The organism is Bacillus sp. CBEL-1 (genome assembly GCF_004348885.1).
Taxonomy (GTDB): domain Bacteria; phylum Bacillota; class Bacilli; order Bacillales; family Bacillaceae_H; genus Priestia; species Priestia aryabhattai_A.
Genome location: NZ_SBIM01000008.1, coordinates 57,672 through 173,014 on the forward strand (window position 1 = coordinate 57,672; position 115,343 = coordinate 173,014).

The window sequence follows — 115,343 nt, forward strand, 5'->3', positions numbered from 1 at the left end:
ATAAAAAAACGCTTACATTTTACTTCGGTTTTCATAAATAAAACATACCATGAGAGGAGATTATCTAATGATTTTAAAAGCTTTACGAAAAAACGGTTCTGTGACAGTTAATTATTATCGTGATGGTTTATTAGAGACTTTCAAAGGAAAAGTAAAACAGTTAAACCTAGTCGAGCAAACATTATCTTTACAGGATGAAAATCACAACACGTTATCTTTACGCTTGTCAGGAATTAAAGAAATCTATGAATCATAGCTAAAGAGGCCGGTCTAGCAAAGAACCGGTCTTTTTTTTTTGCGACTATTTTTGTTGTAGTAAATAGCGATTAACAGGCCTGCCCACTCGTCCATACTCAACGTAAAGCTCAACTTCTTTTTCTTGATCTAAATACTCCAAATAGCGACGAGCTGTAACTCTTGCGATACCCATTCCTTCTGCAACTTCTTCTGCTGAAATCGGATCTGTTTGACTATGTAAATATGACCTTATTCCAGCTAATGTAATTGTGTTCAGTCCTTTGGGTAACATTGTGCTTTTCTCAGAGGCTGTTTTAAATAACAGGGTATCCACTTCATCTTGCGTAATGGTTTGGCTTTTTCCTAGTTTGTTTTGGCGCTGTCGATAATTTTCTAATGCTTGCTTCATACGCTCAAACTTAAATGGCTTCATAATGTAATCCACCGCGCCGTATTGTAATACACGCTTTATCGTTTCACTATCACTGGCCGCTGTGACCGCAATTACATCAGACTGATAACCTTTTGAGCGAATTTTTTGGAGGGTAGTAATTCCATCTTGGTGAGGCATATACATATCAATTATGATTAAATCAGGAAGATCTTTTTCAATCATTCGTAACCCTTCTACGCCATTTGATGCCACACTTGTTACTACAAATCCTTCTACCTGCTCGATGAATTGCTTATTTACTTCTTGTACCATTAAATCATCTTCAATCACAAGTACCTTCCATTGGCTTTTCGTCATGCTTCCATCCCCTTTTCGCTTATAACCTACACTACGAATGTAATGGTAAACGCTGTTCCATGCCCATGCTCTGTTTCAACCGAAATATCTCCATTGCCTTTTTGAACGATTTGATAAATTAAATAAAGTCCGATACCTCGGTTTTCTTTTGCTTTTGTTGAAAAACCCTCTTCAAAAATATGTTTCACCTCTTCTTCTGTCATGCCGCACCCGTTATCCTCTACCAAAATTGATAATACGTCTTCTGTTTGTTCAATACTTACATAAACTTCTTTATCATCCTGGAATGAGTCAACGTAAGAATCGAAAGCGTTTTCAATCAAATTTCCGATAACAACAACAAAGTCATGGTGATCTAAATGTTTAGGAAATGTTTCTAAATAGCTGTGCTTATCAATGGTTAACGTAATTCCCAGCTCTTTCCCTCTGCTTACTTTGCTAATTAACAGTCCTGATACGCTTTCATTTTTAATGTTCTTGTGCAAAAAGTTCGTCAGTTCTCCTTGCTTTTCTGAAACTTCGAAAACATACTCTAACGCTTTCTCGTTATTTCCTAGCTGGATTAATCCCGCAATAGTATGCAGCTTGTTCATGTACTCGTGACTCTGTACGCGAAGCGCGCTTACAAATGCTTTTACTCCGGTTAACTCTTCAGCAAGTTTTTTTACTTCTGTTCGGTCTTGGAAAACCGCAACCGCTCCCACCGTTTCTCCTTTTACCTTTATGGGAACACGATTACTTAGAATGGTTAAATTACGCACTTGAAGCTCTTTATTATATACCGGTTGATTTAGCTGTAGGATTTCTGGTAAGCGCGTATCTGGAATCACATCATAGATTGATTGTCCAATCACTTCATCATGAATATTCATGATTGCTTTTGCCTTATCGTTAAAAATAGTAATATATTCATCTTTATCTATGGCAATTACAGCTTCATGCATAGCATTAAACGTTTCAGTTCGCTCAACAAACAGCCGTGCAATCTCATCTGGCTCTAGCTCAAACATTTGCTTTTTTATGTGAGAAGCTAATACCCAAGCTCCCCATCCTCCAAACAGTAAAATTAAAAGGCTGATGATAGAGATTTCCTTCTTTACACTACGAATAACTTCAGAAAAGGTTGGTAATAGATAGCCACTAATCACGACACCAACCTGTTCGTGATGATGATTAATAATGGGAACGAGCGAGCGTATGACAGTCCCTCTCTCCCCTTTGGCTTTATCAGTATACGTATGTTCAGCAAATGCTTGTCCTTCATCTTCTCCGTGCGATTTCGTACCAATCATAGCGTTGACCGGATGAGAGAGCCTTGTCTTTTTCATATCAAGCACGACTATGTAATCTGCTCCGTGAATAATTCGAATGGGATCTACTATTGTGTTAATTTTCTGCCTTTTTCGTTCATCTCCCGTTATCTTTTCACTAACCTCCGTCATTTCAGCGACGGTTCTTGATGTCACGAGCGCTCGCTGCCTCAAGTCTTCTTCCTTTAATTCAATAAATTCTTTGATGACGACAATACCAGCTAAAAACAGCGCAAAGACGATAATAAAGAAGATTAAGGCAGTCATCTTCGTTTGCATTGAAAATCGATTCATAAAGCCCAAAATCCCTCTTCTTTCTCAACTATGTCATCTTTATTTATTTTACCATGCTCTAAATCTGCGTGGTAAAATAAATCATAAGATTATAATTCTTCTCATTGAGATGCAAGGAGCTGAGAGTAAAAGCTTATGCGAGTATTTATTATCACAGCTTTATTTGTTAGCGCTTTCTTTATTTATATTTTACTTTTCCCTCCTTCTTTTTTACATTCGGAACACGTCTATAGAGATGATGAACAACAAGGGCTAGATGAGCAAATCGTCATTAATTTTAGTCATGTTGTAGCTGAGAATACCCCAAAAGGGTTAGCAGCGCAAAAATTTGCCAAGATTGTTAATGAAAGATCAAATGGCAAAGTTAAAGTTGAAGTTTTTTCAAATGGTGTGCTCTATTCTGATAAAGAAGAAGTAGATGCTTTAAGGCGAAATGACGTTCAAATGATTGCTCCTTCTTTCTCAAAGCTTGCAGATATAAACGAAGATTGGTTACTTTTTGACCTCCCATTTATGTTTAAAGATGAAGGTGAAGTTGAGACAGCTTTAAATGGTCAAATTGGCAAAAGTCTGCAAGCATCCCTCAAAAAAGAGAATTTAAAAGGACTAGCATTCTGGAACAACGGATTTAAACAAATGACGAGTAATCAAAAGAAGCTAGCTGTACCAGATGACTTTAAAGGTCAACGTTTTCGCATTATGCCAAGCGAAGTTATCAAAAAACAGTTTGAACTTCTGGAGGCTAAACCTACCACTGCTACATTTAACCGAGTATACGAGTCACTTGAAAAGCAGGAGTTTGATGGTCAAGAAAATACTATTTCAAATATCTATTCAAAGCGTCTATATACGTTACAGCAGTATATGACCATTAGTAACCACGGCTACTTAGGTTACACTGTAATGATGGACGAAAACTATTGGAACAGCTTACCTTCCGATGTTCAGCTTCTTCTTTCAAATGCAATGGATGAAACAACAGCTTGGATGTGGGAACACTCGAAAGAAATGAATGATCAGCAGCTCGAAAAAATTAAACGGGAGTCTACTATTCAAGTTCACTACCTAACAGAGCAAGAAAAAGCGAGATGGAAACAGCGCTTTACTCCCCTTTACACAGAATTTGAAAAGCGATTAACAAAAGAGATTGTGGAAGAAACATATAAGAAGTGATTAGAGAGACTGAGACATAGGCAGTTCACCCCCTACTATCCCTGACTGATTGAGAGTTTACAACTTTTAATTGGTCAGGGTTTTTGTTGATTTGGAAAACTATTTTAGAAACAGATGGGAACATCTATTGTGTGCCTTTTAAAATTACTCATTTTGTCATGTCTCAAACTCTTTTCTATGAAAATTCTAAGAACTTAATGAACAAAAAGACCATTATCACCAGAAATTTCACCCCCATTTCATATGCGGTACTATAAGTTTACAAGATTAATGAAAACGCTATCAATACATGAATCAAGGGGGATGAAAGATGAAGATTAATTTTAAAAACCTAACAGTTCGCGTTATTATTGGTATTATCTTAGGAATCATGGTTGGGTTTATTTTCCCAGAATTCGGTGCACAGCTGAAAGTCCTGGCTGACATCTTTATTAAACTGATTAAAATGGTTATCGCACCCATTATTTTTTTAACAGTTGTAATTGGAATTGGCGGTATGGGTGATTTGAAGAAGGTTGGGCGTATTGGAGGTAAAGCACTTCTATATTTTGAAATCGTCACAACTTTTGCTTTAGCCATCGGCATCATCGTTGTTAATTTCGTAAAACCTGGTGAGGGCTTTAACATAAGCGGAGCACAGGGAGCTGATGTCTCACAATATACGAAGCAAGCAGCTGAAGCTGAGCATGGATTTATGGACTTTATAATGAGCATTATTCCAGACAGCGTCTTTGGAGCAATGGCTAACGGAGAACTTCTTCCAATTTTATTCTTTGCCGTATTATTTGGGCTTGCAACAGCAGCTCTGGGTGACAAAGCAGCTCCCGTTATTACGTTCTTTGAACGCGTAACCGATATTTTCTTTGGAATCGTTAATATGATTATGAAGATTTCTCCAATCGCTGCTTTTGGAGCAATGGCTTATACAATTGGTAACTTTGGAATCGGTTCACTCGTTTCACTTGGTAAATTAATGGGCTCTGTTTATATCACGATGTTTTTATTCATCATTTTTGTTTTAGGTGCAATTGCTAAATTTTATGGGTTTAGCATTCTAAAATTCATTGCGTTTATTAAAGAAGAAATTTTACTAGTGCTTGGTACATCATCATCTGAATCAGCTTTACCAAAAATGATGAATCGCATGGAACAATATGGGTGCTCTAAATCTGTTGTAGGTCTTGTTATCCCTACTGGTTATTCATTCAACCTTGATGGAACGTCCATTTATCTATCAATGGCAGCAATTTTTATTGCGCAGGCGTATGGCGTTGACTTAACAATTTGGCAAGAATTAACGTTATTAGGTGTGTTAATGTTAACATCAAAAGGTGCCGCTGGCGTAACGGGTTCTGGTTTCATTACCCTAGCAGCAACATTAGCAGCCTTCCCAATGATTCCTGTTGAAGGCCTTGCATTATTAATTGGTGTGGATCGCTTTATGTCTGAAGCTCGTGCTATTACAAACTTAATTGGAAACGGTGTTGCAACCGTTGTTGTTTCAAAAATGGAAAATGAATTTCATCCGCCAGTTCCAACTCAAAGTCCAGATTCTTCACTACCAGTCGCAAAATAAAAATGAACCTTCCTCAGCTAATTGAGGAAGGTTTTTTTTTGAATGGAAAACATTAAATAATTAAAAATATCAAATAATTTGTTACAATAAAAATAGGTTTAAAAGATAACTAGTTTGGGTAAGGAGGAAAAAGCATGATTCAGACTATTACAGCACATTTAAAACAAGGCTTGCTTTCTTATCGACAAGCGATTTGGATTGCACGCTATCTTATTTTAGGTTTTATTGTATTTGGTACAGTAGAAAAAATTTCAATGTTTCAAAGCCATGAACTTAACGGTTTACAGCTCACGTTTGAACTCACTGCTGCTTTAATTTGTGCATTAGTTCCCTTTGCATACGGCATTGATTCGTCCAAGCAAGAATAAAGGCAACGTTTTCTGATGAAACGTTGCCCTTTTTTTATAATTAAGCTTTTATTTGCATTTTTTCGTGATACAACTTTCCAAGCTCTACATCATCTAAATGCCACACAACAGATTCACATTCTGGAAAGCTAGTAAGCAATGCATCTTCCAATTTTTCACGATCCCTTTCACTTAAAACATAGCGTTTCAATGTAAGCAATGACATTGTATGTTCCCCTCTCACAATTAATGTTAGCGCTTTCAATATTGATGTTTATACATATCTTACACGAATACTACCCTCTATGTACAATAAACAAATAGAATAATGCGAATAAGCAAATGGAATATCGGAAACACTCATAAAGAATAAGAGGGTCGCCTATGGTAGAACATCCTTGTTTAGACCATAGATTTTTGTCAAAAAAAGACGACAATCAATTATATAACAATGTTGATATATACATTCTGTTATATTACAATTATCTTTACTCAATTCGATTTTATATGACTTTCTTATCTCCCCATATGCGCTGTGAACTACGAACCATTTTTAGAAACATCGCATAGCTTATAGCATGAACAGGTAATTAAAAATTTCTGAGGAGTTGATTTCCCCGTGGAAAAACATTTGAATCATATCCAGAAACAAAATGAAGAAGATACAATGAACTCATTAACGGCTGAAATGGTATTAGACCATGCGCTTCGGATGTTTCAAAAACAACAGCTTCAAAAAGAAATTGATCATGCCTTATTAAATCGCAACAAACAGGAATTTCTTAAACTATCGCAACAGCTACAAGCATACCTATAAGCAATAAAAAAGAAGCGAGGATGTCCTCGCTTCTTTTTATTTAGCAAATACATGATTTCCGATAACTGCTGTTACCTGCTTTGTTTCTAGCCACGAATTTGTTGCAATCTGCGGATTATAGAAAAACAGCGCAGGATTTTGATGATCTGGATTTGCTAGCGCTTCTTCTACTGCACGTCTTGACTCATCAGAAGCAGGCTGATTAATTGTTCCATTGCCGACTGGAGAAAACTCGTAGCCGCCGTTAGCTAAAGGCTGATTAATCACCTCTGTAATGCTGTTAGGGAATTCTGGTGACGATACGCGGTTCATAACCACGGTTGCTACCGCTACTTTACCTTGGTACGGTTCACCTTTCGCTTCTGCTTCTACTAATCTTGCTAATAAATCTTTTTCTGCTTCCTCAACTCCTACATCTGTAGGCTGTGGTGCTGGTGCTGCTTCAGAAGCTCTTTCTCCTGTTACCACTAGCTGTTGCCCTACATTAATAAGATCACTTTGTAATCCGTTTAAGTCTTTCAAACGATCTACGCTTGTATTATATGTCTGTGAAATACTAAACAATGTCTCACCTTGTACTACCGTATGTACCGTCTCTTTTTCTGGAATTGTTAGGACTTCTCCAACATAAATCATATCGTTCGTACGATTATTTGCTTGTTTTAGTTCATCTACGGATACGCCTTCTTGTTGACTAAGCTTCCACAGCGTATCTCCTGTCGATACTTTATGAGATGCTGCTGATGCAGCCGTTCCTTGTACTGCAAAAAATGAAAGTGATGCAGCTGATGTAATGACCCACTTTGTCAATTTTCCTTTTTTCATAAAAATACCTCCCGAAAAAATAACCTGACATTATCTTAGCATAGAGAAAGCCAATTTCATTGAAAGAATGGGTAACATTTGTTCAGATTGGATTAAGTTTCTTACAAGAGAAATAATAATATTACAAACCATATAATTCCTTTAAAATTCGTAATAAAACTAACATTTTTATGACTGTTACTTGAATTTTATGGATTATTTTCACTTTTACCTTTCACTAACTGAATTTCATTCATTATTTTAGAAAAATAAGTAAACATCTACCAATCTCTAACTACATCTCAGGTCTTACCTATAGTTCATTCCTCGGGCCATTGATTAACTACCACAAAATGGATAAAATTAGTTATGTATCTTATTTCTTTATAAAATTGAAAGCAGGGTGAAGCATGAAAAGATTATTGTTTTTAGTTCTAATATTTATTGGTGCTGCTTTTCTTTTAACTAATCCATTTACCACATCTACATGGACATTGGGATTATCAAAAACCGAAGCAGTTCTAACAAATTCTATTGAAAGTATTAAGCTTGAAACTGCAAATGTGAATACAGTCGTTGAAGAGTACAATGGAAAAGAAGTAAAAGCGGATTTACAAGGCAAGGGAAAAGTAAATGTTCAGCGCAACGGAAAAACAATTACCGTTACGTATAAGAATAAGCCTTTTTCGTTCTTTTCATTTGGAAATAGTAGTAAACTAACAATTTATATTCCAAAAGAATACAGCAATCATTTAGAGTTAAACGTTGGTTCAGGAGATGTAGAATTTAACGAAACCTCTTTATCACTTGATAGTTTTTCGATTAAAGTACAATCTGGCTATACTGTTATTCAAGGAATCGATGCAGATAAATTAGACATCAATGTTTCCTCAGGAGATCTCATAGTCAACAAAGTGCGAACCAAAGAAGGCTCAATTGATGTACAGTCAGGAGATCTTGCGATTAAAAACTACGAAGGAAAATTGAATTCTCACGTATCTTCAGGAGATGCTTCTATTTCTATAAATAGAGTGGTTGACTCGATTAAAGCTCACGTTAGTTCTGGGGATATGACCGTTACGCTGCCACCTAAAGCTGATATTACGCTACAAGCTAAAGCGAGCGTAGGAGATATTCATAACCGGTTTAACTTTAAAACAATCAAAGAACAAGAAGGTAAAATTGAAGCTACAAATGGGAAAGGTACGCATCGAATGGACGTAGATGTCTCAAGCGGAGATTTTAATTTACGATAAAGCAATGCAGTTTTTCATCTCAAAGAAAAAGCATGGCTGTGAGAACATATTCATTGTGTTACAGACACTCGCTTTTTTAATTTGTTTTCGTAATCAACAAAATATCCGAACAATTGCAGGTAGCAATCGTTCGGATATCTAGTTTACTGAAATACTTTAGCTAGCGACCACAACAGTTTAACCTCTTCTTCAAATATGTTAGTTCAGTAACCTCTACTATGTGAAAATTGAAGTTTGAAGTTAACATAGCTTCACAATTAAATATTCACAATATAAACAGCAACGGCAATCGCAGAACCTACTAGCAGCGCTACATAAATAAATGATAAGTTCCGAATTCGTTTCTTTCCAGTCTTTTTATACTGTTTGTCATCGTTATTTGCAATCCATATCGTTCCGACTAGCGAAATAATTCCCACAAACATAATAAGAAAAATTGAAATAGTCATCCTCTCTCCCCCTGTTCATATCCCCTTTTCTTCTATTATATTATAAATTCTTCTAAAAAAAGAAAATCACTCTGGTTTTGAGTGATTTTCTTCTTTATTCATACCTTAATGCTTCAATTGGATCGAGCTTGGCTGCTTTGTTTGCTGGAAGCATTCCAAAGATCACGCCGATTGTCATAGAGAACAATAGTCCAATGACAATAATTTGCCATGAAATTAACGGTGGCCATCCTGCAAACATAGAAACGATAGAAGCACCGCCTGCTCCAAGTAAAATACCAACGACACCACCAATTAACGTTAACGTCATTGATTCAATCAAGAACTGTGTTAAGATCTGCCTTTTGGTTGCACCTAGAGCTTTACGAATACCAATTTCTCTTGTTCGTTCTGTAACCGATACAAGCATGATATTCATAACGCCAATGCCACCAACTAATAATGAGATTCCCGCAATTGAACCAATAATGGTTGTCATAATGGTTGTGACTTGACCAATACCATCTGCAATAGCTTCCATGTTCATAACCGTGTAGGAATCTTCTGTTCCATACGTTTCATTTAATAGATTTGCTGCGCTCTCTCCAACGGCTTGTAGTTCATCCGGATTAGAAGCTTGAAGGCTTACAGACGTATAGTCTACTTTTCCAAAGCTTGATTTATACGTGTTGCTTGGCATATACACTTCCATCATGCCAAAGGACCCTAATATACCGGTTGGCTTTTCTAAGATTCCTACAACTTCAATTGGCTGATTTTTCACCCAAATGATTTCACCAATACCACTGCTATCTTTAAACATTTCCTTATTTAACTCATCACTGATAAGGGCAACTCGGTTACCGGACAAGAAATCACCATCGGTTAGGCTTTGTCCCTGTGCAACTTTTACGTCATTTACGTCCAAATACGACTGGTTAATAGCATATACCGTTGTATCTAGCGTATCTTCTTTATAACGGACCGACATCATTTCCTGCAGAGATGCCACAACGTTTTCAACACCTGGTAACTTGCCTAGATTATCAATATCTTGTGACGTAAAAAACGCCTGCTCCCAAATGTTTGGATTTGTTTGGATTTCTTCCTCTGAAGGTTCATACATTAGCTCAACCGTATTGCTATCGCCTGTAATTTGCGATTTAAGCATCTGTTCTCCACCTTGCCCAATTGCCACTACAATAATAACTGCCGCAACTCCGATAATAATACCGAGCATCGTCAAGATGGAGCGTAATTTATGAGCAACAACCGACGCCAAAGCCATGCGAATATTTTCCATCATGCTCATAGTTCAAGACTCTCCTTACCGTTGTACGCAACGATATTTCCATCACGAACTAATATTGTTCTTGAAGCATATTCAGCCACTTCTGGCTCATGAGTAATCACCACTACGGTTGTTCCTTCTTTGTTTAAAGCAGCAAATTCCTCCATAATCGATACGCTTGTTTTCGTATCAAGCGCTCCGGTCGGCTCATCCGCTAAAATGAGGCTAGGCTTATTAACAATAGCACGAGCAATGGCAACACGCTGCTTTTGCCCACCGGATAACTCATTTGGTAAATGGTTGATTCTTTCACCTAACCCTACCTTTAACAGCGCAGCTTCAGCACGCTCTCGTCGCTCTTTTCGAGATATGCCCGTATAGACCATCGGCAGCTCTACATTTTCCACAGCTTTTAACCGTGGCAACAGCTGGAATTGCTGAAACACAAATCCAAGCTGTTCATTTCGAACCTTAGCTAGCTGATCATCGCTGTACGTTGAAATCTCAAGTTCATTCAAAAAGTAAGCACCTGAAGTTGGTCGGTCTAAACAACCAATAATGTTCATTAAGGTTGATTTACCAGAACCTGAGGGGCCCATAATAGCAACAAATTCACCGTCTCTAATCTCTAAATCGATTCCTTTTAAGATAGGCACTTCTTCTTTACCAAGATAATAGCTTTTAGAGATATTTTCTAGTTTAATCATCTTACTGTCACTTCCACACCATCTGCGAGTTCATTAGATGGATTTGAGATGATTTGATCTTTACTTGTAACGCCTTTAACAATTTCAATTGATTTGTTTGTTGTTTGGCCAACCTTCACTTCTCGTTTAACTGCTTTTCCACCTTTTACGATATACACGTATTTCTCATCACCTTCATTAACAATCGCTTTTGATGGAACAGCTTTTGCTTTTTTACTTTCAGTTTCAATTTCTAATAAAAGCTTAAAGCCTGGGCGAATACTTTTAATCTCTTCATCCGTTACTTTCACTTGTACTGGATATTGATTCGCTCCGTCTCCACCACTTGCTGCATCGGACTGCTGTGGCAAAAAATCAATTTGCTGGACAGACCCTTCCCACTCTTTGTCCGGCACTACGTCAGATGTAATTTTCACTGGCTGACCTACTTCAATGTTAAGAGCATCATATTCTGATAAAACGCCCGTTGCCAAATATTGATCCGTATTACCAATATGTATAAGCGGCTTTTGAACTTCAGTTGTATTATGAGCAGCTTCTTTATCTACAGACAGCACTGTGCCAGCTAATTCACTCTTTTCAATAAGGTTATTTTCTTTCTTTGTTAACGACTTGCGCTCTAGCTTATTTCGTTCAGCTTCAATTTTTGCTGTTTCAAGGTCTAAATTAAGCTGCGTTCGCTCATCTTCGATTTGTGCTTTCGCTTCTTCTTTTGGAAGTTCTTTTTCAAGTTGTTTTTGCTTATCTTTTAATTTAGCAATCTGCTTATTTAGTGAGCTAACTTGTAGATCATTTGATTTTTCGCCAAGTTTATTTTGTTCTTTTTCAAGCTCTAAATCATCATTTGTATACGTGACAAGCGGTGTACCAACCTGCACCCTTGTACCTTCTGTGACTTTAATATCTTCGATCTCACCATTTTCTGGCTGATAATACACATACTGCTCATCGGCAAGCTTAAGGGTACCTGGGATCATTACCGTACTGCGCAACGTCATATCTTTTAATGACGTCACGCTAACTTGTACGTCTTCACTTTTCTGTGCTTTAAACACATTTACGCCAATTAGTACTACGATTAAGAGAGAAACAACTGTGATGATGATACCTTTTTTCATTATGCCATAACACTTCCTATAATTTGTGAAATAACAGACAGTACAAAGAAGACACTAGCAATAATAATTGCCGCTTTTTTAGATAAACCGCCTACTTTTTGTAAACCCATTGCTGTTAAAATTAGCGACCAAATTGAGAAAATTTCAATGCTTGCCAATACGCCACCAACAGCTCCTTCAGCTCCAACTAAACCGTTTAAAGACGTTATGTTTGTTCCTGTTCCAGCTACAACTGCAATGACTGTATTTAGTAATAATCCAAGCATTGTAATGAACGTAATGAATGCTGTTAAACTAAACATATGCTTATACTTTGCTGTTCCTTTTCCGATTTTCACAATAAGTAAAAGAATTCCTGCACCAATTAACATCGCAATAGGCGTGACAATTAACGCTCCAATTCCAGCTCCAATCATACTAAACAATTTCATAGAATCATCTGGCTCAAGCCCAAGTTCTTGTAAAGAAGCCAAGTTTTCTGGCGTAATGGTACTAAGTGCGAATGCCGCGGCACTTAGTAAGATAACGAGAATGAGTGAAGCCACAATCGCCGGACGCTGCTTCATTTTGTCAAACTCAGCGCCTGGGCTAAAAATAAACTTAAATACGGACGGCTTTGGACCCTGCTCCTGCTCGGTCGTCGCAATTTCTGGATTCATATAATAGCTCCTTTTTTGAATAAATTTTTATTTGTTTACCTTCACAAGCACTATTGGTAAGTTATAAACAAATCAGTAACATTTTAACATAAAAATGTTATAAAGTTTACTAATTTACTATATTTTTACTTTTATAGTTTTATACTCAACAAAAAAGATGCTGTTTATCAAGATAAACAGCACCTTTTCTTCCTTATTATATAGTTTTTGCCTTTCTTCCCACATCGCTTCCAAACTCAACGCCAATTTCTCCTAACCATTTTCGGTATGCAATGCTCACGCGATCAGGGTTAAGGTGCAGCTCTGCTTGTAAGTCTAACGGAAGCTCTTCCGGCTTTTGACTTTCAACAATGTCTGTATCTTGTTCGATGATAAGCTGCTGAAATTCTTGAAAGTATTCATCAGGCTTATCGAGCTCATAGTTTCGTGATACAAGTGCAAAGACGGTTGATTTTAGCTGTTCTTGGGGCAATACTGCAAATAGCATGGAGAAGATTTCGTTGGTTTGATAATTTACTTTTTTCAACCTCGCAACTGTCGGACGAAGAATTTCAAACGTATAGTAAATCGTTGACCAGTTTCCTGTACCATCCGCATCGGCATATACTTCAATCTCATCTGAGATATAATGGTTATCACGCCAGTGCACCTTGTAATCGGGGATTTCCGTATAGTCTGGGTGTCCTAAGCTTCCCTCATGAACAAACGCAAGGTGGCTCACGTCCAAAAAATTTTCGACCACACGAGGTGCAGCTGCGTTCATCGTGTGAGAATATGCATGGACAGTCTTAAAAGATGAGTGGTCATATTCCTCATAATAAGGAAAAGGCTCAGCAGCATCCGACCCTTGTTCACTGAGTCGAACCCAAACCATGCCGTATTCTTCTCTGCACTGATACACAATAGCTTTTGCTTTGAGTGGAATCGCTCTATTCGGTGGCTGCTGTGGAATTTTTGTACACTGTCCATCCACATTATATTCCCATCCATGATAAGGACAAACAATACAATTATCTTTTACCTTGCCAAGCGATAAAGCAGCACCTCGATGAATGCAAAGATCTTTAAAGGCTTTAATTGTTCCTCTTACCCGAAAAAGCACTACTCTCTCTTCTAATACCTTCACAGCAAGTGGATCTGTACCTATATCTTGACTGTACGCAACTGGCAACCACTCTTTTGCTAATACAGCATCTTTAAACATCTGCTTCCCCTCCAGTTTGTAGACGAAAATGATAATTTAAAGATTAGCATCTCCAGCACCATTCGTCTGTTAGTTGGTAAGGTTAGCTGACAGATAATTTACAATTAGCTCCACGGCTGATTGAGACTTAAGAATTTGGCTAAACTATTGCTGTTTGCGCGCACACTTTTTCGAATTTTTGCTCGCTCAGGTGCTGTTTGATATAAATACTTTTCTTCATCCGTTTCTGGGATTACGCTCGGCACTTCACAAGGCTTGCCATCTTCTCCAAGCGCAACAAACGTAATAAAGGACGTAGCGGCAATTTTTCGCTCTCCTGATTTTAAGTTTTCTTTTATAATTTTCACAAAGATCTCCATTGATGATCGTCCTGTCCAAGAGACATATGATTCAAAGCACACCGAATCCTGTGGAGTAATCGGATGTAAGAAATGCACAGAATCTGTTGATGCCGTTACGCATTCTGCTCGGCTATGACGAGAAGCAGAAATTGAAGCAATCATATCAATATCGCTCATGAGCTTACCACCAAATAATGTTTGATGATTATTTGTATCATTTGGAAACACGCGACTCGTTCTAACTGCTTTTGATTCTCTACAATATTTTGCTTTCATCTTCCATTCCTCCAACTATATACGTAAAAACTTTTATTGAGACCATCATACTAGCACATCTTCATAAAAATAACTTTAAAATTTGCTCAAAACACAAACAAAATTTACAGTAAGCGCTTTATAAAATCAAAAAAGAGAGCAGATTATCTCTTCTCTCTTTCTAGGCTTACATCTTTAGTTAATGTCACCCGCAGCGAATGCTTTTTCAACTGTATCGCTATACTTATCTTTTGGCTTAACTTCCCATTTTCCGTCTTTTTCAACCATTTCAATTTCTAATGGATAATTACTTTCTTTAAGCTCTGCTCCACCTAAAATATCTTTGAATTTTGAAATTGCATAAGCTTCTTGTTTTTTCGTATCATATTCTTTTGTTTCTTGATAATAAGCGCGTTTATAATCAGAAACTGTATTGTATAAGTTATATACGCCGATACTTGAATATTTCACTTCAACAACTGCTTTTCCATTCACATTTTCAACTGTTTTAGCTTCAAACGTCGCTTTTGAATTTAGTTCGTCTTTATATATTTTGTATAAATTAGACGCACCTTCTTCTGTTAAATCATTTGAAAACACTTTATTAATTGACTCACGGAATGCTTTATTAGCAGACTTTTCAACTTCTTCCTTATCCGCTACTACATATTTATCGAAGTCTTCATTTTCTTTCCCTAAGAACAACACGTCAATATAGGCTGCTAATGCTTTTTCAGGTGTTTCTAAGTTTTTTAAGCTTTTTTCATACTTTGCTGTGTCTAATTTTAGCTTTACTTCTTCAATCTTATTTTCATAGTCTTGACTAATTGGCTGAACACCAATTTCATATTCTTTATCTTTTTCTACGTTAAAAAGATACGTCAGCTTTTTCGATTTATCAGACGTAATTTTCCCGGATCGCATTGACGTTTCAATTTCATCGCTGTATACGTCTGTATTAGGTTCTAATTGTTCGTCACCATCATAAAGACTAACATCATTGCTAGACAACGAAATGGCATCTTTGGACGTATTCTTCACTTCTAACTCTACCGCAAGTAAAGCTTCATCTCCGCTTACGCCACCGTCTTGCTCCGATACTAATATGTACTGTGCATCAGCAATTTTTGCTTCAAATGACTTATTTGCACCTGCTCCTTCTTCACTTGATCCGCACGCTGCTAAGCCTAGTGAGAGAGCTCCAACTAAGAGTAAACCTGCTGCTTTTTTCACGTAATCCTCTCCGTTTCTCTTTATGTTTTCATGAACTCCACCATCGACTAATTCATAATTGCTATATCCACAATCATTTATTTCGAATTACTTTTTTACAATTATTTGATAAAGTTCATTACTTAATTCTCCTTTACCATCATAAGGAAATCCTGAAACATCTTCAATCTTCCATAAGTCATTAAATCACCAGGGTATTTTTGTAAGTATTTCGACTCACTTCGTCCCACTAATTCATTCGATTTTTTAATTAGTTAACGATATACTCTTCCCTTTACAAAACCTACCATGATAATATTTACCATGTACATTCCTTTTTTTTCAGATTCCACTTTTACTTTTTATTATCAAGATAAACCCATATAGTTCAAATGAACCAAACGTCTCCTTTTAGGAATTTAGATTTATTTATATTTCATTTTTTTACAATTAATCCACCGTTAGTTTATTTCTTTTACGAAGAGGGAATGTTAAGAAAATACGATGTTTGGAGGAGGAGAGATTGTGTCAGATGTAAAAGTTTTGTTTTTTGATGATGATGGGGTTATTCCCAATCACCCTTCCCTTCCTGTTTTACTCTATGAACATGCACTAATTGATCGTAAGGATAAGATCGAGACTATTTTCCATAATCACAATTGGAAGAATAGCTGGGTTAATGGAATTTATGATTTCCACCACTATCACAGCAACGCCCATGAAGTTCTTGGCATCATCAAGGGCTGTGCTCGCTTACAGTTAGGTGGGCCAAAAGGTGAAAATATTGTTGTGCATGCTGGTGATGTTATTGTGTTACCAGCCGGTACAGGTCACAAGCGTCTTCAATCAACTGCTGATTTCCAAGTAGTTGGCGCTTATCCGGGCGGAATGAGCTATAATTTAAAAACTGGAAATTCAGCTGAATATACAGAGGCTGTTGAGCAAATAGAAGACGTGCCTCTTCCTAAAACAGATCCCGTCTACGGAGAGGATGGGCCTTTACTTTCTCTATGGTCTAAAGAGTAAAAGGACATTCTTATTAGATGCCTTCCCTTTATTAGAAAATGCCCTGGTTATTACTAAGAATCGATATGAAAACGAGCTCTTACTAAACGTTTAGTAAGAGCTCGTTTTCATTTATTCCTATTATCCAGTCTTTTATTATATAAGATTACAATGAACGGTTTAGAATATCACGTACACTTTCATCGTTCATTTCTTTGTAGGTACCGACCCCTGGTTTGATGAACGTCTTTTCTACCATGGCATCAAAGTCCTTGTCATCAATCTTATAATCAGCCAGCCTGCTTGGTGCTCCTAATGAATTCCAAAACTCACGCAGCGCTTTTGCACCTTCTTTCGCTACTTCCATATCGTCTTTCCCTTCAGTAGAAACACCAAATACATTGACAGCTAACTTCTTGACACGCGAAGGGTCCTCTTCAAGAACATGCTCTAGCCAGTTAGGAAATAGAATAGCAAGTCCTCCTCCGTGCGGAATATCATAGATAGCTGAAATTGCATGCTCGATACGATGCGTTGCCCAATCTCCTCCGTCTGTTCCGCTTGCCAGTAGTCCATTAAAAGCCGTCGTACTAAGATACATCATCGTTTCCCTATGCTGAAAGGAATGCAAGTCTTCAATTAACTTTGGACCTGTTGCAACCGCTGTGCGCAATAACGATTCGATAAATCCATCAATCATCGGTGTATTCTCCGTACGATGAAAATAATACTCAAGAGCATGTGACATGCTATCAACGATTCCATAAACGGTTTGGTCAAGAGGAACAGAGAAAGTATACGTTGGGTCTAAGATTGAAAATACAGGAAACACATGAGGGGAACTCCAGCCTAACTTATCTTTTGTCTCCCAATTAGTAATAACTGATACATTATTCATTTCAGATCCAGTTGCCGCTAATGTCAGCACTGTACCAAACGGCAAGGCGGCTTCAATAGGAGCAATACCTTTAATAAGATCCCAAGCATCTCCATCATGCTTAGCACCTGCTGAAATAGCTTTTGTACAGTCGATTACACTACCTCCCCCTACAGCTAAAATAAAGTCAATGTTTTCGTTTTTACAAATCTCTACTCCCTTACGAACGGTGCTTAAACGGGGATTGGGCTCAACACCCGCTAACTCAAATACAGTAGCTTTCAGCTGTTTAAGTTGATTCATCACATCATTATAAACGCCATTGCGCTTTATGCTGCCACCGCCATATACGAGCAGTATATTTATGTGTTTATTCAAAATATTTGATAGTTGCTTTATTTGCCCTTGTCCAAAGTATAGTTTTGTAGGATTATATTGCAAAAATGTCTTCAAAATGAGCACCTCTTAGAATGGTTTTGAAGATAGTATAGCACGTCATTTACATTAATAAATACGATACTTTTCTATGCTATTCATCATTTTTTTTGATGTTATCTTTTAAAGACGTAATAAGCTGGCTTAAAGGCGGAGTTAACCACTTTTTATTTTGATAAACAATCTGAGTATAAATGCGAATCTCTTCATGGTCGAATGGAATCTGAGTGACTTTGCCGGATTCAATCTCTTTTCTTGCTGCAATTTCAGGTAAAATTGCTATTCCTAAATCATCAGCTACACACTGTTTAATAGCTTCAAGGCTGCTGAACGAAATAACCGACTTAACTTGAATAGTTTCGTTCATTAAAAGCTGTTCCAATAATACGCGATAAGGACATCCTTCCTCAGTTAAGATCAGCGTCTCACCTTCAAGCTCTTGCAAGTTCATTTCCTTAAGCTGCTGAAGTCGGTGATTCTTTGGAGCAATCATCACTAGCGTTTCTTCACGAATTGGAATTGTGGTCAATTCCGGGTGATCAATATACCGGTCGAGCACAATAGCCAGATCAAACGCACCCTCAAGCACTCCTTCTTTTAACTTTGGACAGAGCCCTGATTCCAATAAAATTTTCAAGTCAGGATGCCGAGTTTTCAGCTCTTTAATATATGGCGTTATAAAGTATGCTGCCAGTGATTCAACTGTACCTATTCGTAAAGTACCTCGCAAATTATGCTCGTTTGAAATTCGCTCTTCTGCTTCATCCATGAGGAGTAAAATCTGATTTACGTAATAATAGAGCTCTTCACCTGACTGAGTAAGACGCATTTTTCGCCCAACTCTCTCAAACAATTTAACCTGAAAATGATCTTCAAGCTTTTTAATTTGGGTCGTCACACTAGACTGTGCATATCCCAATTGTTCACCTGTTTTTGTATAGCTCCCCCACTTTACAACCTCTTTAAATGTATAGAAATAATTTAAGTCCATTAACATCACCTATCATATTTGACAATAATTCTTATCAGTCATTATAGATAACTCCAATAGGTATATCAATGATATGCCTCCTGCTAAATGAGTATTTATAGAAAATTCATCATGAATCAACTTAAGAAATTATGTTAATTTAACAAGAATATTTTCAAAAAACAGAGACCGGTAAATAAGTACATAAAAAAAGGCTTTAACCATTAGAACTCAATGATTAAAGCCTTTTATGTTCATTATGCTTTTTCTATGCGAGCACTCCATGCTGTTAATAGTACTGCCCCAATAACCATTACTCCACCAATCCACGGTGTATGAATGATGCCAATCGAATCTACAATAATCCCACCAACAAATGCGCCAATAGCAATTCCGATGTTAAAAGCAGCAATATTAAGCGCTGATGCAACATTAACAGCAGATGGAACATATTTTTCAGCTAAGTTTACTACTAAAATTTGCAGACCTGGAACATTCATGAAAGCAAACAGTCCCATTAAGAAAATTGTAATTAGACCAACTGCCTTAAACGGTGCCGTAAAGCTTAGTACAATTAAGACAATAGCTTGGAAAATAAACATCCAAAACAATGCTTTAAGCGGTGATTTATTTGCTGCTTTTCCACCTACAGTATTACCAATTGCCACCGCAACACCATAGACTAGTAAGATAATGCTTACCCATTTGGCACTAAAGCCTGTTACATTTTCCAAAAGAGGTGTTAAATAAGTAAACGCAACGAACGTACCTCCGTACCCTAATGCGGTAATAGCAAATGCTAATAAAAGCGGACCATTCTTTAAAATTTTCACTTGTTCTTTAAACGACGCAGGCGGTGCTTCTTTTAAGTTATTTGGAATTAAAATGGCGCTTGCAATGATTCCAATTACTCCAAGTAAAGCCACTGCCCCAAAGGTTGCTCTCCAACCAAATGTTTGACCGATAAACGTACCAAGCGGAACACCTGTTACGGTTGCAACAGTTAACCCTGTAAACATAAACGCAATTGCGCTTGCTCTTTTATGCTGTGGCACAAGATCAGCTGCAATAGTTGAACCAATTGAAAAGAATATCCCGTGTGAAAATGCCGTAATGAAACGAGCAATAAGCAATAGTGAGAAGCTTGTAGACATTGCTGCTGCTGCGTTTCCAACAATAAATACAACCATTAGTGCCATCAACAATGTTTTTCGGTTCACTTTACTTGTTAAAGCTGTTAAGACGGGGGCACCAATGGATACACCAATTGCATAACCAGAAATTAATAATCCCGCTAGCGTAATTGAAATAGATAAATCATTCGATATACTAGATAATAAACCAACTGGAACAAACTCAGTTGTCCCGATACCAAATGCACTAATAGCCAGTGCTAATAATGCAAAGGTTCCACCTTTCTCATTTGTTTTTGTATGTGAAAGTGAATTCATCTTTTTTCCTCCTTCATGATTTGATAACTCTTTATATTGATCTCAGTACAGGCGCCTTTCTAGTTCCTGAGTCAAACTTTTAACTAACTAGCACCGACCGGCTAGCTCTGTTAGTCATTATGCAAGATACAAATCCATAAAAAAAGTACGCACTTTCAAGTACGATAGGCACCAAAAAGTACCTAATGGACTATTTTAGGCGTAAAGCGGTACAATAACAGTAACTTAATTCAAATCCATGCAAGGTTGACACTTGCATGTGGCATGAGAAAATAAATAAAAGTGTTAGATAAGGGGGCTTTTATCAATGAAAATGTACAATATTCCAGTGGAAGCTTCTCTCGAAGTAATTGGTGGTAAGTGGAAAGTAGTGATTTTATGTCACTTGATAAAAGGAAAAAAGAGAACCGGAGAGCTAAAGCGCTTGATGCCAGGAATCACTCAAAAAATGTTAACCCAGCAGCTTCGTGAGCTTGAAGAGGATGGCATTATTTTACGTGAAGTCTATAACCAAGTTCCTCCGAAAGTTGAGTATTCTTTAACGGAATACGGCTGGTCTCTTAAAGGAATTTTAGATGCTCTTTGTGCATGGGGCGAGCATCATATTGAAAAAACATACCCAAATAAAGAAGATGTGCTTGTACAGGTTGACTAACTTGTCAGCACATCGTGAAAGTGAAGTGGCTATAAATGAGCGGACAAAATCGAAGTGATATTTCTCCTGGAACGAAGGTATCGATCGTTCTGAAAGCAGATCAACGAACTGGAAAATTAACGGAGGGAATTGTGAAAGATTTGTTAACCAAGTCCTCTTTTCACCCTCACGGCATCAAAGTTCGACTAACAGATGGACAGGTAGGGCGTGTAAAAGAGATCCATTCTGTCTAAAAGCTGTCGAAACATTAGCTGATTTGTAAATAAAAGTAAGGCTTTGTATCTATTTTTATTCATCTTCTTGTAATCAAATCTCAATGTACGATTCATACAGTGTCAATATTCCAATTTTATACTGAAACGTGAAAACAGTTTGAGTTGGGAGATGAAGAGATGAATAAGAAAGTATTAGCAGGCGTTGGGATTTCATTTGCTTTATTACTAAGCCCTTTACAGCAAGCATCAGCTGCAAAACATGACGTAGACAACGTAGCGCATCGTGGTGCATCTGGATATGCTCCAGAAAATACGATTGCTGCATTTGATAAAGCGTTTGAAATGAAATCAGATTATATTGAGATTGATGTACAGCAAAGTAAAGATGGGGAGCTTGTGGTCATTCACGATTTAACCGTAGACCGTACGACAAACGGTACAGGCTCCGTTAAAGATTTAACGTTAGAAGAACTGCAATCGTTAGATGCTGGAAGCTGGAAAGGAACTGAATTTGCTGGAGAGCCCATTCCAACATTTGAAGAAATTTTGGATCGATACCGCGGAAAAATTGGGATTCTAATTGAACTAAAGTCGCCCGAACTTTATCCAGGTATTGAAGCAAAAATTGCTGATGAGTTACAAGAACGCAATATGGACAAGCCAAATAATGAGAAGATTATTGTTCAGTCATTTAATTTCGACTCGATGAAAAAGATGGACCAGCTGCTTCCAAGCGTTCCAATTGGCGTCTTAACAGGATCTAAAGCAGACATAACAGTGGAAAAGCTCCAGCAGTTTGCCACATATGCTGATTATTTTAATCCCCATTATGGGCTCGTTACAAGCGAGTTAGTGACAAATGTACATAATAATGGAATGAAGATTTCCTCTTGGACCGTGCGCAATCAGCAAACCGCTGATTTTCTTTTATCGATGAACGTAGACGCCATTATTACTGATTTCCCTGATTATGTTCAAAAATAACCAAAAGCGAAGTGGAATTTTTTCTCCACTTCGCTTTTGGTTATTAGTCTAAAAACTTTGTTTTATTTCCAGAAGAGATGAACTGCGTGCGACGATTATTTGTACTGATTATATAAACTGCTACAAAGAAGACACCTACAACAATAATTGATCCGATATTAAGTAACCCTTTTTCAGCATACCAAACGATTGCATACCCAACTGCTCCTGATAATAGTGCATAGTACATAAACGGCAGCAATGTTTTTCGAATAACGGCTCCTTCTTTTCCAACCAACCCTACAACGGCCGAAGCTGCCACCACATTATGAACACAAATCATATTTCCAGCCGCTCCGCCCACCGCTTGCAAAGCAACAATCCAAGTTGGATTTACGCCAATTTGTGTACCAACATCGTATTGAAACAATGAAAACATCATATTGCTTACGGTGTTGCTGCCAGCAATGAATGCACCTAACCCTCCAATAAAAGTGGAAAGCAACGGCCAATACTCGCCTGCTAAAGCAGCTGCACCATTCGCTAATTCAATTGGCATTTTATCGAATCCCGCTGCTCCTCCTCCTGAATTAATAAAGACCTGCACCATTGGCACCGTAAAAATTAACGCTGTAGACGCAGCAACAGTTGTTTTAGCAGACTGCTTCCATGCTGCTTTGTACGCGCTTTTATTCATATGATGAAGAAAATAAGTGATTAAAGATACAAAGATAAAAATTGTTCCGGGAAGATACAGTGGCTGAAAACTTGCACTTACTTCAGAACCAAATATATTCGGAAACGAAACGGTCCACGACTGTAGCCACCCCAAAATAGGAAGCGCTTTCAATCTTGATAATACTAAGAATGCCCCAACTAATACGTAAGGGAGCCACGCACGCAACATGCTCATTTGTCCACTATGATACGCAACATCCTTTATTTCTAAACTACCTACCCACTCCGAATTCCACTTACTTTTTTCTTCAAAGTCCCATGCTTCTTCTTTATCCGGCATTAAAAATCCTCTTTTAGCAGCAAAAACAACAACAGCAAGTCCGACTAACCCGCCAATCATGGATGGAAACTCAGGACCTAGTAGATTTGCAACCAGTACATATGGAATGGTCATCGCAAACGCTGCAAAGAGCGCAAACTTCCAAACACGGATTCCTTCCGTAAACGATTTATTCTTCCCAAAGAACTTTGTCATGAGTGCCACAACAAACAGTGGAATAAATGTCCCCGCAATCATGTGTAAAATTGCTACCTGTCCACCGATTTCAGTTACTAGTGCTAGAAAATTATCCGTAATGCTTGCATCTGCTGATAATCCTGTTTGAACGCCGACTAGCATTGGTGTTCCTACTGCACCGAATGAAACCGGCGTACTTTGAATAACCATCCCTGCAATAACCGCTGCCATGGCAGGAAAGCCTAGGCCTACTAAAAGCGGTACCGCAACGGCAGCTGGAGTACCAAATCCAGAAGCGCCTTCAATAAATGAACCAAATAACCAGGCAATAATAATCACTTGAATGCGACGATCCGGCGATATATCTGTAAAGCCTTGACGGATCGTTTTAATACCACCGCTTTCCTGTAAAGTATTCAGTAATAAAATTGCACCAAAAATAATATATAAAAGCGTCCCTGCGACGACCAAACCATTTATAGAAGCTGCAGCAATTGTTACACCAGGTACCTTCCATACAAACAAGGCTAACCCTACAGCCACCACGTAAGAAATTGGCATCGCTTTGCTAGCAGGCCACCTCAGGCCTACTAAAAAAATACCAACGGCTAAAATCGGTAAAAGTGATAGAAGCGCTAACATTCCAGTACTCATGCTTTTCTTCCCCCTTTTCAACAAGTGTTAAAAACAGTTTATTTTATGTGAGAGAACATTCTTTTCAGTCAAGCTATTACCTTTTTTCATAAATAAAAACCTGCTCGAAATCCGATTACGTCGCAATTCGAACAGGTCATTTTTTGTTATGATTGAAATACTAAGCAGCCTGAACCTGTTTTATTCGTGTAGACACGCAAGTTTATCGCAGATACCAAGCTGTTTCAAATCATTCTTTCTTGTTAATTCACGCTGACTTTTACTTTGCTAAAAGCATTGTTCAGTGAACCAATTTCATCGATATGACAATCAATAGTGCTTCCTGCGCCCACTAATTCGGCCCCTACCGGACTACCCGTTAAAATAACGTCTCCTGGTTTGAGCGTCATCACATTAGAGAGATAAGCAACCATTTTTTCAACTGAGACGATGATAAGATCCATCCCGCTATTTTGCTTTTCTACTCCATCCAGCGTCGCTTTCACACGGATATTTGTAAGATCAAGCTCCGTTTCAATATAAGGACCAAGCGGCGTGAATGTATCAAACGATTTTCCTACCGTCCAATGGCCGTCCGGATGAATAAATTGCGGTGCCGTTACGTCATTTCCAATCGTATAGCCAAAGATATGCTCACGAACATTCGAAGCTGAAAGATTTTTTGCTTCTTTTCCGATAACAACCGCAAGCTCAGATTCAAATTTCACTTCTTCAATTCCTTCCGGAATGATAATATCTTCACCTGGCCCAATAACAGATGAAGTTGGTTTAAAGAAAAATACCGGAATGTCAGGAAGCTTTTCAGGCAGCTCGCTCACAGCCTTCACGTAATTAGCCCCTATACCAATAATCTGATTTGGCTGTATTGGTGCTAACAGTTTTACATCTTCTCGTATAAACGTGCGCCCCGTGTATTCCCATTCCGTAAATACATTACCTGTTATTTCACGAATGCTTTCTTTTTCTACTACTCCTTGGCGTATCGCACCTTCTAATTCAAAACGCGCAAATTTCATACGTAACCTCGCTCCTTGCTTCGCTTATTTTTGTTGGATTGCTTGCTTTGCTTTTGCTTCAATACGGCGCGCATGCAAGATTGGCTCAGTGTATCCGTTTGGTTGGTCATATCCTTTAAAAACAAGGTCGCACGCTGCTTGGAATGCAACTGACTTTTCATAATGAGGTGCCATTGGTTTATAGTTAGCGTCACCCACATTCTGGCTATCTACGACTTTCGCCATTCGTTGTAGCGTCGCAAGAACTTGCTCTTTTGTACAAATTCCGTGATGTAACCAGTTTGCTACGTGCTGACTTGAAATACGAAGCGTTGCTCTGTCTTCCATTAAGCCTACATCGTTAATATCGGGAACCTTTGAGCATCCAATTCCTTGATCTATCCAGCGTACTACATAGCCCAGTATACCTTGTGCGTTGTTATCTAATTCTTGCTGTATCTCTTCTTTTGTCCAGTTAGCTTCTTCAGCAAGCGGCACCTGTAAAATATCATCTCGCAAATTAGTAGAATCGTTCATCAGTTGGTTTTGAACGTCTACAACCGAGACTTCATGATAGTGAAGAGCATGTAGCGTAGCTGCGGTTGGTGATGGAACCCATGCCGTATTTGCTCCCGCTTTTAAGTGACCCACTTTTTGTTTCAACATCTCAGCCATTAGATCTGGCATTGCCCACATGCCTTTTCCAATTTGCGCTTTTCCTTGAAATCCGCTTGCTAATCCTGTTAGTACATTTGATTTTTCATAGCCTGCTAGCCAAGCGGATGATTTCATATCATTTTTTCGAATCATGACGCCTGCTTCCATAGACGTATGCATTTCATCTCCGGTGCGGTCTAAGAATCCTGTGTTAATAAACGCAACGCGATTTTTGACTTTTTCAATACACGCTTTTAAGTTCAGTGACGTTCTGCGCTCTTCATCCATCACTCCAATTTTAAGGGTATAGCGAGGCAGTTCGATTAAATCTTCTACGCGATTAAACAGCTTATTAGCAAATGCTACTTCTTCAGAGCCATGCATTTTCGGCTTTACAATATACACAGAGCCCTGTTGGGAATTTTGATACTTACCGTTTCCAAGCAGCGTATGCTTTGCTATTAAACTTGTAATCACGCTATCTAGGATACCTTCTTGAATTTCATCACCATTGGCGTCTAAAATGGCGCTGTTGCTCATCAAATGACCTACGTTGCGTACAAACATCAAAGAGCGTCCAGAAAGCGTCACGGTATTTCCGCTTGTCGTTTCATACTGGCGATCGCTATTTAGCGTACGAGTCACTGTTTTTGTACCTTTTTTAAACGTCGCTGTTAAATCACCTTTCATTAAGCCTAACCAGTTTCGATACACTTCCACTTTGTCTTCAGCATCTACTGCAGCTACCGAATCTTCACAGTCCATAATGGTTGTAACAGCTGATTCAAGCAGCACATCTTTTACACCTGCATCATCGCTTTTCCCAATCGCATCTTGACGATCAATTTGAATTTCAAAATGGAGACCATTATTTTTAAACAGCAGCGCACTTGGGTTTGAACCTTCACCTTGATAACCAATCCACTTGCTCGGCTCTTTAAGCTCCGTTATTGTTCCGTCCTCCAACGTAGCTTCCACCTTATTCGTCACAACGTACTGCACAACGTTCTCATGCTTTCCTTCTTTTAATGGAATTGTATGATTTAAAAAGGATTTTGCAAATGCAATGACCTTTTCACCTCGAATTGGATTATACTGACCTTGAACTCCTGCTCCATTCTCTGAGCTGATTGCATCCGTTCCGTAAAGCGCATCATATAGGCTGCCCCAGCGAGCATTCGCCGCGTTAATTGCGTAGCGAGCATTGTTAACTGGTACAACAAGCTGAGGCCCAGCTTGAAGCGCAATTTCATCGTCTACGTTAGCTGTTGAAATTTGAAAATCAGCTACGTCTGCTTCTAAATAGCCAATGCTCGTAAGAAATGCTTTGTACGCATTAAAGTCAAAGGAATCACGATTTTCACGATGCCATCGATTTAATTTGGCTTGCAGTTCATCACGTTTAGCAAGCAGTGCTTTATTTTCTGGCGTCAGCTCATCAACAAGTTGTTCGAATCCTTTCCAAAATGCCTCCTCTTGTAATCCAGTCTCGGGCAGAGCTTCTTCATTAATAAATTTGTACAAAACAGGTGCTACCTGAAGTTTTCCAATTTGTTTATAAGCTACCATTTTACTTCCTCCTCTTAATAATTACGGACGTCCAGCTGTTTGCTTATCCTTTAAATCACGCTTAATTTCAGCGCAACGACTTGGAGTTGGAAACAGCTTACCCGCATTTAGTAAATTTTCTGGGTTAAACACTTCACGAATGTTTGTCTGAGCCAAAATTTCCTCATCCGTAAAGACAAATTTCATTTCTTCTTTCTTTTCGATACCCACACCGTGTTCTCCTGTAATGGTTCCGCCAACATCTGCACAAATCTGTAAACACTCACTGCCTGCTTTTAACGCTCTGTCCGTTTCTCCCGGCTTTGCCATATCGAATAGAATGAGCGGATGTAGATTACCATCACCAGCGTGAAAGATATTCGCAATTCTTAACTCATATCGCTTGCTAACTTCGTTGATTCGCTCCAGCACTTCTGGCAGTTTGCTTCTCGGAATAACGCCGTCTTGTACTAGATAATCGGGTGAGATTGCTCCCATCGCTCCAAAACCCGTTTTCCGGTTTGCCCACCAGCTTGCTCGCTCTTGTTCATCTTTTGCTACTTTTACTTCTCTGACGTGATGCCGTCGACAAACGGCAAGAATTTCATCAATTTGTTCCCCAATGCCAGCTGAGATTCCATCCACTTCAATAAGCAATACCGCTTCAATGTCTTTTGGGTGGCCCACTGGGAATGCCGCTGCCTCGACACCTTCAATCGCAATCTTATCCATCATTTCAAGAGCAGCTGGAACGATACCTGCTGAAATGATATCAGACACCGCTTGGCTTCCATCTGAAACATGGTCAAAATAAGCTAGCACCGTCTGCTTGGCTTCAGGGTTTTTTAAGATCCGAACTGTAATCTTCGTTACGATTCCAAGCGTTCCTTCGGAGCCAGTTAACAGTCCCAAAAGATCATAGCCTGGCGTATCCTGAATACCTTCTCCCCCAATAGTAATGATTTCACCATTTGGCAATACTACTTCAAGTGCTAAAATATGATTTGTTGTGACGCCATACTTTAAACAATGAGCGCCGCCTGCGTTTTCCGCAACGTTGCCTCCAATTGTACAACAGTATTGACTTGATGGATCAGGAGCGTAATAATAGCCTTTATCTGCAATTGAGTTTGTGAGCTTTAAATTAATGAATCCAGGCTCAACAACTGCCTGTCGGTTTTCAAGATCCACGCTCACCAAGCGCTTCATTCGAACAAGGCTAATAACTACTTCATTGTTGAGAGGAATTGCTCCACCGCTTAGACCTGTACCAGCTCCCCTAGCTAAAAACGGTAGATTATGCTTTGAGCAGTAGCGCACAACTTTTGCCACTTCTTCAGCATTCTCAGGGAAAACCACTGCTCTTGGCAGCTTGCGATGAACGGTAAACCCATCGCAGTCGTAAGCGAGCAGATCCGCTTCTTCATATAAGATGGATCCTCTCCCTTCTACAAGAGCAGCCAGCGCTAGGATATGCACATCATTTGAACGAATTTTTTTCTTCTTCATGAGCGATACCCCTTTTCTTCATCTTCTTTTTCATACGCCCACTGCAGCAGCTGAACCGTATGGACAATCTTTTGGCTGCGACCGTATTTTTTTACACCCATTGCCATTTGAAGCATACAACCGGGATTTCCCATAGAGATTAGCTCAGCATCTTCGGGCACGCTTTCCATTTTGCTTTTTAAAATTTCACCTGCCATTTCTGGATTGGTCATATTATAAATCCCAGCGCTGCCACAGCACCGATCGGCATTTGGCATATGCACCATTTCCACTCCCGGTATGTTAAGAAGTAAATCGCGCGGCTCTTTTCTCACGCCTTGACCGTGCGCAAGATGGCAAGCATCATGATAAGTAATCGTTGTGTGTAAAGACGCTTTCGGTTTTTCATAGCCCGTATCATATAGGTATTTTGAAATGTCCTGAACTTTGCTGGAAAATGCTTTGGCTCTGTCGTACCATTCCGTTTCTTCTTCTCGAAACAGCTCGGAATATTCTTGTAGCATACAGCCGCATCCCGCTGCATTTACAATGATGGTTTCGTCATTTTCAAATGCTTCAATGTTTTGTTTTGCAAGCTTCCTTCCCATATCTCGGTCACCAGCATGCACATGCAAAGCACCGCAGCACGTTTGGTTTTTCGGAATCGTCACGTTGTTTCCGTTGCGCGTTAACACTTGAATGGTCGCATCATTAATATCGCTGAACATCACGTCCATGACGCATCCAGTTAAAAAGGCTACGTTTGCTTTTGCTTCATTATTGGCAGGAATCGTTGTTTGTTTCTTATATTTTTTTTGTACAGGCTGTTTAATATCTGGCATGACTGCTTCCATTTCAGCTAAATGCTTTGGCATTAAGCTCATAAGCCCCGTCTTTCGAACAGCTTTTTGCAGCCCGCTTTTTTGATAAAACTTTAGCAGTGAACCGACGGACTCTAGACGTCGCTGGTGTGGAAATAATCCTTTTAAAAAGAACTCGTTTACGGTTCCTTTCACACCGGTAAGCGGCATCGCTTGGCGGATTTGTCCGCGCGCTTCTTCAATCAGCCCCCCAACGTCCACATCAGCTGGACAGGCCGTCGTACAGGCTCTGCAGTCTAAGCAATCAAAAACTGGATCAATCAGCTGTTCGTTTACTTCAAGCTTTCCTTCAGCTACGGACTTAATGAGGTGAACGCGCCCTCTTGGTGAATGCTGCTCTTGACCTGTTATTTCATAGGTTGGGCATGATTCCAAGCACATACCGCAGTGCACACAGTCAGCCCATTTCGTTGGATCCGGCTTATCTTTCCATAAATAGTTTGTTAAGCTCTTCTCTGTACAGGCCGGCTCATTTACAACCTCTCCACTCATAAATCAAATCCCTCCCACAAATCGCTTATGATTTAACATTTTGTTCGGGTCTATCTTTGATTTAATTCCTTCGTATAAAAAGAAGTGAGCTGGCTTTTCTCCCCAAACATTGATTTGCTGACGAAATACAAGCGGTGCGTGCGTAACAACTGCATACCCTTTTAGCTCATGAACTTGCTTACGCATCTCAGCAATCGCTGCTAGAACACCTTTAGAGTCACCACTAATGTCGATTTGACAAAGGCCTTGACCGATTCCTCCGTGTGCCCGAATGCGGACATCATATGAATTTGCAAGCACATCTGCGGTTTCTACTATCTTGAGGGCATCGAGATTTTTTACTCCTATCTTTAAACCCACTGTTAGAGAGTCACCTTGTGTAAAAGTAGCTCCATTAATCCCTGTTCGGTAAAACTGGTGCCAAAAGCGAATTCGCTCTTCTTCGGATTGAATGGAAACAACTGCTTGTGGTTCTCCTAATTTTTGAAGCACTTTTTCCTGGTAACGAACGGAGCTCTCAACGTCCTCCAACGCAATGGCTAAACAGTAAGCGTCTTCTCCAATTAGCTCTCTACTCAAAGAAGGACTCATGAGTTGTAGCGATATAGGCTCTAGCATAGAATCCAAAATCTGAGTTGCGAGAGACCTGATATTCATTAAAGCTCGACTCCGAAACGCAATAACAACAAGTGATTCACACTTTGGAAGCGGCCGAAGCTTTAGCGTAATTTCAGAAATGACTGCAAGCGTCCCCATTGAACCAATGAAAAGCTTATTCATATCGTAACCGGCTACGTTTTTGACAACTTTTCCGCCAGAACGAATGATTTGCCCATCAGGATATACAAGCCTCATGCCAATGACAATATCTCGACAAGACCCATATCCATGGCGTTTAGGCCCGCTGTCATTTGCTGCTACAACGCCGCCAACTGTTGCTGTTTCTGGCCAATACGGGTCCAAAGAAAGTTGCTGGCCGTACGTAGCTAAATAATCTTGTAGCTCTTTAAATGGTGTGCCCGCTTTTACGGTAACCGTCATGTCACCCGGTACATGCTCCACAATTCCCTTATAGCGAGAAAGAGATAGCAAGATATTAGCAGACTGCACTAATCCGCCAAAGCCTCGCTTCGTACCTGCACCCATGGTGGATACCGTATATCCATGTTGGTTCGCATACGTTAAAACAGCTGCAATTTCGGCTTCAGAAGTGGGATAAACCGTAACCTCTCCTCCATTTCCAAGCAGGTGTGCTTCTGTTGTTTCCTGCACTTGTTCAGCAGAAAAAAGCGCTTGAAGGTCAGAAAAAAGTCGTTCTGCAATCATCAAACTCCCCCATCGAAATTCAATTTTTATGAAGACTTAGCGCTGGATGCGCGCTAAGCTTGTTTGTAGAATATTTTCAACAAGTTCTAAATGATTCAGCATGTGTATGTAGGCATCTTTTGAATTTGATTGTTTAATGGATTCATAGATGTGATAGTGGTGTGACGCAATCTCTTTTAAAATTGCTTCGTGTGGTTGAATGTACTGATAAAAATCAATCATTGCTTTTTGCATGGTCGTGGAAATAAACTGGATGAATTGAGTTAACATTTTATTGCCGGCTGCATGGACAATCACTTGATGGAAGTGGTAATCAGCCTCCCAATCATTTTCAAATGTTTTTGAGAGGGCTAGCTTTAATTTCTTTAAATCTTCTGGAGATCGATTTTTGGCAGCCATTTCAGCAATGCCTGGCTCCAGCATCTTTCGGACTTGAAATAGTTCTCGAACATCCTCTTCGCTTGGCAACAGCATCGTATACTGAAACATTTTAGATGAATCGAACTGACAAATAAACGTTCCTTCTCCTTGTTTCACATCAACAATCCCTTTACCTTTAAGCGCGGTAATGGCATCGCGAACCGATGAGCGCCCTACACCAAATAATGTGCATAGCTCTCGCACAGAAGGAAGCTTTTCTCCCGGCTTGAACTGACCTGAAGCAATCATAGCTTCAATTTGCTCTTCAATTGACTCTGAGATTTTTTTACGAGCGATTCGTTCTACGTTCACAATAACACCCACCTTTCAGTTATCACATATGTGATATGTTATCGCTTACATTTATTAAAGCACCTTCAGTTTTTGATTTCAATCATTTTTTTGAATTTACAAAAAATAAATTTGGTATACCGATCTGTGACATGAAAAAGGACACTCATTGAAACGAATGTCCTCCTTGATTCTACAATCTTATTCTACTAACTTCCATACGGCTGATGTACCTGGCGTATCACCAAGCGTCCACCATTGCGCTACATATGTGCGGTTTCCATACCTTACTTTCGAACCACCTGGATAGGCTTTTTGGACATTCCATTCCACTACGGCATCACTTACTAACTCCCACGCATCTGATGAATCAGGCTGATTGCCTTTGGTCCAGTATTTCGCTTTATATTCAAGTCCTTTATACTGAACAACCATACCAGCAGTATAAATTTTATTTTCACTCCACTCTTCTGCTGAAGAATTGCTGCTTAATGTCGAAACTTCTAGTGACGAACTTGAAGCCGAAACGTTCCCCGCTGCGTCAATGGCAAAGACCGTATACGTATAGTTCGTAGCCGGCTGCAGGTTTTTATCTACATAGTACGTATTCGAAGTCGTTGCAATTAGCTGTCCATCACGGTAGATTGCATATTCTTTAACGCCTACCTGGTCCTCGGATGGCGACCACATTAACTCAATGGAACTCTCTGACTCTTTCATACTATGAAGACCGCTTGGAGCTGTTGGAGCTTCCGTATCTTCAATCAATTTTTGAGTTGTCACCGCAACTACTCGACTAGCAGAGCTGCTGTTCCCTGAAAAGTCAATAGCTTTTATATAATATTCATAGCTCGTTTCCGGCATAACGCTGGAATCTTTGTAAACTGTATTGGTAGTTGTCGCAACCTTTTCTCCGTTGCGGTAAACCTCATATTCTTTAATTCCTTGATTATCTGTTGATTTACCCCAGCTTAGCTCAACCGTTCGATCTGTAACGCTTAACGCTTCAACGCTTGCAGGAGCTGACGGTGGCTCTTTGTCAGTTGCTTCATCGTTGATTAAATTCACATCAATGACGTTATAAAAAGCATTAGGTGTATCCGCTACGTCCCATACACCTAAAATAACGTGATAGCCATTCCGATCTGTTGGCACGTTAATTTTATGACTTAAATTTGTATTTGCTGGTGTTCCATTGTGATTCACTGTACCAATTAGTTCAAAATCTGACCGTTTTAAAGGTTCATTGGGATTCCAGCTCTTTTTCGTAATGTAATAATGCCACTTTGAAGTTGCATGGGGAGCCGTGTACTTCCACGTAAACGTATTTAACCCACCTTTTAAATCTTGCTTTTTCCAAGCATCTGCCGTTTGACGATCCATTACTTGATCAATTTGTCCCAGTCCTCCTTCTGCTGATGCGATATGCCCATCAGCAGGCCCGCGTTCTGGAAAGCCTTTTAGGCCTTCTACAGACTGAGGACTGTCGATGACTCTTCCGTACTTCTCCATCGCAGCTTGCCAGCCAATGACCTGCTTTTCAAGCGATCCAACGTACCCTCTACTTGCCGGCTCCTGTATGTACCCATGAGCAGATGCATCACCAGCTGAAACCCACATGCCAAACGAGAGCACAGCGGCTGTCACGACGCCTTTTCCAATTGTTTTTTTCCACTTCAAAACTCATCACCTCATTTGTAAAGTCCACTTTATGACTAAGTGTCACTCTTAATTATAAGAAAATGAGCTCTGCTGATTACTACAATTCGTCATTTTGATTCAATAGGTTTAGAAAAATGCAGAATAGCCTTGTCTTTTTTCCAGTTTTATACTAACAAGGAACTACTAGGATACGTACAAACGTTAGAAAACATATCACTAGACAAATACTTGTTTAAACAAGTATTTTAATAGTAAGCAATTTTTTATTGCTTCATACAGTTTATACTGAGGAGTTCATACATGATGCAAGAAGAATATATCACTTTTTTAAAAAGAAATGGCTATCATATTACTAGCCAACGTCGCGTATTGCTATCCTTTTTCTGTAGTCGCCAAAATGCCGAGCTGTCTGCTCAGCAAGTAATTGATCACTTGAAGAATACAAATAAAAAAATCAGCTTCGATACGGTTTATAAAAACTTATCTTTATTTGTAGAGCTAGGATTCTTAAATTGTAGAGAAGATGAAACAAAAAAGATATTTTCATTGAATGTAGTTGATTCTCCTGTCCACTACTGAGAGAAGGTATTACATTTGCTCAATACAAAGAGCAAAAGAGTTCGCCACCATGAACACTTTTGCTCTTTTTTTATTATTCTTGGCTTAAACTTATAGCTTGCTTAAGGTCATCAATAATATCTTCAATTGCTTCTGTTCCAATTGATAAACGAATCAACCCCGGCGTGACTCCGCTTGCTATCTGTTCTTCAGGAGCCAACTGTTGATGTGTCGTACTCGCTGGATGAATAATTAGTGATTTGGAGTCTCCGACGTTCGCTAAATGAGAAAATAGCTGAACAGAATCAATAAGCTTTTGACCTGCTTTAATTCCTCCTTTAATTTCAAACGTCATAATGGCGCCTTGGCCTTGTGGCAAATATTTTTTAGCTAGTACATAAGATGAGTGACTTTCTAAACCCGGGTAACTTACTGATTTAACCGCTTCATGCTGCTCGAGAAATTGAGCTACAGCCAGTGCATTTTGGCTATGACGTTCCATTCGTAAATGTAAGGTTTCAAGCCCTTGTAAAAATAAAAAAGAGTTAAATGGTGATAGGGCTGCTCCTACATCTCTCAGTAATTGAACGCGTGCTTTTATAATATAAGCATTTTCTCCAACTGCGTCCGTGTAAACCACTCCGTGATAACTTGGGTCTGGTGTCGTTAAACCTTTAAACTTCCCGCTTTTTTTCCAATCAAACTTACCGCTGTCCACAATGACACCACCGATTGAACTACCGTGCCCGCCTATAAACTTCGTGGCGGAGTGAACCACAATATCTGCTCCGTGTTCAATGGGACGAAGTAAGTACGGTGTTGGAAACGTGTTGTCTACGATTAAAGGAATATCATGACGATGAGCCACGTCTGCCACTGCTTCAATATCAAGAATATTCCCTTTAGGGTTACCGATTGTTTCAGCGAAAATAGCTTTTGTTTTATCCGTAATCGCATGTTCAAAATTACGGACATCACTAGCATCCACAAAATGCACCTTAATGCCAAGCTTCCCTAACGTATGGGCAAATAAATTGTACGTTCCTCCATAAATACTGGATGACGACACGATTTCATCGCCAGCTGACGCAATGTTTAAGATTGAAAACGTAATGGCCGACTGGCCAGATGCTACCGCGAGCGCTCCTGTTCCTTTTTCTAGTAGAGCTATTCGCTTTTCAAACACATCCGTAGTAGGATTCATAATGCGGCTATAAATATTCCCTTCATTCTGCAAGCTGAACAAACTAGCCGCATGTTCACTGTCATGAAATACATACGAGGACGTTTGATAAATTGGAACTGCTCTTGACAACGTCGTCGGATCAACTTCCTGTCCTCCATGAATAGCTACTGTTTCAAGCTTCAACTCTCTTTTTTGCGTCATAATCATTCCTCCCCTTGTCTTGATTTCAACACAAGAACATTCTTTTACATAAACACAAAACCCTTTTTATTTTTACAAGAAATTAAAATTGTTTCCTACCTGACTCGTTTTCGATTAGCTGATTTGAAAGTTGCTGTAAAGCTGTATCTACTCGTCTTTTAATTTCGTCATCAAGAAAAGTAAGCTCAAGATGCTGATAGCTAATTTGGGAATCAACCAAATAAACCCCACTATTAATTTGTTGACTACCTAATATTGAGAAAAGAGGCTTAAAAGCATATTCCAATGACAATAAATGTGCAAACGAACCACCCGTTGCGACTGGTAATACAATCTTATCAGCTAACCCTTTTTCAGGAATTAAATCTAAAAAGGATTTTAAAATGCCAGTGTAGCTAGCTTTGTACACGGGACTAACGACTATTACAGCTTGAGCTTGTTTGATTTGTGACAAACGATACTTGATGTCTCCGCTGTTAAAATTAGCATGTAGCAAGTCTTCTGCGGGAAGGTCACGAACATTTATTGTTTCTACCTGGTGTTGTTTGCTTTCAAAATATTTCTTTAAATATGAAGCTATTGCCTCACTCCTAGAGGGCTTAGTCGGACTTCCTGAAATAACTACTATGCTTGACATAAACGATCGCTCCTTTTAATTAGGGTATATATTTAAGAATATGGTGTAACCTCGGGTAGTTTATAATTGAGTGCCCACCGATATAAGGATCATTAGTTGCATGATTAACATTTGAGGTTACCCATGGCCTTGATTCATTCTTAGTATATTTCTTGGCTTCTTCCAATGCCCCCTCAGCTATACCAAGTAGAATATAGATTAAGATTATTTTTGCAATATGCGGTCTGATTGTTGAGATTAGCTGACTTTCCTCTGTTTGAAAAGAACACAGTATCTCTACTTCATTAAATACTACTGTGCCATTATCCGTTTGTTTTTGTCCAAAACAGCTGATTTTCTAATGCTTCCTTGTAATGTTTATTCGTTTGCTCTGAAGAACCAAATAAATGAATAGATGATAAGCATAGAAAGTGGTAGGCAAATAAATATGCAACTGAACCATCTACTTTGGCAAAAGTTCTACAACTTCATGGCTAACCCTTCATCCGCTGCTTAACTTTCCAACACTCTCTTATATTTTGTAACTCTCTATTTCACAATTTCTTATAAACTGATGGAGTTTACCATTTAACCCCCCTGCTCCGAATTGAAAATACTTCTTTTTATCATTACTCTGTTCTTTAATAAATTCTAAAAACGCAAGAATATAAATGCGACGATGATGGACATTTACAATGTCGTACTCGTAAAACCAGCAATCGAGCTCATTATATATACCTTTAGTCACTTTATATTTCCTTTGACACCATAAGGAGAACTCCAAATCTGGCAGATTAAGATATTTGCTGTTGGTTATTCCACTTGTAATCTCATACTCTGTTAATTCCAACGCTTTTTGATTGAAAGACGTCATAATGTATTCTCCTTTCTGTAGAAATAAAGAGGCTCCCATTTAGTTTCAAATGGGAGCCTCTAGCTTTCTAGTCGGCAAGAATTGTATTTAATGTGCTTTAATTTATATTAATATAATAAAACATATTATTCCGATGTGTCAAGTATACTTTTTTTGTGAAAAATAAACAAATTATTTCAGTTAATTGCTTCCCGACCACTTTACATGTTTGTTATATATGGTAAAATTATCTCTAACTTTATATTACTTATCCAGAGAGGTGGAGGGACTGGCCCTATGAAACCCAGCAACCTTCAAACATTTGTTTGAAAAGGTGCTAATTCCTGCAAAGTTAGTTACTTTGCAAGATAAGAAGCATATTGCAGAATATGTAACCTCTCTATTTTATAAATAGAGAGGTTTTTTATATTTATAATACTATATTCAATGTACAGGAGAATGGAGATGCAAACTAAATTAGCCTTAGAAACATATAAACAACCTAAAGAGTTAACTTCATTTGAAATCACCTCTTTTATTTTCAATTTTTACAATTATGTTTGGAATCAAAATAAGCTAAATGAAATCCCTTCTTATTATGACAGCCAAGGAGTTATATATAATAAGAAAGAATTTATAACCAGTGCTCAGATAAAAGCTGAAATTATTAAAACAATGGTTGATATCGGGGAAAGATCTATATTCATAGATAGCTTAACTTGTAATAGAATAGGCGAATTAAATGATTGGGACGTATCAGTCAATTGGAAGACAAGGTTATCAAATGAAAAGGTTAAAAATATACTAGGTACAACACACTTTCAAATTTATAATGCTAAGATTGTAAGGGAAACTATAACGTTTACTAAGTAAGTTGTTAAGATTATCGCTTGCTTCAATTTTAAAATATTTATATAGTGCGGACCCCAGCTTTCACATCGCAACTAAAACCACAAGAAAAAGCCGAGAAGCATTTACATCTTCTCGGCCTACTTTTACTGTAACAGCTTCCTATATATAATACATGAGAGAATCGTCTTGCTCACTCTGCTTGTTCATATTTTGTGCATGTAACGACTGCGTAGATTGGACCTTATTAACACGCTTCTGACGATTGGAAAACAGTAAACAAACGGAAAGAACGGAAGCTACTAAGCCTACAATTAAGGCACTCACCTGACATTCCTCCTTTATAGAATATATATATTCTATTTTACCACTAATGTACGTAAATGAAGCCTTTTTCTCCAAAATTTTCATCTACTTTTACAGATTTGTTGCTTGCTTCATTTCTGGTTTGGTTTCCCTATTCCCTTTCCTGCTTGATACGTAGCTATTTAACGCCATACCAGCAATAACAAGTATAATTCCAATACACGAAACGTATGTAGGTAGCGGCATGCCAAGCAGAATCATTTCACCAAGTAACGCAAACAATACTTCAAGCGACTGAGTAGCTTCGACTGCTCCGAGCTTTTTCATATCACCTGTAACCATATTAGTTGCTGCAAAGAATAAGACCGTCGCAATAACGCCTGAAAACAAAGCAACCCAGCCCGATTGAATGACCTGTGAAGCGCTAGGTGGGCCAGCAGTAAATAAACCATAAATTGCTAAGATAATCCAAAACGGCAAGCTGGCAATGGTCATTCCGAGCACGCGCTGATAAGCATCTAGGCGATTTGATACAATTACCATCATCTTACGATTGCCAAGCGGATAAGCAAACGAAGCAACTAAAATCGGCAATGTGCAAAGCAATACGCTCATAAGCGATAGCGTTGTTGCGTGTTCAATTTGCATAACCGCTACGCCGAGTAAAATAATAAGCGACATCGCTAAGCTCTTAAAAGGTATTTTTCCTTTTACTTGAATAGGTCCCTTACTCGTTTGGATTGTTTCATAAAATAAAGGAGCTAAAAGCGAACCTGAGATAATCGTAATTTGCCACGTTCCCGCAATTAACCAGCTCGGGCCATACGCACTCGCATAACAAAGCGGCGCGTAGAATAATCCAAAGCCAATGGTGCTCCACATCACCCACTGCATCGGTGCTTTCTTCATTTCCGCAAACGTAGCGTTCAGCTTTTTCCTAGCGATGACGATGATTAACAGTAGTGGAACCATAAAGAAAAAGCGTAAGGAAGCACTCCAAATCCAGCTTCCACCTTCAACTTCCATCATACGATTTAAAACAAATGTAAACGCAAAGAAAAACGCCGAGCACACGCCTAATATAATTGGTTTCAATTCCTTAACCCCCGTATGTAACACATAATAATGTAAATAAATTGTAAAACCAATATATCGCATTTTGGTTATTTATTCAATGCTATTTTAGCGTATAAAAAAGAGTCCTCACGTTTGTGAAGACTCTTTACACCAATAGTTCTCCAAGACTTAGCCAGTTTTTCTCAACAAGGCCCGCTGCTTGTATTGTCTCCTCGCTTTGACAGACTTCAATGATTTTTTGATGCTCATTTACAGATTTAAATCCTTGTTCTGAAGAAAATTTCGCCACTTCCAACCGGTAAATTTTTGACTCACTTCGCTCTAACGCTAACACAATTTCAGGGTTAGCAGCAACTTCCAAGAATACGCGGTGAAAAGCTTGATCCGCTTCAATTGCACCAATGATATTGTTTTGTTCGACCGCACTCTCAAGTTCCGCATTGTGACGAGCCAATGCTTTGAAATCTTCTTCTGTCAGATGCGGAACGGCAAGCTTAGTTGCCAATGCGTGAAGGACCGCAACAACGGTAAACGCATGCTTTGCTTCTTCAGGATTTAGCGAAGACACTTTGGTAATAGAGCCTGGAATCGATTCAACAAGCCCTTCATCTTCCAAGCGTTTTAACGCTTCTCGTACCGGCGTTCTGCTGACGCTAAATTTTTCAGCTAGCTCCTTATCATTCAAGCGTTGGTCCGGTGGAAACTCTAACGTAATAATTCCTTGTTTTAAAGTTTGATAAATTTCTTCTCGTAATGATAAACGTTTAATGGGTTTAATCAATTCTCTTTTCATAAAACCAATATATCAAATGCTGGAAGTTTGTTCAATTCTGGACTTACTCGCCTTTTAGGTTAGGTTTAAAGGTTTTGACAACATGGTTAACCAACGCATCATACTCTGCTTTTTTTTCAGCAGGATACGTAATAATAAAGGTATTTGAAACCACGTCTCCAAAGAAGAACTTTTTGTATACAATCATGCCATTTTCCACGTATGAAATAACATACCAATTATCTTTTTGACGTTTGTATGCGATGTTACTAATTTGATTTAACTCCTCATCGTAGTACGTCATAACCGTTTCGTTTGGTTGAATAATATTTGTATGACCTGCATATGCTGTAATTTTAACTTCATCACTATAAAAGACCGCGCCGTCACCGTTTGTTGGTGGCGGCTGCGTTTCAAATTCTGACGGATATTGAATGGAGAACCCATACCTGCTGTTAACGTACTCGGTATAGCCTGGGCTTTGAGGCTTTTTAGTTGTTACAGGCTCAATAGCTTGAGTAGTTAACTGAGATGAGAGTTCTTCATTGATTTTTTTCATTCGCTCAATATACTCTACGGGATACTCACTTCCATCCGATAACTGATGAAGTTCATACATTTTCTCTTCTGCTTCTTTATACTGTTGAGCTGACATCAACTCTTCAACTTTTTGCAAATAGGCTTCAAGCTCAGCAGGCTCTTCTTCTCTAATGTTATTTAACATCACTTTTGCTTCTTCTTTTACTGATGTCATCCCTGCTTCACTAATGACTTTTTCTAATCCTATACTGGCCACGTCATATTGACCTTCCTCATATGCTTCAACTGCTTTTTTCATTTCGCTTGCTTGGTTAAAATATACGGATGCTTGCTCACTATTTTTCCCTTTTTCATTCATTGCCGACTCAAAGTACACGGATGCTTGATGGTAATCTTTCTTTCCTAAACTTTCAATCCCTTTATCTAACGAGCTAGACGCAGCTGTACTTGAACAACCAGCCAGCATAGCTATTCCTATTAAGCTTCCAAGTAGATTTTTCATTTTCATCCCCCCACCTCTATACGTATAGAAGGTTTAATATCTATATATTACCATTTATAGACAAAAAAAGTCCGTATTGTTTTACGGACTTTTTCGAGAACTTATTCTGCATATCCAAGTACTTTTAAAGCGGCCTTGACATGCGTATAGGTTTTTAAGATTGTAAAGTTTACTTGGAGGTCTCTCATTTTTTTCGCTACAGAAGGCGTAATACCCGTTACAATAACCTCCGTTCCAGTAATCTTAATTAAATCATGCAGGTTATAAATATAGGCTACCACATCTTCATCCATTTCTAATAAACCCGAGAAATCGATAATAAAATGATCATCTTTACTTTCATCAATGTATGTTGATACTTTGGATGCAATCATATGATATCGCTGTTCATTCAAAACACCAACAATCGGTAGAACAGAAACCCCGTCTTTTACTGGAACAATCGGCGCTGACATCTCCTGCATCTTTTCGTAGTAATCATAAATTACTTCTTCCTGCTTCTTTTTTTCAGTAATATCTTTTTGAACCCCGATAAAATAAAGCTCATCATCAATCCATGTTGGATCAATAAATAAGTCGTTCCAAAAAGGTTGGTTTTCTTTTGTATAGTTTAGAATTTGTACATTGACTGACTTTTCTTCACGGATAGCATCTCGAATTTGCTGTACCGTATCTCGATTGGTCTTTTCGCCTTGTAAAAAGCGGCAGTTCTGTCCTACGATCTCTTCTTTTGTGTATCCGGTCATATCCAGAAAACCTTGGTTCGCATAAACAATCGGATTATCGGGTAAAGCAGGGTTAGTTAAAATTAATCCAGCTCTTGTAAAGTCCAGGGCTTTTTTAATAAATGCTAGTTCTTCTACCTTATGATCATCATTTGCAAGCAAGCTCTTCTCTCCTTCTCAAGTATAGTATAAAGCGTGACTTCCACTATATATTAGCGTAATTAACAACTTCTCTCTAATTCTGTCATATATTGTGCCTTTTTTCTATAAATTAAAACCATTTAAATATGAAAAAAGCTTACAGGATTGTAAGCTTTTTTCGTATTAATCGATTAACTTTGTAAAGTTCACGCGTTTATGAATTGCTAGCATTACTGGAATTCCAACAAGCATGACTACAAACTCACCGATTGCAGTTGTTAACCATGTTAATAAAAACGGGAACCCTAGTGCTAAATGAAGCTCAAACGCAATGATAAACATGGTAAACGTAAAGATGAGCGTATTTATAATCATACGAGCAACTGTACCCTTCGCAAACTTCATCGCAAAGATCATTAGTAATAACGAGATAAGTGATTGTCCTACCCCAAATACTAAATCATACGCTACCATTGGTGAGAAGAATAGGTTGGCTAAAAATACGCCTAGGACAATTCCATATAAATACTTCTTATTAAAAATGATCAAATGATTAAACATTTCCGCAATACGGAATTGAATATTTGTAAAGCCAAACGGCTGAATAAACATCGTTACCGCAATATACATGGCTGCAATAATGCCGTTGACTGCAAGTGTTCTTACTTTCATACTGCATACTCTCCTTAGTTTTTTTACGTGGGATGGTTCCGAACCACGTCTTACGCAAATACTAAAGAATCATACAGCAGCATGAAGTTTTAGTCAAGCCTTTCCGTTTATGTGCAAAAGAGAGTCTCGGAAAAAACAAAATCATTCTTTCTCAAAGAAGAATGATTTCGCTTCTACCATCATTAGGTGTAAAGATTCGTTCGTTTCATTGTGCTACGGCCCCTCGCTTTACGTGAGGAGAAACCTGAGCCTCCTCGCTACGCTTGTGGGGCTCAGTCTTTCCACTGGATTTATTATCTTTTTTTTCTGCACGAGTGAAAAATAAGAATGTTCCTACTATTTTGATAATTCCTCTTCTTTTAATGCAGTTGAAATCTTTTGCACCTCTTGTGTTTGTTCTGCTTTCTTTTTCTGTACAAACCAATACGCGCTTCCAACAAACAAAGCGCCTCCTACAATGTTTCCTAGAGTAACGGGAATTAGGTTATGAACCATGCCAGCTAAAGACACTGACTCAGGGTTGGGATGCAATAAAGCTAAGCCTAAAAACGTCATGTTCGCTACGCTATGCTCATATCCAGAGGCCACAAACGCAAACAACATCCAAAAAATCAGCATCATTTTAGCAGCATCATTTTTCGTTCGAGAAGCTGTCCAAATCGCTAAGCACACAAGCCAGTTACATAGAATCCCTCGAAAAAACAGCTCGCTCATCGGCAAATTCATTTTTTTCGAAGCAATTGTCATCATCAAATGCCCCTCATCAATTCCTTTAAATAACCCTGTTCCTACTATTAATAAGCAAAGGATGAAAGCACCAAGTAAATTCCCAACAAAACACCACGCCCAGTTTTTCAGCGTATCTCTCCACGTCGTCACTCCGGACAACGTGCTAATTGTGTAAAACATATGATTCCCCGTAAACAACTCTGCTCCAGCGAACGTCACAAGCAATAACGCTACCGCAAATGATAAGCCCATAACTAGCGATACAACCGGCAGCGACATTTGTGCAAGCGGAGCTCCCACTGACAAGGCTAGTACAACGCCAATTCCTACATAAGCCCCCGCTAGAATTGCCAACAGTAAATAGCTCGGCAGCTGTTTGTTAAGGTGATCTGTTTTCTGGCGAGCTGCTTCCGCCATCGACTCAAGTGAATCTTTAAACAACTGTCTTCCTCCTCTAAATATCATCTCTTTAACTTTACATTGTAATGGGGATTGGAGGAGAATTCTATCTTTTGTTTATAGCTGCTATAAATAATTTATTCTGTTGTAAATACATCTCATTTATTTTCTTTTTATGAGTCAAACTAAATGTAGGAGGGATCGCGGTGAGAAAAAGAAAAAGTAACGTGAAAGTAAAAAGTAGTGAAATTATATTACTTATACTCTTTACAGGTATCTTTTTAGTAGGCTATGTTTTATATTGGATTGTTTTTTTTATCGATTATTTTATAGCTGTATCTAAAGACTGGAACTATCTTCAATGGGGATATGGAGTCGCTCTCTTTATAGCTTTTCTTTACTCTCTTTATAATTACCGCTCATTAAAACAAAAAATGCGCTTGCATAACCAAATGTTAATTGAGAAACAACGCGAAGAAAAGAAATTACAAGAATTAAAAAAGTTAGCCGACCTGGATAAGTTAAAAGCTATGCATCCTAGAGAATTTGAGTTTTACATAGCTGATTTATTTTCGACTAAAGGATACGAAGCCATTGTAACATCGGCAAGCGGAGATGGTGGCAAAGATATTGTTTTAACAAGAGAAGGAAAAACTTCAGTAGTAGAATGCAAAAGGTATGCTCATAAAAAAATTGGACGTCCGGATATACAGAAATTTCACAGTGCGCTAATTGATTCTCAAGCCATTGAAGGCTTTTTTGTCACTACTAGTTGTTTTGCTAAAACGTCTATACAATATGTACAAGACAAACCTATTCAGCTAATTGATGGTGAAGCGTTAATTAATCTAATACATGATATAAAGAATTCACCGACTTTTGAATAAATTAATAGCTGTGTTCATGAATCATTTATAAAAGCCCCTGTTTCATCTAAAAGAAAACAGGAGCTTTAGCACCAAATACTTATATTTCTTACGTTAAAATTCATATTTTGATTCATTGTTCGTTTCTAATGTAAACTAGCTTATTCTTGTAATCCATTAATAATGGTATCCGTATTCCACTGCATCATTTTTAAATACGTATCTCCGTCTTCTCCCTCCTTTCCAAGTGAGTCGGTGAAGATTGTACCTGCAATCGGTACCTGCGTTTCCTTAGATACAGTTTCCATACTGCGTTTATCTACGCTGGTTTCTACAAACAATGCTGGAATTTTATTTGTTTCAATTAAACTTACCACGTCTCGAATTTGATCAGGCGTACCTTGGCTTTCTGAATTGATTTCCCAGATATAACCCGTCTTTATTCCGTATGCATCTCCAAAGTATTTAAAAGCTCCTTCACTCGAAATTAAGAAGCGCTTTTCTTCAGGAAGCTGTTGGATTTTTTTTACCGTATCATCGTGTAGTTTTTGAAGCTCTGCTATATACTCTTTAGCATTTCTCTCATAATACTCTTTGTTATCAGGATCCTCTTTAACAAGTGCTTCCTTTACATTTTCAGCGTATAGGATGCCATTTTCAATGTTCATCCATGCGTGTGGATCAGGCTCTTTTTCTAATCCTTTTGTTTCTAGATAAATAGGCTCTACCCCTTCACTCACCCGGTAAACAGGCGCATTCTCACCTGATTTATCTGCTGTTGTCAATAACTTGTTAAACCAAGCTCCACCTTCTTCTAGATTCAACCCATTATAAAACACAGCGTCTGCATCCGTCATTTCCATTACGTCTTTTGGTAGCGGATCGTATTCATGAGGGTTCTTTCCAATTGGAACCAAACTATGAATCTCAACCTTTTCCCCCCCGATTTGATTAACAATATCATAGATAATGGAATAGGTCGTAACAACTTTCAACTTTTCACTATTCGCTTCGTTTCCATTGGTGCTGCTGGAACACGCAGCTAGTGCAAAAATCAGTAGACTAATTGCCGACAGTAACCAAATTTTTGACTTCATCTTTATCCTCCAATCGCTTATGAAAGCTTAGCTCTATTTTTACGAATTTTTAGCGTTCTCCAAAATAATCCTTGTGAAGGTGAAAAGAAAAATGCTAGTGCAAATAGGAGTGTCGCAACAATAACGATGGTCGCTCCTGAAGCAAGATTGTATGAGAAGCTAAAATATAACCCTATTATAGAAGAAAGCGCTCCGATACCAGCAGCTAAGTGAATCATGACCCATAACCTGTTTGTTAATAGGTAGGCTGTAGCAGCAGGCGTTATTAGCATGGCAACTACGAGAATAATTCCGACAGTTTGAAGCGAGGCAACTGTCACCATCGTTAAAAGAACCATGAGTCCGTAATGAATCCATTTATTTGGCAAGCCGTAGCTTTGTGCCATGGTTGGATCAAACGTTGATACCAAAAGCTCTTTATAAAATAAATACACAATACCGATAATAACGACACCGATAATGAGTGTAGTCCACATATCAGAAGAACGTACAGAAAGCACGTTTCCAAATAAAATGTGATAAAGGTCAGAACTGCTCTTCATAAAGGTAATTAAAATAATTCCTATAGCAAATACAGATGTAAACATAATTCCAATTGCCATATCGTGTTTAATACGACTATTTTGACTAACAAATCCTATTCCAATCGCAGTAATAACGCCTGTTAAAACTGCACCGATAAAATAATTAATGCCAAGCATATAGGAAATCGCAACACCCGGAAGAACCGCGTGTGAAATCGCGTCTCCCATTAGGGCCATTCCTCTTAAAACAATAAAACAGCCAATCACTCCGCAAATGATTCCCACCATAACGGACGTTAACAAAGCTTTTTGTAAAAAGCTATATTGCATTAAGGCATTCATAAACTCCACAACTTTCATGATGAATGCACCTCCGTTTGGGGATTAAAGAATAGTTCTTGATTGACGTAGGCTTTTACCATCACAGCTGGTTCCAGTACGCTATTTACTTCTCCATAATGAATCAACTCTTTATTTAAAAGGAGCAATTTATCAAAGTAAGACTCCGCTTTACTCAAATCATGATGTACAACGACTGTTGTTTTTCCTTGTTGACGCAACTCTCGGAGAATATTAATAATGGTTTCTTCACTCGTTACGTCTATTCCAACAAATGGTTCGTCTAAGAAAAGTACCTCTGCTTTTTGAGCAAGCGCTCTTGCTAAGAATACGCGTTGCTGTTGACCACCTGACAATTCGCCAATCTGACGGTTTTTAAATTCTTCCATTCCCACTTTGTGCAAACACTGCAACGCCCAGCTCTTCTGCTCTTTCTTAGGTCTTTTCATTATACCTAAGGATGGATACGTCCCAATTAATACAACGTCTAAAACCGTAATTGGAAAATCCCAGTCAATCGCACTTCGCTGGGGCACGTAGGCAATTTGCTTCCTAGCGCTTCGGATATTTTCTCCTAGAACTTCAATATGTCCTTTATCATTAGGGATTAAATCTAAAATAGCTTTCATTAATGTTGATTTACCAGCTCCATTCGGACCAATGATTCCAACAAGAAGCCCTTTTTCAATTGCAAACGAAACGTCCTTCACCACTTGATTGCCTTGATACGATACAAACAAGTCTTTTACAACGATTGCGTCAGTCATTTTATATGTTCTCCTTCCCTTTGTGTTCATTTAACTTTTTTGCATATGGGCAAAACTTAGGTAAAAAAATATAATACCGTTGCATTACTAAGAGGGTAAAAATATTTTTCCTTAAGGAAACTTTTTTATATTAATCAAATTATATAGCCCATGTGCAATTTTGTAAACATTTTCTCATTGAGTTGGTCAAACAAGCTCTATTTATAGAGGATTAAGAACAGTTTTAAAATGCACATGTTTTTATTCGAATAAAAAAAGTAAAATAAACCGATTCTATTGATATTTTATGAATGAGGGAATATAATAATACCAAATATTTTACCTAAGGAAACTTTTTAGACAAAGGTAAAGTATTTAATAAAGATCCCCATCGAAAGTAGAAAAAAGAATGAGAGGTAGCCTAGAACTACTTCTCATTCTTTTTATTGTTATTTCATTGGAAGCTCTTGCACAGAAGGTTGACCAACTTTATTTACCTAGACATAAAAAAGAGCCATTATGTTTCCAACAATGACTCTCATACTTTTTTATTTTCTAAAGACTATTATATAGCATCATTATGACTATCTAGCGAAATAGGAGGTCTCTTTAAAGGAACTTTCCAGTGCCACCAGTTGAAGATTCTAGCGATGATGATACACCCAAGGAAGATTCCGGTACAAGTTCAATGCTATCCACTCATTAGCATTGCGGGTCCTGCCGACCGTGCAAATAATTCTAAAAGAGTACTTACAAATGTTAATCCGTTTACAACTTATTTTGTCGGTTATAGCTCTTCCTCTTATGGTATATAGTTTCATAACAAAGGATTATACTTTGCAGCCCTACGCGACGTTACTTTTCGGTTTAATCATGTTAATAATAGGACTGGTACAATTTCAAAATAAAAGTAAAGGTTTTGGCTGGCTGTTTTTATTTATATCTATCTATACTTTATATAGAAGCGTCGAGAGCTTTTTATTGAAGTAGAATTGACAATGGATGTAGATGAAGAAGTTCAACCCATGATTGCCCTACATCCTTAGCAAACCTTCTTGTGTGTCTCTCTTATTTATCATTCTCTCTTTCTTTTTAGAGAATAAAGACAATGCCATTAAAAGTGAAACTATACGTATGTAATTTTCGTTTAATAGCTAATTCGAGAGTTATTACTTATAAAAACCAGTTTGTTTTGGATTTTACAACTTTCATAGAGTCGGCAGCTTTTGTGAGAAGTCTTTTTATCCGTAATCAGTTTGACCTTAAGTTTTGTATTTAATTTAGCTTGTTGATTCACCTTGCTCGCACTCATTAATAAATAAGTAAGTAATGTATGAACGTAGGTCAAATTGATCTTCACTAACAAATGTAGAAAAAATGTTTTTGTTTTCGCTCATTGAATTTCCCTCCCATATAAAAGTTTCTAGTTCTACTATTCCCCGACTAGTAATCTCTTATACATCTAATTTCATATAAATAGTTTTTTATTATATATAGAAGAAATAAAACTTCATTAATCACCCTTTTGGAAGAATGTAGGCACAGTATAAGAACACAATATATATACTTATTTTATGCAAAAATAAGTATATAGGAATAAAATATACCATAAGTATTTTTCTTGAATGGTCTTTATCAGAGAATACATCACCCAATTCAGAACCATGTAAATCATACTATTTTTTTACCTTTAATAAGGGGTATACCATATCAATAGTGGCACAAAAAGAATGGATTATATAAAAGATTCTTTTTAATTTTGTTAATTAATTCTCTTTAAGTTAATTAATAACAAAGTTATTTCATTCACAAAAACAAAAATATTCCTCAAATTATATGAAAATTTATGATACAATATGTATTAAAATACAAAAATATGTGTACAAAATTGCCAACCTCTAGCATAAATGTCTACGATACCTATGTAACTATTAAGAGTAAAAAGGAGTGATTTTTGTGGATTTCGAAAACCAAAAAAAGTTGCTGTTAGATTTAATGATCACAACATGGGAACTCAATGGATCTCAGGTAGCTCTATTCGCCAAAGAGCTGTCGGAACAATTCAACATTAAAATAAACCCTTTTAAAGGAACTATAAAAGCCAATGAAGACGGAAAAGATGTAACACTGAGATTTCTATTAAACAATCAAAACATCAACGTTACTTCTATAAATTATGATGATAAGCAATTTTTTATAAGAAACAATATTGAATATAGATTAAGAAGAATCAGTTTAAGAACGATATGTGAAGTTCAGTATAATGGAGAAGTTTACATTCCAAGCTGGAAAGAATCAGTTATGCTTAGGTGAATGACATATAAAAAATCCATGGATTTCATGAAATCCATGGATTTTTTATATGTAGTAATTGCTGGAGTTCACTTATTGACAACCATGGTCGTTTACGATGTAGCATACGGTGACAGTTAGCACATACTAGAGCGATATCTTCTACTTTTGTTTCATGATTGTCGTCCATTTCTGATACAGGTTTCGTATGATGACCTTCTATATAACCATTTCCTAGCTCACCGTAGTATTGCTGAAAATCAAACTTGCATACCTCGCAAAATAACTTACCGTGCTTTTGTAAGAAACGTTCCTTTGCTAGCTTGATCACTTCAGGATTACGTTCTCTGACTAAGTGTTGTTTTAGCTTTATTTTCCCTTCTGAAAATCCTTCATCATCTTCCGTAAAGCCAATAAGATCTGCTTCGGTCAGCTTACGTATTACATCACCAACCGTACTAAATCCATACTCTAAAACGGCTTCTACTTCTGCTTCTGTTATCCCTTTTCCAGATACAACGCTATTTTTAAACGGTATCCCTATTTCGCTTAATAACACTGGATTATAAAATAGTTTGAAGTCTGTAAGAATGATACATCCTATTTGCCCCGTATGTGCACCAGCTCCAAACATAGTATTCATTCTACCTATAAAAACTTCTTTCTCGTCATCACCATTGGCATTACGGTATCTGTCCCATGCTTCTGATGCTTTTAGTACCTCGAAACGCAGGTACGTAGCCATTCCCAATACCGCTCTTTCGCCTTTAACTCTCTTATCATTTTTCACAAGAAAAAAGAACGGTTCTCCCTTGGTTAGGGATTGAAAGTTTTTAGTATCCTTACGCCAAAAGTTAAATTCGCTTGCTTTATTATGCAAAGATAAATACGTAAACCACTCCCTAGACGTAACTCCAATATAACCCTTCATGTTTTAACCTCCTGCAATCCACTCCATTGTTCTTACGCAAAGGGTTCTTTACCAGAAATTTATGTTTAACTTAAAAGCTTCCAGAACGCCATATCTTCCATAATTTCGTATTTATTATTGGTAACAGATGTAACTAAGCTATAGTGCTTTGGAAGTTGTGCTATCTTATTAACGATATGTACACCCTCAGTTTGGGTTTCTGGACTGAAAATAGCTTGTACTTCTTTCTTTTTAATCGTAGACACTCTATGTATAATCCAAGTCAATATATATTGCGTATAGTTATTATCCGCTGTTGCAAAATGATCTAAAAATTGAGTTGATAAAATCACACCAACTCCATATTCTCTCCCTTCCTTCATAACTTTCTTTAAAGAAGTGAAGTTTTGACTCAAGAAATTATCTGCCTCATCAACAAGGATCATTTTTGTTAACTCACGATAATCTCCTTGGATTGTGCTGTGCCCTTTTGTAGACATCTGAGAATAGAAAGTGTCTAAGGTAATTCCTACTATTAAATTCTGAACACTTTGGTCATAACCAGCTAGATTGATAACCGTTACACCTTGTATCATGTCGTATAGAGACTGTGTCTCCTCGCTAGTTGGAGAGAAAATTTCAAAGTCATAAATTTGTTTTAATGCTGCATACAGACTGTCTTCTTTTACATCCTCTCTATCCATAAATCGTTCAAACACATTATTTAATGTAGGTGGTACCAGATCCCATGTAGACATATCGGCTTTATGAATACCAACTTGTGAATAAGATTCAACAATTAAATCGTTTAATAATTGCTGTTGCTTTATACCTAAATTAAATGCATTCGAAATGGTTTCTTTAATGGTACTAGCTGTATGTAAAGGTAATAACGGCTTTGGTTGTTTCCCCCTATATAACGATAGCGGATTATATGGAAGGTGATATGGCTGATAAATTGTAGCATTTGTCGCTTCCACAAAGTCGTCTTTAATATAGTCACCTTTATAATCAAAAATAAGAATATCAATAGGCGTTCCATTTAAATTGGATAGAGAGCCCTCATGTATTTGTTTAATAAGAGATTTCGTAAACTGAGTTTTCCCTGTCCCCATCGTACCAACGATACCTGTATTTGTATGCATAATCTTGCTAGTCGTAGTTGGGTACCAATACAATGGTTCATTATTGCTCGCTGAATGACCAAAAAGAATTCTTAGAGGTTCTGTGCCGTCAGATAGTTTCGTAACGACAGGTTCTACACTTACAGAGCTATCATATAAGTTATGGTTCGCCGCAACTGCAGCAACTGCAGGGTTTTTTTCATAAATAGATTTTACATTCTTCTTTTCTGCTGTTTGTAGTTCCTTGAACACTTGCTGTTGTTCCCTGCTAAGAGTTTCATCCTTAGATTGTTTATCAATACTCTCCCAGCTCTTTATGAATTTTTCATATACTTTTTGCATTGCTGCTGGGTTTAAGTGCATGTGGACGTAGTAATTATCTTTTATAAAAAGATTTTTTCTTTTAATTCCATTTTTACCTACCATATATTCTGAATCGGCCGTGCGTATACCTGTCAGCTCTATTATTTCAATTGTTTTTTGTAAATCTTTTTCCACAAAAAACTGCCAGAAATTACGAAAAATTTGAGCATGAGATGTTTCTTCCCATCTAATTGTTTCTCCATCTATGTTCATTTCAAATGTCTGAGTGCTCATCAGTAAGTCCTCCTATATTTCTCCTCAATCTATACTAGTTTACTAAATTTGAGCTGGAAAATATTAAAAAACACTAAAGAAATTAGTTTTTCTATTAAAATTCTTGAAAATGATAAACTCTATCATCAATTAAAAAAGAACTTCAAATAAAAAAACATAGGAAGATCTTCATCTTCCTATGTTTTCATTCACCTTATTCATCTATTTATTTTTGCTTCTTTTTCAAATACTCCGCACGAAGTTTTTCAAGGTGCTGCTTTTTATCAACTTTAGTATTTTTTTGTTTTTCATGATACTTTGTCATAGCCATCTGGCCTTTGGTATCCAATAGATATTTGCTCACTTTGTTCACCTACATTTCTTATCCTTTAAAAATTACTTCACCCAATATACTATACCTTATTTTACTGAAGTAAACCTTATTATTTATTAATTAGTTTATTGCTGACTTTATATATAAGTGAAAATATCTAAAATATGGTAATAATAACTCATCGTCAAATTTTATTTATTTGGTTAGGATAATCAAAACAAAATGCCCAAATCCTTTATACAAAAGGATTTGAGCATTATTTAAATATGACCTGTGAGGGATTTGAGCTCCGCCCCCTTCCCGATCATTATTAATTATGTGAATAGACAACACTACGTTGGGCACAGAAGCTAAAAGGACTTGGGGATTACTAAATTTACTATGTGCGTTTCTTACTACATCTAACATCAACAATCACAATATGTTAATATAAGGTAAATTAAACTAAAGGAGTAGTTACAATGTTAAATCGTTTACAGCTTATATTGTCAGCTATAGCTCTTCCCATTGCAATCTATGGAATGATAAGGAAAGATTACAGCTTGCAGCCCTATACAATATTACTTCTTGGTTTAATAATGTTAATAATGGGATTGGTACAATTTCAAAATGGTAGGAAAGGCTCCGGATGGCTGTGTGTATGTGTATCTATGTTTATTTTATATACAAGCTTTGAGAACTTTTTATGGATGTAGCACCCGCTTTGAAATTGTTTAAGGTGAAGAAGTGAGATACACAAAAGGATATTAAATAGATTTAATCACCTACTGCACATATCACCTTACCTTTTGCTAAGGCATCTATACATAGTTGCCTTAAATCTTTAGCAAACCTTCTTATGTCTTGATCTTGTTTATCACCCTTTCTGTATTCTTCCAAAAGCGCTTCACATATTCCTTTTAAAGTATTTATTTCGCTTATTGAAAAAAGCTTACCTCTATATGGATTTAACGCAAACAACAACTTTAGATACAAAAAACCCTTTGCTACAAGGGACTGACCCCTGTCTCAAAAACAGGAGTCAGTCCCAACAAGGATGGCTTTTTTTAGTATAGTTTTGCTTTAATTAGTTAGCCGTATATATGAGCATTACCTTCATAATACCTATCATAGAAATCGTTATAACGATCTTTTAACTTGGAAATGTTAGTAGCATTACTTGAAATAATATCAATAACATCACTACTTACATATAGAAGATATTCATTTGAATGAAATGCTATATATGCTCGTGTTAGTCCTTTTTTTACACTTAAGCAATAATTATATACATCTGTCGGATTTAAGCTTCCGATAGTACTATAAACGATTCCATCTCTGGTACCTTCTTCTAGTACTACATGTTCTTTCCAACTCTTTAAATGAATAACTTGACCAATTCTTGTTTTAGCAGATTTGCGCTTATTGTTGACGATATATTCCGAAACAACAATTGCGTTAATTTGCTTATCCTTATTGAAAATATCATTAATAATTAATTTCAAATTAGCCATGTTTAGCGCATCGATATCAAATCTTACCCTATTATCTTGATGGACTTGAAAAAAAGGTGTCATTCCATTGCAATCGAAATCAACACTAAATTCTTTTAATTTCACCAAATTCATCAGTCTCCTATTCTCTTTAATTCAGCATCGTAAGTACCTGAACGCGTTTTCTTTGAACCTAAGTTTTTAATAGAGCTAGCTCCCTTCCAAGCTCCACCGTTATGACCATCTTGGTCTATTGATATATATTTAGGACTTCCTTTTTTATTATAAAATATCTTAGCTCCGTGTGAATACTGACCCTTAACCTCTGTATAGCCTAAATCTTTAGCCGCTTCTTTTGCTACAGCAGGAACTGAGCGAATCATAGAAGTAACAATGCTCTTACCCCACTTTTTCACAGCTTGTTTAATACCTTGTTTTGCTATGAAACCAACAATAACAGCAACTACAGGCCAAACTGAAGCTTGTAACTCTGAACTATCATACAGATATTCTTCTCCAGTTTGTTGATCAATAAAACTAGCTTTAAAATTATCTTCATCAGTAATTGACAAAAGCTTAACATCGAACTTTTTATCAATTGAATTACCATACGCGTCATCTAACTTAGCACTTACTGTTATAGTGTCTGTCTCTTCATTAAATTCTAGCAAGCTATCGATTGTAACTTCTTCTTTATTTAAACTAGATTCAACGTACTTAGAATAACCATCTACACTAAAATTAGTTTCTACTTCGTCACTATCTGAAACAAGATTACTATCTTCTGTATTAAGTTGAACCACTTCTTGCTTGTCATTCTCAATAGATGTTGCATGAGCTACACTTGCTACACCACCATAAGCGATAAATAAAGATAAAGAAAGTATTATCGTAATTATTTTTTTCATCATTCTTCCCCCTTATACTGTATTAAACCTTTTCCATAAACATTTTCAGATCCTAATTCTAATGCATTGGAATTTAAATATTCAGTAATTTCTTCGCTGTTCAATGATGTTTTAAGCACAGAGATAATTCCCGTAGCATAAGCTGCAGCAAAAGATGTTCCAGTTTGTTTATCAACTTTCCCACTTTCATTTAAAACTGGAACCTCCACCCCTGGAGCTACATAATCAACTTTTCCTTTTCCTGCATATATAAAGATGTTTTTTTGTTTATCAATTGCAGAAATAGATAAAACTTCTTTATATTTAGCGGGGTAATCGATGGATAATCCAAGGGTATTTCCTGAAGCCGCAACTAATATAATTCCTTCTTTTTCAGCTTTTTGTATAACTCGATGGAATTTAGGTTCATCTTTTGAAAAGCCATAGCTCATATTAATAATGTCAACTTTGTTCTCAATAGCCCATTCTATACCTGAAATTGTGTGTTCTATAGCCCCTACACCAGTTTTATCAAGTACTTGAACATCATAAATTTCAACTTGTTTATTGAGACCAATAGGGATTTTTCCAGAATATGTACCTGCTATAATACTGGCAATCATTGTGCCGTGATTATTTAAAGGACTTACTTCTGAAGAATTATCAATGGCATTATAACCTTTTACAACATAAGGACTAAGTTGCGAAATATCTTGATTGATACCGCTATCAAGTATTGCTACTTTAACAGGTTGCCCATTCGGAATTTGTTCCACTTCAAAAGGTATAGTTGTACATATAGCCCAATTCTTTTCACACGCTACATTTTCTTTTAGATTCTTTGAGCTACAACCGCTAATCACTACTAAAAGAAAAAGCAACAAAAGTAATTTTCTCTTCATTAATTCCTCCTTACATTTTTTATTACACAAAATAGAATTATATCATTATTTTGGAAAAAACAAATAGTAAACGTTTACATTTATTCAAAAAAACAAGATAAATATAGAGATTATTGATTATTGGTGTATCCAAAATAACGGCTAGTGTATTGATTCTGCTACTGAAATTTTTAGTAAGGAATGCATATTTAAAGATTCTTCATAGTAAACTATCTCTTCCCAAACTTCTTCGTGTTTCATTGATTTATCTAAATCTAGTTTTTTATAAGCATTTGCCAATAAATTTCTTATTTCTTTTTCTTTAGCAGAAGTATTATGGGTTCTGGTGCAAAAAACTAAAACCACCTGTAAATAACCTCTAAATCTTGGACAAACTGATACTAGTACTCTAAAACGAAGGACGTGATCAGTATGAAAAAGGAAAATCTATTCAAATGGAAACAGTATCAGCCAGATATTATTTTATTAACCGTAAGATGGTACCTACGGTACAATCTCAGTTTTCGTGATGTAGTCGAAATGATGGAAGAACGCGGACTATCGATTGCTCATACAACCATCATGCGCTGGGTTCACCAGTATGGTCTTGAATTAGATGAGCGAGTACGGCGTCATCTTAAGCCAACCAATGATTCTTGGCGAGTCGATGAGACGTATGTGAAAGTCAAAGGTCAATGGATGTACCTCTATCGTGCCGTTGATTCAGAAGGAAATACGATTGATTTTTATTTAAACAAAACAAGAGATCATAAGGCTGCAAAGCGCTTTTTCAAGAAAGCTTTGCGGTCTTTTCATGTTTCCAAGCCCCGTGTGATCACAGTAGACAAGAACCCAGCCTATCCTATGGCAATTGAAGAGTTGAAGAAAGAGAAAAAGATGCCCGTAGGCATCCAAATACGGCAGGTAAAATATCTGAATAACATTGTGGAACAAGATCATCGTTTTATTAAAAAGAAAGTTCGTTCGATGTTAGGATTGAAATCTTTTCGTACAGCTACATCTATTCTTTCGGGAATAGATGCGATGCATATCATTAAAAAAGGACAACTTGTTTTACGGGACAATTCTGTCCAAAATCAAGTGAAGTTCATTCATCAACTGTTTGGGTTGATTACTTAAGACAAACAGTCACTAGGAATCTGTGGCTTTTTTAGATTTTCTTCAAATATTTGCACCAGAACCACAAAAAAGGCCAAAACCCTTGTATACCAAGGGTTTCAGCCTTTTTAATAGAATGACCTGTGAGGGATTTGAACCCCCGACCCCTTCCCTGTCAAGGAAGTGCTCTCCCGCTGAGCTAACAAGTCGCAATATGATGTATGTATTGATATTATTATAGAGATGAATCTGATGAGTTGTCAATACTTTCTTTATCGGATATAGAACGCTTTCAACTAAAGGAGGATGTTCCTTTGAATAGTCAATATTACTTTACTCGCTTTTTGGCTAAGCGTCCCGCTGAGCCAACGCTTGAGAACCTGGCATTTTTGCAGGAAAAGCATATGCTTCATATTCCATTTGAGAACCTGGACGTAATCAGCAAGACGCCGATTGTTACGGACCTTGAGCGCATTTTTGAAAAAGTGGTGATCAATCTTCGCGGGGGTTTTTGCTATGAACTAAACGGTTTGTTTGGCTGGCTGCTTCGTGAAATCGGCTATGATGCTCACTACGTGGGAGCGACGGTGAAAAAGCCCGACGGTTCGTGGACGATTGAAGGCAGCCACGCAACGAATCTTGTTTATCTAGACGGTGAAACGTACCTGGTGGACGTTGGTTTTGGCGATTCAGTTCGAAAACCTGTCCCGCTTTCTGGAGAGGTTGTTAAGGACGTTAGCGGTGAATACCGAGCGCTTCAAATAGACGAAGCTCACTATGACCTTCAGCGCTTTGAAGACAATCAATGGAAAACGCTGCACCGCGTGTCGACAGTGCCAAAAGAATTTCATGAGTTTGCGCCGATGTGTGAGTTTAACCAAACGTCACCAGAGTCTCCTTTTACGCATAAGCGCTTAGTCACAATTGCCACAAAGGAAGGACGCAAAACGCTTTCTGATTTGACGCTCATCATTACGGAAAATGGACAGAAAACGAAAGAAACGATTGCCGAAGAAGACCTTCCTATGATTCTTCAACAGCACTTCTATTTATTTTTAATGGACAGCTTTTCATAAGCAAAAGCAGCGGGATGCAAAAGGGCTATACCTCTTTTGACATCACGCTGCTTTTTTATTGCTGAATTTCAACAAATTCAAACGAAGCCTCGTATCCTTCTCCCTGCGGACTGCATGCATAGATACCGATTTGCACAGTCTCTTCTTCTGTGAATAAATGCGCAATTCTTAACTGTTTCCACTTCTCACCGTCAATAGAGTAATAGAGTGAGTAATCTTGCCCTACTTTCTTCATTCGAAAGTAAAGAGCTGACTGATCTTCTTCAAAATCCTGCGTAGACCAGTCTGAGTAGCCGTTATTGGTAACAACCGCTCCTAGCTTGTTTGCTTCGTTCGGAATGTACTCAACGGATGATTTAATCCACGTATCCTTTGAGACGCGTACCATTAATCCAGCTTGATCGTAGCGGTTCACAGGCTTGGTATGCACTTTCGTAGTAAGCTGAAAATCTCCAGATACTTCTTTATAAAGAAAGTGACCGTTATCTACTTGAAAACCGTAGTGCGTTCGCTGCCAGAAATCTGTATTGGCCTCAGGTTTGATGACAAGATGTTGCTCGTTTAATTCGAAATGGATTGGCTCTGAAAACCATTTGAAATCCTTTAAAAGTTCTGTTCCGTGAAACGTCTGTGGCATGTTTTTTCCCCCTTTATGCTTTACTTCTCTAATGTAGCACAAAAACGCTCTTCCTATGTAGAAAGAGCGCTTCAAAATTAAACAATTAGGTTTACGATAAGCACCGTACCGAACGCAATAAATGAAAGCAATGTTTCAAGTACCGTCCATGTTTGGAACGTTTCTTTTACCGTTAAGCCTAGGTATTCCTTTACCATCCAGAAACCTGCATCGTTAACGTGTGAGAACATCAGTGAACCTGCGCCTGTTGCAATAACAAGAAGTTCTAGATTTACACCTGACATATGCTCGATAACCGGTGATACAATTCCTGCGGCCGTTGTGAGTGCTACTGTTGCTGAACCGGTTGCGATACGAATTAACCCTGCAATCATAAACGCTAGAACAAGTGGTGATAGTGAAAGATTCTCTGACATTTGAGCGATTGTTGTACCTACACCGCTTTCAATTAGAACTTCTTTAAATCCTCCACCTGCACCGATGATTAGAATAATTGAACCAACTGGCAGCAAGCACTCTTCTGATAGCTTTTTAATTGTTTCTTTTGTCATGCCTTGCTTCATACCTAAGAAATAGAAAGCGACAAAGCACGCAATCAATAGTGCGATTAACGGGCTACCGATAAAGACTAGAAGCTTTTCAAGGCTGCTTCCTAACGGTAAGTACGGCGCAACCGCTGATAAAATCATAAGTAAAACTGGTAATAAAATAACAAAGAATGAAATCCCTGTTCCAGGTAATTCTTTTGAAACAGTTGTTACGCGAATAAGCTCTGGCTCACCTTGTGGAACAACGCGCTTATGAATCCATTTTGCGTATACTGGTCCTGCAATAATAGCTGCTGGAATGGCAACGATTAATGAGTATAAAAGAACACGTCCAAGATTTGCATCATAAATGCTGATGGCAGCTAGTGCACCTGGATGGGGTGGTACCAATCCGTGTACAATCGACAACCCTGCGATAACTGGTAAAGCAATTAATAAGATATTTTGTTTTGTTGTTTTATGAATTGAAATAACGAGCGGTAGTAAAATTAAGATACCAACTTCAAAGAAAACGGGAATTCCGATAATGAATCCTGCGATAAGCATCGCCCACGGTAAACGCTTTGCACCAAACGAGCGAACAAAAAAGTCTGCCACTTGCATACCTGCTCCGGAGTCCGCCATTAATTTACCAAGGATGGTTCCAAGAGCTAAAATTCCAACTAAGTGTCCAAGTACACTGCCCACTCCTGTTTCGTACGCTTTTACAATTTGATCTAATTCTAAGCCTGACGTAACCGCTAAGAAGATGCTGGCTACTGTTAAGCTAATAAACGCATGCCATTTAAATACTGAAACCCCTATGATAACGATTACAATCGATGCTAAAGTCATCAGTAATAAATAAGTATCCATGTTCATTCCGCCTCTCTTGTTTGATATGTAATCGGTTTCTTTTTTCATTTAAATAAATTGAAGCCTTGTAAGCTTCCAAACTATTAAACTTGTCATCGCTTTCAATTATCTTTTAGCCGAAAACGATTTCATCAATTACTTAGATTATATGAAAAAATTTTTCTTAATTCAACCTTATTTTCGAAAAAATAATATTTTAATGTAAAAAAAGTACCAAAAGGTACTTTTTTTGTGATTTTATTATTCCACATGTTTCTTTTGAAAGCTTGCGATATTCGCATATTCTTCACCTAGTAAACGAGATAAGCGAATATAGATAGGTGTTAGTTCTTCATAAATAGAAACATTCTCTTTAATTGGCTTATGATGATGCGTTGCTCCTACCATATCGGAAACAACTTCAAGAGAATCGACTTCTCCTAAACCGTACATGCCTAAAATAATTGCTCCTAAACAAGAGCTTTCAAAGCTTTCAGGCACCGATACGTCTTGATTAAAGATATCAGACATCATTTGACGCCATAGCGGTGAACGAGCAAACCCACCTGTTGCTTGAATTTGCTTTGGCTCACCAATAAGCTCTTCAAGTGCTAATAAAACTGTATAAAGGTTAAAAATAACACCTTCTAGTACGGCACGAATCATATGCTCTTTTTTATGATGTAAGCCAAGGCCAATGAATGAACCTCTAGCATTAGCATCCCAAAGCGGCGCTCTTTCTCCAGATAAATAAGGATGGAACAGCAAGCCATCCGCTCCTGGCTTCACCGTGTTTGCAATATCCGTTAGCATTTCATAAGGATCTTTCCCTAAGCGCTTAGCCGTTTCGACTTCGGCTGCACCCAGCTGCTCTTTTGCCCATCTGAAGATCATTCCACCATTGTTGACCGGGCCACCAATTACCCAGTGGTTTTCTGTTAACGCATAGCAGAAAATACGGCCTTTTGGATCTACAACCGGACGATCCGTTACGGTACGAATGGCACCGCTTGTTCCAATTGTTACCGCTACAACTCCAGGTTTGATTGCATTTACACCAAGGTTTGAAAGCACTCCGTCACTTGCTCCAACAATAAATGAAGTCGTAGGTAAAAGGTTCATTTCGTTTGCAAGCTCTGGATTTAAGCCTTTCATACAATGCGTCGTTGATACCGGCTTTGATAGCTTTTCAGCTGATACGCCGCTTACTTTTAACGCTTCTTCATCCCAGTTTAAGCTCTTTAAGTTAAACATACCTGTAGCTGATGCAATTGAATAATCCACTACGTATTCGCCAAACAGCTTATGAAACACATATTCTTTAATGGAAATGAATTTATGAGCTCTTTTCACAATATCTGTATGCTCATGAGATAGCCAAGTCAGCTTTGCTAATGGTGACATTGGATGAATAGGTGTTCCCGTACGCAGGTAAATCTCATGCCCGTTCCACTCATTCTTAATCTTCTCTGCCCACTTCGCACTTCTGTTGTCTGCCCACGTAATACACTTTGTGATTGGCTTACCGCTTTCATCTACTGCGATGACGCTGTGCATCGCAGAGCTAAACGATACGCAAAGAATATCTTCCGGATTCACATCGCTTTCCTTCATCACACCTTTAATCGTTGTAATGACAGCTTGAAAGATTTCCTCCGGGTCTTGCTCTGCTACATCCGGTACGGGTGCATATAAAGGATACTCAATTCCCTTTCGTGAAAGAGCCGTTCCATCTTTTGAAAATAGAACGGACTTTGTGCTTGTTGTACCGATATCAACTCCGATTGCATATTTGGTGCTCATGCTGCTTTCCCCCTTGTTTGATTATTTCTTAACTGTGCTATGTCCTCCGAACTCATTGCGAAGAGCTGCTACTACTTTCCCCGTAAACGTATCTTCCTCTAATGAACGGTAGCGCATCATTAAGGATAGTGCAATCACAGGCGTTGGTGCTTGTAAATCAAGCGCTTCTTCAACCGTCCACTTTCCTTCACCAGACGACTGCATAACCCCTCTAATTTCATCTAATTTCGGATCTTTAGAGAACGCATTCTCCGTTAGTTCCATTAACCATGAACGAATAACTGATCCGTTGTTCCAAACGCGCGCTACCTTTTCATAATCGTAGTCGAATTGGCTTTTCTCAAGCACTTCAAATCCTTCAGCAATTGCTTGCATCATGCCGTATTCGATACCATTATGAACCATTTTTAAGTAGTGGCCGCTTCCGCATTCACCAGCATATAAATAGCCGTTTTCTACACAGATATCTTGGAATAATGGCTCGATTGTGCCAAATACTTCTTTATCTCCACCAATCATTGTACATGCTCCGTTTCGAGCACCTTCCATACCACCGCTTGTACCTACGTCAAAGAAGAAAATACCTTTTTCTTTCAGGTCGTTGCCACGGCGTACAGATTCTTTATAGTTAGAGTTACCTCCGTCAATGACAATGTCTCCTTCATTTAATAAACCCTTAAGCTGCGCTAACGTTTGTTCTGTTGCACCTCCTGCTGGAACCATTACCCAAACAACTTTTGGAGATGGTAATTTTTCAATTACTTGCTCTAATGAGTCAAACGCTTCTACGCCTTCACCATTCATTTTTGTTACTGCTTCCTTATTTAAGTCGAATGCTACGACATTGTGATTGTGGTCACGTAAATTTAATGCTAAATTGTAACCCATTTTTCCTAAACCAACTAAACCTAATTTCATGATGTATGTCCTCCAGAAAAAAATTTTCTTGTCTATTCACTATTATACGAAATTTTTTTCATAACCGCAAACGATTACAAGAAAATTTTTTTCGTTAATTATTCTATGCTATACTAGCTTTACAAATATTCTGAAAGGAAATTAGCTTATGACGCAAAACTGCTTAGGTAACATTCGGTCTCATTATGCTCGCTTTAGCGATAAGGAAAAGAAAATCGCGAATTATATTTTAGAACACCCGGAAGATATCATTCATAGCACGATTAATGAAGTTGCTGATAACCTAAACGTTGCTGATGCGACGGTTTTTCGCTTTTGCAAACGAATCGGCTTTAAAGGCTATCAAGCTATGAAGATTTCTTTAGCAGCTGAAATTATGACGCCTATTCAGCAAATCCATGAAGAAATTAATGAGGATGATAACGAACGCGTCATTGCTGAAAAAATTTTCCGTTCAAATATCCGAACGCTTGAAAACACGCTTCAAATTTTAGATAAAGACGCGATTGAAAAAGCAACTAACCTCCTGCAGCAAGCCAAAAAAGTTTACTTTTACGGTACGGGAGGATCCGCTATTATCGCCATGGATGCTTACCATAAATTTGTTCGAACGGGTACGGAAGTGTTTGCGTTTATTGACTCTCACTTTCAGCTTATGTCAGCATCACAGCTAGCAAAACATGATGTCGCAGTCATTATCTCCCATTCAGGTACAAATAAAGATACGTTAAACATTTTGAACACGGCAAAGCAGCACGGTGCGAAAACGATTGGAATCACGGGCTTTCCAAAATCACCTCTTAGTCAAAATGTAGACGTTGCCCTATATACAAGCTCTGAGGAAACGGAATATCGTTCTGAAGCCCTCGCTTCTCGAATCGGCCAACTTAGCTTAATTGATGCTCTTTACGTCAATATTATGATTGCCAATAAGGAGAAAGCAAAGCACTCTTTAGAAAGAGTACGAGACGCCATCTCAGAAACACGCATTTAAAAGCCTGTGATATGATAACGCAGGCTTTTTAACATTCCCTCTTTTTTTTCATATGCTATAAGTATTCACGCTAAGTGGGCTTTTAATTAGTCAAACGTAAACTGATAAAAAAGCAGGTGAAACGAAAAATGGAAATCGTCTACCGAACAGCAAGCATAAATGACTATCACGGCGTTAATGCGGTTTTAAAAGAATCTTTAGAGCTTCACGCCCACGCTTTACCCTCTTTATTTACCACAGACCACGTCGTCGTTTCTTTCGAACAGTATCAGGCCATCCTATACTATAACTCCACTGAAATTCTAGTCGCTGAACACAACGGTCGTATAATCGGTGCTTCCGTTGTTGAGCTAAAATATTCTCCTCCTGTTGACGATCAATCTTTCATGTACACTGCCTACATTCAATATTTTGGTGTTCGAAAAGAGTGGCATAATTACGGAATTGGAAAAAAGCTATTTCATCGAACGAAAGAATGGGGGCGTAAAAAAGGAGCAAGTGAGCTGCAGCTAACCGTATGGGCTTTTAACCAAAAAGCCAAATCCTTTTACGAGAACCTTGGCCTCACCTCTCTTAGTCACCTTCTTTCTACTAAACTCTAACAAAAAAAGCGAGATGCATATTCTCGCTTTTTTCACGAAATAATTATCGTTTCTCCAGAGATTCTTGGTAGCTTTCTAGTTCATCTCGCTGACGGTGAGCCAAGCGACTTGCTGCGCTTGAAGCAACGCTCGCAATTAAATCATCTAAGAATGTATGAACCTTATGCTCATTCTCTTTTTTACAATCTAACTTTTTAATTACGCCTACTTTTACCTTATCTAGATAACCAAACGTCGTCACAGCAATGCTTCCATATGTAAGAACTGCTCCTAACGCAATGGTTTCATCAATGCCGAATAGCCCTTCATCTTGCTCTACAATGCTTTGAAGAGGTTCTGAAAGCTTACCTTGTTCCGCTAATTTATCTAGTTCAATACCGACTAAAAGCGCATGCTGAATTTCACGTTTTTGCAAGACACGCTCAACGCTTTCTGCACACTGCTGAATTGTTAAGTCTGGGTGGTAAGGAAGCTGAAGATCATACACAATTTCTGCAATATCAAATACTGAAACGCCTCTTTCTTCCAATAAACTCAGCGTCGCTGCCGTTACTTCTTTACTTGTTGGGATTTTTTTGGATGTCATCTTCTCCCTCTCCTTTGTCTAATGATGTACATGCTACTTACCTTCAATAGTTCTACACATCCACTCAAAACCCTTTTTCACTAAGACTTCTACCATACACAATTATGCGAATCTGCTTATTAATTGGTATAATCATTTTATTAATTGAAACAAAAAAGGAGGGACAGCGTAAAATCATCCCTTTAGGTATTGATTACGCACCAGCATGGCACAACACGAAGAAGAATATAAGCCGAAAAGGCTTGGGAAAATTATTTTATTAGCTGCAATCGTCATCACAGCACTGTTTTTTATTAGTCAAATTATCTTTTTGCTCATTTCAGGATTTAGCAGCAATAAAGACGAAGTTGCGTTTTTCGCAGGAAACCACTACTCCATCATTAATGAGGATGGCACGTATCGCTTATACGACAAAAAGACTCAAGGTATCATTTTAGATAACGTGAATGGTTATTACTCAAATAACGCTGTTTACAGCTATATTAAAAACGAAGACGAATACGTCGTGATTAATGAACAAGAAGAAGAATATATTGTTCGAGAAATTGATCCAAATAATCAAGAAGAGAAAGCTCTTTTGAAGAAATTCACGCCATTGTCTGACTAAATTGCTCAGACGATGGCTTTCTCTTTCTCCCACTTACTTATAAATATGCTACAATAAAGGTAGCGTTTTCATTCACTATCAGTATAGGAGTCGATATCATGTCAGAAAGCAAACGTCATTTAGAGGAACTATCTTTTTACAGCGAGTCACTTCAAGAAGACGTGACGCTACTTGTGTATTTGCCTTCAAACTATTCAACGCTGTATAAGTACTCACTGCTTATCGCACAAGATGGGAAAGATTATGTCATGTACGGCCGGGCGCCTCGCTTAATTGATGAGCTTATGAAAGAATCGTCCATCGATCGCACCATTTTTGTTGGTATCCCTTATAAGGATCCGTCTGATCGTCGTGAAAAATATCACCCAAACGGCTCACAGAACGAAGCATATATTCGCTTTTTAGCTCATGAGCTTATTCCGTTTCTTGATGAGAAGTATCCTACTTATCAGATGGGCAAAACCCGCACACTTATCGGGGATTCGTTGGCTGCTACCGTTTCTTTATTAACAGCTATCCAGTACCCAAACACGTTCGGCAACGTTATTATGCACTCACCGTTTGTGAACGAAGCTGTACTAAAAGCCGTAAATGAATTCTCAACTCCTTCTCTGCTTGATTTTTATCACGTTATCGGCACACAAGAAACAGCTGTGAAAACAACAACAGACGGCGTATTAAATTTTATAGAGCCGAACCGACTGCTTCATGAAGCAATGAATTCTAAAGGCTATGCTGTCTTTTACGATGAATTTGATGGCGATCATACGTGGAAATATTGGCAAAAAGATATTAAACGTTCACTTGAAATGATGCTTCGTTAGAAAGATGTCACATTGTCGGAAAATTTGTTATACTAAACAAATGATATACATATTTTAAATCATTTATGTTGGAGGGATTTTTTATGAAATTTGGCGTTGTTCTTTTTCCATCAAAAAAACTGCAAGATGTAGCGAACTCTTACCGAAAGCGCTACGACCCTCATTATTCATTAATTGCACCACATTTAACGGTAAAAGAAGTATTTGAAGCTTCAGAAACTGAAATAGAGCATATTGCTACTCAGCTTCGTCAAGTTGCAAAAGATGCTAAGCCATTTACGCTAAACGTAACCAAAGTTAGTTCATTCTCTCCTGTGAACAATGTGATTTATTTAAAAGTTGAACAAAAAGCTGAACTAACGGCTCTTTACAATATGTTACATGAAGGGCAACTCGAACAGCCTACTGAACATACGTTTATTCCACATGTCACTATCGGGCAAAGACTTTCAGATGATGAGCATCTAGATGTATACAGTCAGCTTAAATTAGTAGACGTTGCGCACGAAGAAGTTATCGACCGCTTTCACTTAATGTACCAATTAGAAAACGATACGTGGACGGTCTTTGAAACATTTAGATTTGGAAAGGAATAAAGTCCCATGGAAATTAAAGTAGTAACAACACAAGACGAGCGTGAAGATGCTTACTATGTAAGACTAAAAGTGTTCGTTGAAGAACAACAAGTCGATGTGGAAGAAGAAATCGACCAGTACGAAGAAGAAGCAACTCATCTTGTTGTGTATGATGAGGGAAAACCAGTTGGAGCTGGTCGCTTACGCGTGGTGGATGGCTATGGTAAGATGGAGCGTATTTGCGTAATGCCTTCACATCGACAAGCTGGAGTTGGCAAGCTTATCATGAACAAGATGGAAAGCCTAGCCGTGGATAAAGGCTTATCGAAGCTAAAGCTCCATGGTCAAACCCATGCTGAAGGCTTCTATGAAAAGCTCGGGTACGTAACGGTGTCAGGTGAATTTATGGATGCCGGTATCCCACATGTGGAAATGGTTAAAAAGCTATAAAAACATATTTTCTTATAGTCACAACAAACAGCGCGTTGCTTACAAGCAGCGCGTTGTTTATTTATGTCAGCATTACTTCAAGCCTTTTTGCTAGAGGTTTTCTTTCGATTTCTTAAAAATGCTACAAAAAGAAGCAAAAGCGGGATGACTACAAAAAGAGGAATATGTAAAACCTTCATTACTGTTGTTAACCCTTCTTGAAGATGCTCTTGCACATTGCTTGCAATCATGATTGATGTAAATAAAATAATGATTCCAAAAGGATAGGCAAGGCGTGAAGGTGATTGAACGTTAAATAAACTTGATGCACCTATAACAGCCGCGTAAAACAAAATGCTTACTTTCAAAAAGATTCCTGTTACCATTGCAATCATAAAAAATACATCTAATCGCTCTAAGAAATTGGCTACCTGTATGGTTTGAACAGTAGTCAGAAGTGGAAACTGCGAACGAGAAGTTAAATCTACTCCTAGTACGCCTATGTTAATCAGCATCGTAATAACTAAATTAATTCCGCTCAGCGCTGTTGCCCCTAGCAACGTTCGTTTAGCATGTCTAGGATTATTTAAATAAGGCAAAATCATTGTAAATACAACAGCTTCTGCAAATGGAAAATACAATGTTTCGGTAAATACTACTTTTAAAACAGGAGACAGCCCTTCTTCTAACACCGGTTTCCAATTTGTAGTATCTATTAAACCTGACGTTACAATTAAGATAAAACCTGTAACAGCAAGAATATACATAAAGATAAAAAGCAGTTCCCCCGAACGAGCAATGACTTCAATCCCATTGTAAACCATATAGATAATCACAAGAATTAATAAAGCATTCGCTATAAATAGAGGCGTATCCGGATAAGCAAACGTTAATAGCATTTCACCAAAATCACGTAGAACCCTTGCAGCATCATACATAAAATAAACGATATATATAAATGCCACTACTGTTCCAAGTACTTTCCCGAAAATTTCTTGCATGTATTCTGTAGGTAAAAGATTTGGATAGTACCAATAAATTTTATGATAGGCTAAAAAGAGAACAAAGCTTACAATCATCCCCAACAAAATTGCTAACCACGCATCTTGCTTAGCATCCATTGCAAGAGGTACCAATAAAGCACTTCCCATTTGAAAAAGAACCATTAAGACGAAGAGCTGAATAGCACTAATTCTTGCTTTCTCCATTTCATTGGCACCTCCTTTTATCTCTATTTTACATCTGAAAGAAACGATTTATTTCGTAATCCAGCGCGACGAACATAGGCCTCTACTTTCACATCCACAGTTAGTTCAGGAAAGTAAGCATCGCTCCACTCAGGCTCTAGTTTCTTCCATTTTTTTGGACTGGTACGATGCACAACTTCTCCAAAGCCAAAAACGTCCGTTTTTTTGCTCTGCGCATGTTCAATGCTTTTCGTTAGTTCTTTTTTAATTTCTTTCCCAATCGCCTCTTCGATTTCTCTAATAACCTTTGGATTCGTTATATCTATCGGTACATTTAATGCCCCAATCTCCCCTTCCACACGAGTATGAACAGTCATATGAGGGTTACCGCTTTTTAGTTGTGAAGATACGTTTGTTTTTTGACGAACCGTTTGATAAGCTATTGCTTCCTTGGTGCCTTCCCAATCGATATTAATATCCGTACCTTGAATCTTATCAAGAATCCATACTGTTCCTCTGGCTGTTTCTCCGTATAACCAGTCTACTAACTTCCCTTCCTTCAAAACTGCAATTCCAGCAGCACGGAGCGTTGCCTCTGGCGCACTCTCCTCCAAATTCCCTAATTTTTGTGCTTGCTCTTCATTACCAACTATACGAAATCCAGAAACAATGGTTTGCTTTCCAGGAGAATGAATACCTTTCATCACGTCTTGGAGTGATGCTTTTATCGTTCCTCCCCACCGCCTTTGGGAAAATTCCAAGGTCTTTAAAATTTTATTTGCTGGAATTTTGTCAATAGGAGTTAATGCTTTGACAAGAGCTGCAGCTGTTGAGTTGCTTGCAATTGTAAAGGTAGAGGTAATTCGGAATTCTGGATCTCTATCTAATGCATCAATTAAAAGATTTACGCCATCTTCCTTTGCAAGCCTCTCCCCAATTACAACAAGGTTTGTATGAGCATAATATAATCGTCTTGAGATTTTAGTTGAAGCACGCCTGCTTGCCTCAACTAAATTATTACCTTGAGCTGAATACACCGTAACGGGGGGACTTTGAGAACCTCCTCCTCCTTGAAAGCTTCCAGCTACGTTGCTAGGATTAATGATCTGAAGTGTTAAATCATATTTACCATCTTCTGTTTTATCAATGCCCATTGCTGCTACAATAGCCAGGTCGGTTAATTCTTTTTTGCTCCAACAGCCTGTTAAAAGAAAAAGTATAAGTATTAATAGAAAAATTCTCTTATTATGATTCACTGTTGTCACCCTCTTGAGAAATATTTCTTTTCATATTCCGACCTGTGGGAGGACCAGATTTCTCGTTTTCTTCTCGAACTGAATTATCACTCACTAGTCGTGGACGATTTCTTAAATTCCACCACGGTAATCTTATAACTGTATCTCGATTGTCCCCTGGTATAAACGGTGCAAAAGGAGCCATGTATGGAATACCAAATGAACGTAAGCTACAGAGATGAACAATCATTAACAGTAGCACTAAGATAATTCCATAAAACCCAAACGTTGCTGCACCTAGCATATATAAAAACCGAATTAACCGAGCGGAAATAGCCATATCAAAAGCTGGAGTGGCAAAGCTAGCTATAGCTGTAATTGAAACAACAATAACCATCGCAGGAGATACAATACTTGCTTGTACTGCTGCTTGCCCGATAACGAGTGCTCCTACAATTGATACGGCTGATCCAACTGCTTTTGGTAACCTGATTCCTGCCTCCCGTAGGATTTCAAAAGTCAATTCCATGAGGAGTGCTTCAACAAAAGCGGGAAACGGCACGGCTTCTCGCTGAGCGGCAATCGCTACAATCAGTGTTGTCGGGACCATTTCTTGGTGAAAAGTTGTGGCAGCGACATAAATAGCTGGAGCAATGAGCGAAATAAGAAACATAAAGATTCGTAATAAACGAATAGATGTTGCAATGTCAAAGCGAGCATAGTAATCTTCTGGAGATTGAAAGAACTGCGTAAAAACAGCTGGAACAATTAATACAAAAGGCGTTCCGTCCACAAAGATAGCGATTCGCCCTTCTAATAAATTCCCCGCTACTACATCTGGTCTTTCCGTATTATAAACAGTAGGAAACGGCGTCAATGTTTGATCTTCAATAAATTGTTCAATATACCCCGATTCAAGGATACTGTCGATATCGATTTCTTTCAGCCGGTTGCGTACTTCTTGAATAATTTCTTCTTTCACAACGCCGTTTATGTACATTAGATTGACCTTCGTTTTCGTTATTCGGCCTATTTTCAAAGACTCTGTCCATAAATCAGGGCTCTTAATAATACGCCTTACCATTGCTAGGTTTACTCCTATAGACTCTGTAAATGCAGCCTTTGGCCCACGAACAACCATTTCAGTAGTTGATTCAGAAATAGCTCGAGTTTCTCCCCCAGCAGTACTAGCGCTTAGCACTTTATTTATTCCATCTACAAGTATAATTGTGTCACCTGCTGTTAAGGATAAAAACACATCTTCCCACTTATTAATAACCGATAAATCATCAGTAGTTACAATACTTTTCGAAATCACATCTAAAGCATTGTTTACAGTTACATTCGTTTTGCTTGGCTCTTTGGTTATAGAATCAATTAAAGAATCTTGAATAGATTGATTGTCTACAATTCCTTCTATATAAATAATTGCAACTTCTATCTCCAAATTCAGCCCTAATTTTAAATGTCGAACAACTATATCCGAACTGTCACCCATTTTCCGTGCGATGTACTGACGGTTTGCTTCTAGAGAAGATTCTACACAAGAATTAGAATCATTGGCCGTATGCGAATTCTTTTGTTTTTTTTGATTCTTAAAGAACGAAGGCATGAAATGAAACACCTTTCTTTTTATTTCTATTATCTTAACCTTACAGGGATTTCTTATGTGAGATTTTGCATTTTATATCTTTTTATAAATTGAGATAAAAAGGGAAGGTTACTTAAATGGAGTGTGTAAGCGATGAAAATTATAGGTATTGCTTTTCTAATGTTAAGCTGTTTAATAGCCTTCTCCTTGGTTATTGATATTTCTCAACAATTCACTGTTCATGAGGCGTTTTACAACGCTATAAGTCCATTTCGCGTAATGGGCATTGGGGAAACTTTTGCTCTTTGGTTTCTTGTCTTTCTTTTTTTTGTCCAATCATTTTATTTCTCCTGGAAGGACAGACGCAAAAAGAGGTAGGTACGCTTTGATGTAGATACAAGCAAAAATCCTCTTTATATACATAGCTTTTTCATGTCAAATTTCATTGGATAAAAGAGCATTTATCTTTCCATACTAATAAACAAAGATGGAAACAAGGTGAAATAATGGAATTGATCAGAATTGCTTCAGAGTTGTTTGTAGGCTTTGTTTGCTTGTTTTTTTTAACGAAATTACTGGGGCGCGCCACCATTACGCAACTCACAACGTTCGACTTTATTTCAGCGCTTGTTCTAGGTGAACTGGTTGGAAATGCGCTGTATGATTCTGAAATAGGGATTGGAAAGATTGCATTTGCTGTAACTGTTTGGGGTGCACTCATTTACTTTACGGAAGTTATTACACAAAAAAATATTTCTTTTCGTTTGTTTCTCGAAGGGCGACCTTCCATTATTATTCGGAATGGTAAGCTTTCTTATAAAGAGCTACAGCGAAATCGATTAGATATTGACCAACTAATGCACATGCTCCGCTCTAAGAATGCTTTCTCTATTCGTGAAGTAGCGTATGCTATCTTAGAAACGGACGGCACAATGAGCGTTTTATTAAAGTCGGACTATGCAACTCCTACCAAAGGTGATTTACAATTACCTGTTACACAACCTACCCTTCCAATTGCCTTTATCAGTGACGGACGCATTTTGACTAAAAATTTAACGGAGTCAGGCTTTACAGAAAAATGGTTACATCAAGAAATCGAAAAACAAGGAATTCCTAGCGTTAAACAAGTATTATACGCAGAATGGCAACAAGGCGATGAACTCTTTATTCAAAAGTATTAGCATTTGTTAATACAGAATAAAAGCATCGCCTTCTTTATTTTTAGATTAGCATCTCGAGAATATTTAGGCTTTTTCGTTGATATAGGTTCCTTTTGGAATATCTTGCTCAATTACTTGTAGAGGTTTTCTAGATCGATAGTGCGTATAGTTGTTCATAGAAGATAAAGTAGAGCTTCGCTTATTTTGTAAGCTCACAATTGGCTGGACAGATTGTACGGTTAGCAAAGTGTGGGTTTTCAGCTGGCTTCTTTGTGCATATTGAATCGATTGATACGGCGTAATAGGTAAGATATACCCCATACCCTCTCCTCCTTTTATAAGCTTTTTCCCGTTTGAACAAAAGATATTCGACATTTTGCTTAGACAAGTTGTTTTACTCTCTACCTGTTCGATAGTCATTTGAATATGGTATGATAGTTTTTAGCTGTTTTAACAGAAATGAAACGATAAAGGAGGTCAGCTGTATGCAAAATGCTCTACATAACGGGAAGACGATTTCACTCGACACATTAGGTCGCAGTCAGTTTCAAATGATCTATGAAGCAGGAATTCGAAATGAATTAACTTGTGCTCATTGTAAGGAAACTGTTCATCTTGCAATCGGAATTCACCAAGCTCCTTATTTTTATCATCGCAACGCCCCTCACGAACGCTCAGAATGTATGAAACCATTCACCAAAAAACAACCCGTTCCTGTGCTGGCTTCAAGTACAAGCTATGAAGAACAAGGAGGATTTCGAATTCCAAAAAGCAGAGTGATTGGGAAAAGCGAAGTGAAAAATGAACTTCAATGGAAAAATTCCACTTTTTTCACGCCAATTCCTGCTTTTTCAGCATCAAAAGCGGAAGTGAAAGAAGCGAAATCATCTTACTCTCATGCATTGCAGGAACATCAAATCGTGTTAGATACAAATCAGTGGAGCTCAGTTACTCACTTTGAAGGTCCCCTTTTAATCTTGGCTGGGGCAGGAAGTGGAAAAACGAGAGTATTAACCGCTCGTACTGCTTATATGATCCAAGAGCATAAAATTGATCCGCGTTCAATTATGCTCGTAACGTTTACATCAAAAGCAGCAAAAGAAATGAAGAACCGTCTCACATCTTATCCTGGAATGTCACCATCAATCATTAAGCAGATGCTTGTCGGCACATTCCATAGTATTTTTCTGCGGATGGTTGTTCATCATGCCCCGGATTCTTGGCAAATGAGTCGATTGTTAAAATGGGATTGGCAAAAGGAACAAATTTTAAAAGAAGCAGGACGAGAAATAAACCTTGACGAAAAAGATTTTCCATTCGACCAAGCCATTCAACAGATTAGCTATTGGAAAAATACGCTTTTAGGTGTGAAAGATATTCGCCCTGCTAGCCAGTGGGAAGAGCAAGTTCACCACCTGTATACTCATTACGAACAAACAAAGCAAAAGCAAGGGTTATTCGATTTTGATGATATGCTGGACGGCTGCTATCAAATGCTTAGAGATAACCCTGAGCTTCTTGTTCGTTATCAAAAACGATTCAGATACTTTCTGATTGATGAATTTCAAGATATTAATAAAGTTCAGTATGCTATTATGAAAATGTTGAGCGCTGACTCTAAAAACTTATGCGTTGTAGGTGACGATGATCAGTCCATCTACGCGTTTCGTGGCAGTGACCCAAGCTTTATTTTGAATTTCGAAAGAGATTTTCCAGGAACGAAAAAAGTAACGCTTCACCAAAACTACCGCTCTGCTCATTCAATTGTTTCAGCTGCCAATAAGGTCGTTGAACGCAATACAGAGCGACATCCAAAAAATATGAAAGCACAGTTTCACCATGATCATATACCAACTTTTTTCTTTCCTTATGATGAAGAAGAAGAAGCCACAATGATTGTGCGAGATATAAAAGAGAAAGTTCAAGCCGGTGCATCTCCTTCTGACTTTTCCATTTTATATCGTACTCATGCTTCTTCACGTGCGGTCTTTGAACGGTTGTCACAGTCAAATCTTCCGTTTACCATTGAGCAAGATGCAGATTCATTTTATGAACGTCGGATTGTAAAAACAATGCTTGCTTTTTTACGCCTTAGCTTAGATCCAAACGATAATCAATCCCTGACTAGCATCGTTCAGGCATTATTTTTAAAGAAAAATGTCTTAAATGATTTAAAGGCAATAAGTATTTTAAATGACGTATCATTTGTCGAGGCGCTTGGCCATTTAAAGGATTTAAAATCGTTTCAACAAAAGAAGTTGAAAAAGATTATTCCGCTGTTTTCAAGCTTAAAAAAGATGACGCCTGTTAATGCCATTGAAACTATTTCAAAAGATATGGGCTTTGATGACTTTGTCAAAAAGCGCGGAAATGAAGGGAATGCCATGGAAAAAGGGTCAGATGACGTTCGGGACTTAAGAGTTGTTGCACGTAAATTTTCAACCGTCAAAGAACTGCTTGAACACGCAGATCACATGATTGGTATGAACAAAGAAATGAAGGTTTTAAGTAAGCAGTTTAATGAGAGCGTTCATTTAACAACCATCCATCGTGCTAAGGGTCTGGAGTATAAGCACGTATATGTTTTAGGTAACGTAGACGGGGGTATTCCGCATGACTATGCGCTTGAATCGTACCGAAACGGTGAGGTTGGTGCATTGGAAGAAGAAAGACGCTTACTTTATGTAGCCATGACGCGAGCAAAGCTATCCCTATACTTATCCGTTTTACAAACGCGAAGAGGAAAAACAGCTTACCCTTCTCGCTTTTTAAAACCTTTTTTAAAAGCATATTAGTCATTTCATAATAAAGAGCCGGGGAATCCCGGCTCTTTACTTATTTCTTCTTCTCATTCAACATTTTAGAAATTGTACTAAAATCAATTGATTGGTTGTTGCTAGCAAGTGCTTTGACAATCTGATCTTCTTTTTGTTTTGAAATTGGTTTATTTGCAATTTGAGCTACACGTTTTACAATATTGCGAACCGTTTGTTCATCCTTAAAATTGGCGTTTTGCACGGAGTTCGCTAGCTCGAAAATATCCTTCATATTAACGCCTGTTTTCTTTTCAATATTCTTAAACATATTGTTATCCATTTACATTGCCTCCTTTGGCATATAAAGCTTATGAAACCAAATTGTTTCTAGCCGCCATATTGTGTGAGAAGAAGCGGTTCTGTACGGAATACTTTATCGTATGCAACTGCTGCCCAGATGGTGACCACTTTTAATCGACGGTTTGTGAGGTACAATATCAAAATAAAGTACGAGTGAATGCTCACTCGTACTCTCTTTTACTATATTCAGTAGAAGGGATTAGTTGTAACATGCACAACCAATAATAACTAATAAAATAAATAGTACTACGATTAGCGCAAAACCACCGCCGTAACCACCACCGTAGCCACAGCCATATCCGCCATATCCAAAGCCCATAATTACACCCCCTCTGTCCTTCTTCTCTATACAATATGTGATGGGGCATGAATTGGTATGGGCTTTTGGTCAAGAAATAATTTTATTGTCCAAACGGATCATCATTATAAATATCATCAATCTGCTTTTCTTGCTGCTGTAATTGACGCTCTTGCTTTTCAAATCGCTGAGATAACTTTTCCACTTCATCCATCTTTTTTTCATGAGAACCAATGATTTGCTCTTCAAAAAATTTCTCTAATTGCTCAAAAAAATCTGCCACGTCATTCACCTCCATCTATACTATGTATAAAAAGAAAAAAAGTACTGCCAAGATAGGCAGTACAAATGGTTTAACGCTTCGGTAATTTAGATCCGCAGCCACATCCACCTTGCTTTGGCATTGGCTTTTGCACAGGCTTTGAAGGATATTGAACTGCTTTTTTCATTACAGGCTGCTGATAGTAATGAGGGTGCGGGTGCGGGTGAGGGTATACTTGTTTTTGATTATAATACATCCTATGGTCCCTCCTTTTCACAAAATGCAATCTATGACATTATATTCAGCTTATAATAAGAAGTTCAGTGTTATTTGTCCATTTTACGCTGCAGCTTCAAAAATAGATCCTGACTGTTCATATCACGCTCTCGATTCACCGCTTGTTGCCTCATTTTATGCCGCTGAACCCCGCTTAGCTTTTGGTGAAGTTCACTAAGACCTTGATTAATTGATTTATCAAATGATGAATATGCCTCTATCTCTTCTATCGGTTTTTCAACTTCCTGTACTTTCGTTTCTGGTTTTTGCTTAGCTTTTTTCTCCTGCTCTTTTTGTTCATTAATCATTGCTTTGAGCCAGTCAATTTCTTCAACTAGTTTTTTATTTTTTTCTCTATAATTCTCTAAGTCTTCCTTAAGTTCTTCATAATTTAACTCTTCACTCTTATATTTTTGATATTCTTCCTTATAAAACTCTAACTCAGCTTTTAAGCTTGCAATATATTCTCTTACTTTTACTTCAGCCACAGTGATTCACTCCTTCATGTAAGCTAATTACTCATAAAATTTCTTTCTAGATGAATAACACTTTTTCTTAATATGAATATGCTGTAAGTGAGTTTATTATTTCCTTCAAATTTTATGCTTGCAGTGAACTTTTCTAAATTCCGCTTTTGTCACGGTCACACAAAACCGGGTCATTCATACACTATAGTAGTCCGATACCTAGTTAACGAATAGCATAAAGGAAGGACAATTACGATTAGGAGGTAAAAAAGAATGGGAGAACATTTAGATTCATTATGTATTCGCGTTCCTAAAGTATATGATTGGGTGAAGCGTGAAATCTCTTTAGAGCGTCTTTATAGCAACGGTTCATTAGAGTTTGGCAACTTTGATCCTACATCACCTTATGTAGACGTTGAGGTTATCTTAACAGATGCAGCAGGCAACCCGCTTGATTTAAACGATGAAGATGCAATTGCAGAAGTGATTGAAATTCCAACATGTAAAAAACATGGACGCAAACACAAAGAAATTTTATTACCTGATGGAGAAGTAGTTACTCTACACGAAGTGAAACTATCTATGAATGGTTTCTGTCGTATCAAATTTACAAGAGATGAGTTCGGTTGTGAAGACCTAGGTACGCCAGGCTGTTACTTGTCACCAGTAGTACCATGGTCTACAACACAGCGCTTCTACTTATGTGCACCAGAAGGCACATATCCAGTTGTTCGCTTAGACAACTTTGATGGTCAAGGAGACGTTCGATCATTACCAACTGGTGGATTCGAAAGCTTAGATTTAGAAATTATGCTTTGCGTTAGTGTTCAAGTAGAGCGTTATGTAAATATTGAAGTAGAAGGCAGCTATTGCCACCCTCGTCCAGAACTTCTAGAAACGTTAGGATGCGGACCAATTATTCATCCACCACAATGCCACGAGTTATTCCCTGGTACTCATCACTTACACGAAGAAGATCACGGCGGAGAATACGAATTCGAATAAGTCAATGCATAATCAGAGGAGAATTTTTCTCCTCTTTTTTCATTGATAGCCATTGCTTCGCATACATATGAAATATTGATAGCTACGTTACGAAAGGAGATTATATAATGTCCCCTTCATCTAAAGATGATTCAATGGTAATACGCCAAAAGCTCATTCACTATAAATCTGAACTAAAAAATTATGAAAATCAGCTGAGACAGCTGGAACGAGCACTCGACCGCGAGAAAGAAAACGCCTTGTTTTGGAAAAACAAGCACGCTGAAGCCTATTCAATCAATGACAAAGATACAGAGCTTGAAGAGCTTGAAAGAGAGCTTTATCAGCTTAAAAATGAGCACTCAGAGCAAGCTATTATCATTGAGTCTTTAAAAGAAAGAATTTCTCGCAAGCAGCCGATCATCGAAGAAAAAGTGATTGAGAAAATCATTGAAAAACCTGTTGAGAAAGTAGTAGAAAAGCGTGTAGAAGTAAAGGTTGATCGCTTTCAGGCAACTGACGTCATCAGTTATTTTCAACACTCTGTCTTGTTGCCAACTCCAGATGAGGAAGAAATGATGATCATTGGAAACGCTGTGGTTACAAATCAAACAAGCAAACCGCTTGCTTCACCCGTTATCTGCTTAAAAGTAAAACCTCACGAAAACGTAGCACTAACTGGAAAGATTGTGGATGAAAAAGAAATTGAAGATTCCACTATTCCACCATCAGCCATTCAATGGAAGTATGCTCATCCAAAATGGCGAGAAAGAATCAAACAAGAGGGTGAATATTGGATTAGACCTACTCGCTCTGCCCATCTAGCACCTAATCAGCCATTGCGCTTTGAATCATTTCAACTTCTTATTCCAAAAGAACTAAGCTCCTCTTTTGTTATTGTAGAAGGTTATTTTTACAGTGAAGAATGGAAGCAAGGCATCCCTTTTCTAAATAAAATTGTCCTCACTCTTCCGACAGAAGAATAAAAAACAATCGGCTGTAAGTCGATTGTTTTTTCTATGCCCGTCCATTTATTTCATAAATGATTCAATAATGCCTGCACATCCAGCAATGGCTAAAATAATGATTGTTGGAATAGCTACCTGTGGAAAAAACGTGTAGCCTGCATAAATTGCAATTGCACACCACATGCCCGTACACCAATAGCAGCTTAAGAGTTCTCCAATCCACTTCCTAAGCCCTTTTCCCTTTACTGTTAAGTAAGTCATTTCATTGCCTTGTTCATCAACTTCCGTAACCATTTCGTGAAACGGCTGGCGAATAAAACCTGTGATTTTATCAAATACAATCAGCCTTGTGAGGCGAAACGTAGCAAAAACAAATAAAAATAAATAAATCCAGGTCATGTGAAACCCACCTTTACTGAAAAAAGCTAACAAGAAAAATTCGTCTGTTAGCTTTTTATTTCTTTAAATCTTAACAATTGAAATCGTTATAATATCTTTGACAGGTACACGATTGGGCTTGTCATGTGGGGGAACTAAAATCGATACTTCACCGTCTGCAAATTCTACAATCGTTCCAATAAATGACTTTCCTTCTACGCTTATTTCACAAATGGGCTGTGCCATATGTTTTGGAAATCCACATAGAAAATTAATTTTTTCACTAATGTTCATATATTGAAATGCTTTATTTGGTTTCTTTTGCTCTTTGTGTTTATGAACATTCGCAGGTAACCCAGCTTTCTCAGGCTTAACTTCCTGTGATTTTACGTCTTGAATTGGTGAGAAAGTTGGTTCTTCTTTTAAAGGCTGCTGCTCTTTTTCGTTTTGCTTTGAACTATAAAAATATTGCATCGATCTTGTTGTTTGTGCTTGAGTGGGCTGCACAATATACATTAAAGGCTCGTTGTCTTCGGACCTTGAGCGAGAGTCAGTCATGAAGCATACCTCCCATTGCTTGTTATCGTTCTCTTAAAAATGTATGCTTGCTTTCTAGAAAACTTGTTTCTTTTTTTATGGCCATACAAAAAAAGAGCGCTACATGTTGTAGCGCTCTTACAAGAACGATTAACGTCCAATAATATGGAAACCAGAATCCACGTGTAGGTTTTCGCCTGTAATTCCACGTGATAGATCGCTGAATAAGAATGTTGCCGTATCTCCAACTTCTTCTGGAGTTGTTGTGCGACGAAGCGGTGCACGCTCTTCAATTTGTTTTAAAATTGAGTTAAAGTCGCTAATTCCTTTTGCAGATAACGTACGAATTGGTCCTGCAGAAATTGAGTTAACGCGAATACCGTGCTGACCTAAGTCTGAAGCTAAGTAGCGTACGCTAGCATCTAATGAAGCTTTAGCTACGCCCATTACGTTATAGTTCTGAACAACGCGCTCTCCGCCTAGATAAGTTAGCGTTACGATGCTTCCGCCTTCTGTCATTAGCTCTTTTGCTTCACGAGCAACAGCTGTAAGTGAATATGAGCTAATATTGTGAGCTAAAAGGAAACCATCACGAGACGTATCTACAAAATTGCCATCTAAATCTTCGCGATTTGCAAACGCAATACAATGTGCTACGCCATGAATATGGCCTACTTCTTCTTTAATTTTTGTGAAACATGCTTTAATATCTTCATCTTGTGTTACGTCACAAGGTAATACAAGCGTATCTTCACGCTCTAATGAAGCTGCAAGATCGCGAACGTTTTTCTCTAAGCGTTCTCCCGCATATGTAAATACTAAACGTGCGCCTGCTTCGTGCAATGAACGAGCAATTCCCCACGCAATGCTTCGTTTATTTGCTACTCCCATAACAACAAATGTGCGGTTCTCTAAGGATAAGCTTTTTAACATCTTTTAATATCCTCCTACTTATTACAAGTTATTAGTACCTGGTATTAATATAAGTATAACATAGGAGAAGTCTAAAAAGCTATCATTTATATCTACAAAAGAAGCTGAGACATAATAAAATGCTCGCTTTTTAAAGACAAATTATGACGTTTCTAATACAGGTACAAGTTCGCTTCATTTCTCTTCACTACTCTTTTAAATTAGCTTACATATTAAAAAACCCGGAAAATTAAGAGTTAACTCTCAATTTTCCGGATAGCTTATTGACTGAAAGGCTTATTTTTATTAACGAATTTTATACTCTAAAAGCATTTTGAGCTCATTTACGTAGGAACGTGATCCCGTTACAATCAGTCGGTCATCTAACGCTAGTTCCGTATCGCCGTGAGGAACGATGGAGTCTTTACCTCTAAAGATACGAACAAAGATAACATCGCCCGTAAATGGGAATTTACGAAGTTCTACTCCCTGGTATTTTGGGTTACGCATATTGATTTGGTAAAGAGCCGACTCTTGATTCGTTAAGATATTTAAAACCGTTGGTGACTCAATTAACGCTTTTAATAGTGCTGTTGTTGATAATAATACGGAGAAGACTTCCACACCGTTTGCTTTTAGCTTTTCATCAAGCTCTGGCGTTTCAACACGCGCAATGACTCGACCTGTACCATATTCTTTGGCAGCTAAAGAAATCGATGTATTGCGCTCTTCTTCTCCTGTTGTAACAACGAGTACATCCGTATCTAAAATACCTTGTTTTTTTAGATATTCTACATCATAAGATTCAATATCATTAATATTAAAAACAGTGTCAGACGTACGGTTATCTAGCTTTTCATTTGATGTATGATAAATCGTTACGTCATACATATTTAAATCAAGATCTCGAATTACTGGTAGGGTAAATTGATTCGCACCAAGCATGTTGATTTTAAGCTTCTTGTCATTGATTTCTGGCTTTGGAAACAGCTTTCTAAAGACGATTGGCGTAATAATACACGTAATGACCGCTACTAGAATGAGAGCCCCTGACATCTGTGAATCAATGACACCAATATTTTCACCAACCGTAGCTGCGGCAATAACGAGTGAAAGCGTTGATGTTAATAGAAAGCCTGATGCCAACACTGTTTTTGTATCGTACCAAATGCGCATAATCATTACTGGTAACAGCTTTGATAACAATAAAGCTAACAGCAATAAAGGCATTAGAAGAAGTACTTTTGAATCTCCAAACAACGACCAAATATCAAGGTCTACTCCAACCATTACAAAAAAGATGGGAATTAAAAACCCGTAGCCGAAGGAATCTAGTTTATGCACGAGATTTTTATCTGGAGCAAGCAGTGATACAAGCACACCCGCTAAAAAGGCTCCTAAGATATTTTCCGCTCCAATTGATTCAGAAAGTCCCACTAGGATAATAATAAGAGCAAATACTGCCCGCGTATCAATCTGAACCGTTCCTTTAGACATTGTTTCAAGGAATGAGCGATGCTTAAACTGCTTACCGATAAAGTAGAAGAGAACACCGGCAGCAAACAGAATAAGCAGTAACCATGTGTTTCCTCCTCCCGACTCTGCATAAATTGATGCAAAAACAGCAAGAAGAATCATCGTCACAAGATCTGCAATAACTGCAATAAGTAAGATGGTTTGCCCAATGGACTTCTTCATAATCTGGGCATCCTTTAGCGTTGGAACAACAACGCCAAGTGAAATCGTTGAAATAATAAGCGTCATTAGAAACGCATTGTCAATAAACCCTGTCCAGACAAAGATATAGGATAATAACAAGGAAACAGCAAAAATAGCAATAAATACAATGGTTGATACAGCAAACGAATTTGGGATCGTTTTACCTGATTTCGTCTTTTCCTTCTTTTGTCCACCTGCAAATGCAGAAAAATCAATTTCTAGCCCGCTTAAAAACATTAAAAAGATAAAGCCAAGGGTAGACAACGTCTCTAACCACATATCTTGTTGAACGAGATCAAATCCACTTTTTCCGATAATTAACCCCATAATAATTTCAGCTACTACAACAGGGATAACGTTGAGTTTAAAGCGATGAAGTAGAATTGGTGTTAAAAAAGCGACCGTAATTACAATAACAAGTGAGGTTACGGATGCATGATGTTCCATCTACTTTTCCCTCCTTTTCCTTCACCTGCTTAGTATAATGAAAGTATATTAAGCCAGTGTTAAATTTAAATGTCAAGCATAAAAGGCGATGCCTAATCTGTCAACAACTCTATTTTAAATAGCTCATAAAAGTTGTTGCTAATCCAAAGTAAATTAAAATACTAATAAGATCATTAATCGTAGTAATAAACGGTCCAGATGCCACCGCAGGGTCAATCTTCAAACGATGCATGAATAGCGGGATAAATGCGCCCGTTATCGTTGCAACAGTTAGCGTTGCAAATATAGAAATGCCAACCAGCGCTCCTAAAATCAAGTCACCCTGCCATACGTATACAATTAGCGTTACGGCAATACCAGAGAATCCTCCTGTAATTAGACCTGTTAATGCTTCACGAATGAGAAGCTTTAATTTTCCTTCTTCTTGAATTTCTCCGGTTGCAATTCCACGAACGGCTACGGCTAGCGCTTGAGTACCGGTGTTCCCTGCCATTCCGCCAATTAAAGGAATAAAGATTGCTAAAATAGCTACTTGATTTAGCGTATCCTCAAAACGCCCAATTAAACTCGCCGTCATCAAACCTAAAAACAAAAGAATAATTAACCAAGGTAAACGCTTTTTAGCTGCATTAAAAGGGTTGTTGCTTGCCGTATCGTCTACGTCGCTAAGACCTGCGAGTTTAGAGTAATCGTCAGATGCTTCTTCATCCATTACATCAATCACATCATCGACGGTAATGATTCCAAGAAGGTGCTGCTGAAAGTCTACTACGGGTAACGCTAAGAAATTATAGTCCCTCATAATGCGTGCAACTTCTTCTTGGTCTTCCGCAACGGATACCGATACAACACGTTCACTCATGACATCACTAATCATGGTTTCTTCATCTGCAACAATTAAGTCCCTTAAGGAAATAACACCTACTAAATGTTTTTGTTCATCCACAACAAACGTATAGTAAATGGTTTCAGCTCCTGGAGCTTCTCTCCTTAAAATTTGCATCGCAGAGCGAACCGTTTGGTTTGCTTTAATTGCGATAAACTCTGTTGTCATGATACTGCCGGCCGTGTACTCTTCATAGTGAAGTAATTCTTTAATTTCATCCGCTGCTTCTTCATCCATAATGGTTAAATAGCTCGCTACTTGCTCTTTATCCAACTCGTTTAAAACATCAACTGCGTCATCCGTTGACATCTCAGCTAGCATATCCGCAGCAAAGGTTGGGTGCATCTCTGAAAGCAAATCCTGATAGTCTTCTTCAGGCACTTCCACCTGTTCGAAAATGTCAGCCATTTCTTCTGGAGAAAGCATTTCATAGAGAGCAAATCGCAAATCTTCGTCTAGCTCTTCAAAAAACTGACCTTGATCATACGGGTGCATCTCTAGAAACTCTTCTCGAAATGCATCAATTTTATTTTCTTTGAGCAAGTTAATCAAGTCTTCTTGAAGTCTCTTTTGTTCTTCTCTTTCCATTGATTCAGTCATAACTATTTCCTCCTCTCAGAACAAAACTTCCCTTACTGTATTATGAAATGAACTAGATTTCAACTCATAACTCGTAGTAAAACCTTAAAAACTTCTGTTTATCTAAGTATTATGTGATAAATCTTATCGATAGTTTGCACAATATAGAATGAAATTTCTACATCCTAAAAGGTTTATTTTTCAAACGATACAAAATTCATTAGAAAAGAGCGTGAAGAAATGTGAAGCTAGATATAATCGGAGATATTCATGGCTGCTACGATGAGCTTGTAGAATTAACAACTAAACTAGGCTATAGCTGGAACTCTTCCTATCCCGTCCATCCAGAAAATAGACACTTAGCCTTTGTAGGAGACTTGATGGACCGAGGACCTCACTCCTTAAAGGTAATCGAGCTTGTTTGGCATCTCGTTGTTAAACAAAAAAAAGCTTATTACTGCCCTGGAAACCACTGCAATAAGCTTTATCGATTTTTCAAAGGAAACAAAGTCCAAATTAAACATGGGTTAGAAACAACCGTAGCTGAATATAATGCCCTCTCCCAAACGCAGCAGCAAGATATTAAACATAAGTTTATGGAACTTTATGAGAATGCCCCTCTTTATGTTCACTTAAAACATGAACAGCTTGTTATTGCACACGCTGGAATTCGGGCAGACTATATTGGTCGAAGCGATAAAAAAGTTAAAACGTTTGTTTTATACGGAGACATTACTGGAGAAACCCATCCAGACGGATCACCTGTGCGGAATGACTGGGCTCAACACTACAATGGAACACCATTGGTTGTTTACGGTCACACACCCATTACGTCTCCTAAGCTACGTAACAACACTATTAATATTGATACGGGAGCTGTATTTGGCGGCAAGTTAACTGCGTTTCGCTACCCTGAAAAAGAGCTTGTTTCCGTGTCTTCTTCTATGCCTTATGTAGCTGAAAAGTTTAAAGGATAGCATAAGAGCACTACTCACGAGTAGTGCTCTTATCGTATTTACCCTCTGCTTTGTTGAACCAAACGCTGCATATCATCAGGAAGCGGTGATTGAAATGATACTTCCCGTTGCAAAATGGGATGAAAGAATGTGAGCTTATAGCTATGTAGCGCCTGTCTGCTTATTCTCTCTCTGCTTCCACCGTATAGAGAGTCGCCGAGTAAAGGATTCCCCACATACTCCATATGAACACGAATTTGGTGCGTACGCCCTGTATCCAGCTGTAAGTCCACTTCGGAAAATCCATCGTACTCTTCAATCACTTTGTAGTGCGTAACAGCATACTGACCATCTGAACGTACCACTCTTTCAATGATACTACCGTTCTTCCTTCCAATTGGAGCGTTAATTACCCCCTCTTTTTTAGAAAGGGTTCCGTGAACAAGCGCACGATATGTACGCTTAATTGCTCGTTGCTCTTGAGCTTGAGAAAATAAGAAATGAACGTGTCGATACTTAGCGACTATTAATAAACCTGAAGTATCACGATCTAACCTATTTACTAAGTGAATGGTAGAAGCAATACTGTTTTGCTCATAGTAAAACAGCAGCGCATTGCTTAGCGAATCATCCAGGTGCTCTCGTGTTGGAATACTAGGCATCCCAGCGGATTTATTAATGACCAACAAGTAGTCATCTTCATAAATCACATCTAACGGTAGGCATGCAGGTTTAAGACTTTCACTTGGATATTCAAGTGGAAACGTTACTTTTACAAAGTCTCCAGTAGTAAGTTTATACCGAACATTTACTTTCTCGTCATTTACTTCAATACAGCCACCCTTAAACTTAATATCTGTTAATGCAGCTCGAGATATATGTTGTCTTTTTAAAAAGTCACGTAATAAAGAGCCACTAAATGAATCCGTTACGTTCCAGGTTAACGTAAATAGCTTGTGCATATCATATCTCTCCACTTAGTCACATACAAATGAATCTCTTACTCGCTGCCAAAATGGAAAAGCTCTGAAGCGTGCAAAACGAATCTTTTCATTCGCAACTCGACACTGAATAGACTTAACGTTTTTGTGTAGCAACGTTAAATGATCAATGGTGATTTGGAAATCTGAGTAATTAACAGGTTTTAATAAAGCGGTATGGTGTCCTGGTAACACGAGAGGAGATCCGATTGTACGAAACACACGATTATTAATAGAAGCCATTTCGGCAATCTGAATCGCATGCAGTGACGGATGCAAAATAGCACCTCCAAGGGACTTATTATAAGCTGTACTTCCTGATGGAGTTGAAATACATAATCCATCCCCTCGGAATGTTTCAAACTGCTGACCTCTAATTTCAACATCCATAACAAGTGAGCCTTCCACGCTTTTTACCGTGCACTCATTGAGTGCTAAAGAACGTGCTTCCTTTTCTCCGGTTGTGTAACGAATAATAACCTCAAGCAGTGGATATTCAACAACTTGATAAGGTGTTTTGGCAATAGCAATGACTAACTTCTCAATTTCATCTGGTGTCCAGTCTGCATAAAACCCTAAATGTCCTGTATGTACTCCAACAAAAGCCGTTTTGTCTAACCGATATTGATAATGGTGAAAGGCATACAATAACGTGCCATCTCCACCCACTGAAATCACAATATCTGGTTCATCTTCGTCTTGCTCTAAGTGAAAATCTAATAAGTACGTTTTCATTCGTTGCATTAATGTATTTGAAACTTGATCGCCCCTGGACGTAATAGCAAACTTGATATTACTCACCTTCTTCCCCCCTATCTGTGTTGAAAAACCTGATATGAATTTTTATTCTTTATTCATTTTCCGTTTTCTCTGATTCTTTTTTACGCGAAAAGAATACCTGAGCTTCTTGAATTTCCCCTCGAATTTTTGACATCTCTTCATCTAGCTGAAAAGCCGCTTCTGATGCTCGTTGAAGTCGTTCTTTAATCTCTTGAGGAAAATTGCCACTGTATTTATAGTTTAAAGAATGTTCAATCGTGGCCCAAAAATTCATCGCTAGCGTACGAATTTGAATTTCTGCTAAGATTTGCTTTTCTCCGTGTATGGTCTGAACAGGATAGCAAATGACCATGTGATAGGAGCGATACCCACTTTCTTTTTGATGAGTAATATAATCTCGCTCTTCTACTACCTTAAAGTCTGTACGCTGCCTTAGGATTTCAACTACTGCTTTAATGTCATCTGTAAATTGACACATCATACGTAGACCTGCAATGTCCTGCATCTCTTCCTCTAAACGCTCTAAAGAAATGTTTTTTCTCGCCGCTTTATCTAAAATACTAGCAATGGGTTTCACTCGGCCTGTTACAAACTCAATTGGAGAATGCGTAGACCTCATATCGTATTGAGAGCGCATGCCTTTTAACTTTACTTTAAGTTCTTCTACCGCTTGTTTATACGGTGCTAAAAATAAGTCCCAATGCCTTACCATTGCTATCCCCCTCACCTTGTTAACTGCTTTTTTTATCTAAGAAAACCTCTTCTACTCTTGCTACCATATCATCTCCGTAGTTTACATTACCTTCAATGTTGCTGATTAAGTATGTTAACTCTTCTTTCATAGCCGTTAGCTCAACGACTTGCTTATTAACTTCTAAAAACACTTTTTTATCATCTTGTAAAACGTTCTTTAGGTGTGGCCACATATTGTCACTTAGTCCAACATACATAAACTGCTCGTTGACCTCCACAATGTATACGAATGACATATTGTCTGAATCAGCAAGCACTTGCTTCATATCTTCAATCTGCTCGATTTGTTGTTCAATAGCCTCTGCCTTTAAATGTAGTTCATCTTTCTTCATCACACAGGTTGTGATTTCGATTCGATTTTGCATATATATACTCCTTCCAACTATACAATTCGTTCTTATTTTAACACATTCAAACCCGGTTTAATAAAGCGAAACGAAATCTATTCAGGTTTTCTCCTACTTTCTATGTCGTCTCTTTTACAAAACGTTGATTGATTCGAGATATTAACGATACAAATTAACCAATTTATGATAGATTATAAATGAAATCTTATGATAACAATGCAGTTGTTTTTCTAATCGTAAAGAGAAACATAGGTATGCTAAACATTATAAAAAAACGTCTTATTAAATATATCCTTACAGATCCATCATAAAGGAGCTTATGTAGCATGAAACAAGAAATTGAAATTGAATTTAAAAACTTAGTAAACAAGAGTGAATTTAAAAAATTACTAGCTTATTTCCAACTAACAGACCGTGATTTTATCATGCAGGAAAATCATTATTTTGATACAAATGACTTTCAGCTAAAAAGCGCAGGAGCTGCTTTACGAATTCGAAACAAAAATGGAAAGTTTGTTTTAACTTTAAAGCAGCCTCATAAAAATGGGTTATTAGAAACACATGTTGAGATTACAGAGCCACAAGCACAAGAGCTGATGACTGAAAAAGAGAACTTTCCAACTGAAATGGCAGTAGCTCTCCAGCAGCTTGGTGTATCATCAGCAGACCTCACTTACTTTGGCACACTCCAAACGTACCGAGCAGAAATTGAATACAAGAGCGGTTTGCTTGTATTTGACCATAGTTTTTATTTGGACACCGATGATGTAGAGATTGAGTATGAAGTTCAGGATGAAAAACAAGGACTACTTGCATTCGAGAACTTACTGCAAGACTTTGAAATCCCTAAGCGTAATACAGCGAACAAGATCAAACGTTTTTACGATCGCAAATATCAATTACTAAGTGAGGAATAAATCAATGGATGTTCGAGCTTATCAAACGTGGTTACAGCTACAGACTTTGCAAACATTTACGGCAAAGCAACCGACAACTTCACCTGCAACACTTTTAAATCCGTCGATATTTGCAAACATTTTGGCACAATATATATCTGAAGAGACAGGTGCTAATGAGCCAACAGCTCAACTCACTTTTACATCTAATGTTCTGCCTCTGAAAATGAATGCGGATCCTTATGTCAATAAGCAGGTTCAAAAAAGCAGTTCGCCTACATCACCAATCACTGGATCACGCTTTGATGATCTGATTAATGAAGCAGCTTCGAAATATAATCTAGATCCTAAATTAATTTCAGCTGTGATTAAACAAGAATCTAACTTTAATCCTAATGCCAAAAGCTATGCAGGTGCATTAGGATTAATGCAGCTCATGCCCGCAACGGCTAACTACCTTGGCGTTCAAAATGCGCTTAACCCTCGAGAAAACATTTTAGGAGGCGCAAAATATTTACGGCAAATGCTTGATAAATATAACGGGAACGTTAAGCTTGCTCTTGCCGCCTATAACGCAGGGCCAGGAAATGTCGATAAATACGGTGGTATTCCGCCTTTTAAAGAAACACAAAATTATGTTGCTAAAATTACGTCTACTTATAATGAATAGAAAGCAACTCATCATTTTCGGAAAAGGTATGTGAAGAAATTTTTTTTATGAACTCTGCTACTTTTTCACTGATTTCTTTATCTAGCTACCCTATCACCTTTTCTGTTTGAAGCGGATAGTTTGAGATAAATAAGGTACACTGCTAAAATTAAGAAAAACGATGGTACTACTCCATTACACTTGATGGAGTATATTTCTAGGATAAAGGAGTTATCAACATGAAAGAAAAAGTCAAATCTCCCTACGAACTATTGGGCGGTGAACATACGATTTCCAAACTTGTTGATGCTTTTTATAATAGGGTAGCTAGTCACCCAGATTTAGCCCCTATCTTTCCAATAGATTTAACGGAAACAACACGAAAGCAAAAACAATTTTTAACACAATATTTAGGCGGGCCGGCTCTATATACTGAAGAACATGGACACCCTATGTTACGTGCAAGACATTTGCCTTTTGAGATTACGCCAGCTCGCGCAAAAGCATGGCTTCATTGTATGCATGAGGCAATGGATGAAATTGGCTTAGAAGGTCCATTACGAGATGAACTTTATCACCGGCTCATTCTGACTGCTCAACATATGGTTAATTCACACGAACAGAACGATGAGAAAGGATTTTCACATTGAAGAATTTACACAGCGAACATCAATCATTGCGACACCTTTGTCAGGGTTCTAATCAGAAGCCGCTAGAAATTTACGTATTTGTTGATCCACTTTGTCCAGAATGCTGGGCGCTAGAACCTATCTTAAAAAAATTGCAGATTGAGTATGGAAACTGGATTACCCTCAAACATGTTTTAACCAGCAATTTACAACAGCTAAACATTGGGACAAAAAAGAAGTTTGAAGATATGGCTAAAACATGGGAGCAAACAGCTTGCCGATCCGGTATGTCCTGCGACGGTAACCTCTGGCTTGAAAACCCTATTTCAACACCATTCGCTGCATCTATTGCGATTAAAGCTGCTGGTTTACAGGGAAAAAAACAAGGCATTCGCTTTTTACGAAAACTTCGAGAAGCATTATTTTTAGAGAAACAAAACGTTGAAAAAGAAGATGTTCTTGTAAAATGTGCAGAAGAAATTGGACTCGATGTCGACGAATTTGTGCGAGATTTACACGCTGAGCATGCTACAAAAGCCTTCCAATGCGATTTAAAAATCACATCAGAAATGGACGTAACTGACATTCCGACACTTGTGTTTTTTAACGAAAAAGTTGAAGAAGAAGGAATTAAGATTTCTGGTCATTATTCATATGAAACTTATGTACACATCATTTATGAAATGTTAGAAGAAGAACAAATCAATCCACTTCCGCTTCCACCTCTGCGATCGTTTTTAGCTTATTTTCAATTTGTCGCAGCAAAAGAAGTAGCCGTTGTTTATGATATCTCTACTGAGCAAGCTGAGCGAGAACTAAAAAAACTTCAGCTTCAACGCCTGGTAGAACAAGTTCCAGTGAAATACGGCACGTTTTGGAGAAGCTTAGAAAAAGGCTGTTAGTATACAAAAAAGACTTGGCAAATGCCAAGTCTTTTTGTTTGTCCTAAGACAACAAGGGGATGGGAGAAATTTTTCACGGTCAAACAAAGGGGTATATGTTTGTTTTGTGATAAACTTCACGATTATTACTATAGCAAATTATGTCGAGTTTTGACAACCCCTTTTTGAGATTTTCATGATTTTTTTTAAAAAAAGTATATTTTGATACCTTACTTCATATAGTTCAAGCATGACAAGCAAGCGAGGTGACCAACTATAAAGCTAATCGGAGTGATCATCAGCATCGCCATTCTCTGTTTTTCCTTTATCTTTTATTTACTGTCGTTAATGAAGCTTGCACCGCTTCTAATTGCTGCTCCTCTTTTACTTCTCTCTCTGTTCATTACTATTATGCTTCTTAATTCATTTAATCGATTTCGAGGATTTAAATAAACAAAGCTTTGCGGATGCGCAAAGCTTTGTTTATTTTCATTTAGTTGTTCTCTAACAAACGTTCCATCTCTTCAAGCTTTTCTTTAAATACTTCTAATGCTTCTTTGATTGGCTCAGCAGTTGTCATATCAACTCCTGCGCGTTTCAGCACTTCAATTGGGTAATCAGAGCTTCCAGCTTTTAAGAAGCCAAGGTAACGTTCAACAGCCGCATCCCCTTCTTCAAGAATTTGTTTGCTTAACGCTGCAGCTGCGCTGAAGCCTGTTGCGTATTGATACACATAGTAATTGTAGTAGAAGTGTGGGATTCTCGCCCACTCTAAGCCAATTTCTTCATCAATGACTAAATTATCACCAAAATACTTTTTATTTAAATCATAGTATAGCTTCGTTAACAACTCTGGTGTTAGCGGTTCACCATTTTGAGCTCGAACGTGGATTTCATGCTCAAACTCAGCGAACATCGTTTGACGGAACACGGTACCGCGGAAGCCTTCTAAATAATGATTTAATAAGTACAATCTCTTCTTTTCATCGTCGATTGTTTTCAATAAATAATCATTTAATAACGCTTCGTTACACGTAGATGCTACTTCAGCGACAAAGATTGAATAATCGCCGTATGGGTAAGGCTGTTCTTTACGCGTATAGTAACTGTGCACAGAATGACCAAACTCATGAGCTAATGTGAAAAGATTGTTCACGTTGTCCTGCCAGTTCATTAAAATATATGGATTTGTTCCATATGTTCCAGAAGAATAAGCACCGCTTCGCTTTCCTTTGTTTTCGTGCACATCCACCCAACGGTTTTCAAATCCTTCTTTTAAAATGGAAATATACTCTTCTCCAAGTGGTGCCAAGCCCTTTAATAAATAATCTTTTGCTTCGCTATATGGTATTTCCATTTTGACGTCTTGCACAAGCGGTGTATAAAGATCATACATGTGAAGCTCATCAACGCCTAACACTTTCTTTCGCAGGTCAATATAGCGCTGTAACAGAGGCAGATATTCGTTTACCGTGGCAACTAAATTATCATATACCTCTTCTGGAATATTGTTTGCGCTTAGAGCTGCATGACGAGCTGATTCGTAGTTACGGACCTTAGCGCTAAAGTTATCTTTTTTAACTGTTCCGCTAAGAGTGCTCGCAAATGTATTTTTAAATTTACCATACGTGTCATAGACGGCTTTAAACGCATCTTCTCTAACACGGCGATCACTGCTTTCTAAAAAGCGTATATAACGACCATGGGTAATCTCCACTTCTTCCCCGTTTTCATCTTTAATAGATGGAAACTCTAAATCCGCATTATTCAGCATACCGAACGTATTACTTGATGCTCCTAGCGCTTCGGACGCCTGTGCTAAAATAGCTTCTTCACTCTCAGAAAGGATATGAGGACGCTCACGATTTACTTCATCTAACGCGTGTGCATATAGCTGTAAATCCTTGCTTTCTTCTAGATATTGTTTTAGCGTTGCCTCATCTACTGCTAAAAGTTCAGGCGTGACATAAGATAATGCACTCGCAATTTCTGTATACAACGTTTTAATTCGATCATTTAATCCTTGATAGAATGAGTTGGTTGTATCTTGGTCATACCTCATATGTGCATATGTATAAAGCTTACTGACGCGCATTGTTAGTTCATCTTGCTGCTGCAATGCTTTAAAAAGCGTGTCTGCTGATTCTCCAAGCTTTCCGCGATATTGCTCCATCTCTGGAACTAACGCTTTAACAGCTTGAAATTCCTTCTCCCACGCTTCATCTGTTTCAAAGATATCTTCTAATCTCCATGTATCTTCTATTTTAATTTCACTGCGGTTTGGCAACTTTTTCACTGTGGATTGTTCACTCATATTAACACCCTTCCATCTTTTACTTCGACTCTGTTACTAACTTCGCTATACAAAAGACGAATCCTTTTTTTATTGTATGTGGCTTTTCAAAAATTAGTCAGCTTGTAAGCACGCCTAAACAGAGTTTCTATTTAAGCGTACTTATTTTCTACTAACGTGTCACTTCTTTTGCTTGGTCTAACCATTTTTTCATTAATAACCCATCTTCCAAAAAAGCATCAGAGCTGAGCAAAGGAACTGTATAGCCTCTTTCAATTCGATAAGAATCATGCGTAACAGGAGAAAGTAAACCTAGCTTGCATAATACTTCGACATACTCTAGCAGTGGCTTTTCAATTGTAGAATGCATAAAAGGAACGGAGCGTACTTTAATAAGCTTTTGGCGAACCCTAGCACTAAACTGCATATATATCTGCTTTAGGTTCACTATTTCTCCCACTTTTTTTACGTGCATAATATCAAGCAAGAGCCAAGCTTGCCATATTACTGCAGGTGTTTCAAGCATAAAAGCAGAAGGTATTGGAAAACCAGCTTCAGAAGGAAAATGAGTGGGTGGAATTTGAAGAGTATAGAGCTTTTCTAAAAAGTGTTTATGTTGTAAGCCTGGATATAGCATGTACGTCGTGCGGAAATTCCTTTTTTTCTGAATCCACCCTTCATGATAAGAAGGAGACGTATGCAAAGTAAGCCATTCTGAAAATGTATGGGAATTAGGCGTGAAAATTTTCAATTCAGCAAAAGCAATTTGGGAGGAAAACGGAATGATATGCTCAAGTTTGATTAACTCATTTGTGAAGGGTGAAAAATAATAAAGCGTTGGCGATTGTTCGCTGATAGTGAGGTACTGCCATTCTTGAGGAGATAGGCGAAAAAGTGAGGCACCTAAGCGCTTTAATCGCTTTGCCCCCATTACCCAAAAAGGATAGTAACCTTGCGATTTATACCCATTCGTCCGTTGAACGAACGCTTCAGTAGACAATGAAGCACACTGAAATTCTAGTGCATAAGCTGTTTTTCCAACTTCAACAAACAAATCGGGACGTTGTTGAAGTTGAGGCAAATAGTGCTCTAACTGAGCTGAGGTATGAGTTTTTAACCACCGAAATAACTGCAGCTTTCCCGTTACGTGATAATCGCTCTCTCCTTCCTGATCAACTGTACACTCTTTTTTTCGATGTGCAAAATGGGAACAGCGCTTTATTCCTACGCGAAGCATAACGGATTCATTACAAGCTGGACAATAAAAATCCCCCGTTTTTTGCAAGCGCCGCAGCTCTGCCTCTGTAAAGCCACTGGCTAATGAAACTAAACGATTATGGTCTGTTTTTGCGACGAGCAATAATTAACACTCCTTCCTTATTGGGTTCTTACTGTTATTCGTTATCCTTTAGTAAATTCCTTCTTTTCTCAAAAAAAAAGCTACCTTGTTAGGTAGCTTTCTTAGAGTAAAGGTGATAGTAAACGAGATGTTGACTCAAAAATTCTTTGCAAAATGGGGCGCTTTTGAAATTGATCTAAATGAAGTGCCGAAGAGACCTCCAAGTCTTGCATATACTCATAAACAAGCTTTTGAGTACTTGCTGTTTTATAGAGAAAGGCATTTACTTCAAAGTTCAAATGAAAGCTTCGCATATCCATGTTGGCAGTGCCAATCGATGCAATTTCTTTATCCACAATTACAATTTTACTGTGCATGAAGCCTTTTTCGTACTCATATACTTTCACTCCTGCTGCTAGTAGTTCTGGAAAGTAAGAGCGTGAAGCGTGAAAAACGATTTTTTTATCAGGTTTTTTTGGTACAAGCAACCTAACATCTACTCCACTAAGCGCTGCTACTTTCAATGCTGTGAATATATCTTCATCAGGAATAAAATATGGCGATGCAATCCAAATGGACTCTCGAGCTGACGTAATCATCGAGAAGAATAAATGTTTAATGACTTCCCACTCTCGGTCAGGACCTCCAGCAATCATTTGAACTCCACCGCAGCTTTCTTCATCGACATCAATTAAGTCGGGTGACAGATACGTTTGGGTTAGTAGCGTTTGACCCGTCATATAATACCAGTCTTGCAAGAAAATTAGTTGTAAAGAGCGCACCGCTTCACCGCGAACCTGCAGATGCGTATCACGCCAAAAGCCAAAGTGTCGGCTCTGACCAAGATATTCATCCCCAATATTTAATCCTCCGACAAATCCAATCGTTCCGTCTATCACCACAATTTTACGGTGATTTCGAAAGTTAATTTTATTATTTAACAACGGCAAGCGCACAGGTAAAAATGGGACCATTTCTATGCCTGCTTCTCGCATTTCGTGAATGTAGTGCTTAGAAAGCTTAAAGCTTCCAACTGCGTCGTACAAGAAGCGCACATAAATGCCTTCTTGTACTTTTTTAATCAAAATATCCTTAATTTTTTGCCCTAGATCGTCATGCCTAACAATGTAATATTCCATATGAATATGGTGACGTGCATGCTGTAAGGCTTCCAGTATTTCGTCAAATGTTTCGTCACCATTCGTGAGTGCTCGTGTATCAGACGCAAATGAAACCGGAGCTTTCCCTAGCTGAGTAGCCAACGTTAATAACTGTTTACGCTTTTCACCAAAGCGTTCAACTTGTTCGTCGAAGATTGAAGAATCCCTTTCCATCTTCAATAAAACCTGCTCATCTAGCTTCGCTTTTTTTGCAAACAATCGTCGCTTTCGAATGTTTCGTCCAAAGAGTAGATAAAAGAAAAAGCCGACAACAGGAAAGCTGCCTAAAACGACAAGCCACGTTAACGTTTGAGTTGGATGACGGTTTTCAAGCGAAATAACCAATCCAATAAAGATTACGCTAATTGTAATGAGCAAACTCAAAATCCCAATAATTTGACCACTCAAATATTCTTTTGTCAAAACAAGAACGACAACAAGACCTGCAATAAACACAAGTAGCTGTAAACGATTTTTCAATTTTATTCACCTATCCTACGAATGAACATGCTGTTCGTTCATAATAAAGACCGATTTCACATACATGAAATCGGCCACTTTTATCTTAACGGAAAATGAGCCTTTAATTGTTCTAATGCGTTATCGCTCATTAACTGCTTTCCATATTCCATTAAACGGTGCACAGTTAAATGAGACTCGTTTCCATACTCTAAAATGATGCTCAATATATTATCAATCTCAGTGACGAAGTCTTCATCATCTGTAAATTCTACATATAAATAATATTTGCCTTCAAACACATACATATGGTTGATTAGCTCATCTAATTCTAGATGGTGGCTTAACATGATTAAATCTTCTAAGTCACGGAAACGAGCTACAAAATGCAGGCCTTCATCTTCAATGACATCCTCTTCAAGCTCATTCTTTTTCTTTTGGTTCGCTTGATGCTGATCCAACAGCGCTTCAACTTTTCCGTCTACAGGGATATCGATTTTATCATTTTCGCCAACTGGTACTTCGAACTTTTGACCATCTTTTGAAATTTGAGCTCTTGTTACAATAACTTCTAAGCCTTTTTCAAGTGCATGTACCTGAATCCAAAGCGGACCTTCTGCTACGAACTCTTCTTCTTGATGAATTTCATCCATCATCTCCCAAAACAGTTCCTCGCTTCGTTCTCTGCTAAACCAAATTTCATTTCGGTCAAATCCTCGTTCTTCAATATCAACGTATGTGACAAAGAATTTTACCGTATTTTCATTAATGCGTTCGATTTCCATTATCATCTCTCCCTTCGGAAAAATCAGTGAAGGCAATACGGTCTTTCTTTCTCATTACCTTAACGTAATAAGGACTATTTTCCTTTATGTTAAAGCAATACTACATGGACTTTACAAATTTGTAAAGTATTCTAACTCCACGTGAACAAGCATAGAATCTTTCTGTACACCTCATATATCTATTCTATGATAAAATCCTATGGAAGGGAAATAAAACACTCTGCTAACCATGCGAGCCGGCGGTTTTGCTATCGGCCTTAATGTGATACGACTGAAGGCTCAATACTGTGTAATAGTACAAACTATTACATAAATCGGGGGGCGACGTATATTGGACTTGGAATTACTCACCTCCATCCTACTCATTATCGGTATTGATATCGTACTAGGTGGAGACAATGCAATTGTAATTGCCCTTGCTAGCCGAAACCTCCCAGAGAAACAGCGCAACAAAGCAATCGTTCTTGGTACAGGGCTAGCTGTTGTAGTTCGTATTTTACTTACTATTTTAGCTGTTTATTTATTAACTATTCCTTATTTACAACTAATTGGTGGAATTTTATTAGTAGTCATTGCATTTAAGCTGCTCATTTCGAATGAAGACGACTCCTCCACTATCAAAGCAAGTGCTACATTAGGCGCAGCTGTTCGTACCATTGTATTTGCTGACCTTGTCATGGGCTTAGATAACGTCATCGCCGTAGCTGGTGCAGCTCATGGAAACATTTTACTCGTTATTATTGGCCTTTTCGTTTCTGTTCCTATTATTGTATGGGGAAGTAAGCTTATCCTATACTTAATGGAACGTTTTCCTCTACTTATTTATGGTGGAGCGGGTATTCTAGCTTACACAGCCGGAAATATGATTCGACATGAAAAGAACCTACACGATTTCTTTGCCAATAATCATACGCTTGATACATCAATTCCAGCGATCACTGTCATCTTAGTCTTAGCGAGCGGACTATTAATTAATAAATTCCGCTCACAATAAGCATAATATAGGAACAAGAAAGCCTTCATGTATAACATGAAGGCTTTTATATTATATCTAACGTTCTACTTAACCATTAACAAGGCGTTGAGCTTCACGAAGTTGGAATGTACGAACTTTACGAGGTAAGAAACGGCGAATTTCATCTTCGTTATATCCAACTTGAAGACGCTTTTCATCAATGATGATTGGGCGACGTAATAAACCTGGGTTTTGTTGAATTAACTCATATAAATCTTGAAGAGGCATTGCGTCTACTTGAACATCTAACTTTTGGAATGTTTTAGAACGCGTTGAAATAATTTCATCCGTTCCATCTTCAGTCATTCGTAAGATTTGTTTAATTTCATCAATTGATAAAGGCTCTGAAAAGATATTTCGTTCTACATATGCAATTTCATTTTCTTCTAACCATGCTTTCGCTTTTCGACAAGACGTACAACTTGGTGATGTATATAATGTAACCATTTAATCCTTCACTCCTTCTATCATAATCGGTCATAATGGGCAAAAACCTTAGCTTTAAGTTGTTTTGCTTTATACTAACATCGTGCTGTTTTATAAAAAATTAACGATTGTAAATAGTTAATGACTGATAATGAAAATCGATATTATTTTATAATTACTTTAAATAAGATAATATCTATTTTGCATTATACTACAATTTTTATTGAAATGGTATCCTTATTTTATTGTGCAAAACCATTTTTAAAATCTGTCATTAATTATTTACCACATTACTAATACGTTCAAACCTCGAATTAAGTTTCAAATTTTTTATTTGTTCACTTTTTTGTCAAACTTTTATTTGTTTCCTTTCGCAATGTAGATCATAGATTTGGATTTTTTGTTACATAAGCACCTTATGACGCGAAATAATAGAAGGATATGTGTATATTAAAAGATAGGTATTCGTCAATCTTTGCATGACTTTTGTCAAAAAGAATCATAATTTTATAAGAAATAACATGCAAACCGAGACGTGTAGTTTATTATGACGAAATTTAGGCCAACGAGGTGATTTACACATGAAAATCTTGCAGCTTAGCGCTGTGGCAACTGTTTTATTATTAGCAGCTTGTGCTCCGAAAGAAATTACTACTGAAGATACGAAAGATAACGTACCGGTAGTAGAAACAGCAAAAGTTTCAAAAAGTGACTTAGTCAACACCACTGAACTATCGGGAATAGCGATGCCTTCAAAACAAGTCCCTATTCTAACAGCAAATCCCTTAAACGTAGAAAAAGTTCATGTTAAAGTAGGTGATACTGTCCAAAAAGGTGATCTGCTCGTGTCTTTAGATGCTTCAGAAGCAACTAAACAACTTAATGAAGCTAGACAAGCAGCTGCTGATATTGATAAAGCAGTTAAAGAAGCGGAAGCCAAGGCTATCCCCGACCAATCACAGGAACTTCAACAGGCTCAAAAAGAGCTTGAGGCCTCAATGAACAAATCAGAATCTTTATTAGAAGAAGCGCAAAGCGGAGATGTATCCTCTTCTGATTTAGTACAAAGCGGACTTGAAGTTTCATTAAAGCAAGCAAAGTTAGCTCAAAAGTCGCTGTCACAAATTTCATTAACTCCTGATATGCTTCCGCAGTTAAAGCAACAAAAACAGCAAGCAAATCAAGCAGTTGCCCAGGCTGAACAGATTGTTGCATCTACTCGATTAACCGCTCCAATAAGCGGAACAATTGCGGATGTCAGTGCTGTTGAAAATGGAATTGCGGCTCCTAATACTCCACTGATGACGGTCATCGATCAATCAAACGTGGATGCTACCTTTCAAGTTAACAGCTATCAAGTATCACAATTAAAAGCTGGAAACCCAATTAAACTTACATTTGACGGAGTAACCCAAGAATTTACTAGTACGATTTCAACTGTGTCTCCTACCGCTGATCCTGAAACTGGACTTTTTACAGTAAAAGCACCTATTGAAAATGCAAAGAACCAAGTAAAAGGTGGTATGAAAGCAACCGGTGAAGTAACGATTGATTCTTTATCAGATGCATTAGTCATTCCATCCAGCGCTATTTCCTACGATGAAGAACAAGCGTATGCATACATTGTTAATGGAAAAAAAGCGGTTAAAACACCTATCACATTAGGGTTTACAAATGATGATCAGTACCAAGTTGTCGATGGTTTAAAAGCCAATGATATCGTTGTTACTGATGGAAAAGACCAGATACAAGACGGCAATGAAGTAAAGCAACGAGCGAGTGAAGAACAAGATGAAAATAGTTAAGCTATCAGTTCTTCGCCCTGTTGCCATGTCAATGGTTCTTGTTCTTCTTCTCATCCTTGGCGGCGTTAGTGGAAGAAATATGCCCGTTGATTTATTTCCTGAGTTAACTTTCCCTGTAGCTGCTGTGACCGCTACATATGACGGAGCGGGACCAAAAGAAATTGAAAACCTGCTTGCAGAACCACTTGAAAGTTCGATGAGTACGCTTCCTAATGTTGAAAGCGTACGATCTGTCTCTCAAAATGGTGGCGTACTCGTGCTTGTTTCGTTTACCTGGGGAACCGATATGAACTTCGCTACGTTAAATATGCGCGAGCGGATCGACATGGCGCGCGAAGCTTTACCTGAAGGTGCTTCCCTACCGCGAGTCATGCGATTTGATCCAAGTGATTTACCAATTGTTCAACTCTCACTAACAAGTGAAAGCGAGCAAAGCCTTGAAGATTTAAAACGAATTGCAGAAGAAGATATTAAAGCTGCTCTAGATGGAGCTGATGGCGTTGCATCCGTTACGGTATCGGGCGGAGCTGAAAAAGAAATTTTACTAACACTTGATCAGCAAAAGATGTCCTCTTATAACTTAACCTTGCAAGATCTTCAACAAATCATCGGATCAGAAAACTTAAATTTACCGGCTGGTAATGTTCAAGATCAAAATCAAAACTTACCAATAAGGATTACAGGGCAATTTACTTCAATTGAAGATATCAAAGAGCTTCCAATTCCTACACAATCCGGTGTTATTAAGCTCGAAAACTTAGCGGAGATAAAAGAAGATTATGCAGAATCCGACCAACTCAGCTATTTAAATGGAAAAGAAGCTGTAGGAATCTCGGTTTTAAAGCAATCAGGCGCAAATACAGTTTCCGTAGCAAACGAAATTGATAATAGATTGAAAGAGCTAAACAAAACGCTTCCTGAAGGAATAAAAATAGATACAATTTTGGATCAAAGTGACTTTATTAATCAGTCCATTAAATCCGTATCATCCAATATGATTGTTGGAAGCATTTTAGCATCTATTATCCTGTATCTATTTCTACGAAATCTTCGTAGTACAATTATTATTGGCCTTGCGATTCCCCTTTCAATTGTCACGACCTTTGTATTTATGTATTTTAGCGGTCAGACCCTTAACTTACTGACATTAGGTGGACTGGCTCTTGGAATTGGGATGATGGTAGATAACGCTATCGTTATTCTTGAAAATATTTTCCGGCTTCGAAAACAAGGATTATCAAAAAAGGATGCGGCCATTCAAGGGACAAATCAAGTTGGAACAGCTATTATTGCTTCTACTCTAACAACAGTTGTTGTCTTTTTGCCAATTGTATTCGTAGATGGACTGGCTGCACAGCTCTTTAAACCGTTAGCTTTAGTCATAAGCTTTTCATTGCTTGCATCTTTATTTACAGCTTTAATTATTGTACCGCTGTTTTCTTCACTGTTCCTTAAATTAACAACACGTGAAAAAGAACAAAGAGATACAGACGGAAAGTTGTTTGGTAAAGTAAAACATTTTTATAAACAAAGATTAGATACCGCTTTACGCCATCCGAAGAAAACAGTTGGTGCAGTCTTACTTCTATTTGCTTTATCCTTTGCAGGAATTCCTTTTATCGGAACAGAATTCCTTCCTGCTCAAGATCAAAGTACGGTTTCCGTTACAGCTAAGCTACCTCAAGGAACAGCCTTAGAAGCAACCTATGAGAAAACGGAAGAGATTAATGAAGTTCTTAAAGGTATTCCAGAGGTTAACTTATCATCCGTTACCGTAGGTGGGTCGAATAACTTTTCTGGCTCCGCTGGGTCCAATACCAATCAAGCTACGTATAATATTTTATTAAAGCCTATAGGTGAGCGAAATCGTTCAGATAAAGAAGTTGCGGATGAAATCCGCAATAAGCTTAAAGACATCCCAAGCGTTGATGCAACCGTATCAGCAAGTGACGGAGGCTTTACGGGTGACCCAATTTCTCTTGAAATCTCAGGTCCTGATCTCGATGAGTTAGTTCGAATCTCAGATCAAACTGTTGATATTTTATCGAAAATTGATGGGGTTAGAGAACCGGAGTCAAGCTATAACGATGGTAACCCTGAAGTTGTGATTTCAATCAATCGTGATAAAGCATCGCAGTATGGAATTGGAAGCGCACAAATCTCAAACGCAATCTCAGAAGCTACACAAGGCGTTGTGGCTAGTCAACTTGCACGTGACGGCGAAGAGCTAAACGTCCGTTTATTAATTGATCGCAAAGATACAGCGTCAACATCTGACTTAGAAAATTTATTGATTAAATCGCCAACTGGTTCAACAGTTCCTCTAAAGGCAGTTGCTGATATATCTAGAGGACAAGGTCCATCGCAAATTACGCGTGAAGATCGCTTGCGAGAAATTCGCGTGACAGCTGATATTATTGGACGTGACCTTGGCAGTATTACAGATGACATTGAAAAGCAGCTAAAAAGCGAAATTTCATTACCGAATAAACAATATAAAATTGTATTTGGTGGTCAAAATGAACAAATGAATGATGCTTTTTATAAACTTTCACTAGCATTAGCTCTAGCGGTTGTACTTGTTTATATGGTCATGGCCGGTCAGTTTGAGTCCTTCTTGTATCCATTTATCATTATGCTTTCCGTTCCTTTAACTTTTATTGGAATTATAAGCGGATTACTGATTACCAATCAACCTTTAGGCGTAGGCTCTTTAATTGGAATTTTGATTTTGACAGGTATTGTTGTAAACAACGCGATTGTGTTGGTCGATTATTTACAGCAGCTTCGTAAAGAAGGATACGAATTAAAAGAAGCGATTTTACTTGCAGGCCCAACGAGGCTTCGTCCTATTTTAATGACAACACTTACGACGATTATCGGTCTAATTCCTCTTACATTAGGTATTGGGGAAGGAACAGAATTACAGCAGCCAATGGCGATTGTCATTGTGTTTGGACTAAGCTTTGCGACTGTTATTACGCTAATTTTCATTCCAGTCATTTACTACCTGGTTGAAAAGCGAAAGCTGAAAAAGAAAGCAAAAAAAGAACAAAATTTGATTGAGGAAGGCTAACCTTCTACTCTTAAACCACTCATTCTGATGACTAACAACTTAGTCACCGTTATGAGTGGTTTTTCTATTTATATTGTCGTTTATTTTAAAGAAAAACGGGTAACTCTAAAAAGAAAACAAAGTGAGTCACTTAATCCCAAAGGAGCGGTATGATGAATTGGTATGAAAAGTTAAGTCAATACTTTCCTATAGAAGAAATGAAATCAAAGAAGCATTTAGAGCTATTACTAAGTGAGCAAAGTGAGATTTACAACAAAGACGAAGGTCCTCACCACGTCTTGATGTATGTCGAGACAGATGAATTTATCTTTGTTGACTACTTATTTGTGTCAAAAGATGCACGAGGGCAAGGTTTAGGTGGAAAGTTAATCAATAAGCTGAAAGATCACCACAAGCCTATTATCTTAGAAGTTGAGCCTGTCGATTATGCGGATTCAGACACTGAAAAACGTCTTCACTTCTATAAAAGAGAAGGCTTTAAGCACGCGACTTCTATTGGCTACAAACGTCGATCTCTAGCGACAAACGAAGTCAACCAGATGGAAATTCTCTACTGGTCTCCCTCTGAAGAAAGCGAAGAAAGCATTTTAAATAGCATGAAAAAAACGTATGAATTAATTCACACTTACAAGGATAAAGAAATTTACGGAGAAAAATATCAACCTGTTGAAGAAGTGTTAGTATTAGATAAAAATCGTCAAGATGCAGATATTCTATCTGAGCTGTAATTTCTTTAAAAGGGAACTATATAACTATTGTTCCCTTTTTATATTTATACAATAAAACAGAATAAACAGTCGAATAAACCGAGATAAAAAGAAGAAGAAGATGCATAAAGAAAGCGCTATTATAAATTTCTGAAAATTTATAATAGTATTTAAATCTACTTTCATGTATAATACTTTTAAAGTAAGATGTCAGAGTATGTAACATAATTTCCTTATCTTATACAAGTAGAAAAAACGACCTCTTGTGAGATCGTTTTTATCAACTCGTATATTTAGCAAACTCAGTTTGTGAGCAAGATACGTAGTGCCCTGGTGATACTTCGCGAAGTTCAGGTTCTTCACCATCATAATTATGAATACTTGGATCATATACTTGGCGCAGGCGCGTACGCTCACTATCTGGATCCGGCAATGGAATTGCTGACAGCAATGCTTTTGTATAAGGATGAATTGGGTTGCGGTATAGCTCTTCGCTTGTCGCAAGCTCTACAATTTTGCCTTGATACATTACGCCGATACGATCGCTAATGTACTTTACCATTGAAAGGTCATGGGCGATAAATAAGTATGTTAATCCACGTTCACGCTGTAGCTTCTTCATTAAGTTAACAACCTGAGCTTGAATTGATACGTCAAGTGCTGAGATTGGCTCATCCGCAATAATGAAGTCTGGTTCAACAGCTAACGCGCGAGCAATTCCAATCCTTTGGCGTTGTCCACCACTAAATTCATGAGGATAGCGGTTTGCATGTTCTCGGTTTAACCCTACTGTTTCAAGAAGCGCTTGAACTTTTTTCATACGCTCTTCTTTACTTGTTGCTAAACCGTGAATATCAATTCCTTCTGCAATAATGTCAGCTACCGTCATACGCGGATTTAGTGATGCATATGGATCTTGGAAAATCATTTGCATTTTACGGTTGAATTTCTTTAATTCTGATTTTGACTTACGACCGTGAACATTTTCACCGTTAAATAGCACTTCACCATCCGTTGCGTTATAAAGGCGAATAATAGTACGACCTGTTGTTGATTTACCACAACCAGACTCTCCTACAAGACCTAATGTTTCACCTTTGTAGATGTCGAATGTCAGACCATCAACAGCCTTAATCGTCCCTTTTGATGTTGGAAAGTGCTGCTTTAAATTTTTAATTTCGAGTAACTTTTCAGCCATCTTATTCACCTTCCTTTCCGGATAAAACTGGTTTTGTATAAGTCCCTTTAACCGGACGCATACGGTTTACCACAGATGCTGGTGGTTCTACCTTTGGCGCGTCTGGATGTAATAACCATGTTTTCGCATAGTGTGTATCTGATACTTGAAACATTGGTGGTTCTTGCTCAAAATCAATTTTCATCGCATATGGATTACGCGGAGCAAACGCATCACCTTTTGGTGGGTTAGTTAAATCTGGTGGTGTCCCTGGAATCGCAGCTAGCTCTTCTTTTGTATCGCTGTCAAGGCTAGGCATTGATGCAAGTAGTCCCCATGTATAAGGATGCTGTGGGTTATAGAATACTTCATCCACTGTACCCGTCTCGACGATTTGACCAGCATACATAACAGCAACGCGATCTGCAACGTTAGCCACTACTCCTAAGTCATGCGTAATGAAAATAATAGATGTATTTGTTTTCTTTTGAATTTCTTTCATTAACTCTAAAATTTGAGCTTGAATTGTTACGTCAAGAGCTGTTGTTGGCTCATCGGCAATTAATAGCTTTGGATCTGATGCCAATGCCATTGCAATTACAACACGCTGCCTCATACCACCACTGAACTCATGAGGATATTGGTTAACACGCTGGTTTGGGAACGGTATACCAACAAGCTTTAATAGCTCAATTGCACGCTCTTTTGCTTGTGCTTTGGACATCTTAGAATGCTTAACAAGCACTTCAGAGATTTGACTCCCAACTTTCATTGTTGGGTTTAAAGATGTCATCGGGTCTTGGAAAATCATCCCGATATCTTTCCCGCGGATTGCTTCCATCTGTTTATCTGTTTTCTGTACAAGATCGACACCGTCAAATAAAATTTGACCTTTATTAATTCGGCCTGGTGGCATTGGAATAAGGCGCATAATTGTTTGTGATGTTACACTTTTTCCTGAGCCCGACTCACCTACAATTGCGAGCGTTTCACCTTTATTTAAGTGGAAGTTAACACCTCGCACAGCTTTAACTTCTCCACCGTATGTTTGGAATGAAACTTCCAAATCTTTTACATCTAATAAACGTGACATAGGTTTCACTTCCTTACTTACGTAGTTTTGGATCTAATGCATCGCGCAGTCCGTCACCAATTACGTTAAATGCTAAAATTGTTAAACAGATAAACGTTGCTGGGAAGAATAAACGCCATGGATAGTATTCTAATGCTGGTAATCCATCAGAAGCCATTGTTCCCCAACTTGCAAGAGGTGCAGGAACACCTAGTCCTAAATAACTTAAGAAAGCTTCTGTAAAAATTGCTGATGGAATTGTTAACGTCATTGTTACCAAAATTGGTCCCATCGAGTTTGGAATTAAGTGCTTAAATAAAATTCGTTTTGTATCTGCTCCAAGCGTTTGAGCTGCCATCACGTACTCTTGGTTTTTCAACTGTAGTACTTGTCCACGAACGATACGTGCCATGTTAATCCATCCAGTGATGGTCATCGCAAGAATCATTGTACCTAAACCTTGCTCTAATACAACCATTAAAAGAATAACAAGAAGCAAATATGGAACACCGTATAAAATATCTGCAAAACGCATCATTGCTTCATCTGTACGTCCACCGCGATATCCAGAAATACTTCCCCAAATAACACCGATGAATAAATCAATTAAAGCCGCAGATAAACCGATAAATAACGAGATACGCGCACCTTCCCATGTTCTTGTAAACACATCACGACCAAGGTCATCTGTTCCAAACCAATGTTCTGATGAAGGTGGTTGGTTCGTATTCATTAAGTCATTTGTTTTGTAATCATAAGGCGTCATCATCGGCCCGAAAATTGCCATGAATACTAATAAGGCTAGTAATATAACACCAAACATCGCTAATTTATTTTCTCGAAAGCGCAAGCCTACATCTTTCCAAAATGATAAACTTGGCTTTGAAATCTTCTCTGCTTCGTTTGCATCAACTGATGCTGGTTCAAACATATTTTTTGGAATTTGTTGCATCGCTCGTTACGCTCCTTTCTTTCCGCCGCTTAGCTTAATACGTGGATCAATTAATCCGTATAGGATATCAACGATTAAAACAGACGCTAATAATAAGATACTATAGAAGACCGTTACGCCCATGATAACCGTGTAGTCACGGTTTGTAATGCTTGTTACGAAGTGAAGGCCTAAGCCTGGAATACCAAAGATTTTTTCAATAACGAAACTTCCTGTTAAAATACCTGCTGTCAGTGGTCCAATGTAAGAAACAACTGGTAGCATAGCGTTTCGCATTGCATGCTTCACCGTAATAACTGATTTACTTAAACCTTTTGCTTTTGCTGTTCGAATATAATCATTACTCAGAACTTCAAGCATACTGGAACGCGTTAACCTTGCGATGAACGCCATTGGAGTAGATGCTAAAGCGAGGGCTGGCAAAAATGTATGTGCCCATGATTCCCAACGCGCAACCGGAAAAATCCCTAATTTCATAGCCAGGAAATATTGTAATGCTGTTGCCATGATAAAGCTTGGTACCGATATTCCAAGCACTGCAATAATCATCGCCGTGTAGTCCTGCCATTTATTATGTTTTAAAGCCGAAATGACTCCTAACAGCACTCCAAGTGCAAGCGCTAATAAAATAGCTTCCATTCCTAGCATAAAAGAAACTGGAAAACCGTTGCTAATTAGATCATTAACTGTTTGACCTTTGTATTTAAACGATGGTCCGAAATCAAGGGTTGCAACAGATTTTAGATAGTCGAAGTATTGAACATATAGTGGTTGATCAAACCCGTAGAATTCATTTAGGTTTGCTTGAATTTCTGGTGGAAGCTTTTTCTCTGCTGAGAATGGTCCCCCAGGTGCTGCTCTCATTAAGAAGAACGTTGCTGAAACAATAAGGAAAAGCGATAGGAACATGTACAACAAACGTTTACTAATATATTTAAGCATCGACAAACACCTCCATAATTTAACATTTTTCGCTCTTTAAACAGAAAAGTATATGGGGGTAAGGAATCACCCCCATATACTTGTGAAAACTAGTTATTACTCAAAGTGAGCCCATTTTAACTGGATATCACCTGTAGATAGTACAACAACATCTTTTAAGCTTTCATCTTGAACCCAAGAATCAGTATAGTAATAGATTGGTGCCGCTGGCATTTCATCCATTAAGATTTTTTCTGCTTGTTTTAAGATGTCTAAGCGTTTCTCAACGTCTGTTTCACCGCGAGAAGCATCAATTAGCTTTTTATACTCTGCATTTTCCCAGAACGTATCGTTGTTTCCACCGTCTTTATCTTTGAACATTTCTAAGAATGTAATTGGATCGTTGAAGTCACCAATCCAGCCCATACGTCCAACTTGATAGTTACCTTTTTGTAACTCATCAATGTATACGTTCCACTCTTGGTTATTTAGTTCAACTTTTATACCTAAGTTTTTGCTCCACATATCTTGGATTGCTTGTGCAATCTTTTGGTGGCCTTCATCAGTATTATAAGAAACCTTAATTGCAGGTAATTCAGACATACCTAGTTCTTTTAAACCTTCGTCAAGAAGTTTTTTCGCTTCTTTAACATCAGCATCTTTGAATAGTTCGTTCTTTTCATCACCATATGCTTGTGGTGGAACCATTGCTAATGCTGGAACTTGCTCAGCTTTTGTAACGTTTTCTACAATCGCTTTACGATCAATTGCGTAAGTTAATGCCTTACGAATTTTTGCATTACTTAAAGCTTTTTCTTGAGTGTTAAACTTGTACATGTAAGTACCCGTTTTCACTTCAATATTCAGGTTACCTTTTTCTTTTAACTGAGGAATTGCATCAGTAGGTAATGTACCTAATGGACTACCAGCCCAATCAAGTTCACCTTTATCAAACATTGAAAGTCCAGTATTTGGATCGTTAATCATATACATATTGATTTTTTCAAGTTTTACTGTGTCTTTATCCCAGTAAGTGTCGTTTGCTTCTAATACGATTTCATCGTTGTGCTTCCACTCAGTCATTTTGAATGGTCCGTTTGATACGTAGTTCTCACCAGCATCTGTGTACCATTTGTCGTTTGCTTCAGCAACTTTTTTGTTAACAGGGAAGTACGTATAGAATGCTGTTAACTCTAAGAAATATGGAGTTACGTGATCTAACGTTACCTCTAAAGTTTTATCATCTACGACTTTAACACCGACATCATCGATGCTTCCTTCACCTTTGTGTGCTGCTTCTCCACCTTTTAAGTAGTACATCATTTCAGCATATTGTGATTCGTTCTTAGCATCTAAAACCCATTTCCAAGCATATTCGAAATCTTGTGCTGTTACAGGGTCACCGTTTGTCCATTTTGCATCTTCACGGATTTTGAATGTGTAAGTTAATTTATCCTCACTTACATCGATTGACTCTGCCATTGCTTCTGTAGGCTTCCCGTCTTTATCTAAACGAGTTAAACCTTCAAATGTTTGACGTAATACGTTACCAGATACGCTATCGTTTGCTAAACCTGGATTTAAAGAGAATGGTTCTGTGTTAATGTTTACGCGAAGTGCTTGCTCTTTTGAGCCGTCGCCACTTCCACCTTCTTTGTCTTTGCTGCTACCAGAATCGCTACCGCCGAATCCACACGCAGCCAAGAAAAGACTCATTACCAGCAGCATGCTGAAAAGAATGGATAATCTTTTCTTCATTGAATCTTACCCCCCATTGGAATTGTATGACTGACAAACATAATTTTTAATCATTTTTCAATACAAAATAGTCAGAAAGTTTTTCACCTGGTAGAGCATTAAAGCCCCTGTAGCAAAAAGAATGCCTTAATTCTTAAAACGGTGGTACATGCGTTTATATGTATGCCATTTAGTAAGAAAAGACGTGCTACTTAGTTGTAATAAAACATTTTCTATTTTATATTTTCTGAAAAATTAAGATATTGTAATATCTTTGTAAAAAATATGTTTGTTACGCCTATTATAAATATTTTAAAAATTTATTGCAATACTATTATTTACTGGTATTTTTTTGCTACACCCTACAAAAGCCGGTTTTATGAGGATTATGACTTCTTGTCAGACATCTAAAATCTTTTTTGTAGAATAGATATTGCAATAATGTTACAAAAAATATAGCATAAAATGATTTACTTGCAAATGTTTTTTTTTAGGATTTCGGTTTAATTTTTTTAAAAATCGCGTTATAATGGACTACAAACTGAAAAATTTCATACTGTAAAGCGATGAAAAAGAATAGTACATAGTTTCTTCATTTTTAGAGAGTTTGTGGTTGGTGTAAACAAACAGTGAAGCCTATGGAATGGACTTTGGAGCTTTCAAGTGCAAAGCTTGAACGCTAATTGGCGTTATGTAAATGAAGATGATTACTTTGTAATCTAATTAGGGTGGTACCACGGTTTATGCGTCCCTAGCTCCGGCTAGGCTTGCATAAACCTTTTTTATTTTCAAAAAAAGAAAGGAAGTACGCTATGCAAACTATTTTTTCAGGCATACAGCCAAGCGGTACAATTACACTAGGAAACTATATCGGAGCAATGAAACAATTTGTCGAGCTACAAGATGACTATAACTGTCATTTTTGTATTGTTGACCAGCATGCCATTACAGTGCCGCAAGATCGACTCGCTCTACGAAAAAATATTCGTAGCCTGGCTGCGCTTTACATTGCAGTTGGTATCGATCCAACAAAGTCAACGCTGTTTATTCAATCAGAAGTTCCAGCTCACACTGAAGCGGGATGGATGCTTCAATGCGTTGCTTATATCGGTGAGCTTGAGCGCATGACGCAGTTCAAAGATAAATCTGCTGGAAAAGAAGCTGTTTCAGCAGGATTATTAACTTACCCACCTTTGATGGCAGCCGATATCTTACTATACAAAACAGATCTAGTACCTGTTGGTGAGGACCAGAAGCAGCATTTAGAATTAACGCGCGACTTAGCTGAACGCTTCAACAAAAAATACAATGATATCTTTACAATTCCTGAAGTGCGCATTCCGAAGGTAGGAGCGCGTGTGATGTCTCTTCAAGAACCAACGAAAAAAATGAGTAAATCAGATCCAAACCAAAAAGCGTTCATTACTATTCTGGATGAGCCAAAAGTTATTGAAAAGAAAATTAAAAGTGCTGTTACGGATTCAGAAGGCATCGTACGTTTTGACAAAGAAAACAAGCCTGGAATTTCAAACTTAATGAGTATTTATTCAATCCTTGGAAATGTATCGATTGAGGAAATCGAAAGAATGTATGATGGAAAAGGATACGGTGACTTTAAAGCGGACACAGCAAAAGTTGTTGTAGAAGCACTTGCACCGATTCAGCAGCGTTACTATGAACTAATTGATTCAGAAGAGTTAGACCAGATACTAGATGCTGGTGCTGAAAAAGCGAATTTCGTAGCTAATAAAATGTTGCGTAAAATGCGCAATGCTATGGGACTAGGACGCAAACGATAAAACACATGATAAAAAAGCTGTGCAGGAAAACCTGCACAGCTTTTTTAATTTACTTTTGGCTCTTGCTCAATTTCCCAAAGCTTTTCAAAGAAAGGTTGTCCTTTAATTAGATGCTCACATAATTGCCTGTGCTTTGATGACCATCCTCGCTTTGTTTCTTCATAGAGCTTGGACCAGACGTCTTCAAATGACATAATTTGAATTTCTTCGTATTCCGTTGGATTCCACTCTGTATACCAATAGCGAATTTGAGCTGTGTTTTTCGTTGTATGTAATTGATCTAATGCCATAAACAACAGCTGTTTTAACTGACGCTCTTTTCGAGTTAACCCACTCATTGTTACAGGTGATGGCGATAAAATATGATATTCTTTGCCCACCAATTCAGATTCTGTAAATTTATAATCGATTACTTCTTGATCAGCAATCATTTCATACACCAGCTGTTCCTGTCTTGGAATAAGCCTGCTTTTACGAATTGGAATTTGATACCCCATTGTATCTACTGCCAGGATATTCGTTCCATCTGTTACAATAAAGCAATACTCTACTTGCGTACGCTCATGATTTTTCCGAATATAAGCTTTTTGATAAACATCTTGTAGTAACTGTTGAGGTAATTCGGAAAGATCATTTTCAATATAACTGAATAATAAAGGACTTACTTTTAACAACGGCGCTTGATCTAGCAACTCCACACAATCATCTTTTCGCCATTCATGAAAATGACAAACATTGTAACCATTTTCTTCGCCTTCAAACCAATTAACCCATACATCATGAAGATATAGCATTTTTTACCCCTCACTTACTAACTGTTTGTTACCCCTCAGTATAGGCAGACAAAGGAAGTTTTATTCCAAAACATACTATTTTCTTTCTAATTTTTTCAAAGCTTTTTGTATCGTTATTTCTTTTCTTTTTTCGAGTTTCTACTATTATATATGTGTTTGTCAGACCTTCTGACAAACACATATATCGATTTGATTTTAAAAAGTTGATTTACTTAAAATTTCTTCTGATGTAAGCTGAAAAAATTGTTTTGTGTTATATCCAAACTGCTGAGATATTTTGCTAATCATTTGATAGCCGATATTGTACCCTAGCATTGTTGGGTACCACTTATGACCATATAATAAATCATCGTATTTTTTATCACGAGGTGTTAATTTTATATATTCCTCTACATACTTGTTCCAAAACCTTTTTACTTCTTCATACGTATAATAAGCTGTCCAAGGCGCTAAATATGCTTTTCCACAATACTCGTTTACGGCCAATTCAGCTAAGCCTTCCATCAGCATAGCATCTAACAACGTAATAGTTCGATCACTTTTTTTCATCTGCATTAACCGACAAGCATGATGATATTCATGTGTCAAAACAGAGAGGACTTCTTCATCAGTCGTTTGAGTAGTGAGCAGTACGAAGATTTTATCTGTAAACGCTACTCCTGCTCTACCATGAAATTCCCTTTGCATTTTATGATTATGAGGATTGCTGGGCAGCAAAAATACCGGTATATCTGGCCCTCCCCACTCATGCTTCAAGAGTTCAAATTTTCTCTTTATCTTTTTCCATAGAGTACGCCTTTCCCCTATTTTTTCTAATTCACTCATGAAAGTTGATGAAGGTGGACACATCCCATATCCGACTAAAACATCTAAGAATTTGTCTTTTGATAAACCTTTAAAATAACGTTCAAGGCGGGTCACAACTTCCTTTTCATTTGTCCATTTTAACGTAGCGACAATCGGCATTATATCACCTTCAATTTAAATTACTGTCGCTTTCATCTTATGTAGTAGACGTTTTTTTGGTTTCTATATTTAAGCATAAAAAAGAAGCTGGGATATAACAAAACAAATCTTCAACCAGACGAAGACTCCCTTTTCTCACTTCTTTACGTTGTCAGAACATGTTTGTTTCATTGCGCTACGGCCGCTCGCTTCATTCCTCTGTGTTTCCAAAATCATTTTCACAACCAATAAAAAACCTAAACGAATAAAAGTGAGAAACTCTCAATCGCTTAGGTTTATCATTAGCTGAATTACTTATGTACCAGCCTCTTTTCATCTTAAAAAATATGAGTAGTTGCTTGAATAAAGAACTGGGATTGCTGATAGTTATACGTTACCTTTGAAAAATCGAAAGGCTGACCATTTGCTAAATGAAACACAGTTTCAATAGACATTGCGGGATCATCCTTGTAAAGTTTTAAATGATGAGCTACCTCTTCTGTTAGCTTCCCAACATGCACGTACAAATCTGAAAATCCAATCCTTAATCCCAATGCTTCTTGAAGATAGTTAAAAATAGACTCTGATACAATCTCTTTATTCAAATATGTAACAATGTTTTTATTATAAAAAGACTCTTCCAAACATAACGCTTGCCCATTGATATAACGAATTCGCTTGATATAGTAAACATCTTCCTCTACATCAATATTTAAGTTAAGTGCTACCTCTTGAGTTGGTTTTCTTACTTCTAACTCCAAGACTTCAGATGTTAAACGAAAACCTTCTAATTCACTTGTAAACCCTTGATTTGAAAGCAAACTAATATAGCCTTTTCGTCTATGTCTTCTTACAAAAATACCGCTCCCTCGAACTTGAAACACAACGCCTTTTTTCTCTAATAAATCCAATGCTTTAGTAATTGTGCTCTTGCTAACGGTAAACTTTGTCATTAAATCTTCTAATACCGGCAGCTTATCTCCCTGTTGAAGCTTATTCTCTTCAATATACTTTTCAATGTGAATTGCAATTTGTTGATACTTAACCATACAACATTCCTCTTTAACTTAGACTATTTTCCACAAGCTTTAGTAAAGTTCTTACCCAAAATATTTTTTCTAAATTTATTGTACGACAATTATATCATAAAAGAAAAAAGAATTACTCCACCCATTATATATATACAATATAATTATTTATTTATTGATAAATTGTATCGATACAATTATAATGTAAGCGTATACTAAATCGAAAGGGAGATTTATATGGGGGGAAAAATAAGAGATTACCGTAAGCTTGCAGGAGATATTGTGGAAGCAGTT

The 115,343-nt window shown here is 37.8% G+C and carries 119 protein-coding genes, 1 tRNA gene, 2 riboswitches and 1 other annotated feature (1 of these 123 only partly in view); of the genes, 40 read left to right on the forward strand and 80 right to left on the reverse strand.

Annotated features, from left to right (window positions below):
* The first annotated feature begins 67 nt into the window (after positions 1-67).
* Complete coding sequence (locus EPL02_RS06310) at positions 68-256, forward strand: YolD-like family protein (RefSeq protein WP_025910354.1); 189 nt, start codon at positions 68-70, stop codon at positions 254-256.
* A gap of 45 nt (positions 257-301) precedes the next feature.
* Here the strand turns inward: EPL02_RS06310 and EPL02_RS06315 are convergent, their stop codons facing one another.
* A complete protein-coding gene (locus EPL02_RS06315) occupies positions 302-988 on the reverse strand; it encodes a response regulator (RefSeq protein ID WP_131887288.1) in 687 nt (228 codons plus the stop codon).
* Positions 989-1,014: 26 nt separating this feature from the next.
* On the reverse strand, positions 1,015-2,592 hold the full coding sequence (locus EPL02_RS06320; protein ID WP_131887289.1) for an ATP-binding protein: 1,578 nt from the start codon (positions 2,590-2,592) through the stop codon (positions 1,015-1,017).
* A 135-nt stretch (positions 2,593-2,727) separates the two neighbouring features.
* Between EPL02_RS06320 and EPL02_RS06325 the strand changes: the two genes are divergently transcribed.
* From EPL02_RS06325 to EPL02_RS06335, 3 genes are all read left to right on the forward strand, one after another.
* Positions 2,728-3,765, forward strand: a complete 1,038-nt coding sequence (locus tag EPL02_RS06325) for a DctP family TRAP transporter solute-binding subunit (protein WP_131887290.1) — start codon at positions 2,728-2,730, stop codon at positions 3,763-3,765.
* 310 nt (positions 3,766-4,075) lie between these two features.
* Positions 4,076-5,341 (forward strand): dicarboxylate/amino acid:cation symporter, encoded by a 1,266-nt coding sequence (locus EPL02_RS06330; RefSeq protein WP_094912255.1) that lies wholly within the window; start codon positions 4,076-4,078, stop codon positions 5,339-5,341.
* A 134-nt stretch (positions 5,342-5,475) separates the two neighbouring features.
* Positions 5,476-5,709, forward strand: coding sequence for a hypothetical protein (locus EPL02_RS06335; protein ID WP_094912254.1), 234 nt, complete (start codon positions 5,476-5,478; stop codon positions 5,707-5,709).
* Positions 5,710-5,749: 40 nt separating this feature from the next.
* Here EPL02_RS06335 and EPL02_RS20800 read toward each other — a convergent pair whose 3' ends face one another.
* Positions 5,750-5,914 carry a hypothetical protein gene (locus EPL02_RS20800; protein WP_165932525.1) on the reverse strand — a complete coding sequence of 55 codons (165 nt, stop codon included), beginning with the start codon at positions 5,912-5,914 and terminating at the stop codon, positions 5,750-5,752.
* A 393-nt stretch (positions 5,915-6,307) separates the two neighbouring features.
* Here EPL02_RS20800 and EPL02_RS06340 point away from each other — a divergent pair, with 393 nt between their 5' ends.
* Positions 6,308-6,505 (forward strand): IDEAL domain-containing protein, encoded by a 198-nt coding sequence (locus EPL02_RS06340; protein WP_256993380.1) that lies wholly within the window; start codon positions 6,308-6,310, stop codon positions 6,503-6,505.
* A gap of 36 nt (positions 6,506-6,541) precedes the next feature.
* Here EPL02_RS06340 and EPL02_RS06345 read toward each other — a convergent pair whose 3' ends face one another.
* Entirely contained in the window at positions 6,542-7,330 is a 789-nt protein-coding gene (locus EPL02_RS06345) for a cell wall hydrolase (RefSeq protein ID WP_131887291.1), read from the reverse strand.
* Between the two features lie 389 nt (positions 7,331-7,719).
* On the opposite strand from EPL02_RS06345, the gene EPL02_RS06350 reads away from it, so the two are divergent.
* Positions 7,720-8,565, forward strand: a complete 846-nt coding sequence (locus EPL02_RS06350; protein WP_131887292.1) for a DUF4097 family beta strand repeat-containing protein — start codon at positions 7,720-7,722, stop codon at positions 8,563-8,565.
* A gap of 257 nt (positions 8,566-8,822) precedes the next feature.
* Here EPL02_RS06350 and EPL02_RS06355 read toward each other — a convergent pair whose 3' ends face one another.
* From EPL02_RS06355 to EPL02_RS06390, 8 genes are all read right to left on the reverse strand, one after another.
* The gene (locus EPL02_RS06355) at positions 8,823-9,014 is read right to left on the reverse strand and encodes a hypothetical protein (protein WP_094912251.1); all 192 of its coding nucleotides are present in this window, start codon (positions 9,012-9,014) and stop codon (positions 8,823-8,825) included.
* A 94-nt stretch (positions 9,015-9,108) separates the two neighbouring features.
* The gene (locus tag EPL02_RS06360) at positions 9,109-10,305 is read right to left on the reverse strand and encodes an ABC transporter permease (protein WP_131887293.1); all 1,197 of its coding nucleotides are present in this window, start codon (positions 10,303-10,305) and stop codon (positions 9,109-9,111) included.
* Positions 10,302-10,991: an ABC transporter ATP-binding protein gene (locus EPL02_RS06365; RefSeq protein WP_094912249.1), complete on the reverse strand. Its 690-nt coding sequence runs from the start codon at positions 10,989-10,991 to the stop codon at positions 10,302-10,304. Before EPL02_RS06365 ends, EPL02_RS06360 begins: the two co-directional genes overlap by 4 nt.
* On the reverse strand, positions 10,988-12,109 hold the full coding sequence (locus EPL02_RS06370; RefSeq protein ID WP_131887294.1) for an efflux RND transporter periplasmic adaptor subunit: 1,122 nt from the start codon (positions 12,107-12,109) through the stop codon (positions 10,988-10,990). The genes EPL02_RS06365 and EPL02_RS06370 overlap by 4 nt, the downstream gene beginning before the upstream one ends.
* Positions 12,109-12,768, reverse strand: a complete 660-nt coding sequence (yknW, locus tag EPL02_RS06375) for a YknW family membrane protein (RefSeq protein ID WP_131887295.1) — start codon at positions 12,766-12,768, stop codon at positions 12,109-12,111. Before yknW ends, EPL02_RS06370 begins: the two co-directional genes overlap by 1 nt.
* Positions 12,769-12,964: 196 nt before the next feature.
* Positions 12,965-13,972: an aromatic ring-hydroxylating oxygenase subunit alpha gene (locus tag EPL02_RS06380; RefSeq protein WP_131887296.1), complete on the reverse strand. Its 1,008-nt coding sequence runs from the start codon at positions 13,970-13,972 to the stop codon at positions 12,965-12,967.
* A 104-nt stretch (positions 13,973-14,076) separates the two neighbouring features.
* Positions 14,077-14,589, reverse strand: coding sequence for an acyl-CoA thioesterase (locus EPL02_RS06385; RefSeq protein WP_131887297.1), 513 nt, complete (start codon positions 14,587-14,589; stop codon positions 14,077-14,079).
* A gap of 174 nt (positions 14,590-14,763) precedes the next feature.
* Entirely contained in the window at positions 14,764-15,801 is a 1,038-nt protein-coding gene (locus tag EPL02_RS06390; RefSeq protein ID WP_094912244.1) for a DUF5105 domain-containing protein, read from the reverse strand.
* Positions 15,802-16,305: 504 nt separating this feature from the next.
* Here EPL02_RS06390 and EPL02_RS06395 point away from each other — a divergent pair.
* A complete protein-coding gene (locus tag EPL02_RS06395) occupies positions 16,306-16,806 on the forward strand; it encodes a cupin domain-containing protein (RefSeq protein WP_434223154.1) in 501 nt (166 codons plus the stop codon).
* Between the two features lie 145 nt (positions 16,807-16,951).
* Here EPL02_RS06395 and EPL02_RS06400 read toward each other — a convergent pair whose 3' ends face one another.
* The 3 genes from EPL02_RS06400 to EPL02_RS06410 form a co-directional block, all read right to left on the reverse strand.
* Complete coding sequence (locus EPL02_RS06400; RefSeq protein WP_094912242.1) at positions 16,952-18,115, reverse strand: iron-containing alcohol dehydrogenase; 1,164 nt, start codon at positions 18,113-18,115, stop codon at positions 16,952-16,954.
* A gap of 76 nt (positions 18,116-18,191) precedes the next feature.
* Entirely contained in the window at positions 18,192-19,088 is an 897-nt protein-coding gene (locus EPL02_RS06405; RefSeq protein ID WP_094912241.1) for a LysR family transcriptional regulator, read from the reverse strand.
* Positions 19,089-19,324: 236 nt separating this feature from the next.
* A complete protein-coding gene (locus EPL02_RS06410) occupies positions 19,325-20,518 on the reverse strand; it encodes an MFS transporter (protein ID WP_094912240.1) in 1,194 nt (397 codons plus the stop codon).
* A 307-nt stretch (positions 20,519-20,825) separates the two neighbouring features.
* On the opposite strand from EPL02_RS06410, the gene EPL02_RS06415 reads away from it, so the two are divergent.
* The 3 genes from EPL02_RS06415 (at position 20,826) to EPL02_RS06425 (ending at position 22,372) form a co-directional block, all read left to right on the forward strand.
* Positions 20,826-21,173, forward strand: a complete 348-nt coding sequence (locus EPL02_RS06415; RefSeq protein ID WP_094912239.1) for a winged helix-turn-helix transcriptional regulator — start codon at positions 20,826-20,828, stop codon at positions 21,171-21,173.
* A gap of 35 nt (positions 21,174-21,208) precedes the next feature.
* A complete protein-coding gene (locus tag EPL02_RS06420; protein WP_094912238.1) occupies positions 21,209-21,406 on the forward strand; it encodes a YwbE family protein in 198 nt (65 codons plus the stop codon).
* A 159-nt stretch (positions 21,407-21,565) separates the two neighbouring features.
* A complete protein-coding gene (locus tag EPL02_RS06425) occupies positions 21,566-22,372 on the forward strand; it encodes a glycerophosphodiester phosphodiesterase (protein WP_094912237.1) in 807 nt (268 codons plus the stop codon).
* A 43-nt stretch (positions 22,373-22,415) separates the two neighbouring features.
* Here the strand turns inward: EPL02_RS06425 and EPL02_RS06430 are convergent, their stop codons facing one another.
* From EPL02_RS06430 to EPL02_RS06465, 8 genes are all read right to left on the reverse strand, one after another.
* Positions 22,416-24,200, reverse strand: coding sequence for an L-lactate permease (locus EPL02_RS06430; RefSeq protein ID WP_131887298.1), 1,785 nt, complete (start codon positions 24,198-24,200; stop codon positions 22,416-22,418).
* Positions 24,201-24,442: 242 nt separating this feature from the next.
* The gene (locus EPL02_RS06435) at positions 24,443-25,216 is read right to left on the reverse strand and encodes a fumarylacetoacetate hydrolase family protein (protein ID WP_094912235.1); all 774 of its coding nucleotides are present in this window, start codon (positions 25,214-25,216) and stop codon (positions 24,443-24,445) included.
* Positions 25,217-25,240: 24 nt separating this feature from the next.
* A complete protein-coding gene (locus EPL02_RS06440) occupies positions 25,241-27,421 on the reverse strand; it encodes a malate synthase G (protein ID WP_131887299.1) in 2,181 nt (726 codons plus the stop codon).
* A 21-nt stretch (positions 27,422-27,442) separates the two neighbouring features.
* Positions 27,443-28,909 (reverse strand): FAD-binding oxidoreductase, encoded by a 1,467-nt coding sequence (locus EPL02_RS06445; RefSeq protein WP_131887300.1) that lies wholly within the window; start codon positions 28,907-28,909, stop codon positions 27,443-27,445.
* Positions 28,906-30,261: a (Fe-S)-binding protein gene (locus tag EPL02_RS06450; protein WP_131887301.1), complete on the reverse strand. Its 1,356-nt coding sequence runs from the start codon at positions 30,259-30,261 to the stop codon at positions 28,906-28,908. Before EPL02_RS06450 ends, EPL02_RS06445 begins: the two co-directional genes overlap by 4 nt.
* A 3-nt stretch (positions 30,262-30,264) precedes the next feature.
* Positions 30,265-31,587 carry an FAD-binding oxidoreductase gene (locus EPL02_RS06455; protein ID WP_131887302.1) on the reverse strand — a complete coding sequence of 441 codons (1,323 nt, stop codon included), beginning with the start codon at positions 31,585-31,587 and terminating at the stop codon, positions 30,265-30,267.
* Between the two features lie 36 nt (positions 31,588-31,623).
* Positions 31,624-32,319, reverse strand: a complete 696-nt coding sequence (locus tag EPL02_RS06460) for a FadR/GntR family transcriptional regulator (protein WP_094912230.1) — start codon at positions 32,317-32,319, stop codon at positions 31,624-31,626.
* A gap of 180 nt (positions 32,320-32,499) precedes the next feature.
* Positions 32,500-33,978, reverse strand: coding sequence for a lytic polysaccharide monooxygenase (locus tag EPL02_RS06465; protein ID WP_131887303.1), 1,479 nt, complete (start codon positions 33,976-33,978; stop codon positions 32,500-32,502).
* A 282-nt stretch (positions 33,979-34,260) separates the two neighbouring features.
* Between EPL02_RS06465 and EPL02_RS06470 the strand changes: the two genes are divergently transcribed.
* Entirely contained in the window at positions 34,261-34,539 is a 279-nt protein-coding gene (locus EPL02_RS06470; protein ID WP_131887304.1) for a Fur family transcriptional regulator, read from the forward strand.
* Between the two features lie 73 nt (positions 34,540-34,612).
* Here the strand turns inward: EPL02_RS06470 and EPL02_RS06475 are convergent, their stop codons facing one another.
* The 3 genes from EPL02_RS06475 to EPL02_RS06485 all read right to left on the reverse strand — a co-directional run bounded on the left by EPL02_RS06475 (position 34,613) and on the right by EPL02_RS06485 (position 37,395).
* A complete protein-coding gene (locus EPL02_RS06475) occupies positions 34,613-35,905 on the reverse strand; it encodes a homocysteine synthase (RefSeq protein ID WP_131887305.1) in 1,293 nt (430 codons plus the stop codon).
* A gap of 82 nt (positions 35,906-35,987) precedes the next feature.
* Positions 35,988-36,542, reverse strand: a complete 555-nt coding sequence (gene ssuE, locus EPL02_RS06480; protein ID WP_131887306.1) for an NADPH-dependent FMN reductase — start codon at positions 36,540-36,542, stop codon at positions 35,988-35,990.
* Between the two features lie 511 nt (positions 36,543-37,053).
* Positions 37,054-37,395 carry a hypothetical protein gene (locus EPL02_RS06485; RefSeq protein WP_131887307.1) on the reverse strand — a complete coding sequence of 114 codons (342 nt, stop codon included), beginning with the start codon at positions 37,393-37,395 and terminating at the stop codon, positions 37,054-37,056.
* A gap of 244 nt (positions 37,396-37,639) precedes the next feature.
* Positions 37,640-37,749, forward strand: a riboswitch (SAM riboswitch).
* Between the two features lie 90 nt (positions 37,750-37,839).
* Here EPL02_RS06485 and EPL02_RS06490 point away from each other — a divergent pair.
* Complete coding sequence (locus EPL02_RS06490) at positions 37,840-38,247, forward strand: hypothetical protein (RefSeq protein WP_131887308.1); 408 nt, start codon at positions 37,840-37,842, stop codon at positions 38,245-38,247.
* Between the two features lie 138 nt (positions 38,248-38,385).
* On the opposite strand, the gene EPL02_RS20805 is transcribed toward EPL02_RS06490, so the two are convergent.
* The 7 genes from EPL02_RS20805 to EPL02_RS06520 all read right to left on the reverse strand — a co-directional run bounded on the left by EPL02_RS20805 (position 38,386) and on the right by EPL02_RS06520 (position 44,128).
* Complete coding sequence (locus EPL02_RS20805) at positions 38,386-38,550, reverse strand: hypothetical protein (RefSeq protein WP_153301192.1); 165 nt, start codon at positions 38,548-38,550, stop codon at positions 38,386-38,388.
* Between the two features lie 90 nt (positions 38,551-38,640).
* On the reverse strand, positions 38,641-39,624 hold the full coding sequence (locus tag EPL02_RS06495) for a DMT family transporter (RefSeq protein ID WP_131887309.1): 984 nt from the start codon (positions 39,622-39,624) through the stop codon (positions 38,641-38,643).
* A gap of 127 nt (positions 39,625-39,751) precedes the next feature.
* On the reverse strand, positions 39,752-40,399 hold the full coding sequence (locus tag EPL02_RS06500; protein WP_094912224.1) for a GntR family transcriptional regulator: 648 nt from the start codon (positions 40,397-40,399) through the stop codon (positions 39,752-39,754).
* Positions 40,400-40,442: 43 nt separating this feature from the next.
* On the reverse strand, positions 40,443-41,420 hold the full coding sequence (locus tag EPL02_RS06505; RefSeq protein ID WP_131887310.1) for a tetratricopeptide repeat protein: 978 nt from the start codon (positions 41,418-41,420) through the stop codon (positions 40,443-40,445).
* Between the two features lie 101 nt (positions 41,421-41,521).
* Entirely contained in the window at positions 41,522-42,307 is a 786-nt protein-coding gene (gene ytvA, locus EPL02_RS06510) for a YtvA family blue-light photoreceptor (protein ID WP_094912223.1), read from the reverse strand.
* A 162-nt stretch (positions 42,308-42,469) separates the two neighbouring features.
* The gene (locus EPL02_RS06515) at positions 42,470-42,958 is read right to left on the reverse strand and encodes a QueT transporter family protein (RefSeq protein WP_131887311.1); all 489 of its coding nucleotides are present in this window, start codon (positions 42,956-42,958) and stop codon (positions 42,470-42,472) included.
* An 8-nt stretch (positions 42,959-42,966) separates the two neighbouring features.
* Positions 42,967-43,011, reverse strand: a riboswitch (PreQ1 riboswitch).
* A gap of 283 nt (positions 43,012-43,294) precedes the next feature.
* Entirely contained in the window at positions 43,295-44,128 is an 834-nt protein-coding gene (locus EPL02_RS06520) for a formate/nitrite transporter family protein (protein WP_131887312.1), read from the reverse strand.
* A gap of 164 nt (positions 44,129-44,292) precedes the next feature.
* On the opposite strand from EPL02_RS06520, the gene EPL02_RS06525 reads away from it, so the two are divergent.
* A complete protein-coding gene (locus EPL02_RS06525) occupies positions 44,293-44,973 on the forward strand; it encodes a restriction endonuclease (protein WP_131887313.1) in 681 nt (226 codons plus the stop codon).
* 140 nt (positions 44,974-45,113) lie between these two features.
* On the opposite strand, the gene EPL02_RS06530 is transcribed toward EPL02_RS06525, so the two are convergent.
* The 3 genes from EPL02_RS06530 to EPL02_RS06540 are packed head-to-tail and all read right to left on the reverse strand — an operon-like array spanning position 45,114 to position 47,679.
* Positions 45,114-46,049 carry a metal ABC transporter substrate-binding protein gene (locus EPL02_RS06530; protein WP_131887314.1) on the reverse strand — a complete coding sequence of 312 codons (936 nt, stop codon included), beginning with the start codon at positions 46,047-46,049 and terminating at the stop codon, positions 45,114-45,116.
* Positions 46,050-46,066: 17 nt separating this feature from the next.
* Complete coding sequence (locus EPL02_RS06535; protein ID WP_131887315.1) at positions 46,067-46,933, reverse strand: metal ABC transporter permease; 867 nt, start codon at positions 46,931-46,933, stop codon at positions 46,067-46,069.
* Positions 46,930-47,679, reverse strand: a complete 750-nt coding sequence (locus EPL02_RS06540; protein ID WP_131887316.1) for a metal ABC transporter ATP-binding protein — start codon at positions 47,677-47,679, stop codon at positions 46,930-46,932. The genes EPL02_RS06535 and EPL02_RS06540 overlap by 4 nt, the downstream gene beginning before the upstream one ends.
* 783 nt (positions 47,680-48,462) lie before the next feature.
* Between EPL02_RS06540 and EPL02_RS21260 the strand changes: the two genes are divergently transcribed.
* Together EPL02_RS21260 and EPL02_RS06550 are read left to right on the forward strand one after the other, a co-directional pair.
* Complete coding sequence (locus EPL02_RS21260; RefSeq protein ID WP_353653411.1) at positions 48,463-48,648, forward strand: DUF3953 domain-containing protein; 186 nt, start codon at positions 48,463-48,465, stop codon at positions 48,646-48,648.
* Positions 48,649-49,614: 966 nt separating this feature from the next.
* The gene (locus EPL02_RS06550) at positions 49,615-49,971 is read left to right on the forward strand and encodes a hypothetical protein (protein ID WP_131887318.1); all 357 of its coding nucleotides are present in this window, start codon (positions 49,615-49,617) and stop codon (positions 49,969-49,971) included.
* Positions 49,972-49,996: 25 nt separating this feature from the next.
* On the opposite strand, the gene EPL02_RS06555 is transcribed toward EPL02_RS06550, so the two are convergent.
* The 3 genes from EPL02_RS06555 to EPL02_RS20810 all read right to left on the reverse strand — a co-directional run bounded on the left by EPL02_RS06555 (position 49,997) and on the right by EPL02_RS20810 (position 52,924).
* Positions 49,997-50,881 carry an HNH endonuclease gene (locus EPL02_RS06555; RefSeq protein WP_256993410.1) on the reverse strand — a complete coding sequence of 295 codons (885 nt, stop codon included), beginning with the start codon at positions 50,879-50,881 and terminating at the stop codon, positions 49,997-49,999.
* A gap of 65 nt (positions 50,882-50,946) precedes the next feature.
* Complete coding sequence (locus EPL02_RS06560; RefSeq protein WP_094913008.1) at positions 50,947-52,581, reverse strand: ATP-binding protein; 1,635 nt, start codon at positions 52,579-52,581, stop codon at positions 50,947-50,949.
* Between the two features lie 205 nt (positions 52,582-52,786).
* Positions 52,787-52,924 (reverse strand): hypothetical protein, encoded by a 138-nt coding sequence (locus EPL02_RS20810; protein ID WP_094913009.1) that lies wholly within the window; start codon positions 52,922-52,924, stop codon positions 52,787-52,789.
* A 491-nt stretch (positions 52,925-53,415) separates the two neighbouring features.
* Here EPL02_RS20810 and EPL02_RS06565 point away from each other — a divergent pair, with 491 nt between their 5' ends.
* Positions 53,416-53,589: a DUF3953 domain-containing protein gene (locus EPL02_RS06565; RefSeq protein ID WP_286175301.1), complete on the forward strand. Its 174-nt coding sequence runs from the start codon at positions 53,416-53,418 to the stop codon at positions 53,587-53,589.
* A 375-nt stretch (positions 53,590-53,964) separates the two neighbouring features.
* Here the strand turns inward: EPL02_RS06565 and EPL02_RS06570 are convergent, their stop codons facing one another.
* The 4 genes from EPL02_RS06570 to EPL02_RS06585 form a co-directional block, all read right to left on the reverse strand.
* Complete coding sequence (locus tag EPL02_RS06570) at positions 53,965-54,492, reverse strand: hypothetical protein (protein WP_286175302.1); 528 nt, start codon at positions 54,490-54,492, stop codon at positions 53,965-53,967.
* Between the two features lie 8 nt (positions 54,493-54,500).
* On the reverse strand, positions 54,501-55,277 hold the full coding sequence (locus EPL02_RS06575; RefSeq protein WP_131887321.1) for an SAR2788 family putative toxin: 777 nt from the start codon (positions 55,275-55,277) through the stop codon (positions 54,501-54,503).
* Positions 55,274-56,155, reverse strand: a complete 882-nt coding sequence (locus tag EPL02_RS06580; RefSeq protein WP_131887322.1) for a S8 family peptidase — start codon at positions 56,153-56,155, stop codon at positions 55,274-55,276. The genes EPL02_RS06575 and EPL02_RS06580 overlap by 4 nt, the downstream gene beginning before the upstream one ends.
* Positions 56,156-56,296: 141 nt before the next feature.
* The gene (locus EPL02_RS06585; protein WP_131887323.1) at positions 56,297-56,500 is read right to left on the reverse strand and encodes a hypothetical protein; all 204 of its coding nucleotides are present in this window, start codon (positions 56,498-56,500) and stop codon (positions 56,297-56,299) included.
* 66 nt (positions 56,501-56,566) lie between these two features.
* On the opposite strand from EPL02_RS06585, the gene EPL02_RS06590 reads away from it, so the two are divergent.
* The gene (locus EPL02_RS06590) at positions 56,567-57,274 is read left to right on the forward strand and encodes an IS6 family transposase (protein ID WP_131887324.1); all 708 of its coding nucleotides are present in this window, start codon (positions 56,567-56,569) and stop codon (positions 57,272-57,274) included.
* Positions 57,275-57,390: 116 nt separating this feature from the next.
* Here the strand turns inward: EPL02_RS06590 and EPL02_RS06595 are convergent.
* Positions 57,391-57,462: transfer RNA gene (locus tag EPL02_RS06595), tRNA-Val, on the reverse strand.
* A gap of 105 nt (positions 57,463-57,567) precedes the next feature.
* On the opposite strand from EPL02_RS06595, the gene EPL02_RS06600 reads away from it, so the two are divergent.
* The gene (locus EPL02_RS06600; protein ID WP_131887325.1) at positions 57,568-58,329 is read left to right on the forward strand and encodes an arylamine N-acetyltransferase family protein; all 762 of its coding nucleotides are present in this window, start codon (positions 57,568-57,570) and stop codon (positions 58,327-58,329) included.
* Between the two features lie 55 nt (positions 58,330-58,384).
* Here the strand turns inward: EPL02_RS06600 and EPL02_RS06605 are convergent, their stop codons facing one another.
* From EPL02_RS06605 to gnd, 4 genes are all read right to left on the reverse strand, one after another.
* Positions 58,385-58,966 (reverse strand): DUF1349 domain-containing protein, encoded by a 582-nt coding sequence (locus EPL02_RS06605; protein ID WP_094913011.1) that lies wholly within the window; start codon positions 58,964-58,966, stop codon positions 58,385-58,387.
* 77 nt (positions 58,967-59,043) lie between these two features.
* Positions 59,044-60,369, reverse strand: a complete 1,326-nt coding sequence (locus tag EPL02_RS06610) for a GntP family permease (RefSeq protein WP_131887326.1) — start codon at positions 60,367-60,369, stop codon at positions 59,044-59,046.
* 240 nt (positions 60,370-60,609) lie between these two features.
* On the reverse strand, positions 60,610-62,151 hold the full coding sequence (gene gntK, locus EPL02_RS06615; RefSeq protein ID WP_131887327.1) for a gluconokinase: 1,542 nt from the start codon (positions 62,149-62,151) through the stop codon (positions 60,610-60,612).
* A 21-nt stretch (positions 62,152-62,172) separates the two neighbouring features.
* The gene (gene gnd / locus EPL02_RS06620; protein ID WP_131887328.1) at positions 62,173-63,069 is read right to left on the reverse strand and encodes a phosphogluconate dehydrogenase (NAD(+)-dependent, decarboxylating); all 897 of its coding nucleotides are present in this window, start codon (positions 63,067-63,069) and stop codon (positions 62,173-62,175) included.
* A 148-nt stretch (positions 63,070-63,217) separates the two neighbouring features.
* Here gnd and EPL02_RS06625 point away from each other — a divergent pair, with 148 nt between their 5' ends.
* Together EPL02_RS06625 and EPL02_RS06630 are read left to right on the forward strand one after the other, a co-directional pair.
* Positions 63,218-64,063, forward strand: coding sequence for a MurR/RpiR family transcriptional regulator (locus tag EPL02_RS06625; protein ID WP_094913015.1), 846 nt, complete (start codon positions 63,218-63,220; stop codon positions 64,061-64,063).
* 128 nt (positions 64,064-64,191) lie between these two features.
* The gene (locus EPL02_RS06630; protein ID WP_094913016.1) at positions 64,192-64,665 is read left to right on the forward strand and encodes a GNAT family N-acetyltransferase; all 474 of its coding nucleotides are present in this window, start codon (positions 64,192-64,194) and stop codon (positions 64,663-64,665) included.
* 43 nt (positions 64,666-64,708) lie between these two features.
* Here EPL02_RS06630 and EPL02_RS06635 read toward each other — a convergent pair whose 3' ends face one another.
* The gene (locus EPL02_RS06635) at positions 64,709-65,251 is read right to left on the reverse strand and encodes a phosphatidylglycerophosphatase A family protein (protein WP_094913017.1); all 543 of its coding nucleotides are present in this window, start codon (positions 65,249-65,251) and stop codon (positions 64,709-64,711) included.
* Positions 65,252-65,456: 205 nt separating this feature from the next.
* Here EPL02_RS06635 and EPL02_RS06640 point away from each other — a divergent pair, with 205 nt between their 5' ends.
* The 4 genes from EPL02_RS06640 to EPL02_RS06655 all read left to right on the forward strand — a co-directional run bounded on the left by EPL02_RS06640 (position 65,457) and on the right by EPL02_RS06655 (position 67,707).
* Entirely contained in the window at positions 65,457-65,858 is a 402-nt protein-coding gene (locus EPL02_RS06640) for a hypothetical protein (protein WP_131887329.1), read from the forward strand.
* Positions 65,859-65,956: 98 nt separating this feature from the next.
* Entirely contained in the window at positions 65,957-66,682 is a 726-nt protein-coding gene (locus EPL02_RS06645; protein WP_131887330.1) for an alpha/beta hydrolase, read from the forward strand.
* Between the two features lie 83 nt (positions 66,683-66,765).
* On the forward strand, positions 66,766-67,278 hold the full coding sequence (locus EPL02_RS06650) for a YjcG family protein (RefSeq protein ID WP_094913020.1): 513 nt from the start codon (positions 66,766-66,768) through the stop codon (positions 67,276-67,278).
* A 6-nt stretch (positions 67,279-67,284) separates the two neighbouring features.
* A complete protein-coding gene (locus EPL02_RS06655; protein WP_131887331.1) occupies positions 67,285-67,707 on the forward strand; it encodes a GNAT family N-acetyltransferase in 423 nt (140 codons plus the stop codon).
* A gap of 77 nt (positions 67,708-67,784) precedes the next feature.
* Here the strand turns inward: EPL02_RS06655 and EPL02_RS06660 are convergent, their stop codons facing one another.
* The 3 genes from EPL02_RS06660 to EPL02_RS06670 are packed head-to-tail and all read right to left on the reverse strand — an operon-like array spanning position 67,785 to position 71,720.
* Entirely contained in the window at positions 67,785-68,894 is a 1,110-nt protein-coding gene (locus tag EPL02_RS06660) for a GerAB/ArcD/ProY family transporter (protein WP_131887332.1), read from the reverse strand.
* Between the two features lie 23 nt (positions 68,895-68,917).
* Positions 68,918-70,129: a Ger(x)C family spore germination protein gene (locus EPL02_RS06665; RefSeq protein WP_131887333.1), complete on the reverse strand. Its 1,212-nt coding sequence runs from the start codon at positions 70,127-70,129 to the stop codon at positions 68,918-68,920.
* Entirely contained in the window at positions 70,119-71,720 is a 1,602-nt protein-coding gene (locus EPL02_RS06670) for a spore germination protein (protein ID WP_131887334.1), read from the reverse strand. Before EPL02_RS06670 ends, EPL02_RS06665 begins: the two co-directional genes overlap by 11 nt.
* Before the next feature lie 132 nt (positions 71,721-71,852).
* On the opposite strand from EPL02_RS06670, the gene EPL02_RS21355 reads away from it, so the two are divergent.
* Both EPL02_RS21355 and EPL02_RS06680 read left to right on the forward strand, forming a co-directional pair.
* The gene (locus EPL02_RS21355) at positions 71,853-72,077 is read left to right on the forward strand and encodes a YczF family membrane protein (protein WP_131887335.1); all 225 of its coding nucleotides are present in this window, start codon (positions 71,853-71,855) and stop codon (positions 72,075-72,077) included.
* Between the two features lie 125 nt (positions 72,078-72,202).
* Positions 72,203-72,880 (forward strand): DUF421 domain-containing protein, encoded by a 678-nt coding sequence (locus EPL02_RS06680; RefSeq protein ID WP_131887336.1) that lies wholly within the window; start codon positions 72,203-72,205, stop codon positions 72,878-72,880.
* A 63-nt stretch (positions 72,881-72,943) separates the two neighbouring features.
* On the opposite strand, the gene EPL02_RS06685 is transcribed toward EPL02_RS06680, so the two are convergent.
* Positions 72,944-73,180, reverse strand: a complete 237-nt coding sequence (locus EPL02_RS06685; protein ID WP_131887337.1) for a hypothetical protein — start codon at positions 73,178-73,180, stop codon at positions 72,944-72,946.
* A 164-nt stretch (positions 73,181-73,344) separates the two neighbouring features.
* On the opposite strand from EPL02_RS06685, the gene EPL02_RS06690 reads away from it, so the two are divergent.
* Entirely contained in the window at positions 73,345-75,654 is a 2,310-nt protein-coding gene (locus EPL02_RS06690) for an ATP-dependent helicase (RefSeq protein ID WP_131887338.1), read from the forward strand.
* Positions 75,655-75,694: 40 nt separating this feature from the next.
* On the opposite strand, the gene spoVIF is transcribed toward EPL02_RS06690, so the two are convergent.
* The 5 genes from spoVIF to EPL02_RS06710 all read right to left on the reverse strand — a co-directional run bounded on the left by spoVIF (position 75,695) and on the right by EPL02_RS06710 (position 77,299).
* Positions 75,695-75,955, reverse strand: a complete 261-nt coding sequence (gene spoVIF, locus EPL02_RS06695) for a sporulation-specific transcription regulator SpoVIF (RefSeq protein ID WP_025908120.1) — start codon at positions 75,953-75,955, stop codon at positions 75,695-75,697.
* Positions 75,956-76,174: 219 nt separating this feature from the next.
* Positions 76,175-76,294, reverse strand: a complete 120-nt coding sequence (locus tag EPL02_RS06700; RefSeq protein ID WP_131887339.1) for a YjcZ family sporulation protein — start codon at positions 76,292-76,294, stop codon at positions 76,175-76,177.
* Between the two features lie 82 nt (positions 76,295-76,376).
* Positions 76,377-76,556 (reverse strand): hypothetical protein, encoded by a 180-nt coding sequence (locus EPL02_RS06705; RefSeq protein ID WP_094913029.1) that lies wholly within the window; start codon positions 76,554-76,556, stop codon positions 76,377-76,379.
* A gap of 70 nt (positions 76,557-76,626) precedes the next feature.
* Complete coding sequence (locus EPL02_RS20815) at positions 76,627-76,791, reverse strand: hypothetical protein (RefSeq protein ID WP_165932526.1); 165 nt, start codon at positions 76,789-76,791, stop codon at positions 76,627-76,629.
* Positions 76,792-76,861: 70 nt separating this feature from the next.
* Entirely contained in the window at positions 76,862-77,299 is a 438-nt protein-coding gene (locus EPL02_RS06710) for a hypothetical protein (protein ID WP_131887340.1), read from the reverse strand.
* A 252-nt stretch (positions 77,300-77,551) separates the two neighbouring features.
* On the opposite strand from EPL02_RS06710, the gene EPL02_RS06715 reads away from it, so the two are divergent.
* Both EPL02_RS06715 and EPL02_RS06720 read left to right on the forward strand, forming a co-directional pair.
* Positions 77,552-78,283 (forward strand): BMQ_0737 family morphogenetic spore coat protein, encoded by a 732-nt coding sequence (locus EPL02_RS06715; RefSeq protein ID WP_131887341.1) that lies wholly within the window; start codon positions 77,552-77,554, stop codon positions 78,281-78,283.
* A gap of 107 nt (positions 78,284-78,390) precedes the next feature.
* The gene (locus EPL02_RS06720; RefSeq protein WP_131887342.1) at positions 78,391-79,248 is read left to right on the forward strand and encodes a hypothetical protein; all 858 of its coding nucleotides are present in this window, start codon (positions 78,391-78,393) and stop codon (positions 79,246-79,248) included.
* A 45-nt stretch (positions 79,249-79,293) separates the two neighbouring features.
* Here the strand turns inward: EPL02_RS06720 and EPL02_RS06725 are convergent, their stop codons facing one another.
* The 5 genes from EPL02_RS06725 to mgtE form a co-directional block, all read right to left on the reverse strand.
* Complete coding sequence (locus EPL02_RS06725; protein ID WP_131887343.1) at positions 79,294-79,629, reverse strand: DUF1360 domain-containing protein; 336 nt, start codon at positions 79,627-79,629, stop codon at positions 79,294-79,296.
* A gap of 63 nt (positions 79,630-79,692) precedes the next feature.
* Positions 79,693-80,166 (reverse strand): CotO family spore coat protein, encoded by a 474-nt coding sequence (locus EPL02_RS06730; RefSeq protein ID WP_131887344.1) that lies wholly within the window; start codon positions 80,164-80,166, stop codon positions 79,693-79,695.
* Positions 80,167-80,295: 129 nt separating this feature from the next.
* On the reverse strand, positions 80,296-81,078 hold the full coding sequence (gene fabI / locus EPL02_RS06735; protein ID WP_025908127.1) for an enoyl-ACP reductase FabI: 783 nt from the start codon (positions 81,076-81,078) through the stop codon (positions 80,296-80,298).
* Positions 81,079-81,363: 285 nt separating this feature from the next.
* Entirely contained in the window at positions 81,364-83,223 is a 1,860-nt protein-coding gene (locus tag EPL02_RS06740; RefSeq protein ID WP_131887345.1) for a monovalent cation:proton antiporter family protein, read from the reverse strand.
* A 109-nt stretch (positions 83,224-83,332) separates the two neighbouring features.
* Complete coding sequence (mgtE, locus tag EPL02_RS06745; RefSeq protein WP_094913036.1) at positions 83,333-84,709, reverse strand: magnesium transporter; 1,377 nt, start codon at positions 84,707-84,709, stop codon at positions 83,333-83,335.
* 221 nt (positions 84,710-84,930) lie between these two features.
* Here mgtE and prpE point away from each other — a divergent pair, with 221 nt between their 5' ends.
* Positions 84,931-85,665, forward strand: coding sequence for a bis(5'-nucleosyl)-tetraphosphatase PrpE (prpE, locus tag EPL02_RS06750; RefSeq protein ID WP_094913037.1), 735 nt, complete (start codon positions 84,931-84,933; stop codon positions 85,663-85,665).
* Positions 85,666-85,703: 38 nt separating this feature from the next.
* Here the strand turns inward: prpE and EPL02_RS06755 are convergent, their stop codons facing one another.
* Genes EPL02_RS06755 through EPL02_RS06770 form a run of 4 tightly spaced genes read right to left on the reverse strand, consistent with a single transcriptional unit; the run spans position 85,704 to position 88,522 of the window.
* Positions 85,704-86,606, reverse strand: coding sequence for an RluA family pseudouridine synthase (locus EPL02_RS06755; protein WP_094913038.1), 903 nt, complete (start codon positions 86,604-86,606; stop codon positions 85,704-85,706).
* Between the two features lie 15 nt (positions 86,607-86,621).
* Positions 86,622-87,416: an NAD kinase gene (locus tag EPL02_RS06760; RefSeq protein ID WP_165932527.1), complete on the reverse strand. Its 795-nt coding sequence runs from the start codon at positions 87,414-87,416 to the stop codon at positions 86,622-86,624.
* Between the two features lie 58 nt (positions 87,417-87,474).
* Positions 87,475-88,116 carry a GTP diphosphokinase gene (gene yjbM / locus EPL02_RS06765; protein ID WP_094913040.1) on the reverse strand — a complete coding sequence of 214 codons (642 nt, stop codon included), beginning with the start codon at positions 88,114-88,116 and terminating at the stop codon, positions 87,475-87,477.
* A 19-nt stretch (positions 88,117-88,135) separates the two neighbouring features.
* Positions 88,136-88,522: a UPF0738 family protein gene (locus tag EPL02_RS06770; protein ID WP_094913041.1), complete on the reverse strand. Its 387-nt coding sequence runs from the start codon at positions 88,520-88,522 to the stop codon at positions 88,136-88,138.
* Positions 88,523-88,830: 308 nt separating this feature from the next.
* On the opposite strand from EPL02_RS06770, the gene EPL02_RS06775 reads away from it, so the two are divergent.
* The 4 genes from EPL02_RS06775 (at position 88,831) to EPL02_RS06790 (ending at position 91,580) form a co-directional block, all read left to right on the forward strand.
* Positions 88,831-89,421: a CYTH domain-containing protein gene (locus EPL02_RS06775; protein WP_131887346.1), complete on the forward strand. Its 591-nt coding sequence runs from the start codon at positions 88,831-88,833 to the stop codon at positions 89,419-89,421.
* A 4-nt stretch (positions 89,422-89,425) separates the two neighbouring features.
* Complete coding sequence (locus EPL02_RS06780) at positions 89,426-90,070, forward strand: lytic transglycosylase domain-containing protein (RefSeq protein WP_131887347.1); 645 nt, start codon at positions 89,426-89,428, stop codon at positions 90,068-90,070.
* A 218-nt stretch (positions 90,071-90,288) separates the two neighbouring features.
* Positions 90,289-90,699, forward strand: coding sequence for a globin domain-containing protein (locus tag EPL02_RS06785; RefSeq protein ID WP_061785625.1), 411 nt, complete (start codon positions 90,289-90,291; stop codon positions 90,697-90,699).
* Complete coding sequence (locus EPL02_RS06790; RefSeq protein ID WP_280924296.1) at positions 90,696-91,580, forward strand: ClpXP adapter SpxH family protein; 885 nt, start codon at positions 90,696-90,698, stop codon at positions 91,578-91,580. Before EPL02_RS06785 ends, EPL02_RS06790 begins: the two co-directional genes overlap by 4 nt.
* A gap of 472 nt (positions 91,581-92,052) precedes the next feature.
* On the opposite strand, the gene pepF is transcribed toward EPL02_RS06790, so the two are convergent.
* The 4 genes from pepF to mecA all read right to left on the reverse strand — a co-directional run bounded on the left by pepF (position 92,053) and on the right by mecA (position 97,595).
* Positions 92,053-93,873, reverse strand: a complete 1,821-nt coding sequence (pepF, locus tag EPL02_RS06795; protein ID WP_094913045.1) for an oligoendopeptidase F — start codon at positions 93,871-93,873, stop codon at positions 92,053-92,055.
* 151 nt (positions 93,874-94,024) lie between these two features.
* A complete protein-coding gene (locus tag EPL02_RS06800) occupies positions 94,025-95,212 on the reverse strand; it encodes a competence protein CoiA (protein ID WP_094913046.1) in 1,188 nt (395 codons plus the stop codon).
* 101 nt (positions 95,213-95,313) lie between these two features.
* Positions 95,314-96,831, reverse strand: a complete 1,518-nt coding sequence (gene cls / locus EPL02_RS06805; protein WP_094913047.1) for a cardiolipin synthase — start codon at positions 96,829-96,831, stop codon at positions 95,314-95,316.
* Positions 96,832-96,911: 80 nt separating this feature from the next.
* Positions 96,912-97,595: an adaptor protein MecA gene (mecA, locus tag EPL02_RS06810; RefSeq protein WP_094913048.1), complete on the reverse strand. Its 684-nt coding sequence runs from the start codon at positions 97,593-97,595 to the stop codon at positions 96,912-96,914.
* A 331-nt stretch (positions 97,596-97,926) separates the two neighbouring features.
* On the opposite strand from mecA, the gene EPL02_RS06815 reads away from it, so the two are divergent.
* Complete coding sequence (locus EPL02_RS06815; protein ID WP_094913049.1) at positions 97,927-98,589, forward strand: TerC family protein; 663 nt, start codon at positions 97,927-97,929, stop codon at positions 98,587-98,589.
* A gap of 69 nt (positions 98,590-98,658) precedes the next feature.
* On the opposite strand, the gene spxA is transcribed toward EPL02_RS06815, so the two are convergent.
* On the reverse strand, positions 98,659-99,057 hold the full coding sequence (gene spxA / locus EPL02_RS06820) for a transcriptional regulator SpxA (RefSeq protein WP_025908146.1): 399 nt from the start codon (positions 99,055-99,057) through the stop codon (positions 98,659-98,661).
* Between the two features lie 560 nt (positions 99,058-99,617).
* Between spxA and EPL02_RS06825 the strand changes: the two genes are divergently transcribed.
* The 3 genes from EPL02_RS06825 (at position 99,618) to EPL02_RS06835 (ending at position 104,645) form a co-directional block, all read left to right on the forward strand.
* Positions 99,618-100,841 carry an efflux RND transporter periplasmic adaptor subunit gene (locus EPL02_RS06825; protein WP_131887348.1) on the forward strand — a complete coding sequence of 408 codons (1,224 nt, stop codon included), beginning with the start codon at positions 99,618-99,620 and terminating at the stop codon, positions 100,839-100,841.
* A complete protein-coding gene (locus EPL02_RS06830; protein ID WP_131887349.1) occupies positions 100,828-103,917 on the forward strand; it encodes an efflux RND transporter permease subunit in 3,090 nt (1,029 codons plus the stop codon). Before EPL02_RS06825 ends, EPL02_RS06830 begins: the two co-directional genes overlap by 14 nt.
* A 152-nt stretch (positions 103,918-104,069) precedes the next feature.
* Positions 104,070-104,645 (forward strand): GNAT family N-acetyltransferase, encoded by a 576-nt coding sequence (locus EPL02_RS06835; protein ID WP_094913051.1) that lies wholly within the window; start codon positions 104,070-104,072, stop codon positions 104,643-104,645.
* Positions 104,646-104,904: 259 nt separating this feature from the next.
* Here the strand turns inward: EPL02_RS06835 and EPL02_RS06840 are convergent, their stop codons facing one another.
* From EPL02_RS06840 to EPL02_RS06860, 5 genes are all read right to left on the reverse strand, one after another.
* Complete coding sequence (locus EPL02_RS06840; protein WP_131887350.1) at positions 104,905-105,822, reverse strand: ABC transporter ATP-binding protein; 918 nt, start codon at positions 105,820-105,822, stop codon at positions 104,905-104,907.
* 1 nt (position 105,823) lies between these two features.
* The gene (locus EPL02_RS06845) at positions 105,824-106,894 is read right to left on the reverse strand and encodes an ABC transporter ATP-binding protein (protein WP_094913053.1); all 1,071 of its coding nucleotides are present in this window, start codon (positions 106,892-106,894) and stop codon (positions 105,824-105,826) included.
* Positions 106,895-106,907: 13 nt separating this feature from the next.
* Complete coding sequence (locus EPL02_RS06850) at positions 106,908-107,825, reverse strand: ABC transporter permease (RefSeq protein WP_131887351.1); 918 nt, start codon at positions 107,823-107,825, stop codon at positions 106,908-106,910.
* 6 nt (positions 107,826-107,831) lie between these two features.
* Positions 107,832-108,767, reverse strand: coding sequence for an ABC transporter permease (locus tag EPL02_RS06855; protein ID WP_131887352.1), 936 nt, complete (start codon positions 108,765-108,767; stop codon positions 107,832-107,834).
* Between the two features lie 96 nt (positions 108,768-108,863).
* The gene (locus tag EPL02_RS06860) at positions 108,864-110,504 is read right to left on the reverse strand and encodes a peptide ABC transporter substrate-binding protein (protein ID WP_131887353.1); all 1,641 of its coding nucleotides are present in this window, start codon (positions 110,502-110,504) and stop codon (positions 108,864-108,866) included.
* A 536-nt stretch (positions 110,505-111,040) separates the two neighbouring features.
* Positions 111,041-111,239, forward strand: a binding site (T-box leader).
* 56 nt (positions 111,240-111,295) lie between these two features.
* On the opposite strand from EPL02_RS06860, the gene trpS reads away from it, so the two are divergent.
* Positions 111,296-112,282 (forward strand): tryptophan--tRNA ligase, encoded by a 987-nt coding sequence (gene trpS, locus EPL02_RS06865; protein ID WP_025908155.1) that lies wholly within the window; start codon positions 111,296-111,298, stop codon positions 112,280-112,282.
* Positions 112,283-112,326: 44 nt separating this feature from the next.
* Here the strand turns inward: trpS and EPL02_RS06870 are convergent, their stop codons facing one another.
* From EPL02_RS06870 to EPL02_RS06880, 3 genes are all read right to left on the reverse strand, one after another.
* Positions 112,327-113,076 carry a YjbA family protein gene (locus EPL02_RS06870; RefSeq protein WP_094913054.1) on the reverse strand — a complete coding sequence of 250 codons (750 nt, stop codon included), beginning with the start codon at positions 113,074-113,076 and terminating at the stop codon, positions 112,327-112,329.
* Between the two features lie 195 nt (positions 113,077-113,271).
* Positions 113,272-114,042, reverse strand: a complete 771-nt coding sequence (locus tag EPL02_RS06875) for a DUF2268 domain-containing putative Zn-dependent protease (RefSeq protein ID WP_131887354.1) — start codon at positions 114,040-114,042, stop codon at positions 113,272-113,274.
* 317 nt (positions 114,043-114,359) lie between these two features.
* Positions 114,360-115,070 carry a GntR family transcriptional regulator gene (locus EPL02_RS06880; RefSeq protein ID WP_094912827.1) on the reverse strand — a complete coding sequence of 237 codons (711 nt, stop codon included), beginning with the start codon at positions 115,068-115,070 and terminating at the stop codon, positions 114,360-114,362.
* A 216-nt stretch (positions 115,071-115,286) separates the two neighbouring features.
* Between EPL02_RS06880 and EPL02_RS06885 the strand changes: the two genes are divergently transcribed.
* Positions 115,287-115,343, forward strand: partial view of a beta-glucoside-specific PTS transporter subunit IIABC gene (locus EPL02_RS06885; RefSeq protein WP_131887355.1) — the 5' portion only. 1,845 nt of this gene lie beyond the right edge of the window; only the first 57 of its 1,902 coding nucleotides appear in the window; its start codon is at positions 115,287-115,289; its stop codon lies beyond the right edge, outside the window.

Coding starts and splice junctions, on each gene's coding strand:
- EPL02_RS06310 (WP_025910354.1), top strand. CDS start 68: ATGATTTTAAAAGCTTTACGAAAAAACGGTTCTGTGACAGTTAATTAT.
- EPL02_RS06315 (WP_131887288.1), bottom strand. CDS start 988: ATGACGAAAAGCCAATGGAAGGTACTTGTGATTGAAGATGATTTAATG.
- EPL02_RS06320 (WP_131887289.1), bottom strand. CDS start 2,592: ATGAATCGATTTTCAATGCAAACGAAGATGACTGCCTTAATCTTCTTT.
- EPL02_RS06325 (WP_131887290.1), top strand. CDS start 2,728: ATGCGAGTATTTATTATCACAGCTTTATTTGTTAGCGCTTTCTTTATT.
- EPL02_RS06330 (WP_094912255.1), top strand. CDS start 4,076: ATGAAGATTAATTTTAAAAACCTAACAGTTCGCGTTATTATTGGTATT.
- EPL02_RS06335 (WP_094912254.1), top strand. CDS start 5,476: ATGATTCAGACTATTACAGCACATTTAAAACAAGGCTTGCTTTCTTAT.
- EPL02_RS20800 (WP_165932525.1), bottom strand. CDS start 5,914: ATGTCATTGCTTACATTGAAACGCTATGTTTTAAGTGAAAGGGATCGT.
- EPL02_RS06345 (WP_131887291.1), bottom strand. CDS start 7,330: ATGAAAAAAGGAAAATTGACAAAGTGGGTCATTACATCAGCTGCATCA.
- EPL02_RS06350 (WP_131887292.1), top strand. CDS start 7,720: ATGAAAAGATTATTGTTTTTAGTTCTAATATTTATTGGTGCTGCTTTT.
- EPL02_RS06355 (WP_094912251.1), bottom strand. CDS start 9,014: ATGACTATTTCAATTTTTCTTATTATGTTTGTGGGAATTATTTCGCTA.
- EPL02_RS06360 (WP_131887293.1), bottom strand. CDS start 10,305: ATGAGCATGATGGAAAATATTCGCATGGCTTTGGCGTCGGTTGTTGCT.
- EPL02_RS06365 (WP_094912249.1), bottom strand. CDS start 10,991: ATGATTAAACTAGAAAATATCTCTAAAAGCTATTATCTTGGTAAAGAA.
- EPL02_RS06370 (WP_131887294.1), bottom strand. CDS start 12,109: ATGAAAAAAGGTATCATCATCACAGTTGTTTCTCTCTTAATCGTAGTA.
- yknW (WP_131887295.1), bottom strand. CDS start 12,768: ATGAATCCAGAAATTGCGACGACCGAGCAGGAGCAGGGTCCAAAGCCG.
- EPL02_RS06380 (WP_131887296.1), bottom strand. CDS start 13,972: ATGTTTAAAGATGCTGTATTAGCAAAAGAGTGGTTGCCAGTTGCGTAC.
- EPL02_RS06385 (WP_131887297.1), bottom strand. CDS start 14,589: ATGAAAGCAAAATATTGTAGAGAATCAAAAGCAGTTAGAACGAGTCGC.
- EPL02_RS06405 (WP_094912241.1), bottom strand. CDS start 19,088: ATGGACTTAAATTATTTCTATACATTTAAAGAGGTTGTAAAGTGGGGG.
- EPL02_RS06410 (WP_094912240.1), bottom strand. CDS start 20,518: ATGAATTCACTTTCACATACAAAAACAAATGAGAAAGGTGGAACCTTT.
- EPL02_RS06415 (WP_094912239.1), top strand. CDS start 20,826: ATGAAAATGTACAATATTCCAGTGGAAGCTTCTCTCGAAGTAATTGGT.
- EPL02_RS06420 (WP_094912238.1), top strand. CDS start 21,209: ATGAGCGGACAAAATCGAAGTGATATTTCTCCTGGAACGAAGGTATCG.
- EPL02_RS06425 (WP_094912237.1), top strand. CDS start 21,566: ATGAATAAGAAAGTATTAGCAGGCGTTGGGATTTCATTTGCTTTATTA.
- EPL02_RS06430 (WP_131887298.1), bottom strand. CDS start 24,200: ATGAGTACTGGAATGTTAGCGCTTCTATCACTTTTACCGATTTTAGCC.
- EPL02_RS06435 (WP_094912235.1), bottom strand. CDS start 25,216: ATGAAATTTGCGCGTTTTGAATTAGAAGGTGCGATACGCCAAGGAGTA.
- EPL02_RS06440 (WP_131887299.1), bottom strand. CDS start 27,421: ATGGTAGCTTATAAACAAATTGGAAAACTTCAGGTAGCACCTGTTTTG.
- EPL02_RS06445 (WP_131887300.1), bottom strand. CDS start 28,909: ATGAAGAAGAAAAAAATTCGTTCAAATGATGTGCATATCCTAGCGCTG.
- EPL02_RS06450 (WP_131887301.1), bottom strand. CDS start 30,261: ATGAGTGGAGAGGTTGTAAATGAGCCGGCCTGTACAGAGAAGAGCTTA.
- EPL02_RS06455 (WP_131887302.1), bottom strand. CDS start 31,587: ATGATTGCAGAACGACTTTTTTCTGACCTTCAAGCGCTTTTTTCTGCT.
- EPL02_RS06470 (WP_131887304.1), top strand. CDS start 34,261: ATGATGCAAGAAGAATATATCACTTTTTTAAAAAGAAATGGCTATCAT.
- EPL02_RS06475 (WP_131887305.1), bottom strand. CDS start 35,905: ATGACGCAAAAAAGAGAGTTGAAGCTTGAAACAGTAGCTATTCATGGA.
- ssuE (WP_131887306.1), bottom strand. CDS start 36,542: ATGTCAAGCATAGTAGTTATTTCAGGAAGTCCGACTAAGCCCTCTAGG.
- EPL02_RS06485 (WP_131887307.1), bottom strand. CDS start 37,395: ATGACGTCTTTCAATCAAAAAGCGTTGGAATTAACAGAGTATGAGATT.
- EPL02_RS06490 (WP_131887308.1), top strand. CDS start 37,840: ATGCAAACTAAATTAGCCTTAGAAACATATAAACAACCTAAAGAGTTA.
- EPL02_RS06500 (WP_094912224.1), bottom strand. CDS start 40,399: ATGAAAAGAGAATTGATTAAACCCATTAAACGTTTATCATTACGAGAA.
- EPL02_RS06505 (WP_131887310.1), bottom strand. CDS start 41,420: ATGAAAAATCTACTTGGAAGCTTAATAGGAATAGCTATGCTGGCTGGT.
- EPL02_RS06515 (WP_131887311.1), bottom strand. CDS start 42,958: ATGAAAGTAAGAACACTTGCAGTCAACGGCATTATTGCAGCCATGTAT.
- EPL02_RS06530 (WP_131887314.1), bottom strand. CDS start 46,049: ATGAAGTCAAAAATTTGGTTACTGTCGGCAATTAGTCTACTGATTTTT.
- EPL02_RS06535 (WP_131887315.1), bottom strand. CDS start 46,933: ATGAAAGTTGTGGAGTTTATGAATGCCTTAATGCAATATAGCTTTTTA.
- EPL02_RS06540 (WP_131887316.1), bottom strand. CDS start 47,679: ATGACTGACGCAATCGTTGTAAAAGACTTGTTTGTATCGTATCAAGGC.
- EPL02_RS21260 (WP_353653411.1), top strand. CDS start 48,463: ATGGTATATAGTTTCATAACAAAGGATTATACTTTGCAGCCCTACGCG.
- EPL02_RS06555 (WP_256993410.1), bottom strand. CDS start 50,881: ATGAAGGGTTATATTGGAGTTACGTCTAGGGAGTGGTTTACGTATTTA.
- EPL02_RS06560 (WP_094913008.1), bottom strand. CDS start 52,581: ATGAGCACTCAGACATTTGAAATGAACATAGATGGAGAAACAATTAGA.
- EPL02_RS06565 (WP_286175301.1), top strand. CDS start 53,416: ATGATAAGGAAAGATTACAGCTTGCAGCCCTATACAATATTACTTCTT.
- EPL02_RS06575 (WP_131887321.1), bottom strand. CDS start 55,277: ATGATGAAAAAAATAATTACGATAATACTTTCTTTATCTTTATTTATC.
- EPL02_RS06580 (WP_131887322.1), bottom strand. CDS start 56,155: ATGAAGAGAAAATTACTTTTGTTGCTTTTTCTTTTAGTAGTGATTAGC.
- EPL02_RS06590 (WP_131887324.1), top strand. CDS start 56,567: ATGAAAAAGGAAAATCTATTCAAATGGAAACAGTATCAGCCAGATATT.
- EPL02_RS06605 (WP_094913011.1), bottom strand. CDS start 58,966: ATGCCACAGACGTTTCACGGAACAGAACTTTTAAAGGATTTCAAATGG.
- EPL02_RS06610 (WP_131887326.1), bottom strand. CDS start 60,369: ATGGATACTTATTTATTACTGATGACTTTAGCATCGATTGTAATCGTT.
- gntK (WP_131887327.1), bottom strand. CDS start 62,151: ATGAGCACCAAATATGCAATCGGAGTTGATATCGGTACAACAAGCACA.
- gnd (WP_131887328.1), bottom strand. CDS start 63,069: ATGAAATTAGGTTTAGTTGGTTTAGGAAAAATGGGTTACAATTTAGCA.
- EPL02_RS06625 (WP_094913015.1), top strand. CDS start 63,218: ATGACGCAAAACTGCTTAGGTAACATTCGGTCTCATTATGCTCGCTTT.
- EPL02_RS06630 (WP_094913016.1), top strand. CDS start 64,192: ATGGAAATCGTCTACCGAACAGCAAGCATAAATGACTATCACGGCGTT.
- EPL02_RS06635 (WP_094913017.1), bottom strand. CDS start 65,251: ATGACATCCAAAAAAATCCCAACAAGTAAAGAAGTAACGGCAGCGACG.
- EPL02_RS06640 (WP_131887329.1), top strand. CDS start 65,457: ATGGCACAACACGAAGAAGAATATAAGCCGAAAAGGCTTGGGAAAATT.
- EPL02_RS06645 (WP_131887330.1), top strand. CDS start 65,957: ATGTCAGAAAGCAAACGTCATTTAGAGGAACTATCTTTTTACAGCGAG.
- EPL02_RS06650 (WP_094913020.1), top strand. CDS start 66,766: ATGAAATTTGGCGTTGTTCTTTTTCCATCAAAAAAACTGCAAGATGTA.
- EPL02_RS06655 (WP_131887331.1), top strand. CDS start 67,285: ATGGAAATTAAAGTAGTAACAACACAAGACGAGCGTGAAGATGCTTAC.
- EPL02_RS06660 (WP_131887332.1), bottom strand. CDS start 68,894: ATGGAGAAAGCAAGAATTAGTGCTATTCAGCTCTTCGTCTTAATGGTT.
- EPL02_RS06670 (WP_131887334.1), bottom strand. CDS start 71,720: ATGCCTTCGTTCTTTAAGAATCAAAAAAAACAAAAGAATTCGCATACG.
- EPL02_RS21355 (WP_131887335.1), top strand. CDS start 71,853: ATGAAAATTATAGGTATTGCTTTTCTAATGTTAAGCTGTTTAATAGCC.
- EPL02_RS06685 (WP_131887337.1), bottom strand. CDS start 73,180: ATGGGGTATATCTTACCTATTACGCCGTATCAATCGATTCAATATGCA.
- EPL02_RS06690 (WP_131887338.1), top strand. CDS start 73,345: ATGCAAAATGCTCTACATAACGGGAAGACGATTTCACTCGACACATTA.
- spoVIF (WP_025908120.1), bottom strand. CDS start 75,955: ATGGATAACAATATGTTTAAGAATATTGAAAAGAAAACAGGCGTTAAT.
- EPL02_RS06700 (WP_131887339.1), bottom strand. CDS start 76,294: ATGGGCTTTGGATATGGCGGATATGGCTGTGGCTACGGTGGTGGTTAC.
- EPL02_RS20815 (WP_165932526.1), bottom strand. CDS start 76,791: ATGTATTATAATCAAAAACAAGTATACCCTCACCCGCACCCGCACCCT.
- EPL02_RS06715 (WP_131887341.1), top strand. CDS start 77,552: ATGGGAGAACATTTAGATTCATTATGTATTCGCGTTCCTAAAGTATAT.
- EPL02_RS06720 (WP_131887342.1), top strand. CDS start 78,391: ATGTCCCCTTCATCTAAAGATGATTCAATGGTAATACGCCAAAAGCTC.
- EPL02_RS06725 (WP_131887343.1), bottom strand. CDS start 79,629: ATGACCTGGATTTATTTATTTTTATTTGTTTTTGCTACGTTTCGCCTC.
- EPL02_RS06730 (WP_131887344.1), bottom strand. CDS start 80,166: ATGACTGACTCTCGCTCAAGGTCCGAAGACAACGAGCCTTTAATGTAT.
- fabI (WP_025908127.1), bottom strand. CDS start 81,078: ATGTTAAAAAGCTTATCCTTAGAGAACCGCACATTTGTTGTTATGGGA.
- EPL02_RS06740 (WP_131887345.1), bottom strand. CDS start 83,223: ATGGAACATCATGCATCCGTAACCTCACTTGTTATTGTAATTACGGTC.
- mgtE (WP_094913036.1), bottom strand. CDS start 84,709: ATGACTGAATCAATGGAAAGAGAAGAACAAAAGAGACTTCAAGAAGAC.
- EPL02_RS06755 (WP_094913038.1), bottom strand. CDS start 86,606: ATGCACAAGCTATTTACGTTAACCTGGAACGTAACGGATTCATTTAGT.
- yjbM (WP_094913040.1), bottom strand. CDS start 88,116: ATGGTAAGGCATTGGGACTTATTTTTAGCACCGTATAAACAAGCGGTA.
- EPL02_RS06770 (WP_094913041.1), bottom strand. CDS start 88,522: ATGCAAAATCGAATCGAAATCACAACCTGTGTGATGAAGAAAGATGAA.
- EPL02_RS06775 (WP_131887346.1), top strand. CDS start 88,831: ATGAAACAAGAAATTGAAATTGAATTTAAAAACTTAGTAAACAAGAGT.
- EPL02_RS06780 (WP_131887347.1), top strand. CDS start 89,426: ATGGATGTTCGAGCTTATCAAACGTGGTTACAGCTACAGACTTTGCAA.
- EPL02_RS06785 (WP_061785625.1), top strand. CDS start 90,289: ATGAAAGAAAAAGTCAAATCTCCCTACGAACTATTGGGCGGTGAACAT.
- pepF (WP_094913045.1), bottom strand. CDS start 93,873: ATGAGTGAACAATCCACAGTGAAAAAGTTGCCAAACCGCAGTGAAATT.
- mecA (WP_094913048.1), bottom strand. CDS start 97,595: ATGGAAATCGAACGCATTAATGAAAATACGGTAAAATTCTTTGTCACA.
- spxA (WP_025908146.1), bottom strand. CDS start 99,057: ATGGTTACATTATATACATCACCAAGTTGTACGTCTTGTCGAAAAGCG.
- EPL02_RS06825 (WP_131887348.1), top strand. CDS start 99,618: ATGAAAATCTTGCAGCTTAGCGCTGTGGCAACTGTTTTATTATTAGCA.
- EPL02_RS06830 (WP_131887349.1), top strand. CDS start 100,828: ATGAAAATAGTTAAGCTATCAGTTCTTCGCCCTGTTGCCATGTCAATG.
- EPL02_RS06835 (WP_094913051.1), top strand. CDS start 104,070: ATGAATTGGTATGAAAAGTTAAGTCAATACTTTCCTATAGAAGAAATG.
- EPL02_RS06840 (WP_131887350.1), bottom strand. CDS start 105,822: ATGGCTGAAAAGTTACTCGAAATTAAAAATTTAAAGCAGCACTTTCCA.
- EPL02_RS06845 (WP_094913053.1), bottom strand. CDS start 106,894: ATGTCACGTTTATTAGATGTAAAAGATTTGGAAGTTTCATTCCAAACA.
- EPL02_RS06850 (WP_131887351.1), bottom strand. CDS start 107,825: ATGCAACAAATTCCAAAAAATATGTTTGAACCAGCATCAGTTGATGCA.
- EPL02_RS06855 (WP_131887352.1), bottom strand. CDS start 108,767: ATGCTTAAATATATTAGTAAACGTTTGTTGTACATGTTCCTATCGCTT.
- EPL02_RS06860 (WP_131887353.1), bottom strand. CDS start 110,504: ATGAAGAAAAGATTATCCATTCTTTTCAGCATGCTGCTGGTAATGAGT.
- trpS (WP_025908155.1), top strand. CDS start 111,296: ATGCAAACTATTTTTTCAGGCATACAGCCAAGCGGTACAATTACACTA.
- EPL02_RS06870 (WP_094913054.1), bottom strand. CDS start 113,076: ATGCTATATCTTCATGATGTATGGGTTAATTGGTTTGAAGGCGAAGAA.
- EPL02_RS06875 (WP_131887354.1), bottom strand. CDS start 114,042: ATGCCGATTGTCGCTACGTTAAAATGGACAAATGAAAAGGAAGTTGTG.
- EPL02_RS06880 (WP_094912827.1), bottom strand. CDS start 115,070: ATGGTTAAGTATCAACAAATTGCAATTCACATTGAAAAGTATATTGAA.